Origin of the sequence: Streptomyces sp. NPDC052687 (assembly GCF_040678395.1) — a bacterium.
Lineage (GTDB): Bacteria > Actinomycetota > Actinomycetes > Streptomycetales > Streptomycetaceae > Streptomyces.
Genome location: NZ_JBFATR010000012.1, coordinates 54,876 through 139,714, shown reverse-complemented (window position 1 = coordinate 139,714; position 84,839 = coordinate 54,876). Strand labels below are relative to the sequence as shown.

At 71.9% G+C, this 84,839-nt stretch carries 86 protein-coding genes, 1 rRNA gene and 4 pseudogenes (1 of these 91 only partly in view); 51 read left to right on the top strand and 40 right to left on the bottom strand.

The window, feature by feature from the left end:
• A 5S ribosomal RNA gene (gene rrf, locus AB0K92_RS13965) occupies positions 1–87 on the top strand; the annotation flags it as partial.
• 49 nt (positions 88–136) lie between these two features.
• Here rrf and AB0K92_RS13960 read toward each other — a convergent pair.
• From AB0K92_RS13960 to AB0K92_RS13945, 4 genes and pseudogenes are all read right to left on the bottom strand, one after another.
• Positions 137–811 carry a response regulator transcription factor gene (locus AB0K92_RS13960; protein WP_365922491.1) on the bottom strand — a complete coding sequence of 225 codons (675 nt, stop codon included), beginning with the start codon at positions 809–811 and terminating at the stop codon, positions 137–139.
• On the bottom strand, positions 808–2,067 hold the full coding sequence (locus AB0K92_RS13955; protein WP_365922489.1) for a histidine kinase: 1,260 nt from the start codon (positions 2,065–2,067) through the stop codon (positions 808–810). The genes AB0K92_RS13960 and AB0K92_RS13955 overlap by 4 nt, the downstream gene beginning before the upstream one ends.
• Positions 2,064–2,831, bottom strand: a complete 768-nt coding sequence (locus AB0K92_RS13950) for an ABC transporter permease (protein WP_365922487.1) — start codon at positions 2,829–2,831, stop codon at positions 2,064–2,066. The genes AB0K92_RS13955 and AB0K92_RS13950 overlap by 4 nt, the downstream gene beginning before the upstream one ends.
• A pseudogene (locus AB0K92_RS13945) lies at positions 2,828–3,744 on the bottom strand (ABC transporter ATP-binding protein). Before AB0K92_RS13945 ends, AB0K92_RS13950 begins: the two are co-directional and overlap by 4 nt.
• Positions 3,745–3,838: 94 nt before the next feature.
• Here AB0K92_RS13945 and AB0K92_RS13940 point away from each other — a divergent pair.
• Positions 3,839–4,414 carry a GNAT family N-acetyltransferase gene (locus AB0K92_RS13940; RefSeq protein WP_365922485.1) on the top strand — a complete coding sequence of 192 codons (576 nt, stop codon included), beginning with the start codon at positions 3,839–3,841 and terminating at the stop codon, positions 4,412–4,414.
• Positions 4,415–4,516: 102 nt separating this feature from the next.
• Here AB0K92_RS13940 and AB0K92_RS13935 read toward each other — a convergent pair whose 3' ends face one another.
• The 7 genes from AB0K92_RS13935 to AB0K92_RS13905 all read right to left on the bottom strand — a co-directional run bounded on the left by AB0K92_RS13935 (position 4,517) and on the right by AB0K92_RS13905 (position 12,496).
• Positions 4,517–6,112 (bottom strand): type IV secretory system conjugative DNA transfer family protein, encoded by a 1,596-nt coding sequence (locus tag AB0K92_RS13935; RefSeq protein ID WP_365922484.1) that lies wholly within the window; start codon positions 6,110–6,112, stop codon positions 4,517–4,519.
• A gap of 2 nt (positions 6,113–6,114) precedes the next feature.
• Positions 6,115–7,527, bottom strand: a complete 1,413-nt coding sequence (locus tag AB0K92_RS13930; protein ID WP_365922482.1) for an ATP-binding protein — start codon at positions 7,525–7,527, stop codon at positions 6,115–6,117.
• 6 nt (positions 7,528–7,533) lie between these two features.
• A complete protein-coding gene (locus AB0K92_RS13925; RefSeq protein WP_365922480.1) occupies positions 7,534–9,090 on the bottom strand; it encodes an SCO6880 family protein in 1,557 nt (518 codons plus the stop codon).
• Positions 9,087–10,487 carry a hypothetical protein gene (locus AB0K92_RS13920; RefSeq protein WP_365922478.1) on the bottom strand — a complete coding sequence of 467 codons (1,401 nt, stop codon included), beginning with the start codon at positions 10,485–10,487 and terminating at the stop codon, positions 9,087–9,089. The genes AB0K92_RS13925 and AB0K92_RS13920 overlap by 4 nt, the downstream gene beginning before the upstream one ends.
• Complete coding sequence (locus AB0K92_RS13915; protein WP_365922476.1) at positions 10,477–11,286, bottom strand: hypothetical protein; 810 nt, start codon at positions 11,284–11,286, stop codon at positions 10,477–10,479. The genes AB0K92_RS13920 and AB0K92_RS13915 overlap by 11 nt, the downstream gene beginning before the upstream one ends.
• A gap of 224 nt (positions 11,287–11,510) precedes the next feature.
• The gene (locus AB0K92_RS13910; RefSeq protein WP_004000049.1) at positions 11,511–11,819 is read right to left on the bottom strand and encodes a hypothetical protein; all 309 of its coding nucleotides are present in this window, start codon (positions 11,817–11,819) and stop codon (positions 11,511–11,513) included.
• Positions 11,820–12,124: 305 nt separating this feature from the next.
• Entirely contained in the window at positions 12,125–12,496 is a 372-nt protein-coding gene (locus AB0K92_RS13905; protein WP_365922474.1) for a TetR-like C-terminal domain-containing protein, read from the bottom strand.
• Between the two features lie 90 nt (positions 12,497–12,586).
• Here AB0K92_RS13905 and AB0K92_RS13900 point away from each other — a divergent pair, with 90 nt between their 5' ends.
• The 3 genes from AB0K92_RS13900 (at position 12,587) to AB0K92_RS13890 (ending at position 15,187) form a co-directional block, all read left to right on the top strand.
• Positions 12,587–13,054, top strand: coding sequence for a hypothetical protein (locus tag AB0K92_RS13900; RefSeq protein ID WP_365922472.1), 468 nt, complete (start codon positions 12,587–12,589; stop codon positions 13,052–13,054).
• A gap of 167 nt (positions 13,055–13,221) precedes the next feature.
• On the top strand, positions 13,222–14,229 hold the full coding sequence (locus AB0K92_RS13895; protein WP_277347403.1) for a bifunctional lytic transglycosylase/C40 family peptidase: 1,008 nt from the start codon (positions 13,222–13,224) through the stop codon (positions 14,227–14,229).
• A gap of 241 nt (positions 14,230–14,470) precedes the next feature.
• Positions 14,471–15,187, top strand: a complete 717-nt coding sequence (locus tag AB0K92_RS13890; protein ID WP_365922470.1) for a phosphatase PAP2 family protein — start codon at positions 14,471–14,473, stop codon at positions 15,185–15,187.
• Between the two features lie 150 nt (positions 15,188–15,337).
• Here AB0K92_RS13890 and AB0K92_RS13885 read toward each other — a convergent pair whose 3' ends face one another.
• On the bottom strand, positions 15,338–16,918 hold the full coding sequence (locus AB0K92_RS13885; protein WP_365922468.1) for an FAD-binding oxidoreductase: 1,581 nt from the start codon (positions 16,916–16,918) through the stop codon (positions 15,338–15,340).
• 411 nt (positions 16,919–17,329) lie between these two features.
• On the opposite strand from AB0K92_RS13885, the gene pstS reads away from it, so the two are divergent.
• From pstS to pstB, 4 genes are all read left to right on the top strand, one after another.
• On the top strand, positions 17,330–18,454 hold the full coding sequence (pstS, locus tag AB0K92_RS13880; protein ID WP_365922466.1) for a phosphate ABC transporter substrate-binding protein PstS: 1,125 nt from the start codon (positions 17,330–17,332) through the stop codon (positions 18,452–18,454).
• A gap of 128 nt (positions 18,455–18,582) precedes the next feature.
• Positions 18,583–19,590: a phosphate ABC transporter permease subunit PstC gene (gene pstC, locus AB0K92_RS13875; RefSeq protein ID WP_365922464.1), complete on the top strand. Its 1,008-nt coding sequence runs from the start codon at positions 18,583–18,585 to the stop codon at positions 19,588–19,590.
• Positions 19,587–20,645, top strand: a complete 1,059-nt coding sequence (gene pstA / locus AB0K92_RS13870) for a phosphate ABC transporter permease PstA (RefSeq protein WP_365922462.1) — start codon at positions 19,587–19,589, stop codon at positions 20,643–20,645. Before pstC ends, pstA begins: the two co-directional genes overlap by 4 nt.
• A 46-nt stretch (positions 20,646–20,691) precedes the next feature.
• Entirely contained in the window at positions 20,692–21,468 is a 777-nt protein-coding gene (gene pstB / locus AB0K92_RS13865; protein ID WP_166000128.1) for a phosphate ABC transporter ATP-binding protein PstB, read from the top strand.
• Positions 21,469–21,628: 160 nt separating this feature from the next.
• Here the strand turns inward: pstB and AB0K92_RS13860 are convergent, their stop codons facing one another.
• Both AB0K92_RS13860 and AB0K92_RS13855 read right to left on the bottom strand, forming a co-directional pair.
• On the bottom strand, positions 21,629–22,627 hold the full coding sequence (locus tag AB0K92_RS13860) for an inorganic phosphate transporter (protein ID WP_365922460.1): 999 nt from the start codon (positions 22,625–22,627) through the stop codon (positions 21,629–21,631).
• A 7-nt stretch (positions 22,628–22,634) separates the two neighbouring features.
• Positions 22,635–23,255: a DUF47 family protein gene (locus AB0K92_RS13855; RefSeq protein WP_166000123.1), complete on the bottom strand. Its 621-nt coding sequence runs from the start codon at positions 23,253–23,255 to the stop codon at positions 22,635–22,637.
• Between the two features lie 224 nt (positions 23,256–23,479).
• Here AB0K92_RS13855 and AB0K92_RS13850 point away from each other — a divergent pair, with 224 nt between their 5' ends.
• Positions 23,480–23,863, top strand: a complete 384-nt coding sequence (locus AB0K92_RS13850) for a metal-sensitive transcriptional regulator (protein WP_365922458.1) — start codon at positions 23,480–23,482, stop codon at positions 23,861–23,863.
• 15 nt (positions 23,864–23,878) lie between these two features.
• Here AB0K92_RS13850 and AB0K92_RS13845 read toward each other — a convergent pair whose 3' ends face one another.
• From AB0K92_RS13845 to mshD, 9 genes are all read right to left on the bottom strand, one after another.
• Positions 23,879–24,055 carry a hypothetical protein gene (locus AB0K92_RS13845; RefSeq protein WP_166000117.1) on the bottom strand — a complete coding sequence of 59 codons (177 nt, stop codon included), beginning with the start codon at positions 24,053–24,055 and terminating at the stop codon, positions 23,879–23,881.
• A gap of 157 nt (positions 24,056–24,212) precedes the next feature.
• Positions 24,213–25,052, bottom strand: coding sequence for a hypothetical protein (locus tag AB0K92_RS13840; protein ID WP_365922456.1), 840 nt, complete (start codon positions 25,050–25,052; stop codon positions 24,213–24,215).
• A 339-nt stretch (positions 25,053–25,391) separates the two neighbouring features.
• Positions 25,392–25,868, bottom strand: coding sequence for an NUDIX hydrolase (locus AB0K92_RS13835; RefSeq protein WP_365922454.1), 477 nt, complete (start codon positions 25,866–25,868; stop codon positions 25,392–25,394).
• Between the two features lie 56 nt (positions 25,869–25,924).
• A complete protein-coding gene (locus tag AB0K92_RS13830; RefSeq protein ID WP_365922497.1) occupies positions 25,925–26,965 on the bottom strand; it encodes a CHAD domain-containing protein in 1,041 nt (346 codons plus the stop codon).
• 64 nt (positions 26,966–27,029) lie between these two features.
• Positions 27,030–29,402 (bottom strand): RNA degradosome polyphosphate kinase, encoded by a 2,373-nt coding sequence (locus AB0K92_RS13825; RefSeq protein ID WP_365922452.1) that lies wholly within the window; start codon positions 29,400–29,402, stop codon positions 27,030–27,032.
• Positions 29,403–29,656: 254 nt separating this feature from the next.
• The gene (locus AB0K92_RS13820; protein ID WP_365922450.1) at positions 29,657–30,646 is read right to left on the bottom strand and encodes an ABC transporter permease; all 990 of its coding nucleotides are present in this window, start codon (positions 30,644–30,646) and stop codon (positions 29,657–29,659) included.
• On the bottom strand, positions 30,643–31,596 hold the full coding sequence (locus AB0K92_RS13815) for an ABC transporter ATP-binding protein (protein ID WP_365922448.1): 954 nt from the start codon (positions 31,594–31,596) through the stop codon (positions 30,643–30,645). The genes AB0K92_RS13820 and AB0K92_RS13815 overlap by 4 nt, the downstream gene beginning before the upstream one ends.
• Complete coding sequence (locus AB0K92_RS13810) at positions 31,593–31,979, bottom strand: GntR family transcriptional regulator (RefSeq protein ID WP_365922446.1); 387 nt, start codon at positions 31,977–31,979, stop codon at positions 31,593–31,595. The genes AB0K92_RS13815 and AB0K92_RS13810 overlap by 4 nt, the downstream gene beginning before the upstream one ends.
• A 100-nt stretch (positions 31,980–32,079) precedes the next feature.
• Complete coding sequence (gene mshD, locus AB0K92_RS13805; RefSeq protein WP_365922444.1) at positions 32,080–33,006, bottom strand: mycothiol synthase; 927 nt, start codon at positions 33,004–33,006, stop codon at positions 32,080–32,082.
• 181 nt (positions 33,007–33,187) lie between these two features.
• On the opposite strand from mshD, the gene AB0K92_RS13800 reads away from it, so the two are divergent.
• Positions 33,188–34,993 (top strand): bifunctional metallophosphatase/5'-nucleotidase, encoded by a 1,806-nt coding sequence (locus AB0K92_RS13800; RefSeq protein ID WP_365922442.1) that lies wholly within the window; start codon positions 33,188–33,190, stop codon positions 34,991–34,993.
• An 85-nt stretch (positions 34,994–35,078) separates the two neighbouring features.
• On the opposite strand, the gene AB0K92_RS13795 is transcribed toward AB0K92_RS13800, so the two are convergent.
• Both AB0K92_RS13795 and AB0K92_RS13790 read right to left on the bottom strand, forming a co-directional pair.
• Positions 35,079–35,210 (bottom strand): hypothetical protein, encoded by a 132-nt coding sequence (locus tag AB0K92_RS13795; RefSeq protein WP_365922440.1) that lies wholly within the window; start codon positions 35,208–35,210, stop codon positions 35,079–35,081.
• A 12-nt stretch (positions 35,211–35,222) separates the two neighbouring features.
• Positions 35,223–35,705: a Uma2 family endonuclease gene (locus AB0K92_RS13790; RefSeq protein ID WP_365922438.1), complete on the bottom strand. Its 483-nt coding sequence runs from the start codon at positions 35,703–35,705 to the stop codon at positions 35,223–35,225.
• A gap of 292 nt (positions 35,706–35,997) precedes the next feature.
• Here AB0K92_RS13790 and AB0K92_RS13785 point away from each other — a divergent pair, with 292 nt between their 5' ends.
• The 10 genes from AB0K92_RS13785 (at position 35,998) to AB0K92_RS13740 (ending at position 48,351) form a co-directional block, all read left to right on the top strand.
• Entirely contained in the window at positions 35,998–36,330 is a 333-nt protein-coding gene (locus tag AB0K92_RS13785; RefSeq protein WP_365922436.1) for a hypothetical protein, read from the top strand.
• A 14-nt stretch (positions 36,331–36,344) separates the two neighbouring features.
• Complete coding sequence (locus tag AB0K92_RS13780; protein ID WP_365922434.1) at positions 36,345–36,656, top strand: pore-forming ESAT-6 family protein; 312 nt, start codon at positions 36,345–36,347, stop codon at positions 36,654–36,656.
• A 34-nt stretch (positions 36,657–36,690) separates the two neighbouring features.
• Positions 36,691–37,083 carry a DUF6507 family protein gene (locus AB0K92_RS13775; protein WP_365922432.1) on the top strand — a complete coding sequence of 131 codons (393 nt, stop codon included), beginning with the start codon at positions 36,691–36,693 and terminating at the stop codon, positions 37,081–37,083.
• A complete protein-coding gene (locus tag AB0K92_RS13770; protein ID WP_365922430.1) occupies positions 37,080–39,173 on the top strand; it encodes a hypothetical protein in 2,094 nt (697 codons plus the stop codon). Before AB0K92_RS13775 ends, AB0K92_RS13770 begins: the two co-directional genes overlap by 4 nt.
• Positions 39,151–39,798 carry a pentapeptide repeat-containing protein gene (locus AB0K92_RS13765; protein WP_365922428.1) on the top strand — a complete coding sequence of 216 codons (648 nt, stop codon included), beginning with the start codon at positions 39,151–39,153 and terminating at the stop codon, positions 39,796–39,798. Before AB0K92_RS13770 ends, AB0K92_RS13765 begins: the two co-directional genes overlap by 23 nt.
• 178 nt (positions 39,799–39,976) lie before the next feature.
• Complete coding sequence (locus AB0K92_RS13760) at positions 39,977–40,249, top strand: hypothetical protein (RefSeq protein WP_365922426.1); 273 nt, start codon at positions 39,977–39,979, stop codon at positions 40,247–40,249.
• A gap of 73 nt (positions 40,250–40,322) precedes the next feature.
• Positions 40,323–41,648 carry a type VII secretion integral membrane protein EccD gene (gene eccD / locus AB0K92_RS13755; RefSeq protein WP_365922424.1) on the top strand — a complete coding sequence of 442 codons (1,326 nt, stop codon included), beginning with the start codon at positions 40,323–40,325 and terminating at the stop codon, positions 41,646–41,648.
• 36 nt (positions 41,649–41,684) lie between these two features.
• The gene (locus tag AB0K92_RS13750; RefSeq protein WP_365922422.1) at positions 41,685–42,935 is read left to right on the top strand and encodes a hypothetical protein; all 1,251 of its coding nucleotides are present in this window, start codon (positions 41,685–41,687) and stop codon (positions 42,933–42,935) included.
• A complete protein-coding gene (gene eccCa / locus AB0K92_RS13745; RefSeq protein ID WP_365922420.1) occupies positions 42,932–46,930 on the top strand; it encodes a type VII secretion protein EccCa in 3,999 nt (1,332 codons plus the stop codon). Before AB0K92_RS13750 ends, eccCa begins: the two co-directional genes overlap by 4 nt.
• On the top strand, positions 46,927–48,351 hold the full coding sequence (locus AB0K92_RS13740) for a DUF6177 family protein (protein ID WP_365922418.1): 1,425 nt from the start codon (positions 46,927–46,929) through the stop codon (positions 48,349–48,351). The genes eccCa and AB0K92_RS13740 overlap by 4 nt, the downstream gene beginning before the upstream one ends.
• Here AB0K92_RS13740 and AB0K92_RS13735 read toward each other — a convergent pair.
• The 3 genes from AB0K92_RS13735 to AB0K92_RS13725 form a co-directional block, all read right to left on the bottom strand.
• Entirely contained in the window at positions 48,338–50,407 is a 2,070-nt protein-coding gene (locus tag AB0K92_RS13735; RefSeq protein ID WP_365922416.1) for a pectinesterase family protein, read from the bottom strand. The two genes, AB0K92_RS13740 and AB0K92_RS13735, sit on opposite strands and share 14 nt — an antisense overlap.
• Positions 50,408–50,528: 121 nt before the next feature.
• Complete coding sequence (locus AB0K92_RS13730) at positions 50,529–50,780, bottom strand: hypothetical protein (protein ID WP_365922414.1); 252 nt, start codon at positions 50,778–50,780, stop codon at positions 50,529–50,531.
• Complete coding sequence (locus tag AB0K92_RS13725) at positions 50,777–50,980, bottom strand: hypothetical protein (protein ID WP_365922412.1); 204 nt, start codon at positions 50,978–50,980, stop codon at positions 50,777–50,779. The genes AB0K92_RS13730 and AB0K92_RS13725 overlap by 4 nt, the downstream gene beginning before the upstream one ends.
• Before the next feature lie 313 nt (positions 50,981–51,293).
• Here AB0K92_RS13725 and AB0K92_RS13720 point away from each other — a divergent pair, with 313 nt between their 5' ends.
• From AB0K92_RS13720 to AB0K92_RS13700, 5 genes are all read left to right on the top strand, one after another.
• On the top strand, positions 51,294–51,950 hold the full coding sequence (locus tag AB0K92_RS13720; protein WP_365922410.1) for a DUF5753 domain-containing protein: 657 nt from the start codon (positions 51,294–51,296) through the stop codon (positions 51,948–51,950).
• A complete protein-coding gene (locus AB0K92_RS13715; RefSeq protein ID WP_365760402.1) occupies positions 51,947–52,144 on the top strand; it encodes a DUF397 domain-containing protein in 198 nt (65 codons plus the stop codon). The genes AB0K92_RS13720 and AB0K92_RS13715 overlap by 4 nt, the downstream gene beginning before the upstream one ends.
• Before the next feature lie 16 nt (positions 52,145–52,160).
• Positions 52,161–52,382, top strand: coding sequence for a DUF397 domain-containing protein (locus tag AB0K92_RS13710; protein ID WP_365922408.1), 222 nt, complete (start codon positions 52,161–52,163; stop codon positions 52,380–52,382).
• A gap of 198 nt (positions 52,383–52,580) precedes the next feature.
• Positions 52,581–52,931 carry a DUF6247 family protein gene (locus tag AB0K92_RS13705; RefSeq protein WP_365922406.1) on the top strand — a complete coding sequence of 117 codons (351 nt, stop codon included), beginning with the start codon at positions 52,581–52,583 and terminating at the stop codon, positions 52,929–52,931.
• Positions 52,928–53,287 (top strand): hypothetical protein, encoded by a 360-nt coding sequence (locus AB0K92_RS13700; protein ID WP_365922404.1) that lies wholly within the window; start codon positions 52,928–52,930, stop codon positions 53,285–53,287. The genes AB0K92_RS13705 and AB0K92_RS13700 overlap by 4 nt, the downstream gene beginning before the upstream one ends.
• Here the strand turns inward: AB0K92_RS13700 and AB0K92_RS13695 are convergent.
• The 3 genes from AB0K92_RS13695 to AB0K92_RS13685 form a co-directional block, all read right to left on the bottom strand.
• On the bottom strand, positions 53,262–54,680 hold the full coding sequence (locus AB0K92_RS13695) for a HAMP domain-containing sensor histidine kinase (RefSeq protein ID WP_365922402.1): 1,419 nt from the start codon (positions 54,678–54,680) through the stop codon (positions 53,262–53,264). The genes AB0K92_RS13700 and AB0K92_RS13695 overlap by 26 nt on opposite strands.
• Positions 54,677–55,414: a response regulator transcription factor gene (locus AB0K92_RS13690; protein ID WP_166000085.1), complete on the bottom strand. Its 738-nt coding sequence runs from the start codon at positions 55,412–55,414 to the stop codon at positions 54,677–54,679. Before AB0K92_RS13690 ends, AB0K92_RS13695 begins: the two co-directional genes overlap by 4 nt.
• 130 nt (positions 55,415–55,544) lie before the next feature.
• Positions 55,545–56,564, bottom strand: a complete 1,020-nt coding sequence (locus AB0K92_RS13685; protein WP_365922399.1) for a trypsin-like peptidase domain-containing protein — start codon at positions 56,562–56,564, stop codon at positions 55,545–55,547.
• A 200-nt stretch (positions 56,565–56,764) separates the two neighbouring features.
• Here AB0K92_RS13685 and AB0K92_RS13680 point away from each other — a divergent pair, with 200 nt between their 5' ends.
• Together AB0K92_RS13680 and AB0K92_RS13675 are read left to right on the top strand one after the other, a co-directional pair.
• A complete protein-coding gene (locus AB0K92_RS13680; RefSeq protein ID WP_365922397.1) occupies positions 56,765–57,964 on the top strand; it encodes an FAD-dependent oxidoreductase in 1,200 nt (399 codons plus the stop codon).
• A gap of 10 nt (positions 57,965–57,974) precedes the next feature.
• Positions 57,975–58,928: a sigma-70 family RNA polymerase sigma factor gene (locus tag AB0K92_RS13675; RefSeq protein ID WP_365922395.1), complete on the top strand. Its 954-nt coding sequence runs from the start codon at positions 57,975–57,977 to the stop codon at positions 58,926–58,928.
• Between the two features lie 34 nt (positions 58,929–58,962).
• Here AB0K92_RS13675 and AB0K92_RS13670 read toward each other — a convergent pair whose 3' ends face one another.
• Complete coding sequence (locus tag AB0K92_RS13670) at positions 58,963–59,985, bottom strand: LacI family DNA-binding transcriptional regulator (protein ID WP_166000078.1); 1,023 nt, start codon at positions 59,983–59,985, stop codon at positions 58,963–58,965.
• Positions 59,986–60,083: 98 nt separating this feature from the next.
• Positions 60,084–60,872, bottom strand: a complete 789-nt coding sequence (locus AB0K92_RS13665) for a response regulator transcription factor (RefSeq protein WP_365922392.1) — start codon at positions 60,870–60,872, stop codon at positions 60,084–60,086.
• 275 nt (positions 60,873–61,147) lie between these two features.
• Here AB0K92_RS13665 and AB0K92_RS13660 point away from each other — a divergent pair, with 275 nt between their 5' ends.
• From AB0K92_RS13660 to AB0K92_RS13620, 9 genes are all read left to right on the top strand, one after another.
• Positions 61,148–62,044 (top strand): alpha/beta fold hydrolase, encoded by an 897-nt coding sequence (locus AB0K92_RS13660; protein WP_365922390.1) that lies wholly within the window; start codon positions 61,148–61,150, stop codon positions 62,042–62,044.
• Between the two features lie 38 nt (positions 62,045–62,082).
• Positions 62,083–62,337: a MoaD/ThiS family protein gene (locus AB0K92_RS13655; RefSeq protein ID WP_365760422.1), complete on the top strand. Its 255-nt coding sequence runs from the start codon at positions 62,083–62,085 to the stop codon at positions 62,335–62,337.
• Between the two features lie 7 nt (positions 62,338–62,344).
• Positions 62,345–63,523, top strand: coding sequence for a hypothetical protein (locus tag AB0K92_RS13650; RefSeq protein ID WP_365922388.1), 1,179 nt, complete (start codon positions 62,345–62,347; stop codon positions 63,521–63,523).
• A 118-nt stretch (positions 63,524–63,641) separates the two neighbouring features.
• Positions 63,642–64,373, top strand: coding sequence for a DUF2993 domain-containing protein (locus tag AB0K92_RS13645; protein WP_365922386.1), 732 nt, complete (start codon positions 63,642–63,644; stop codon positions 64,371–64,373).
• Between the two features lie 300 nt (positions 64,374–64,673).
• Entirely contained in the window at positions 64,674–64,754 is an 81-nt protein-coding gene (locus tag AB0K92_RS13640; protein WP_350203226.1) for a putative leader peptide, read from the top strand.
• A gap of 144 nt (positions 64,755–64,898) precedes the next feature.
• On the top strand, positions 64,899–65,738 hold the full coding sequence (locus tag AB0K92_RS13635) for a sulfurtransferase (protein WP_365922384.1): 840 nt from the start codon (positions 64,899–64,901) through the stop codon (positions 65,736–65,738).
• Positions 65,739–65,804: 66 nt separating this feature from the next.
• Positions 65,805–66,095: a DUF1416 domain-containing protein gene (locus AB0K92_RS13630; RefSeq protein WP_043502058.1), complete on the top strand. Its 291-nt coding sequence runs from the start codon at positions 65,805–65,807 to the stop codon at positions 66,093–66,095.
• 92 nt (positions 66,096–66,187) lie between these two features.
• Entirely contained in the window at positions 66,188–66,448 is a 261-nt protein-coding gene (locus tag AB0K92_RS13625; RefSeq protein WP_365922382.1) for a DUF3099 domain-containing protein, read from the top strand.
• A gap of 37 nt (positions 66,449–66,485) precedes the next feature.
• Positions 66,486–66,872 (top strand): VOC family protein, encoded by a 387-nt coding sequence (locus AB0K92_RS13620; RefSeq protein ID WP_365922380.1) that lies wholly within the window; start codon positions 66,486–66,488, stop codon positions 66,870–66,872.
• Here the strand turns inward: AB0K92_RS13620 and AB0K92_RS13615 are convergent.
• Entirely contained in the window at positions 66,866–67,228 is a 363-nt protein-coding gene (locus tag AB0K92_RS13615; RefSeq protein WP_166000060.1) for a DsrE family protein, read from the bottom strand. The genes AB0K92_RS13620 and AB0K92_RS13615 overlap by 7 nt on opposite strands.
• A gap of 373 nt (positions 67,229–67,601) precedes the next feature.
• Between AB0K92_RS13615 and AB0K92_RS13610 the strand changes: the two genes are divergently transcribed.
• The 6 genes from AB0K92_RS13610 to AB0K92_RS13585 all read left to right on the top strand — a co-directional run bounded on the left by AB0K92_RS13610 (position 67,602) and on the right by AB0K92_RS13585 (position 73,039).
• Positions 67,602–68,177 carry an FABP family protein gene (locus AB0K92_RS13610; protein WP_166000058.1) on the top strand — a complete coding sequence of 192 codons (576 nt, stop codon included), beginning with the start codon at positions 67,602–67,604 and terminating at the stop codon, positions 68,175–68,177.
• 390 nt (positions 68,178–68,567) lie between these two features.
• Positions 68,568–69,236: a hypothetical protein gene (locus tag AB0K92_RS13605; protein ID WP_365922377.1), complete on the top strand. Its 669-nt coding sequence runs from the start codon at positions 68,568–68,570 to the stop codon at positions 69,234–69,236.
• Between the two features lie 39 nt (positions 69,237–69,275).
• A complete protein-coding gene (locus tag AB0K92_RS13600) occupies positions 69,276–70,967 on the top strand; it encodes an N-6 DNA methylase (RefSeq protein WP_365922375.1) in 1,692 nt (563 codons plus the stop codon).
• Complete coding sequence (locus tag AB0K92_RS13595; RefSeq protein ID WP_365922373.1) at positions 70,964–71,596, top strand: restriction endonuclease subunit S; 633 nt, start codon at positions 70,964–70,966, stop codon at positions 71,594–71,596. The genes AB0K92_RS13600 and AB0K92_RS13595 overlap by 4 nt, the downstream gene beginning before the upstream one ends.
• A gap of 29 nt (positions 71,597–71,625) precedes the next feature.
• Positions 71,626–72,063, top strand: a complete 438-nt coding sequence (locus AB0K92_RS13590) for a Fur family transcriptional regulator (protein ID WP_166000056.1) — start codon at positions 71,626–71,628, stop codon at positions 72,061–72,063.
• 10 nt (positions 72,064–72,073) lie between these two features.
• The gene (locus tag AB0K92_RS13585; protein ID WP_365922371.1) at positions 72,074–73,039 is read left to right on the top strand and encodes a folate-binding protein; all 966 of its coding nucleotides are present in this window, start codon (positions 72,074–72,076) and stop codon (positions 73,037–73,039) included.
• Positions 73,040–73,065: 26 nt separating this feature from the next.
• Here the strand turns inward: AB0K92_RS13585 and dtd are convergent, their stop codons facing one another.
• Positions 73,066–73,491: a D-aminoacyl-tRNA deacylase gene (gene dtd, locus AB0K92_RS13580; protein WP_166000052.1), complete on the bottom strand. Its 426-nt coding sequence runs from the start codon at positions 73,489–73,491 to the stop codon at positions 73,066–73,068.
• A gap of 136 nt (positions 73,492–73,627) precedes the next feature.
• On the opposite strand from dtd, the gene AB0K92_RS13575 reads away from it, so the two are divergent.
• The 4 genes and pseudogenes from AB0K92_RS13575 (at position 73,628) to AB0K92_RS13560 (ending at position 77,606) form a co-directional block, all read left to right on the top strand.
• Complete coding sequence (locus AB0K92_RS13575; RefSeq protein ID WP_365922368.1) at positions 73,628–74,236, top strand: aerial mycelium formation protein; 609 nt, start codon at positions 73,628–73,630, stop codon at positions 74,234–74,236.
• Between the two features lie 370 nt (positions 74,237–74,606).
• The gene (locus tag AB0K92_RS13570; protein WP_365922366.1) at positions 74,607–75,863 is read left to right on the top strand and encodes a GNAT family N-acetyltransferase; all 1,257 of its coding nucleotides are present in this window, start codon (positions 74,607–74,609) and stop codon (positions 75,861–75,863) included.
• Between the two features lie 145 nt (positions 75,864–76,008).
• Positions 76,009–76,830, top strand: a pseudogene (locus AB0K92_RS13565) (winged helix-turn-helix domain-containing protein).
• Positions 76,827–77,606 carry an HAD family hydrolase gene (locus AB0K92_RS13560; RefSeq protein ID WP_365922363.1) on the top strand — a complete coding sequence of 260 codons (780 nt, stop codon included), beginning with the start codon at positions 76,827–76,829 and terminating at the stop codon, positions 77,604–77,606. The pseudogene AB0K92_RS13565 and the gene AB0K92_RS13560 overlap by 4 nt, the downstream one beginning before the upstream one ends.
• Here AB0K92_RS13560 and AB0K92_RS13555 read toward each other — a convergent pair.
• Both AB0K92_RS13555 and AB0K92_RS13550 read right to left on the bottom strand, forming a co-directional pair.
• On the bottom strand, positions 77,568–77,789 hold the full coding sequence (locus AB0K92_RS13555) for a zinc-binding dehydrogenase (RefSeq protein WP_365922361.1): 222 nt from the start codon (positions 77,787–77,789) through the stop codon (positions 77,568–77,570). The two genes, AB0K92_RS13560 and AB0K92_RS13555, sit on opposite strands and share 39 nt — an antisense overlap.
• Complete coding sequence (locus AB0K92_RS13550; RefSeq protein WP_365922359.1) at positions 77,786–78,754, bottom strand: zinc-binding dehydrogenase; 969 nt, start codon at positions 78,752–78,754, stop codon at positions 77,786–77,788. Before AB0K92_RS13550 ends, AB0K92_RS13555 begins: the two co-directional genes overlap by 4 nt.
• Positions 78,755–78,879: 125 nt before the next feature.
• Here AB0K92_RS13550 and AB0K92_RS13545 point away from each other — a divergent pair, with 125 nt between their 5' ends.
• Positions 78,880–79,494 carry a TetR family transcriptional regulator gene (locus AB0K92_RS13545; RefSeq protein ID WP_365922357.1) on the top strand — a complete coding sequence of 205 codons (615 nt, stop codon included), beginning with the start codon at positions 78,880–78,882 and terminating at the stop codon, positions 79,492–79,494.
• A gap of 90 nt (positions 79,495–79,584) precedes the next feature.
• Positions 79,585–81,722: pseudogene (locus AB0K92_RS13540) on the top strand (AAA family ATPase).
• A gap of 29 nt (positions 81,723–81,751) precedes the next feature.
• Here AB0K92_RS13540 and AB0K92_RS13535 read toward each other — a convergent pair.
• Positions 81,752–82,618 carry a nitroreductase/quinone reductase family protein gene (locus AB0K92_RS13535; protein ID WP_365922355.1) on the bottom strand — a complete coding sequence of 289 codons (867 nt, stop codon included), beginning with the start codon at positions 82,616–82,618 and terminating at the stop codon, positions 81,752–81,754.
• Positions 82,619–82,892: 274 nt separating this feature from the next.
• Positions 82,893–83,798: an NAD(P)-binding domain-containing protein gene (locus AB0K92_RS13530; RefSeq protein WP_365922353.1), complete on the bottom strand. Its 906-nt coding sequence runs from the start codon at positions 83,796–83,798 to the stop codon at positions 82,893–82,895.
• Between the two features lie 104 nt (positions 83,799–83,902).
• Between AB0K92_RS13530 and AB0K92_RS13525 the strand changes: the two genes are divergently transcribed.
• Complete coding sequence (locus tag AB0K92_RS13525; protein WP_365922350.1) at positions 83,903–84,244, top strand: helix-turn-helix domain-containing protein; 342 nt, start codon at positions 83,903–83,905, stop codon at positions 84,242–84,244.
• Positions 84,245–84,384: 140 nt separating this feature from the next.
• Here AB0K92_RS13525 and AB0K92_RS13520 read toward each other — a convergent pair.
• Positions 84,385–84,540: pseudogene (locus AB0K92_RS13520) on the bottom strand (GNAT family N-acetyltransferase); the annotation flags it as partial.
• A gap of 117 nt (positions 84,541–84,657) precedes the next feature.
• Between AB0K92_RS13520 and AB0K92_RS13515 the strand changes: the two are divergent.
• Positions 84,658–84,839, top strand: partial view of a helix-turn-helix transcriptional regulator gene (locus AB0K92_RS13515; protein ID WP_365922348.1) — the 5' end (the start) only. It continues 238 nt past the right edge of the window; 182 of the gene's 420 nt are visible here — the first part of the coding sequence; the start codon lies at positions 84,658–84,660; its stop codon lies beyond the right edge, outside the window.

The window sequence follows — 84,839 nt, the reverse complement described above, 5'->3', positions numbered from 1 at the left end:
GGTTACATTCCGAACCCGGAAGCTAAGCCTCACAGCGCCGATGGTACTGCAGGGGGGACCCTGTGGGAGAGTAGGACGCCGCCGAACAATTATTGAGAAAAGCCCCGTGCCATTCGGCACGGGGCTTTTCTGCGTTTCAGGAGGGTTCCACCAGCCTGGTGTCGTACGCCAGGATCACCGCCTGAATGCGGTCCCGTGAGCCCGTTTTCGCGAGGACGCGGCTCACATGCGTTTTCACCGTGGATTCGGCGAGGTGGAGGCGGGTCGCTATCTCGGTGTTCGTCCAGCCTTTGCCGATGACCGTGAGGATTTCTCGTTCCCGGTCGGTGAGAGGGGCCAAGCGGGGGTCTTCGGGTGCCGGGGTGCCGGCCGGTGGGTGGCCGGCCGGGAGGTGCTGGGCGTAGGCGTCGAGGAGGCGGCGGGTCGTGCTGGGGGCGACGACCGCGTCCCCGGTGGCGACCGCGCGGATACCCGACAGCAGTTCCTCGGGCTGCGCGTCCTTGACGAGGAAGCCGGAGGCCCCGGCGCGGAGGCCGGAGTAGGCGTACTCGTCGAGGTCGAAGGTGGTGAGGATCAGGACGCGGGTGCGGTCGCCGGTGGCGACGATGCGGCGGGTGGCCTCGATGCCGTCGAGGCCGGGCATGCGGACGTCCATCAGGACGACGTCGGGGTGCAGCTCGGCGGTCATCCGGACCGCCTCCGTCCCGTTCGCGGCCTCGCCGAGGACCGACATGTCGTCCTGGCTCTCCAGCAGCATGCGGAAGCCGAGGCGCTGGAGGGGCTGGTCGTCGGCGATGAGGACGGTCGTCACTGCGGGGCTTCCTCCGGTAGGTGCAGACGGACGCGCCAGCCCCGTTCGGGGTGCGGGCGGGGACCGGCCTCAAGTGTGCCGCCGTAGAGGGCCGTTCGCTCGCGCATGCCGGGAAGCCCGCGGCCTCCGCCGGTGCCGTTCGCGGGCCGGCCGTGGCCGGTGTCGGTGATCGTGACGGTGGCGGCGCCCTGGGCGTCGTAGTGCAGCACTATCTCCGCGATGGCGTCCGGGCCCGCGTGTTTGAGGGTGTTGGTCAGGGCCTCCTGGATGACGCGGTAGACCGTGAGCTGGCGGCCCGGAGGGAGGGACGGGGTGCCGTGGACGGTGGTGCGGACGGGGAGGCCGGCCGCGCGGACGCCGTCGATGAGCCGGTCCAGATCCGTCAGCGCGGGCTGCGGGGCGAGGTCGGCCTCGGGGTGCTGGTGGTCGTCGCGCAGGACGTCCAAGAGGCGGCGGAGTTCGGCGAGGGCCTGGCGGCTGGTGCCGGCGATGGCGTCCAGGGCCTGGGCGGCTCGCTGCGGGGACTTCGCGGCGGCGTAGCGGCCGCCGTCGGCCAGGCCGGTGATGACGGAGAGGTTGTGGCCGATGATGTCGTGCATCTCGCGGGCGATGCGGGCCCGTTCGGCGGCGGCGGCGAGCCGGGCCTGCTGGTCGCGTTCGATCTCCAAGCGGCGGGCGCGGTCTTCGAGGGCCTCCGTGTAGTCGCGGCGGGTGCGGACCGCGATGCCCGCCAGAACGGCCACGGCGAGTGACATCAGCGGGGGAACCATCTCCTGATCCCAGCCGTTTTCCCGGTGACGGACAGTGAGGAGAAGGGTGGGGAGCGTAGCGACAGCGGTGGTCCACCACAGGGAGCGCAGGGGGAGGCGCAGGGCGATGTTGTAGACGACGACCAGTTGGAGCATGGCGGCCTGGAGGACCGTGCCGGTCCAGGCGGTGGCCAGGGCGGGCGGGGTCATGGCCAGCAGGACCGCGAGGGGGTGGGTGCGGCGCCAGAGGAGGGGGACGGAGAAGCCGAGGCTGAGGACGACGACGAGCCAGTCGGGGGCGGGTGTGCCGCGCGCGAGGTCGCGCCAGCCGCCGACGGCGTAGTCCAGCAGGGCGATGGAGACGCACAAGCCGGTCAGGTGGAGGTCCCAGGCCAGCGGATGGCGCCGGTCGAAGGCGCGCACCCGGGTGAGGAGGCGTTGGATGTGCTGGGTCAGGGGCTCGGGGGCCTGCGGCATGGCGTCCATGGTGCGGGGCGCGGGGGTCATACGTCCCGTCGCTTGAGAAAGACGGCCGCCGCGGCGAGGGTGGCCGCCGTCCAGAGAGCGAGGGAGAGGAGAGCGGTGCCGGGGGTGGTCATGCCGGGGGCCGGGTCGGCGTGGGTGAGGACTTCGAGGGCCTTGCCGGGGAAGTGGCGTACGGCGTCGTCGACGATGTCGTAGGGCAGCATCCGCAGCACCTCCGGAAGGATCATGACGACGCCGATCAGGACGCCGACACTGGTGGGGACGGAGCGGAGCAGGGCGCCGAGGCCCGCGGCGAGGACGGTGAGGAGGGCGAGGCCGGCGGCGTTGCCGACGAGGGCGCGCAGGATGCCCGGGTCGCCGAGGGAGGCCTCCTTGTCGGTGCCGGTGAGGAGGGTCTGGACGAGGTGGAAGGTGATGAGGTTGGTGGCGAGGACGGTGAGGAAGGAGACGGCGCCGAGGATCGCCGCCTTGGACCACAGGACGGGCAGGCGGGTCGGGACGGCCGCCATGGTGGAGCGGGCGAGGCCCGTGGAGTGCTCCTCGGCGGTGGAGAGGATGCCGAGGACGCCCACGGTGATCTGGCTGAACTGCATACCGAGGAGGGTGAGCAGGACGGTGTCCATCCCGGTGGCGTCGCCGGACTCGTAGGCGCTGCCGACGGCGACGCCCGTGCCGATCGTCAGCAGGGGGATCAGGGCGAGGTTGAGCCAGGTGGAGCGGAGCGTCCACAGCTTGTGCCATTCGGCGTGCAGGACGCGGGCCGGGGTGACCGCCAGGGTGGTCATGCGGAGGCTCCTTCGAGGGTGGCGGTGTACTCCACCGCGTCGCGGGTGAGGTCCATGAAGGCCTCCTCGAGGGAGGCGGCGCGCGGGGTCAGTTCGAACAGGGGGATGCCGTGGGCGGCGGCGGTGCGGCCGATGTGCTCGGCGTCGGTGCCGTGGACGTGGAGGGTGCCGGGGGTGTCGCTGGTGATGTCGACGCCGGGGGCGGACAGATGCCGGGCGAGGGCGGTGGCTTCGGGGGTGACGACTTTGACGGTGCCGGCTCCGGACTGGCGTACGAAGTCCGCGACCGTGGTGTCGGCGAGGAGGCGGCCGCGGCCGATGATGATCAGGTGCTCGGCGGTCAGGGCCATCTCGCTCATGAGGTGCGAGGAGACGAGGACGGTGCGGCCTTCGGCGGCGACTTGAGCAGGGTGCGGATCCACAGGACGCCCTCGGGGTCGAGGCCGTTGACCGGCTCGTCGAGGATGAGCACCTCCGGGTCGCCGAGCAGGGCGGCGGCGATGCCGAGGCGCTGGCCCATGCCGAGGGAGAAGCCCTTGACGCGGCGGTTCGCGACGTCGGTGAGGCCGGTGAGGTCCAGTACCCGGGCGACGCGGGCGCGGGGGATGCCGTGGGTGAGGGCGAGGGCGGTCAGGTGGTGGCGGGCGGTGCGGCCGGGGTGCACCGAGCGGGCCTCCAGCAGCGCGCCGACTTGGGTGAGGGGTGCGGTATGGGCGGCGTAGGGGCGGCCGTTGATGGCGGTGCGGCCGCGGGTGGGGGCGTCCAGGCCGAGGAGCATCCGCATCGTGGTGGACTTGCCGGCGCCGTTGGGGCCGAGGAAGCCGGTGACGGTGCCCGGCCGGACGGTGAAGGAGAGGTCGGAGACGACGGTCTTGTCGCCGTAGCGCTTGGTGAGGTCCTGTGCCGTAATCATGCGTCGATGCTCGTCCGCGCGGGGGCGGCGGGCGTCCGACCGCGGGCAGTATTCCGGGTGAGCGGCGTAGTACCCCGGTACTACGGTGGCCGGCATGGGTTCTGTCATGGATGTTGACGAGATGTTCGTGGTGCGCGCGGTGCGGGCCGAGGAGTGGCCGGCCGCGAAGGCGCTGCGCTTGGCCGCGCTCCGTGATCCGCTCGCGCACCTGGCCTTTCTGGAGACCTATGAGACGGCCGTGAACCGTCCGGACTCCTTCTGGCGTGAGCGGACGGCGAGCGTGGCCGAGGGAGGGACCGGGGCGCGGCAGGTCATCGCCGAGGGGGCGGACGGCGACTGGGCGGGGACCGTGACGGTGCTGGTCGAGGAGGCCGGGACGACGGACTGGGCGGGGTTCCCGGTCGAGCGCCGGCAGGGGCATGTGGTCGGGGTGTTCGTACGGCCCGAGTATCGCGGGCGCGGGCTGAGCGAGCGGCTCTTCGAGGCGGTGCTGGCCTGGTGCGGGGAGATCGGGCTGGAGCGGGTGCGGTTGATCGTGCACGAGGACAACGAGCGGGCCCAGGGCTTCTACCGGAAGATGGGCTTCGCGCCGAGCGGGGTGGTGGTGCCGCTGCAGGGGCGGGAGGAGGAGCGGGAGCTGGAGTACGTGCTGGAGTCGGCCGCGGGCTGAGGCCTGCGCTCCGGGCTGGTGGCGCCCGTGGGTCTGTGACGCCTCGACTTCCCGTGGGCCTGTGACGCCCCCGTGTTCCCGGCTCGGCTCGGGCTCGTGGCCTCAGACGGGCAGTTCGTCGTGGGGCCAGCGGGAGCGGGCCTGTTCGCGGGAGCGGAGCAGGGCGAGCGTGGGCATGCCCTGGTCCGGGCCGGACGCGAGGAGGTCCGGGAGCTGGGGGAGCGGGGCGACGGCCGCCACGTCGTCCAGGACGAGGGTGACTGGTGGGTCGAGCCGACCGGGGGATGACCTTTCGGCCATGCGCCGGCCGTGCTCGACCACGCTGGAGACGAGGGCCGTCAGGAAGGGCATCGCGCCCGGGTCGGTCCTGGGGTCCTCGATGGATTCACCCACCACATAAAGACTTCCCCCTTCCGCGATGAAGGAATCCAAGGCGAGGGCATCAGTTCGGTTTGGAGTGCATGCCTCGCGCACGTGGACCGTGGACAGCGCGGACAGGGCGCGGCCGATCAGCTGCTGGGCCATGTCGCGGCGCTCGGGGTGGGCGGTGAGCGCGGACTCCAGCTCGCCGGCGGAGCCGGGTGCCGCCTTGGGGTGGGTGCGCAGGGTCCGGACGGCTTCCTGGATGTGGGTGCCCTGGGACCAGCGGTGGACGTGGCGGATCGTACGGCCGTCCAGGGCGGCGGCGTGCAGACAGCAGCGCAGCAGGGTCTCGGCCGTGTCGGTGACCGCCTGGTCGATCCGGGCGGTGGGGCGGACGGGCGCGAGGAGCGCCACGGCGCGCCGGACCGCCGTCTGCTGGGACTCGCAGCCCGCGGTGGGGGACCAGTGCAGCCGGGACGGGGTGTCGCACAGGTGGTGGGGGTCGTAGAGGAGGACCGGGCCCAGTTTGGCGCGGGCGTCCTTGGTGTCGGACCAGAGGGCCGGGTTGGAGGTGACGACGAGGGCGGGGCCGGCGGCGTCGCGCACGGCCTGGGCGGCGGTGGCGTGGCGCAGTTCGCGGGGGGCGAGGATCAGACGCTGCCCGGCGGGTGCGGGCGCGGGTGCGGGTGCGGCGGCCGGGACCGGCTCGTACGGGGCCTGCCCGTGCCCCTCCCCCTGAGGCACGGGCTCCGCACGGGGATCCACCGCACGGGGATCCACCGCACGGGCCTCCACCGCGTGCTCCTGCGGCGCCGGGGCGAGCGGGGCGGGTGCCGGGACCGGGCCGGCGGGGGCGTGGGCCGGGGCGGGGTCGGGCTCCCTGCGGGGCGTGGGGACCTCGTACTGCGGCTCCGGAGCGCCGGCGGACGTGGGCGTCGGGGCGGCCTCCGGCACCGGCTGGTGGCGTCGGCCGGCCCGGCCCGCGCGCCAGCGGGCCACCGTGCCCAGGACGAACACGGTCAGCACGACCAGCACCATCAGCTGTCCGATGAACAGCCCCCAGAACAGCCCGTACCCCGACAGCTGCCCGGCCGGGGTGTCCGGCCAGGCGCCCGGGATGTCGTGCGGCTGGGCGATCAGGCTGCGCATGGCCAGCGGCGTACGGGCGAAGGTGACGGTGTCCGGCCAGGCGCCGTGGGCGAACCAGGCGGCGAGGCCGGTGGCCGACCAGACCATCAGGGTCATGCCGAGCAGGAACGCGAGTATGCCGATCAGCAGACCGTCGGGGATACCGCCCTGGGCGCTTCGGCGGCTGGTGCGGTCGTCCGGTCTCATCGTCAGGCCACCGTGGACTCGGAGTCGCCGAGGTGCTGCTCGACGAAGGCCGCGGCCCGCTCCTCGGCCTCCAGCTCGGCGGCGCGCAGGGCGTCGTGGTCGATGAAGTCGCTGGCGGACTCGGTCATCGCGCGGTCGGTGAAGACGAGCGGGCGTTCGGTCTCGGTGACCAGGTGTTTGACGACCTGGACGTTGCCGTTGACGTCCCAGACGGCGATGCCGGGGGTGAGGGTGGGGATGATCTCCACCGCCCACCTCGGCAGCCCGAGGACACGGCCGGTCGCCCTGGCCTCGTCGGCTTTCTGGGCGTAGATCGTCCGGGTGGACGCCATCTTCAGGATGGCGGCGGCCTCCTTCGCCGCCGCGCCGTCGACGACGTCGGACAGGTGGTGGACGACCGCGACGAACGACAGGCCGAGCCGCCGGCCGAACTTCAGCAGCCGCTGGAACAGCTGGGCGACGAACGGGCTGTTGATGATGTGCCAGGCCTCCTCGACCAGGAAGATGCGCTTCTTCCGGTCGGGGCGGATCCAGGTGTGCTCCAGCCACACGCCGACGATCGCCATGAGGATGGGCATGGCGATGGAGTTGCGGTCGATGTGGGACAGGTCGAAGACGATCAGCGGGGCGTCCAGGTCGATGCCGACCGTCGTCGGGCCGTCGAACATGCCGCGCAGGTCACCGTCGACGAGCCGGTCCAGGACCAGGGCGACGTCCAGGCCCCACGCCCGTACGTCGTCTATGTCGACGTTCATCGCCTCGGCCGACTCCGGCTCGGGGTGGCGCAGTTGCTCGACGATGTCGGAGAGGACGGGCTGGCGTTCGACGATGGTCTCGTTGACGTAGGCGTGGGCGACCTTCAGCGCGAAGCCGGAGCGCTCGTCGAGGCCGTGGCCCATCGCCACCTCGATGATGGTGCGCAGCAGGGCGAGCTGCCCGGTCGTGGTGATCGCCGGGTCCAGGGGGTTGAGCCGGATGCCGTGGTCCAGGGCGGCCATCGGGTCCAGCCGGATGGGCGTTATGCCCAGCTCCTGCGCGATCAGGTTCCATTCGCCGACGCCGTCCTCGCCCTGGGCGTCGAGGACGACGACCTGGCGGTCGCGGAAGCGCAGCTGGCGCAGGACGTACGTCTTCTCCAGCGCCGACTTGCCGTTGCCGGACTCGCCGAGGACGAGCCAGTGCGGCGCGGGGAGTTGCTGGCCGTACAGCTGGAAGGGGTCGTAGATGTACCCCTTCCCGGAGTAGACCTCGCGGCCGATGATGACGCCGGAGTCGCCGAGACCGGGTGCGGCCGTCGGCAGGTAGACCGCCTGTGCCTGGCCGGTCGACGTGCGGACCGGCAGGCGGGTCGTCTCGACCTTCCCGAACAGGAAGGACGTGAAGGCGTCGGTGAGGACGGACAGCGGGTCCCGCATCAGGTCCTACCTCCGAATGCCGGTGGCGAAGGGCAGCGTGTTCACAAAGGCGCGGTGGTGCTCGCGGTCACACCATTCCAGCTTCAGATACGACTTTCCGGCCGATGCCCTAATCGTGCGCTTGTCGCGGGCCAGCGCCTCGGGATTACGCGAGGAGACCGTGATGTAGCCGACGAGATTCACTCCCGCGGCGCCGCTCGCGAGATCCTCGCCGCGCTGGTCGAGGCGGTTGTGGGCGGCGATGTCGCGCGGGTCGACGGTGCGGTTCATCTTGGCGGCGCGGGACGCCTCCGCCTCGTCGTTGGTCTTCTCGGTGAGCATGCGTTCGATGGCGACCTCCGTCGGTTCGAGGTCCATCGTGACGGCGACGGTGCGGATGACGTCCGGGGTGTGGACGAGGAGCGGGGCGAGGAAGTTGACGCCGACGGGCGTCATCGGCCACTCCTTCACCCAGGCCGTGGCGTGGCACCAGGGGGCGCGGGTGGCGGACTCGCGGGTCTTGGCCTGGAGGAACGTCGGCTCCATGGCGTCCAGCTCGGCCGGCCAGGCGTTGCGCTTGGTCATCGCCTGGATGTGGTCGATCGGGTGGTCCGGGTCGTACATGGAGTGGATGAGGGAGGCGAGCCGGCTCTGGCCGAGGGGCTGGCGAACCCGGATGTCGGCCTCCTGGAGGCGGGAGCAGATGTCCGTCAGCTCCCTGGCCATGACGACGGCGAGACCGGCGTCCCGGTCGACCTTGCCGCCGTGCGGGCGGGCGGCGCGGGCCATGGCGTGGGCCTCGGCGGCCAGTTCGCGGGTGTAGTGCATGCAGGCGACGAGGTACGCGCGGTGCTGCTCGCTGCTGGTCGACACCATCGACTGGAGCTGGTCGTAGGACTGCTGGAGCCAGGCCGGTGCGCGGTCGTCGCCACGGACCGCGACGTCCTTGGCGTGGGCGTCGGGGTCGGCGGGGAGGGTGCGGGCCAGCATCTGCAGGCGGGTGACGAAGCCGTCGCCGTTGGCGACGTGCTTGAGCAGGGTGCCGAAACGGTCCACCAGGGCTTCCTGGTCCTCCGAGTCGCGCAGGCCGACGCCGGGGCCCTCGATCTCGATGCAGGCGGTGACCGTCTTGCGGTCGGCGTGCAGGAGTACGGCGATCTCGTCCGGGCCGAAGGGCGCGGAGAGCCAGGTGATCCGGCCGATGCCGGGCGGCGGCCCGATCTCGATCTCCCGGCCGTCGAGGCGGGTGCCGGCCTCCATGGCGCCGGAGCGGTAGGTGGCGCCCTGGCGCAGGGTGCGCTTGTAGCTGCGGTTGATCTCGAACCACTTGTAGAACGTGCGGTGCTTGTACGGGACGTAGACCGCGGCCAGCGCGAGCAGCGGGAAACCCATGAGGAGCACGATCCGCAGGGACAGGACCGGAACGAGGAGCCCGCACATCATGCCGAGGAACGCGCCCGAGATGATCAGCACGATCTCGCCGGTCTCGCGGTTGCGTCCGACGATCGCGTTCGGCCGGGCACGGCCGATCAGATAGGTACGGCGGGGCGTGACCGGATGGGGCAGATGGGAGTCGGTCGTCAACGCCCTTCACCTCCCGTGCGATGGGTACTGCTGTTGCGGGTGTTGCTGGCGTGAGGTGTGTTCACCGGGCTGGACGAGCGGGGCGGCGGCGCGGCGGAGGGGACAGATCCGCCGCCACCGGTCGAGGTGCGCGTGCTGTGCGCGGCGACGCCGCCGGCGGCGGTGTTGGCCGGGCGGGCGCCGCTCATGCCGCCGGTGGGCGGGGCGCCGTTGTTGTCCGCGCGGGAGCTGTGGGTCTTGATGCCCTGGGCGACGAGGGTGGCCGGGCTGCTGATGACGGCCGCCGCCTTGCTCTCGGCGCCGGCCATGATGCGGTTGTTGCGGGAGCCGGCGATCTCGTCGCCGAAGCCGGGGACGAAGCGGTAGATCATCGCGCTGGCGAAGATGGCGAGCAGGATGATCGCGAGGCCGGAGACGACCGCGGAGAAGGCGTCCGGGCCGTCGTCGGCGGAGAGGGCGCCCGCGAGGCCGAGGACGATCACGATGACCGGCTTGACCAGGATGACGGCGATCATGATGCCCGCCCAGCGGCGGACGTGGCCCCACAGGTTCTTGTCGACCAGGCCGGCGTAGACGACGGTGCCGAGGAGGGCGCCGACGTAGAGCAGGGCGGCGCGGATGACGAGTTCCAGCCACAGGACGCCCGCGGCGAGGATGCTGACCAGGGAGACGACGATCAGCATGATCGGGCCGCCGCCGATGTCCTCGCCCTTCTCCAGGGCGGCGGAGAAGTTGCCGAAGAACGTGTCGGTCCGGTCGCCGGTGGCCTTCGCGAGGACCTCGGTGATGCCGTCGGTGGCCGAGACGACGGTGTAGAGGATCAGCGGGGTGAACGCGGAGGCCAGGACGGTCAGCCAGAGGAAGCCGATCGCCTCCGAGATCGCGGTGGCGAGGGGCACGCCGCGTACCGCGCGCTTGGCGACCGCGAGCAGCCAGAGCAGGAGCGTGAGGATCGTCGACGCGGCGAAGACCACCGCGTACTGCTGGAGGAACGTCTTGTTCGTGAAGTCGACGTTCGCGGTCTCCTGCACGGCCTCGCTGAGCTTGTCGATCGTCCAGGACGCGGCGTCGGCACAGCCCTTGGCGAGGGAGGAGAGGGGGTCGAGGGTGGAGGTGGGGTCGAGGGTGTCGGTCCCCCCGGACCGGGAGCGACCGCCTTGACCACGTTCGCAGTAGTCCTTGGCGGGGCCGTGGATGAGATCGCAGGGGTCATTGCTGGCGGAGGGGGACGTAGAGGGAGATGCCGAGGGGGTCGATGAGACTGTCGGGGACGGCGATGCGGAGGGTGTGGGGGACGGCGTGGGGGCGGCCGTGGCGTTCGTGGCCGCGAGGACCACGGTGGTCTGCGCGGTCGCCAGGACGGCAGTCAGCTTGAGTGCGCGGCGCCTACCGGGCATACGTGAACCCTCCGTACTCCTGGACGGCCTTGGCCATCTCGTCGGCGCTGGAGGCCCTGTCGTCGCCGGGAACGGGCGCGGGGCCTTCCTTCTGGGAGTGCGTCACGATCTTCCAGTCGTCCGCGGTCCACTCGAGCTGCATGGTGATGGTGAACCAGCTGTTCGTGACCGGAGTCGTCGAGTTCTCACCCGCGAGGCCGAGCAGGCCGCTGCACCAGACCTCGACCGTGGCGGTGTCGGCCGTTGCCTTGGTGACCTTCGTGCCGATCGGGCTGGTCCGGGACACGAACGTGTAGCCCTTGGGGGTCGTGCCGTCCTCGTTCAGGCCGACGTTCTTGTTGAACGCGGGCGTGTAGGCCTTGTCCAGCGTCGCTTCGAAGCTGGCGATGCGAGACGGCGTGATGATGCTCCGCAGGATGGCGTCACGCTTGACCTTGTCAAACATCTCGGCGGAGCCGAGCGCGACCGCATAGTTCGCCGCAGCGCTCTGTGCCCCCTGTTCGTCCCGGGCGAAGCCCGCCTTCACCGGGTGGACCCCGCTCGCGGCCGTCGCCGCCGGGCGGGGCTGTTCGGGGGCCTGGGCGCCCGCGGGGGCGTCGTCGTCGCCGCGGTTCGCGAAGGCGATGGCCGCGATGAGGAGGACGACGACGCCGACGACGGTGACCAGGCTCCGCGAGGAGGAGCGGCCGGGGCGCCGGGCGCCGCCGTAGGGGTCGGAGTCGGGCAGGCGGGTGCGGGTGTGCCCGGTGCCGGCGTAGCCGCCGGAGCCCTCCGGCTGGTGTTCGTCTCCGAGACTCATGCCGCGTCCGCCCCCTCGACGTCGTAGCGGAAACCCTCGTACCGGAAGAACGTGTGGCAGTACGACGGTAGCCGTGCTGGTTCCCGCGCGGGCGCGGTGTGGTGACTCGACATCAGGGAAACGCAACCTCAGCCGGTGGGCACGACGGGCGGGTGGGGTAGAGGGGACCGGGCGTGCCCGGAGCGGACTGGGCGCGCCCGCGACGGTCGGCGGCGCGCGCCGGGCTACACGGCCATGCCGTACACGATGGTGAAGAGCGTGCCGAGGGACCCGATGATGAAGACGCCCGTGAGGCCGGCGATGATGAGGCCCTTGCCCTGTTCCGCGCTGAAGGTGTCGCGCAGCGCGGTCGCGCCGATGCGCTGCTTCGCGGCGCCCCAGATGGCGATGCCCAGACAGATCAGGATGGCGACCGCCATCACCACCTCGATCATCACCTTGGCCTCGTTGCCCAGGCTGCCGAAGGGCCCCCAGTCCGGAGCGATTCCGCCGATGATGGTGTTGATGTCTCCCTTGTCGGCCGCAAAGAGCATGTAAGTCACCGCCCCTGTTGGGTAGTTCCGCAGTCCCCTGCGGTGCGCAGAGGTCAGGCCTCATTCTCGCCGACAATGACGCCCAGGTATGTCGACTTGGCGTCATTGCTTGGCAGGTTTCGTACGAATAGCTCGTATGGTCACTCTGTGTATCACGGCAGGTGACGCCGGGCAACGAGGCGAGTGCGGAACCTGTGGTGTGGTTCCGTCGTTGTGTCACTTTTGGTGCGTACGCCGGTTTCTGATGGTGTGACGGGTGAGCGATCGCGCCGATGTTCTGCGGGTGAGAGCCGTTCGGGTGAAGGCTATCGGGGTCGCAGTCCGTGCAGCAGATGGTGGACCAGCTCGTCGACGCCGGTCAGGGCCGTCTCGGGCGGCAGGTGGCCGGTGGCGGTGAAGCCGGCGACGCCGTGCAGGGCGGCACCGGCCAGGAGGGCGATGCGCTCGGGGTCGTCCGGAACGATCTCGCCACGCTCCTGGGCGTCGGTGATGAGTCGGAAGAAGGTTTCCTTCGTGCGGGCGATGGCGTCGGCCAGCTGCTCGGGGATGTCCGGGTCGCGTTTGCGGGTGTACATCAGCTCGAGCGCGGGCATCTCGCTCGGGCTCGCGGCCTTCACCGGCGGTCTGTCCGCGCTGCTCGGCGCCGCGGGGATCGCGGCGATGAGGCTACTGGTCAAGAAGATCGTCGACGAGGTCGCCGACCGGGTGGTCGGGGAACTGATCGCGCGGGTCACGGAGCGGCAACAGGCCGTGAGAGAGGCGGAAAGATGGACGTCGAGCTGTTGCCGCATGTCGGCGTCGCAGCGTTCCGGCTTGGTATGCCGTTCGACGATGCGGTGGCCGAGGCTCGGACTTGGGGACGTGTCGAGCACTCCCCTGAAGGGGGGCGCCCGCCGGGCAAGTACGTCGTCGTCAACGAGACGTACCAATTCGAGTTCGTCCTCCTCTTCGAAGCGGAGGACAAGGAAGAGCTGACCGGGATCGAGGTGTGGCGGTTCCGTGACGAGGCCGCCGACATCCGTCTCCTCTGGAGGGCATCGACGTCTTCCGCACGCCGGCGGACGACCTGCCGGAGATCCTGGAGGAGCGTGGGCACGAAGTCGCCGAGAGCGACTACGGGTTCGAGGAGGTCACGGACCTCGGCCTGCGCTTCGCGAACAGCAGCAGCTTCGACTACCCCGTGGACGGGGAGGGGGACCCTCTGTACTACGACTACGTTCTCGTCACGGACCTGACCTGACCCGAACGGCGGGGTACGTGGTTCACGGAGGTCGCGCGAAGGTGATGCTCGCCGACCAGAGCAGCTACGACCGGATCCGAGACGCCAGCGAGCGGGAGCATCCCCTCGTGGGAGGTCCGCATCTACACTGGCGGCGGCGTACTCCCGGACGGTGAGGGGCGGTTGACGGTGCGTAAGGCGTGGGTCGTTGGCACTGCTGTGGTCGGTGGTTCGCTCGCCTTCGTGATGCTGCTCGTGGTCGGCGTGTACGTCGTCGCCGGCAATCTGGTCAACGGGATGCGCGGCGGGAGCAGGACGCTGGCCAAGGGATCGGTGCCCGCCGCGTACCGACCGCTGGTGGAGAAGTGGGGCAACCTCTGCTCCGCCATCAACCCCGCCTTGCTCGCCGCGCAGTTGTACCAGGAGAGCGGGTTCAACCCGAACGCCAAGAGTCCGGCCGCCGCGCAGGGGATAGCGCAGTTCATCCCGGGGACGTGGGCCTCGCACGGGATCGACGGCGACGGGGACGGCGACCGGGACGTCTGGGACCCGAATGACGCGATTCCATCGGCCGCCAAGTACGACTGCACGCTCGCCAAGTACGTCAAGGACGTGCCCGGCGACCCCACCGCGAACATGCTCGCCGCCTACAACGCGGGGGCCTACGCGGTGATCAAGTACAAGGGCGTGCCGCCGTACCGGGAGACCCGGAACTACGTCAAGACGATCACCACGCTGGAGGAGAGCTTCGCCGCCCCCCAGACCCGGCTCGACCCCTCCAAGCAGGCCGCCGGGGCCATCCACTACGCGCAGAAGAAGCTCGGCACGCCCTATCTCTGGGGCGGCAACGGTACGCCTGAGCAGGGCGGACGGTTCGACTGCTCCGGGCTGACCAAGGCGGCGTACGAGAGTGTGGGGATCACGCTGCCCCGGGTGGCGAACGATCAGTACAACGCGGGGCCGCACCCGTCGCGGGACGAGCTGCTCCCCGGTGATCTGGTGTTCTTCTCGCCCGACCCGACCAACTCGCGGGCCATCGACCACGTCGGGATCTACGTGGGCGGCGGGTACATGATCGACGCGCCCTACACGGGGGCCGTGATCCGGTTCGACCCGATCGACACGAAGAAGTACTTCGGGGCGACCCGGGTCACCGAAGATGGCGCAAAAGCGTTGCCCACGACCGCCTGACAGGGCCGGAACGGCGTGTGAACCCCACCCCTGAGCTGCGGCGATGTATCTCTCTTCGATAACGTCTGCGTGATCATTCAGTGGAATGTGGAACGTAGGAACCGGGATCGTGCGTTCCTGTTGACGTAGCCGATTGACCTAGCCCGAAGACCTAGCCGATCGCTCTACGTACCACGGGGGTGGCAGGACGGCGCGCGACAAGGGCGCGCCGGTGAGATGACGACGAAGGGGCCGCTGCACCATGGCTGGACTCGCGCAATCCGGGTCGAACCCCGACGTCGAGCTGCTCTACGACATCAATGGCCTGGCCAAGGACGCGCCGCACTGGTTCGACCGGGTCATGGAGTACGTCGGCGAGTACGGACTGCTGCTCGCCATGGTGCTCCTCGTGCTGTGGTGCTGGTGGACGGGTCGGCGCCGGGCACAGTCCGCGGAGGACGCGGCCTCCTCGGTCGCCGCGCTGGTGTGGGCGCCGCTCGCGGCCGGTGTCGCCGTGCTGGTGAACGTGCCGATACGCGGGTTCGTCGAACGGCCCCGGCCGTTTCTGGAGCACGAGGGCCTCGACGTCCTCGTCTCCGGCAAGACGGACTACTCCTTCGTCAGCGATCACGCGACCATCACCATGGCCATGGCCGTCGGGCTCTTCGTCGCCAACCGCAGATTCGGACTCGTCGGACTCGTGCTCGCCCTGCTCGAAGGGTTCTGCCGGGTCTACATGGGTGTGCACTACCCGACCGACGTCATCGGCGGCCTCGCGCTCGGCACCGCCGTCGCGCTGCTGCTCTCGCCCGTCGCCATGGCACTCCTCACGCCTGTCGCGCGGGCGATGGAGCGGTCGCCGCGCGTGGGGTGGCTGATCTGGAAGCGGCCGTCCGGGGGGAGCCGGGACGCGATGATCCCGGGCGCCCGGCGGGAGGCCGCCGGCAGGCAGAGCGAGGAGCGGGATCTGGCCGCCTGAGCGGCCGGGCAAGGCCGGGCCACGGTGACTGGGCGGCGCCTCCCCGTCCAGTGGGTCTCCCGTGAGGCGCCTCCTCCGTCGGGTGCCTGTCGGGTCCCTCCCGCCTCACGGCGCCCCACCTCCCAGTGCCGCACCTCCCAGTGCCCCGCCTCACAGCGCCTGCGGATACGTGAACACCCGGCCCGGGTCGTACGTCCGCTTCAGCTTCGTCAGGCGTGGGACCGCGTCGCCGTAGTACGCGGTGCGCCAGTTCGTCAGGGCCGCGTCCGCGTAGTTCTGGTAGGCCGCGCCCGAGGCGTGCGGGCGCATCGCGTGGTGGGCGGAATCCAGCCAGGCCCGGGCGGTGGAGCCGGAGGTGCCCGTGCGCCAGGAGACGAGGTACTGGGCGAGCATCCGGGAGCGGCGGTGGACGAACGCCGTCGCCGTCGGCGAGACGCGGTTGATCGCGCCGCCCAGCGCGGTGAGCGCGATGCTGCCCGCGCCGCCCCGCACGTCCTTGATGCGGGTGAGCAGGGTCTGGATGCCCGCCGTGGACAGGGAGCGGTCGAAGAAGTCGGAGCGGGCCGCGTAGGTCTCCCGGGCCAGCGCGCCCTGGGGTGAGCGGCCCGGCGTGGTGCCGGGCAGGTGGCACTGGGCGTCGGTGGAGAAGGAGGCGCAGCCGGCGTAGACCTCCATGGCCTCCTCGTAGGAGCGGCGGCGCAGCGAGACGCTGCTCGCGGACGCGCCGACGCGGGCGGCCAGGCGGTCGACCGCGTTCTGCAGTTCGCCGTACGTGCCGAGGGAGAAGGCCGCCACGGAGACCTTCGGGGCGCCGCCGGCCGAGCAGGCCAGGTGGAGCGAGGACCAGATCTCGTCCGGCTGGTCCGGGCCCCACTCCTGCCAGGCCTTCACCACGGCCGCCGCCTTCGCCCACGGCCAGGACAGGTACGCCGTCACCGCCTGCGGGGCGGGGTGGGTGCGGAAGTGGAGTTCGGTGACGACGCCGAAGTTGCCGTTGCCCGCGCCGCGCAGGGCCCAGAAGAGGTCCTTGTGGTGGGTGGCGTCGGCGGTGATCTGCTTGCCGTCGGCCGTGACGAGCGTGGCGGCCGTGAGGCTGTCGCAGGTCAGGCCGTACGCCCGGGAGACCACGCCGTGTCCGCCGCCGAGGACCAGGCCGGAGACGCCGACCGTGGGGCACGAGCCGGCCGGGACGGTGACGCCCTTCGCCGCCAGCGCGCGGTAGACGTCGATCAGCTTGGCGCCGGCGCCGACCACGGCGGAACTCCCGCTCGCCCGCACCCGGTTCAGCCGGGAGACGTCGATGATCAGGCGGCCGTTGCCGGAGGACCAGCCCGCGTAGGAGTGGCCGCCGTTGCGGATGGCGACGCGCAGTTCGTGGGCGCGGGCGTAGGCGAGGGTGGTGGTGATGTCGTCGGCGTGGGCGACGTAGGCGACGGCGGCGGGCTTCAGGGCGTCGAAGCGGGTGTTGTAGAGCTGGCGGGCGGTGGCCCAGGCGGTGTCGCCGGGGCGGATCAGGGCGCCGTCGAGGTCGCGGGCGAGGGCGCCCCACTGGGCGGAGGCCCGGGTGGCGGCGCTGGTCGTGGCCGTCCGGGTGCCGGCGGCTGCACCCGTGCCGGTGCCGGTCGCGGTGGCCGTCGCCTGGGCGCGGCCGGTGCCGCCGCCGCAGGCCGCCACGGAGACCGCCGCCGCGAGCGCGGCCGTGCCGCCGCCGATGAACGTACGCCGTTCCATGTGCTGCCTGCCTTCGCCCGACGGGTGCTCTCAGGGAACGAGACGGGGTCCGCGGGCGGCGGGTTCCCTACCCGATCGGGTACTCCCGCTGTGTACGGAAAGTGGTGTACTTTCCACGCAAATGCTCCATTTGCTCGCTCTTGGGAGTTCGCAGTGCCGACAGCCGTGCAGGCCGGGACCGGGACCTCCACGTGTTCTCCCTGTAAGCATTCCGTGACCTAACCGCACCGTCCGCAGGGGTTCACCCCCCGTTCACTTCCGGCCATAGGCGGCTTCACCTGATCTGCCTAATTTCGGCCTTGCTGACGACGAGCGCGCCCGGATGCCACGTCCGCCCTCGCGCCCGTCTCACCCGCACTTCTCGCACGCCGCCGGATTCAGGACGGCGGCTCCCGGAAGGAACTCCCGAAAGTGAAGCTTCAGCGCAAGAACCGGCGGGCCCTCACCCTCGGTGCTCTCGCCGTCTCCGGCGCCCTGGCCCTCACGGCGTGCGGCTCCGACGACCCCGGCACCAGTGCCGACCCGACGGGCGGTACGCAGGCGGCCGGCTCGATCAAGTGTGACGACGCCCAGGGCCAGCTGCTGGCCGACGGCTCTTCGGCGCAGAAGAACGCGATCGACGCCTGGGTGAAGCAGTTCACCCAGCAGTGCAAGGGCGTTCAGGTCAACTACAAGGGCGGCGGCTCCGGCGCCGGCGTCACCGCCTTCACGCAGGGCACGGTCGCCTTCGCCGGCTCCGACTCCGCGCTGGACTCCGAGGAGATCGCGGCCTCCAAGAAGGTCTGCTCCGGCGGCCAGGGCATCGACCTGCCGATGGTCGGCGGCCCGATCGCCGTCGGCTACAACGTGCCGGGTGTCGACAAGCTGGTCCTCGACGCGCCGACCATCGCCAAGATCTTCGACAGCAAGATCACCAAGTGGAACGACGCGGCGATCAAGAAGCTGAACCCGGACGCCAAGCTGCCCGACCTCAAGATCCAGGCGTTCCACCGCTCGGACGAGTCCGGCACCACGGACAACTTCACCAAGTACCTGATCGCCGCCACCCCGGAGAACTGGAAGTACGAGGGCGGCAAGGCCTGGCAGGCCAAGGGCGGCCAGTCCGCCGCGGGCTCCTCCGGTGTCGCCCAGCAGGTCAAGCAGACCGCCGGCGCCATCAGCTACATGGAGCTGTCGTACGCCAAGGACGGCATCAAGGCCGCCGCCATCGACACGGGCGCCGGCGAGCCGGTCGAGGCCACCGTCGAGAACGCCACCAAGGCCATCGCGGACGCCAAGGTCGTGGGCACCGGCAAGGACCTCGCCCTGGAGCTGAACTACGCCACCAAGGCCGAGGGCGCCTACCCGATCACCCTCGTCACCTACGAGATCGTCTGCGACAAGGGCAACAAGCAGGAGACCCTGCCCGCCACCAAGGCCTTCCTGCGCTACATCGCCAGCGAGGACGGCCAGAAGGTCCTCGCCGCCAACGACTACGCGCCGATGCCCGCGGACATCATCGCCAAGGTCCGCACCACCATCGAAGAGCTGAGCTGACCCGAGTGCGGTCCGGTCCCGAGCGGGACCGGACCGCACCGTCCGGTGCACCGCCGCCCGGAGCAGCGCCCCGCGCACCGCTCCACCGAGCCGCCCGCCGAGCGCGGCTCCGCAGACCGGAGACCCCGATGGACATAACGACAGCACCCACCGACGCACCTCCCCCCAGCCCACAGCCCACCCTGCCCGAGCAGAAGCGCGCGGCCCGCGGCGCCACCCGGCCCGGCGACCGCATCTTCCTGGGCCTGTCCCGCGGCTCGGGCATCCTGCTGCTGGCGATCATGGCCGCCATCGCGGTCTTCCTCAGCTGGCGGGCCGCCCTCGCGATCAGCGAGAACGAGGGCGACTTCCTCACCACCTTCGAGTGGAACACCAGCGCCCAGCCGCCGGTCTTCGGCATCGCGGTCCTGGCCTACGGCACGATCGTGTCCTCGGTCATCGCCATGGTCATCGCGGTCCCGATCGCCGTCGCCATCGCGCTGTTCCTCACCCACTACGCCCCCCGCCGGCTGAGCGGCCCGATCGCCTACGTGATCGACCTGCTCGCCGCCGTGCCGTCCATCGTGTACGGCCTGTGGGGCGCCCTGATCCTCGTCCCGCACATGGACGGCCTGTTCGGCTGGCTGGACGACTACTTCGGCTGGACCGGCGTCTTCGACTGGGAGGGCGGCGCCCCCCGCTCGATGCTCACCGTCGGCATCCTGCTGGCGATCATGATCCTGCCGATCATCACCAACGTCAGCCGCGAGGTCTTCAAGCAGGTCCCGCAGATGCACGAGGAGGCGGCCCTGGCCCTCGGCGCCACGCGCTGGGAGGTCATCCGCATGGCGGTGCTGCCGTTCGGCCGCTCCGGCGTGATCTCGGCCTCGATGCTCGGCCTCGGCCGCGCGCTCGGCGAGACCATGGCCGTCGCCACCGTCCTGTCGCCGGACTTCCTGATCCACGCCAGCCTGCTCAACCCGGGCGGCGGCACCTTCGCCCAGAACATCGCCAGCAAGTTCGGCGAGGCGACGGAGTTCGGCCGGGACGCGCTCATCGCCTCCGGTCTGGTCCTGTTCGTCATCACGCTGCTGGTCAACGGCGCGGCCCGCGCGATCATCGCCCGCCGCAAGGAGTACTCGGGGGCCAACGCATGAGCACCACGACCGCCGTCAAGCGCCCCAGCACGCTCCAGGGCGCCCGTCTGCCGAAGTGGTCCCCCTGGGCGATCGCCGCGGGCTCCGTCGCGGTGTCCGTCGGCGGCGGCCTCGCCGTCGGGATCGAGAGCCGGATCCAGTGGGGTCTGATCGCCGCGATCCTCTTCGTCCTCGGTACGTACGTCATCGCGGCGCGCGTCGAGGGCGGCCGTCAGGCCAAGGACCGCATCGCGACCTCGCTGGTCTGGGTCGCCTTCCTGCTCGCCGTGGTGCCGCTGGTCTCCCTGGTGTGGACGACCGTCTCGCGCGGTGTGAAGGTCCTCGACGGCTACTTCCTGACCCACTCCATGGGCCTCATCGCCGACTCCGAGCCGGGCGGCGGCATCTACCACGCCATCATCGGCACGCTGGAGCAGGTCGGCCTCGCCACCCTGATCGCCGCGCCGATCGGCGTGCTCACCGCGATCTACCTGGTGGAGTACGGGCGCGGCAACCTCGCCCGGGCCGTCACCTTCTTCGTCGACGTGATGACCGGCATCCCCTCGATCGTCGCCGGTCTGTTCATCCTCAGCCTGCTGCTGATCTTCGACATGGGCTTCTCCGGCTTCGCCGGCGCGCTGGCCCTGGCGATCCTGATGATGCCGGTGGTCGTCCGCTCCACCGAGGAGATGCTGAAGCTCGTCCCGAACGAGCTGCGGGAGGCCTCCCTGGCGCTCGGTGTGCCGAAGTGGCGGACCATCCTGAAGGTCGTCCTGCCGACCGCGGTCGGCGGCATCACCACGGGCATCATGCTCTCGGTCGCCCGCATCGCCGGTGAGACGGCGCCCGTGCTGCTGCTGGTGTTCGGCAACCCGTTCATCAACAACAACCCCTTCGAGGGCCCGCAGGCGTCGCTGCCGCTCTACATCTACCAGCAGTACTCGCAGAGCGCGGGCTCGCCCGCGGCCTACGACCGTGCCTGGGCGGCGTCGCTGACGCTGATCGCCTTCGTGATGATCCTGAACCTGGTGGCCCGCGGCATCGCCCGCTGGAAGGCCCCGAAGACCGGTCGCTGACGCGGCCAACGGCGACCGATCGAACCCTTGGGAAGTGACGTAAAAAATGGCCAAGCGAATCGACGTAAGCGGACTGACCGCCTACTACGGCTCCCACAAGGCGATCGAGGACATCTCGATGACCGTCGAGCCCCGCTCGGTGACGGCCTTCATCGGCCCGTCCGGCTGCGGCAAGTCGACGTTCCTGCGCACCCTGAACCGTATGCACGAGGTCACGCCCGGCGGGCGGGTCGAGGGCAAGGTGATGCTCGACGACGAGGACCTGTACGGCCACGGGGTCGACCCGGTGTCCGTGCGGCGCGAGGTCGGCATGGTGTTCCAGCGCCCGAACCCGTTCCCCACGATGTCGATCTTCGACAACGTGGCGGCCGGGCTGCGCCTGAACGGCAACTACAAGAAGAGCGAGCTGAGCGACATCGTCGAGAAGTCGCTGCGGGGCGCGAACCTCTGGAACGAGGTCAAGGACCGCCTGAACAAGCCGGGTTCCGGCCTCTCCGGCGGCCAGCAGCAGCGCCTGTGCATCGCGCGGGCGATCGCCGTCGAGCCGAACGTCCTGCTCATGGACGAGCCGTGCTCCGCCCTCGACCCGATCTCCACCCTCGCCATCGAGGACCTGATCGGCGAGCTGAAGGAACGGTTCACGATCGTCATCGTCACGCACAACATGCAGCAGGCGGCGCGTGTCTCGGACCGTACGGCGTTCTTCAACCTCGCCGCGGTCGGGCAGCCCGGCCGGCTGATCGAGATCGACGACACGGAGCGGATCTTCTCCAACCCGTCGGTCCAGGCGACCGAGGACTACATCTCCGGCCGCTTCGGCTGAGCCGACGACTCCTCGCGGTGCTGCATGGCGGTGCCACCGCGAGGTCGCAAAAGGGCCCGCCCCTGGCTCCCGGGGGCGGGCCCATCGCGTTGCCTGCGGCGCTTCGCGGCGGTGCTTCGGCGGCGGTGCCTCGGCGGCGCCGCCGCACGAGCGCCGGGTGCTACAGGAACGCCAGGTGCACCAGGCCGTACGAGGCCGCGGCCACCGTCGCCGCCGCCGGCATGGTGATGAACCAGCCGAGGACGATGTTCTTGGCGACGCCCCAGCGGACGGCGTTCACGCGCTTGGTGGCGCCGACGCCCATGATCGCGGAGGTGATGACATGGGTGGTGGAGATCGGTGCGTGGAAGAGGAACGCGGAGCCGAACATGATCGTCGCGCCGGTGGTCTCGGCGGCGAAGCCCTGCGGCGGGTCCAGCTCGATGATCTTGCGGCCGAGGGTGCGCATGATGCGCCAGCCGCCCGCGTAGGTGCCCGCCGACAGCATCACGGCGCAGGCGACCTTGACCCAGATCGGGATCGGGTCACCGTAGTCCTCGACGTCGGCGATGACCAGGGCCATGACCACGATGCCCATGGTCTTCTGGGCGTCCTGGAGGCCGTGGCCGAGCGCCATGCCCGCCGCGGACACCGTCTGCGCTATCCGGAAGCCGCGCTTGGCCTTGTGCGGGTTGGTGCGCCGGAACATCCACATGATGGCCGTCATCACGAGGTAGCCGGCCAGGAGGCCCACCACCGGTGACACGAACATCGGGATGACGATCTTCTCCAGCACGCCGTCCCAGTACACGGTCGTCCCGCCGGCCAGCGCCGCGCCCACCATGCCGCCGAACAGCGCGTGGGAGGAGGAGGACGGCAGGCCGAAGTACCAGGTGACGAGGTTCCAGACGATCGCGCCGACCAGCGCGGCGAAGAGGATCCCCATGCCGGTGGAGCCCTCGGGCGTCTGGATCAGGCCCTCGCTGACCGTCTTGGCGACCCCGGAGCCGAGGAACGCCCCCGCGAGGTTCATCACGGCCGCCATCGCGAGCGCCGCGCGCGGGGTGAGCGCGCGCGTCGACACGGAGGTGGCGATCGCGTTGGCCGAGTCGTGGAAGCCGTTGGTGTAGGTGAAGAAGAGTGCGACCAGGATGGTCACGACCAGGGCGAAGGTGTCCATCGACGCCTCAGGACTCCTTGACGGCGATGGTCTCCACCGTGTTCGCCACGTGTTCGAAAGCGTCGGCGGCCTCTTCGAGGACGTCGACGATCTGCTTGAGCTTCAGCACCTCGATGGCGTCGTACTTGCCGTTGAAGAGGTGGGCGAGCAGCTTGCGGTGGATCTGGTCGGCCTGGTTCTCGAGGCGGTTGACCTCGATCCAGTACTCGGTGAGGTTCTCCATCGTGCGCAGGTGCGGCATGGCCTCGGCGGTCAGCTCCGCCGCCCGCGCCAGCACCTCGATCTGCTGCTCCACGCCCTTGGGCAGCTCGTCGACGTTGTAGAGGACGACCAGGTCGACGGCCTCCTCCATGAAGTCCATGATGTCGTCGAGGGAGGAGGCGAGGGAGTAGATGTCCTCGCGGTCGAAGGGCGTGATGAAGGAGGAGTTCAGCTGGTGGAAGATCGCGTGCGTGGCGTCGTCACCTGCGTGTTCCGCTGCCCGCATACGCTCCGCGATCTCGGCCCGGGCGGAGGCGTCCGCCCCGAGCAGTTCCATCAGGAGCTTCGAGCCCGTGACGATGTTGTCCGCGGAGGCGGCGAACATGTCGTAGAAGCTCGTCTCCCTGGGGGTCAGACGAAAGCGCACGTGGGGTCCTCGGGATGCATCGGTTTCGGTCAGGCTGATGCTAGGCGCATCATCCGGCCACGGCTATCGGGCCGTCCCCCAGTGTCGCCCATCGGGCAGAGTTATCGGCACGGGGGCGTCGCGGGGGCGCGGTGCAGCCTGCCGGCAAGGGGCGCATACCCGGCAAAGTCCAGTACGATATACCCAGTAGGGGTATGGGGATGGGTTTGTGGATGGAGGACGCTATGACGACCACCGAGGCCGGCGCCGGTGCGCCCGCCGAAGCCGTCGCGGAGGCGGCCGCGGAGGGTTCCGTTGAGGCCGTGGTGACCGATCACGACCGCGGGCTCCACGGGTACCACCACCAGAAGGACGAGCACCTCAAGCGGCTGCGCCGGATCGAGGGCCAGATCCGCGGCCTGCAGCGGATGGTCGACGAGGACGTCTACTGCATCGACATACTCACCCAGGTCTCGGCCTCCACGAAGGCCCTGCAGTCCTTCGCGCTCCAGCTGCTGGAGGAGCACCTGCGGCACTGCGTGGCCGACGCGGCGCTCAAGGGCGGGGACGAGATCAACGCCAAGGTCGAGGAGGCCACCAAGGCGATCGGGCGGATGCTGCGCACCTGACCCCGCCGGTCCGTCCTACGGTCTCGGCGCGCTCGCGCGTTCCTCGGCCACCCGCAGGACCTGGTCGATGCTCTCCATGCTGAGCCGGTCCTCGGCGGCCGAGGCCGCGATGATCAGCTCTCCGCACAGCTCGATCTCGGCGAGGGCCACGTGGTCCTGAACCGCCGGACCGCCGACCGGAGCCACGCGCATCACCTCTTCTCTGCCGTCACCGCTTCCTAGAGTAGGGAGCGGCCCGCGCACCGCGCATGGCACGGACGGGCTAGTTCCAGCCGGTCACCTCTCCCGTGCGCGGCCCCCTCAGCCGTCCCCCGGACCCGTCCCCCGGCCCGTCCCTCCGCGCGTGCGCTCACTGCTCCGCGATCCGGCCCGCGTAGATGTCCCGCGCGGGCGGCAGCCGTACGTCGGCGGGGGTGCCGAAGGCGTACAGCAGGGTCGTGGAGGCCACCGCCACGGCGGTCTTCCCGCTGCCGTTGACGAAGCTGAAGCGGTGCCGGACCTTGCGGATGCGGCCCTCGTCGTCCAGGAAGACGTCGAACGGGACCTCGGCCGTGGCGAACCCCTCCGCCGCCGCCGCGAGCGACGCCCTCCCGCCGGGCGAGGCCTTCTTCGCGGCCTCGGCGAGGTGCGCGGTGCCGCGGTAGTGGCGCACCGGCGTGCCCGCGAACCGCGTCCGGCCGACATACGTCGCCGTCCGCGCCCCGCGCAGCACCTCCGCCGCGGCGAGCGGATCGGTGGCGCCGCCGGTGACCAGGTTGCCGTCGGAGAGCGTGCCGGTGTCGACCCGGACCCACTTGTCGGCCGGGACGCCCGCGCCGCGGTTCTTCATGTAGAGGGCGCCCGGCGTGAGGAGTTCGGTGATGGGGCGGCGCTCGGCCGTGCCCGCCGGGTCGTGCGGGAGCATCACCTTCAGGCGGCCCAGGCCGCGCGTGTAGTCGTAGACGCCCTCGCCGCGGATCGTCACGCGGGTGCCGCCGGTAGCCATCTCCATCGACGTGCGCGCCTTCGAGGTACCCGCGGCCACCAGGACGTCGGCGGCCCGGTGCAGGGTCCCGACCGGGTCGGCGGCCGCGGCGTCGTCGGCCGCCGCGCCGCTGCTCTGGCATCCCGTGGCGCCCAGGCAGACCCAGGCCATCAGCCCCGCCGCGACGACCGTCCCGCCCGCCCTGCCGTGCTGCCGCTCCGCCATCGCCTGCCTACCCCCAGCCGTCCGTCGGTCCGTCACGGGCCCCGTGTTGTCCGGTTAACGACGGGTAGGTTGGGCCGTCACGCCGCCGGGGCGGGGCGCGCGGCGCGGGCGGAGGGCTCTCCACGGGCTGTTCACCTTCACCGGTTACCGTGACGGCGTGACCGAGCAGGACAGGCTCGCCCCTGGCCGAAACCATGCGGAACACCGGGTGTCGACGGTGGAGCAGGGGCCGTTTTGTGTGGCGCGGTGCAGTTGCGGCTGGCGCGGGCCCGCCCGGCGGGCGCGCAGCCAGGCACGCACGGACGGGGCGGGGCACGCCGGTGAGGGGTGAGCCGGGCGTCAGACGTCGCGCAGGGCGGCCAGGAGCGCGTCCACCAGTTCCCTGTCGCGGGGGCGGGTGAGGCGGTCGCGGGCCGCGTCCGCGGGCAGCCACAGGATCCGGTCGACCTCGTCGGTGGGCACGAAGGTGCCGGGGCCGGCCTCGGCCGCCCAGTAACGGACCTCCTTGGGGCGGCCGTCGGCCAGGTAGCGCGCGGTCGGCAGCTCGGCGCCCGGCACCGCGGTGTGGCCGGTCTCCTCCTCCACCTCGCGCAGCGCGCCGGACAGCGGGTCCTCGTCCCGCTTCAGCTTGCCCTTGGGGTGCGACCAGTCGTCGTACCTGGGGCGGTGCACCAGGCAGATCTCCACCGCCGCGCCGGCCGCCGGGCGGCGCCACAGCACACAGCCGGCGGCCCGGACCGGGTCACCGGCCCCGGCGGCGGCCGGGACGCCGGCCTGCCGACCGGTCGGGGGGCGCTGCCCGCCGTCCGCGCTCACGGGGTGCTCACCATGGTCATGGGGTGCTCTCCGCGCTCACGGGCTGCTCACCGCGCTCATGGCGTGCTCACCGTCTGCTTCTGCCAGGACTGCTGGAACGCGAACCGGGCCGCCTCCACCTCGTGGCGCTGGTCGGCGTGCAGGACGCCGAGGGCGTAGGCGGTGGCGGGGGCGATCCGCGGGGTGCGGGCCGCGGCGGCGGCCGCGGCGGCGGCCTCGGAGGCGTCGCGGTGCCGGTTCAGGGCCTGACCCGCGGCCAGCAGGCGGACGTCGACCGGGCCCGCCTCACCCTCCAGGACCTCACGGGCGTAGCGGTGCAGGCGCAGCAGGAGGCGGACCTGGTGCCAGGGGGCGTCCTGCGGGTGCGGGGCCGGGTCGGGGGAGAGGCCGTGGATCAGCGCCTCGGCGTTGTACGGGCTGCCCGCGGTGACCAGGGGCAGGGCGGCGACCGCGGCCGTGAGGCGCTCCTGTGCCGCGGTGGCGAGCGGGCGCAGGTCGGTCGCCGCGGCGGTGGCGGTGAGCGGGACCTCGCTGGCGAGTAAGGCGACCTTGTCGGCCACCGCGTGGAAGCGGGAGGAGCCGAGGGCCTGCAGGGCGGTGGAGTGGGCCCGGGTGCGGGCGAGGGTGAGCTGGCGGTCGAGTAGGGCGCCGGCTTTCGCGGCGCCCACGGTGAGGCTGCCCCGCTCCGGACCGCCGCCGCCACCGCCGCCACCGCCGCCACCGCCCACGCGGGCCGTCGCGCCGGTGCCCGCCCGGTCCGGGAACGCCGCCGAGCCCGACAGCCGGTGCAGGGCGTTCAGCAGGCGGTCCAGGCGGGACGCGTAGGCGTGCTCCAGGGCCAGCGTGCCGGACAGCCAGGCCAGTTCGGGGCGCATGGCCTCGGACCAGTCGCTGTCCAGCAGCGGGCGGAAGGTGTGCAGGCTGCCGCTGATCCGGCGGGCCGAGCGGCGCAGCGCCCGGGCCGCGTCGAGGGAGTCCCCGGTGCCGGTCTCCCGGTGCTGGCGCAGGGCGCGCAGGAACTCCGTGGCCTGGGCGCGCAGATAGCCCGCGAGCGCGTCCCCGGTGGGGGGGCCTGCCCGCTCCGTGCCTGCCCGCACTGTGCCTGCCCGCTCCGGCGCGGCCGCCGGCTCGGGGCGCGGCCCGGCCACGGGGTCCGTCGGGTCAAGGTGTCGCTTTGCCACGCCGGCGCCTCCGGGCGTCTATGAGCATCTCCTGGATGTTCCGCAGGGGCGTGCCGTCCCCGTCCGTCGCGTGCCGGGTCCACTCGCCGTCGGGGCCCAGGTGCCAGGACGCGGTGGAGTCCGACATCCCGGTCTCCAGCAGCCGGCTGAGGGCGGCCCGGTGGGCGGGGTCGACGACCCGGACGAGGGCCTCTATCCGGCGGTCGAGGTTGCGGTGCATCATGTCCGCGCTGCCGATCCACACCTCGGGCTCGCCGCCGTTGGCGAAGGCGAAGATGCGGGAGTGTTCGAGGAACCGGCCGAGGACCGAGCGGACCCGGATGTTCTCCGACAGGCCCGCGACTCCCGGCCGCACCGCGCAGATGCCGCGCACCCACACGTCGACCGGCACGCCCGCCTGGGACGCCCGGTAGCAGGCGTCGATGACGGCCTCGTCGACCATCGAGTTGACCTTGATGCGGACGTAGGCGGGGCGGCCGGCGCGGTGGTGCTGGATCTCCTTGTTGATGCGGGAGATCAGGCCGTCGCGCAGCGACTTGGGGGCCACCAGGAGACGGCGGTAGGTCTCCCGGCGGGAGTAGCCGGAGAGGCGGTTGAAGAGGTCGGAGAGGTCCGCGCCGACCTGGGGGTCCGCGGTGAGCAGGCCGAGGTCCTCGTAGAGCCGGGCCGTCTTCGGGTGGTAGTTGCCGGTGCCGACGTGGCTGTAGCGCCGTAGCGTCTCGCCCTCCTGACGGACCACCAGGGACAGCTTGCAGTGGGTCTTCAGGCCGACGAGGCCGTAGACGACGTGGCAGCCGGCCTCCTCCAGCTTCTTCGCCCACTTGATGTTGGCGTGCTCGTCGAAGCGGGCCTTGATCTCGACGAGGACGAGGACCTGCTTGCCGGCCTCGGCCGCGTCTATGAGCGCGTTGACGATGGGGGAGTCGCCGGAGGTGCGGTAGAGGGTCTGCTTGATCGCGAGGACGTCGGGGTCCTCGGCGGCCTGCTCGATGAAGGCCTGCACCGACGTGGAGAACGAGTCGTAGGGGTGGTGCAGCAGCACGTCCCGCTGGCGCAGGGCGGCGAAGATGTCGGGCGGCGAGGAGGACTCGACCTCGGCGAGGTCGCGGTGGGTGCCGGCGATGAACTTGGGGTACTTCAGCTCGGGCCGGTCGAGGCCGTGTATGCGGAAGAGGCCGGTGAGGTCCAGGGGGCCGGGCAGCGGGTAGACCTCGGCCTCGCTGATCTTCAGCTCGCGCACCAGCAGGTCCAGCACCTCGCGGTCGATGGACTCCTCGACCTCCAGGCGCACCGGCGGCCCGAAGCGGCGCCGCATCAGCTCCTTCTCCAGGGCCTGGAGCAGGTTTTCGGCGTCGTCCTCCTCGACCTCCAGGTCCTCGTTGCGGGTGAGGCGGAAGGCGTGGTGCTCCAGCACCTCCATGCCCGGGAACAGCTCCTCCAGGTGGGCGGCGATCACGTCCTCGATGGGGACGTACCGGCCCGGGGAGGCCTCCAGGAAGCGGGACAGCAGCGGCGGCACCTTCACGCGGGCGAAGTGCCGGTGGCCGCTGACCGGGTTGCGCACGACGACGGCCAGGTTCAGGGACAGGCCGGAGATGTACGGGAAGGGGTGCGCGGGGTCCACGGCGAGCGGGGTGAGCACCGGGAAGATCTGGTGCTTGAAGAGGGTGAACAGGCGGGCCTGTTCCTTCTCGGTCAGCTCGCTCCAGCGGACCAGGTGGATGCCCTCCTCCGCGAGGGCGGGGGCGACGTCCTCGTGGTAGCAGGCGGCGTGCCGGGCCATCAGCTCGCGGGAGCGGGCCCAGATCATCTCCAGCACCTCGCGCGGCTGGAGGCCGGAGGCGGAGCGGGTGGCGACGCCGGTGGCGATACGGCGCTTCAGGCCGGCGACCCGGACCATGAAGAACTCGTCCAGGTTGCTGGCGAAGATCGCCAGAAAGTTCGCTCGTTCGAGCAGGGGGGTGTTCGGGTCCTCGGCGAGTTCGAGGACGCGCTCGTTGAACGCGAGCCAGCTGCGCTCCCGGTCGAGGAAGCGGCCCTGGGGCAGCTGGGCGCCGTCCGCCTGCTCCTCGTACACGTCGAGGTCCGAGTCGATGTCGGGTTCCAGATCGGAGACCGCCGCCGCCACGGTGTGCGGGCGGTGCGCGGCGATGGAGCCCACGGAGGGCTGGGCGTGCTGGACCTGCGGGACCGGTGCCTGGGCGTTCTGCTGGCTCATAGAGCCATTCTTCCGCGCCACGAGCGAGACAGGCGCGTCGGAGCGGGCGGGCGGGAGCACGGCGCTGGCGTCCGCGCTTCCGTTCCCGGAGGTCCCCTCGGGCGGGGGCGAAGGCTCTGGCACGGCGGGCTTCATTCGGCGAGCGTCGCAAGCGTGTCTGAATCGATGGTTACGGCGACATGACGTGTGGGCTAGCGCGCGACGGCCCGCGGGCGGCCTGGAGGGGGTGCGGGGGTTCCGGGGGTGGCGCGGGGGGTCTGTGGGGTGGGGCGCGGGTGCGTGCGCGGGGGCACCGGGGCGCGGTGGCGCAGAGGGCGCAGGGTGTGCGACGGGTGCGAGGGGTGCGTACGTCCCTCCCCCGCGGAGGGGCGTACGCGGGTCCAGGGGCCTCAGTGGGTGCGGCGGCGCAGCAGCCGGAAGGCGGCGAGGAGCGCGAGCGCCGTGACGGCGAGGACGAGGGCGGTCTCCATGAGCTGGAGCGGCCAGAAGTGGCCGGCGGGGTGGTAGTCGCGGTAGAAGCCGACGACGTCGTGCTCGGCGAGGCAGCGGGCGTCGTCGACGCAGATCGGGTCGTCGATCCGGGTGCCGTCGGCGGTCAGGGCACCGTCGTCGACGACCATGCCGATCCAGTCCGGGTACTGCTCCTTGTCGACCAGCGTCTCGGCCGGCCACAGGTGCGGGCGCACCGCGTCGAGCGCGGTGAGCAGGGCGATCTGGGCGGCCGCGGCGGCGGCGAGCGCGGGCAGGGCACGGCCCAGCAGCAGGCCGGCGAGGACGCCGACCGCCAGGCCGAGCAGGAGGTAGGCGACGAGCAGGGGGCCGTTGACGATGTACGTGGTGGTGCTGTGCCACTCCCGCCAGCCGTCCCGCAGCTCGCCGTCCGACGCCCACACCAGCCGGTGCAGCGCGGTCAGCGCGAGGGCGCCGGTGGTGAGGACCGCGGCGGGCACGGCGAGCTTGGCGGCCAGCCAGCGGGCCGGGGAGACGGACTGGACCCAGGCGAGCCGGGCGGTGCCGTTCTCCAGCTCGCGGCCGGTGAGCGCGCCGCCCGCCCAGGCCGCGACCAGGAGCGGGGCGACGGTGAGCAGCCCGGCGGCGAGGGCGAGGGCGAGGTCGTAGTTCTGGTAGGCGGGGCCCGCGTAGTCGCAGGACAGGTCGGGCGTGCCGGTGGGGCCGCAGTCCATCCGGCGGAACTCCTCCCAGGCGGCGTCCGCGCCCGGCCCGTACGCCCACAGCAGGGCCCCGGCGGCGACGGCGAGCAGCATCAGCCAGAACCAGAGCGCGGAGCGGTGCAGGCGCAGCATCAGCCAGGTCAGGCCGCGTGGCCCCCGGGTCGCGGGGGCGGTGCGGGCCGTGGCCGTGGTCGTCGTGGCGGTCATACGGCGGCCTCCGCGGTGGTGTCGTGGCCGTGCGCGGCGGTGCCGGTGCCGTGCGCGGTGGTGTCGGGGTGGAGTGCGGCGGGGTCGAGGTGGAGCGGCGGGGCGTCGGGGGCCCGCAGGTGGGCGAGGACCAGTTCCTCCAGGGTGGGCTCGGCGCGCTGCCAGCTGCCGGAGAGCGCGCCCCGCGGCCGGATCAGGGCGGTGAGCTGGCGTCCGGTGGTCCGGGACTCGACGACGGTGTGACCGGTGAGGTCGCCGTCGGCCGGGCCGCTGACCAGGGTGTGCGCGGCGAGCACGGCGTCGAGCGGGCCGGCCAGGCGGACCCGGCCGCCGCCGACGAGCAGCAGGTGGTCGCAGGAGCCCTCCAGCTCCGCCACCACGTGCGAGGACATGACCACCGTGGTGCCGTGGTCGGCGGCGTCCGCCATCAGGGTGCCCATCAGCTGGTGCCGGGCCAGCGGGTCGAGGCCGGCCATCGGCTCGTCCAGCAGCAGCACCTCGGGCCGCTTGCCGAGGGCGAGGGCGAGCGCGACGCGGGTGCGCTGGCCGCCGGAGAGGGAGCGGACTCGGGCGCCGGGGTCCAGGTCGCCCTCGGCGACGACGCGGGCGGCGAGGGCCGGGTCGAAGCGGCCGGGGTTCAGCTCCGCGCCGAGGCGCAGGGTGTCGGCGACGGTGAGCTGCGGGTGCAGCGGCTTGTCCTGGGCGACGTAGCCGACGCGCTCGCGGACCCGGGCCGGGTGCTCGCCCAGCACCCGGACGGTGCCCTCGGTGGGGGCGAGCAGTCCGGCGGCGAGGGCGAGCAGGGTGGACTTGCCGGCGCCGTTCGGGCCGACCAGGGCGCACACGCTGCCGGCGGGCAGCCGGAAGGTGCAGGCGTCCAGCGCCCGCCGCCGCCCCCCGCGGCCGAAGCTCCTGGCGAGGCCGGCCGCCTCGATGGCGGTGTCGGTCATTCCTGGTCCCCCTTGAAGTGCTTGTCCAGTACGGAAGTGAAGAGCGCGGCCACGTCGTCCCGTTCCAGCCCGGCCTCGCGGGCCTTCGCCGCCCACGCCTCCAGCTCGTCGCGCAGCGGGGAGTCGGCGGGCGCGGCGCCCAGGGAGCGCCGTACGAAGGTGCCGAGGCCGCGGCGGGCCTCCACCAGGCCCTCGCGTTCCAGTTCGCGGTAGGCCTTCAGCACGGTGTTCGGGTTGATGGCGGTGGCCGCCACGACCTCGCGGGCCGTGGGCAGCCGGTCGCCGGGCCGCAGCAGGCCGAGGCGCAGGGCCTGCTTGGTCTGCTGGACGATCTGCAGATAGGTGGCGACTCCGCTGCGCCGGTCGATGCGGTATTCGACCACTCGGCAACCACCCTTTCACTAATTGAGTAGTGAAAGGGTGGTACAAGGAAGGGGCGGCGTCAAGATCGCCGCCCCCTGTGGGGCCTTTACCGACCGATTCTCAGGTTTCGGTCCGGTACATGAGGTCCGTCTCGTATGTGGTGAATCCCAGGCCCTCGTACACCGACACGGCCGCCTTGTTGTCCGCGTCGACGTACAGCATCGCCGTCGGCAGGCCCTGCGCGGCCAGGTGGCGCAGGCCGATCAGAGTGAGCGCCTTGCCGAGGCCGCCGCCCTGCGCGCCGGGCGCGACCCCCACCACGTACACCTCGCCGAGCTGCTCCTCGGCGTGCGTCTTCGTCCAGTGGAAGCCGACCAGCTCGCCCGCGCGCTCGGCCAGGAAGAAGCCCGCCGGTTCGAACCACGGCTCGGCCTTGCGGTCGTCGAGGTCGCGCTGGGTGAGGGAGCCCTGCTCCGGATGGTGCGCGAAGGCCGCCGCGTTGACGGCGAGCCAGGCCGCGTCGTCCTGGCCGGGCACGAAGGTGCGGACGGTGACCCCGGCCGGCAGCACCGGCTCCGGCAGGTCGAACCCGGACAAAGGCCGCCGCATCTGCCGCAGTTCGCGGAACAGGGTCAGCCCCAGCACCTGCGCCAGATGCCGGGCGGCCGAGTGCCCGCCGTGCGCCCACACCCGCAGCCGCTTGCCGGAGGCGGCGAGCAGCGCCGTGCCGAGGGCGCGGCCGTGGCCGTGGCCGCGGTGCGAGGGGTGGACGACCAGCTCGGCGGCCGGGGCCTCGACCGGGTCGGTGTCCTCCAGCTGGGCATAGCCGACGAGTTCGCCGCCGCTGGTGAGCAGCAGATGGGAGACGCCCTCGCGCTCACCGCCGCGCAGCTGGAGCCGGCCCTGTTCGGACACCGCCTGCCGGCCGTCGACGCGGGCGGCCTGGGCGAGCAGGTCGAGAACGGCCTCGATCTGCCCGGGGGAGAGCGCCGCGTAGGTCTCCAGGGCGCGTGCGGGGCCGGGCCCTGCCAAGTCGTCGCTGGTCATGCCTACGAGAGTAAGGGGAGGCGCCGCCAAAACGGCGGCACGGGGGACAGCGCGGGCGAGCGCAAGGGGAAACCCAAAGGGAAACCAGGCTGTAACCATGAACCCCCTGTCGCGCTACGCGCGTTGACTCTAGGCTGCGCCGGGACCCTCACACACCCGGATAAGAACGACAGGGGGGCGCATGCCAGCCACCACTCCGCCGCAGGACCGCCGCAGACGGCGTACGACCAGGCTGCTCGCGGCCGCCGCCGGTGTCGCCACCGCCGGCGCGCTGGCCGCCGCGCTGCCGTCGGCCGCCAGCGCCGACGAGAAGACCACGAGTCACAAGCCGGGCCGCTACCAGGACGTGCAGCTGCTCTCCTTCAACGACCTGCACGGCAACCTGGAGCCGCCGGCCGGCTCCTCGGGCCGGGTCACCGAACTCCAGGCCGACGGCACGACGAAGACGGTCGAAGCGGGCGGAATCGAGTACTTGGCCACCCACCTGCGCCAGGCGCGCGAGGGCCACAAGTACTCCGTCACCGCCGCCGGCGGCGACATGGTCGGCGCCTCCCCGCTGCTCTCCGGTCTCTTCCACGACGAGCCCACCATCGAGGCGCTGAACAAGCTGGAGCTGGACGTCACGAGCGTCGGCAACCACGAGTTCGACGAGGGTGCCCGGGAGCTGGCCCGCCTTCAGAAGGGCGGCTGCCACCCCACGGAGGGCTGCTACACGGACGAGGAGTTCGAGGGCGCGGACTTCCCGTACCTGGCGGCCAACGTCCTCGACGAGAAGACGAACAAGCCCGTTCTGAAGCCGTACTGGGTGTGGAAGAAGAAGGACGTCAAGATCGGCTTCATCGGTGTGACCCTGGAGGGCACCCCGGACATCGTCTCGGCCGAGGGCGTCAAGGGCCTCACCTTCAAGGACGAGGTCGAGACCATCAACAAGTACGCCAAGGTGCTCCAGGCCCAAGGCGTGAAGTCCATCGTGGCGCTCATCCACGAGGGCGGCTTCCCCGCCGGGACGGCGTACAACTACGACTGCGACGCGCCCGGCCCCGGTGACGGCATCTCCGGCCCGATCGTCGACATCGCCAAGAACGTCACCCCGCAGGTCGACGCGCTGGTCACCGGCCACACCCACGCGCCGTACGTCTGCACCGTCGACGACCCGGCCGGCAAGCCCCGCATGGTGACCTCGGCCGCCTCCTTCGGCCGCCTCTACACCGACACCACGCTGACGTACGACCGGTGGACCGGCGACATCGCCCGTACGGCGGTGCGGTCGGCGAACCACGTCGTCACCCGGGACGTCCCCAAGGCGCCCGACATGACCGAGCTGATCGGCAAGTGGAACGCGCTCGCCGCGCCCATCGGCAACCGCCCGATCGGCTACATCTCCGGTGACATCGGCAACACCGGCACCGAGTCCCCGCTCGGCGACCTCATCGCCGACGCCCAGCTCGCCTACGGCAAGGAGCTGGACCCGGAGACCGACCTGGCGCTGATGAACCCGGGCGGCATCCGGGCCCCGCTCACCTACGCGGCCAAGGCGGCCGAGGGCGACGGCGTCGTCACCTACGCCGAGGGCTTCACGGTCCAGCCGTTCGCCAACACCGTCAACCTCCAGGACATCACCGGCGCTCAGCTGATCCAGATCCTCAAGGAGCAGGTCAGCGGCGCGAACGCGGCGGCCCCGAAGATCCTCCAGGTCTCCTCGGGCCTCACCTACACCCTGGACCTGACGAAGACCGGCGCGGACCGCGTGGTCACCGACTCCATCAGGCTGAACGGCGCCCCCGTCGACCCGTCGGCGGTGTACCGCGTCGCGTCGAACAGCTTCCTCGCGGGCGGCGGCGACGGCTTCCCGACCCTCGGCCAGGGCACCAACGACCTGGTCGGCGCGGACGACCTGACGGCGCTGGAGAAGTACCTGACGGCGAACTCGTCCCCGGCGAGCCCGATCGCACCGCCGAAGGCGGACCGGATCACGATCGTGAAGTAGACGCCGGACCGGGAGACGGGGTGAGGGGAACGCGCGCGAGCGCGTTCCCCTCACCCCGTTCTCGGACCCTTCCGCCTTCCCCGGCTCAGCCGGTCTTCCTCCGGTCGAACCACATCGTCGCCAGGGCCGGCAGCCGCCCCGCCCAGAACAGCACCTGCGGGACCGTCCGCCCGGTCCACGGGACCTCGACGACGAGCAGGACGCACAGCTCGCCCACGCGGCCTGCGTGTCAGCGGCGCGGGGCACCGGTGATCGCTTCCCCGACGACGAACCCCTTCGCGGGGCCTTCGCGGACGGTGATGTCGGTGCCGTAGGGCACGCGGTGGATGTCCTCCCAGTCGGCCTTGTCGGCACGAGGGCGCGTGGAGACGGTGACGGCGCCCTGGCCGCCGTAGTCGTCGATGAGCAGGTACAAGGGAATGCCGGCGCGGGCGTACTCGCGGCGCTTGCGGATACGGTCGCGGTCCTGGTGGCGTTTGCCGGGGGAGACGACTTCGACGATCACCTGAACGGCAGAGGATTTGATCCCGAGTCCGCCCTCGTCGGCGTGCGGCTCCAGGTCCTCGGGCGCGACCAGGGCATCGGGAATCCACGCTCTGCGCTGGTGGATGACGTCGGTGTCCTGGTGGCAGGCGTACTCGCCGCCCTCCGGGAACCTGTCCAGCGCAATCTCTCGTGTGCGAGAGCGGTCAAGATGGCACCTCCTCGTCAAGTGTGGGCCGGGTGCACGGCGGAGGCACGAGCAACGCCGTCACGGTGGGTGAGACGGCGTCGCCGACCTGGGGCAATGCCCTGGGTTCACCTGCTCGGGCGACGGGAGCCTCGTACGGGCCGCAGCGCGTGAGGAGCATCGGGCTCCGGGGGGCCGCCTCGACCGCGGGTGCTGCTCAGCCGTCCACCGGCCCGATCGCGCCAAGTGAACCCCGTTGCATTGCTGCTGCAACTCTCTGTGCGAGAGTATGTTCGACCTGTATGGGTCGTAAGTGACGCACGGGGGTGCACTGTTGAAGTTCGACATGGGGGCGACGACCCTCTCCTCGCTCGGGAAGAGCACGGTCGGGTCCGTCGATGATCTGGGGACCCTGATCAGGATGCTGATCCAGGCCGCCGAGCCGTTGGAGGGGAAGTTCAACGGCGAGGGCAAGGCCGCGTTCGACGAGTTCAAGGCGAACGCCGATGAGATCACCGCCGAGCTGAACGCCTCGCTCACGGCGATCCTGGGCGGCCAGTCAGGGATGGACACCGCGTTCGGTACGGGCGACACCGAGTTCGGGAGCAACGCCCAGCAGAACATGGGGGCCGCCAACTTCCAGGCGGCACGCTTCGGCGCGCGATAGGGGGAGACGAGACCATGGGCCAGAACCAGGACCGCCGCTCGTACGACACCGGTGCATCCGCGGAGGTGCAAATCAGTCTCGCCTCCGTCATCGGTCAGTTGGAGCGCGTGCTCACCGACCGCGACCGCGCGGTGAAGGCGGCGATGGCCGACTTCACGGCGGACGGCGTGGCGGACGAGTACCACGGCAAAGAGGTCCGCTGGCACCGCGCGGCAAGCGAGGTGCGGGAGATCATCCGGCTGGTGCGTACGACGCTGGAGCAGAACGACGGGACCGCGCAGGCGACGCTGGCCAAGGCGCGGGCGGCGGTCGACGCCATCGGCTGAGCGGCCGGATCGATCTTCAGCACGGGGGTTGGCAATGAAGGGCTGGGACATTTCTCCGCCCGGCGTCGGCACGGTGGTCTCCCATGTGGGCACGGTCATGTCCGCGTTGGAGGGGATCATCGAGGCCTACTCGGGTGATGTGCAGGGCGCGGCCACCGCGGCCGGAACGCTCGCCCCGGGCGGAGCGAGCGGACCGCACAAGGGACAGGCCGGGCTTGTCGCCGCCGCGCTGGCGGAGTTCATGGAGGGTACGGCCGACGAGCTGATGTCCGTCGGCGTGCGGGTCGGCAGATCGGTCAACGGCGCCGTGGAGGCCACGATGGCGTACCAGGCCGGGGACATCGAGATGGCGGCGGAGGTCCAGCGAAGGGCGGCCGGTGTGGTCGTACCCGACATGCCGGCGGGCTGGAAGGCGGGCCGTCAGTGATCGAGCCGGAGTCCATTCCGCTGTTCACCGGCGATCTGGGGCAGCTGGACCATCATGTCGAGGCCCTGCGGCGGGAAGCGGTCGGCATCCGGGACGCGGGTGCCACGGCACACAGCCAGTTCCAGGGGCTGTCGGCCTTCTACGAGGCCCCGGAGGCGGAGGACCTGTTCGCCTCCACCGCGCCGGCGCGGGACGCGGCCGACACCTTCGCGGACAAGGTGGAGACGGTCGCCGAGGCGCTGTCCACGTACGCGGCCGAGGTGGCGCCCATCGCCGAGCGTCTTGAGCACCTGAAGAGCAGGGCGACGGCATTCGTGGCGGGGCTGAAGACCGAGTCCGGCGAGTTCGACGCGAAGTGGAACAAGGACGCGGACAAGGTCGAGGAACATCAGGCGTTGTGGCATGAAGTGCACGCCGCCCAGCAGGCCTTCTGGGAAGCCGAGGTGGCCTGTGCCAACAGGATCACGGCGCTCGTCGGCGGCACTCAGTATGTGCTGAACACCGGTGACACGCAGCTGTTGCCGCGGGGTGCGCACCTGTACGGCTACAGCGCGGAGCTGCTGGACCGGGCCAAGGAACTCCCGTGGGGCACACCGGTCACCCAGCACCACGACTGGTGGGACCCGCGGGACTTCGACTACTACGTCAAGAGCTTCGTCTGGGACGGGCTGATCGTCGACAACGTCTGGGGCACTGTCGACGGGCTGTTCTCCCTGGCCGGCATCAACGGCTCCCAGGAGTTCAAGGACTCCTGGACGGGGCTGGCCCGGGTACTGGTGGGCGCCGAGACGTACCTCATGGAGGCCGCGAGCGGCAAGAAGGCGACGACCGGGCCATTCGCGACGGACTTCGCGCAGGGCAGCAAGGTGTACGCGAAGGAGTTCGCCAAGGGCCTCGTCGCCTGGGACCAGTGGGATGAGAATCCGGCCCGCGCCGCCGCCACGGTCGTCTTCAACACGGTCACCCTGGGCGTGGGCCCGCTGAAGGCCGCCTCCGCCGGCCGCGCGGGCGCCGCGGCGAAGGCGGCGACGACGGTCGCGAAGGTCGGCGACGTGCTCGACCCGCTCAGCGCGGCGGCGAAGGCGGCCGGGCATGCCGTCCCGAAGATCGCCGAGGTGACGGCGAACCTGCGGGGCGTCGGGGACCTGGCGGAGGTGCGGGGGCCGCACAGTGTGCTGGAGCTGGCAGATGGGTCGAGGCTGGTCATCGAGGACGGGCGGTTCATTGCCTACGACAAGCAGGGAAACCTCGTCGAGGCGCTGCCCAAGCAGGAGCACACCCTTGCCGGGGAAGGCAATAAGGCGCCAGCGCAGGAGCGTGAACTCACAGCGGTCGGCTCGGCGCCACAAAAATCTGCAGCCGCTGCCCATGCAGGAGATCCATCTGCGTCCCGAGGCTCAGACGCGCATGCCACGCCATCTCACTCAGGAGCAGGCAACGGAGGGAGTGCCGGTACGACCGAGTCCAGCGTTCCTCATCAGGCAACCACCAACGGGGCGGGCACCGGCCATGGTGGCAATGGTGAGGGGAACGCCGGGTGGGCGGATGGATCAGGAAACCAGACGGCACTGCCCGAGCGACGGAACGAGCCTCTGCCGGAACTCACACCCGAGGAGCGAGCCGATCACTGGGTTCACCTGGAGCAGGTCGAAGCAAGAAGTCCGCAGGAATTCGATGCTCTGCAACGGGACCCAGACAAGAACGGCGGTATCTCTGAACCATCCAAAGACGAAGCGCGGGTCGGCCTGGATCTTCGCGAGCAGGGGCGCCTGCCCAAGGATATCCGGCGGCCCACCGAGGCTGATCAGGGCGAGTTCTACTCACCCAGTACCGGCCGGCACTACGACATCAAGGGAGTTCACTCGGACTGGCCGCCCTTCAATAATGTGCGGGACAAGTCGCAGCCGTTCAAGGGGGCTTACGATCCAGCAAAGAATGGGCGTTGGGTGAAAAAGCTGGAAGAGCAGATCGTCGAGAAGCGCCGCATTGTTATCCTGGATGTACGAAACGCGAATCAGGCGGCGATCGACGACATCAAGTCCATCGTCGAGAAGAACGGCTGGGAAGATGATGTCATCTGGTACCCGTAACCACTGGAGGCCGAGGGTCGCTCCGCCCGACCCTCAGGCCGCAGTACGGCTTCAAGAGTGGTTGGAAGCGGGCCGCGACGGGGGTCTGGATGCCGTAGGGCTCGACTTGAGCAACGCCGATCTGTCCGGGGGTGATTTCTCCGAATCATGGTTCAGCGATGCCAGACTGGTCAATGCAAATCTCATTGGTGCAGATTTCTATCGGTGTGATGCAGAAGGTGCCGACTTCTCTTATGCCGACCTGACGCGTGCTTCCCTGGTGCGCGCCAATTTTGATGACGCTGTCTTCCGCGGCAGCGTCCTCGATGAAGCGGACCTGGTTAAGGCTTCGCTCTACGGGGTCGATGCGTCAGGTGCGTCGCTGCGCAAGACGCGACTTATGGGGGCATCGCTGATTGACGTGAACTTCTGTGGCGCCGACCTTTCCTATGCGGTGGTCCGTGAAAATACATTTAAGGTCCTGCTTGATCGCGAGACCAAATTGGATGGTTTTTCCGGTACTCTTTTCGGGCCTGTACGGCTAAGTGGTCCAGAGGGGGTTCGGGAGATCGCCGGCGCTGATCTGGAGCGATGGATACGCGAACGCGGGGGCGACGTACGTGTGCTCGCCACTGCGAGGAGCTGACGGACGTGAACACTGCCCTGGCGGTTCGACTTCCGCAGGTGAGTGCGGCAGTGCACTACGCCAACGCCGGAAACCGGCTCATGAAATTCTGGCTGACCTTCGTGTGCCGCGAGCAAGGCCGTATGACGCAACCCTGCGAAGCCCCGTCGACTTGCGCGTGGCTCGGTGAGTTCCCGACGTGACCGCCCACGACTACGACAGCCAGCTCCTCGAGTCCGTCTCCGTCCGTCGGCGTCGGCTCCGCGACGCCCTGCTGTTCGGGGCCCAGCGGCAGCGTCGCACGCTGGACGAGCGGGTGGGGAAGGTGTTCGCGGGTGTTGTGATCGCCGCGGTGTTGTGTGCGGGGTGTGTGGGGTGGTCGTTTCTGCAGCATCGGGTCGTCGGACAGAGTCCGTACGCCTCCACGCCCTCCGCCCCTGTGACGCCTTCCAGCGCGCCAACTGCCCGGTGATAGGTTCGAACACGTGATAGCCACGGGGGCACTGAGTCGTACTGCGAGCGGCAGTCGCACAGCACTCAGCCGTGTGACGCTGGTCGGGGAGCGGCGTCGGGTCGACCTTGTGCTGCCGTCGCGGGAGCCGATCGGCGTGCTGCTGCCGGAGGTCATGCGGCTGCTGGACGACCGGATCGGTGCGCGGCCCGAGTTGCGGCATCTGGTGACCGGGGACGGGTCCGCGCTCGCGCAGGACGACACCCTGGAGTCGGCCGGCGTGCGGGACGGTGCCGTGCTGCGGCTGGTGCGGGTCGAGGACGCGCCCTCCGCGCCCGTCGTCCACGACGTGAGTGACGAAGTCGCCGACGATCTCGGTCTGCGGGTCTGGCGGTGGCGGCCGGCCGTGCGGCGGGTCGTCGCGGGGGCTGCCACGGTGGCGTGGGCTCTCGTCGCCGGAGTGCTGGCCCGGGAACACTTCGAGCCGTCCGCCGTCGCGGGTTGGCTTGCCGCCGTCGCCGTGCTGTCCGCCCTCGGCGGTGTCCTGTGCGGGCGCCTGGGGCGGCGGGCCCTCGCCGCCACGCTCCTGATCGCGGCCGGTGCGCTCGGTGTGCTCGCCGGGTGGACCGCGGCCGACGCCCAGGACTGGTCGGGTGCGCTGCGGCTCGCTGTCGTCGCCGGTGCCGTGGCCGGTGCTCTCGCTCTCGCCGGGTGGTTCACGCCGCTCGGGCGGGGAGCGTCGATCGGTGCCGGAAGTCTCCTCGGGTGCGTCGTGCTGTGGGAAGTCGCGGTCGCCCTTCAGGGCGGTGCAGAAACCGCCGCGCAGCAGAGCCGGGCCGGTGCGCTGGTCGCCGTCGTCTCCGTCGTCCTTCTCGGCCTGCTGCCGCGGCTCGCGCTCATGGCGTCCGGTCTCGCCCGGCTCGACGACCGGCGCAGTGGCGGGACGTCGGTGAGCCGGTACCAGGTGGGTACGGCTCTCGCCGCCACGCATCGCGGGCTGGCCCTCGCCACCGTTGTCCTCGGTGTCTCCGCCGCCGCGGCCGGTGTGCTCGTCCTGCGGACGGCCACGGTGTGGACGGTTCCGCTGGCCGGTGCCGTGCTGCTCGCGCTGGCACTGCGCGCGCGGGCCTTTCCGCTCGCCGTCGAGGTCGTGGTGCTGCTGACCGGCGCTGCCGTCGTGGTCGGGCGGCTGGTGACGCTCTGGCTGGAGCAAGCCCAGGCCGCCGCCGGGCCCGTCGCCGTCCTCGCTGTGCTGGCCGCCGTACCCCTTCTGGTGCTGAGTGTGGAGCCTGCGGAGCATGTGCGCGTCAGGCTGCGCAGGCTGGGCGATGTCGCGGAGTCCGCGGCCGTGGTCGCGCTGTTTCCGCTGGTCATCGGGGTCTTCGGGGTGTACGGGCGGCTGCTCGGCACTTTCGCGTAGGCGTGCGTACGAGGCGTACGAGGGAGTCGTGGACACATGACCGGGGGAGGGGACTGGCAGCACGACATGCTGCGACAGCTGACCGGCGGTGCCGACGCGTCCCGCGGGACATCACCCGCTCCGGCGCCCGCTCCGGCGCCCGCTCCGGCGCCCGCTCCGGCGCCCGCTCCGGCACCCGCTCCGGCGCCCGCTCCGGCGCCCGCTCCGGCGCCCGCTCCGGCGCCCACCTCGGCACCCGCTCCGGCGGCCCCGCCGACGCCCTCCCCGCAGCCGTCCGCCCAGCCGGCCCCGGCCACCGACCCGACTCCTCCCGCGCGCCCCGGCCCCCGCACGCCCGACCGAGGCGCCCCGGCCCCGCCCGCGCCGCCCACCCCTCAGTCCCTCCCCACCCTCGACCCCCGCCTGGCCATCGCACTCGGGCGCCCTCACCACGGTGACTCCCTGACGCAGCGCGCCGGCCGTTCGCTGCGTCGGCTCACCGCCTCCGCCGGTCAGGAAGTCGCCGAGCAGACCAGGCTGGCGCAGGAGGTGCAGCAGCCGGTCACCACGGGGCGGGTCGTCGCCGTGACGTCGATCCGCGGCGGGGTCGGCAAGTCCACCGTGGCCGCGCTGCTCGGCCGTATCCTCAACCACTACCGGCACGACCCCGTCCTCACCCTGGAGGCCGACGCCGCGCTCGGCACGCTGCCGGTGCGGATGGGCGCGGAGAGCGTGCGGTGGTCCTGCGCGGATCTCGCCGGAATTCTGACACCGGCCATGCAACTCACCGATGTCACCGGGTACCTGGTGCCCGTCGCCGACGGCGGCTGGCTGCTGCCCGCGAGCCAGGGACGGGTGGGGGCGCCGCTGGACGTGCGGACGTACCGGACGGTGACGCTCGCCCTGCGCCGGTACTTCGCCGTCACCGTCGTCGACTGCGAGACGCTGCCCGGCGAGGTGGCGCGTACGGCGATGGACACCGCGCATGCCCGCGTGGTCGTCGCGCCGATGACCGCCGAGGGCATCCACGGAACCCGGCAGGTGCTGGACTGGCTCGGGCACCTGCCGCACGCGGCCCTCGCCACGACCGTCGTCGCCCTCAGCGCGAGCGCACCGGACACCACGCTCGACCCCAGGGCCGCCACCGCGCATCTGCGCGAGCCCGGGGTGCCCGTGGTCCTGCTGCCGTACGACCGACATCTCGCCCAGGGAGGACCCATCCACACCGCCATGCTGAGCCAGACCACCCGGGACGCGGCCGTCCGGCTGGCGGCCGAGGCGATGCGGCGGGCGGTGAGGGTGCGATGACCCAGCGGATCGTGCATCGGCCCGCTCGCAGCACCCGTCCGCTGGAGCCGGCCCCCGCCCGCACCGTCGAAGCCCCGCCCAACCTGCCGGAGGGCAAGGTCGGCAACGCGGCCACCGCGCTGCTGCCCATGGCGGGCGTCGTCAGCTCGGTTGTGATGATGACGGTCATCCGCAACAGCCAGTTCGCCGCGCTCGGCGCGGTCGTGCTGGTCGTCGCCCTGTTCGGGGCGCTCGCCCTGTTCCTGTCGCAGCGGGGCCGCGCACAGCGCACGCGGCGCGTGCAGCGGGAGCGGTACCTGGAGTATCTGGAGGAGCTGCGGGAGGAGCTGGGCGCCGCCGAGCGGGAACGGCGTGCGCGGGCCCGGCTCCTCGACCCGCCCCCGTCGGCCCTGTACGACCTGATCCGCGACCCGGCCCGGCTGTGGGAGCGCCGCCGCCAGGACCCGGACTTCCTGCGTCCGCGCCTGGGTACGGGCACCGTCCCCGTCCAGGAGCTGGTCATCGGCCAGAGTGGCGCCGGCGGTGTCCTCACCCCGCCGGACCCGTTCATGCTCAACGAGGCCCGGGCCCTGCAGCAGCGCTTCACCACGGCCACCGACTTCCCGCTCACGGTGCCGCTGGACCGGGCCGGGAACGTCAGCGTCGTCGGCGCGCAGCGGGACGACGTCCTGGCGGTCGCCCGAGCCCTGCTCGTCCAGACGGCCGTCACGCACGCACCCGACGATGTCGCCCTCGCCGTTGCCACACCCGACGAGAACGCCTGGCAGTGGACCAAGTGGCTGCCGCACATCCTCGATCCCCAGACCCACGACGGTCCCGTCGCCGCCCGCCGGATCGCCCCCGGCCTGGCGCAGCTCGCCCGGCTGTGCGCACCCGAGCTGCGCCGGCGCGCCGCGTACGCGGCCGAGGTGCGGCGCGGGCTGTCGGACCGGGCGGCGCTGCGGCTGACGGACCGACTGCTCGTGGTCCACGACAGCCACGGCGCGCCCGCGGCCGAACTTCCCGTCCCGGACGCGGCCGTCGGCCTGCCGGAGACGGGCGTGACCGTGGTCCACCTGCTGGACCGGCAGGTGCATGAGCCGGACCAGGTCAGCGTGCGCATCACGGTCGACGGGGGCCGGGTGACCGTGGAGGACCTGCGCGGTCCGGCCGGCGGCGCGGCCGAGGGCACGCTCGACACCGTGAGCACCGCCGGAGCCGAGGGCATCGCCCGCATGCTGGCGCCGCTGCGGCTGTCCGCCGAGTCCGTGGCCGAGGGCACCCCGGTGTCCGGCCCCGTCGACTTCCCCGCCCTGCTGGGCATCGACGACCCGGCCGCCCTGGACCTGAAGCAGCTGTGGGCACCGCGTGCAGAGCGGGATTTCCTGCGCGTCCCCATCGGACTGACCGACCGTCACGAGCCCGTCCTGCTGGACCTGAAGGAGTCCTCCCAGCTCGGCATGGGCCCGCACGGGCTGTGCGTCGGCGCCACCGGCTCCGGCAAGAGCGAACTGCTGCGGACCCTCGTCCTGGCCCTGACCGCGACGCACCCGCCCGAGGATCTCGCCCTCGTCCTGGTCGACTACAAGGGCGGCGCGACCTTCGCCCCCTTCGCCTCCCTCCCGCATGTCGCCGGCGTGATCACCAACCTGGAGAACCAGGCCGGCCTCGTCGAACGCGTCCACACCTCCCTCGCCGGCGAGGTCAAGCGCCGCCAGCAGGTACTGAAGGACGCCGGGAACATCGCCGACATCGGCCACTACGCCCTGCTGCGCGCCACGGAGCAGCCCGACCTGGAGCCGCTGCCCCATCTCTTCGTCGTCATCGACGAGTTCGGCGAACTCATCGCCGCAAAGCCGGAGTTCATCGATCTGTTCCTGTCCATCGGCCGCATCGGACGCTCCATCGGCGTGCACCTGCTGCTGTCCAGCCAGCGCATCGAGGGCGGCAAGCTCAGGGGCCTCGACACCTACCTGTCGTACCGGCTGGGGTTGCGCACCTTCTCCGCCGACGAGTCCCGCACCGTCCTCGACACCACCGACGCCTTCCACCTGCCGCCGCTGCCCGGCTTCGGCTATCTCAAGGTCGACACCTCCACCTACGAGCGGTTCAAGGCGGGGTACGTCTCCGGCGCCCACCACGGGCCGACCGTACGCGAGGAGCACGGCGCGGAGCCGCTCGCGCTGCCCTACCCGACGTACCACGCGCCGCAGGAGCAGGAGACGGCCCCGGAGGAGCCCGCCGCCACCCGACGCGACACCGGCCCGACCCTGCTGTCCGTGATGGTCGGGCAGCTCACCGACGCCGCCCCGCCGGTGCGGCGCATCTGGCTGCCTCCCCTGCCCGACGCCGTCACCCTCGACCGGGCGGCGGGGCCCGTGCGCGCCACCGACCAGGGACTCCACCTGGTCCGGCCCGCCCACCCCCTGCACGTGCCCCTCGGTGTGCTCGACGACCCGGCCCGGCAATGGCAGGGCCAGTGGCTGCTCGACCTGACCGCGGCCGGCGGGCACGCGGCGGTCATCGGCGGTCCGCAGTCCGGCAAGACCACGCTGCTGCGCACCCTCGTCCTGTCCCTGGCGCTCACCCACACGCCGCGCGAGGTGGCCGTCTACGGCCTCGACCTGGCCGGTGGCGGCCTGGCCGCGCTGGCCGGGCTGCCCCACGTCGGCGGCATCGCGGGGCGCGCCGATCACGAGCGGGCCGCCCGCACGATCGCCGAGGTGCGGGCCATGCTCACCGAGCGCGAGGAGCTGTTCCGCCGGCACGGCATCGACTCCGTGGAGCAGCTGCGCGCCCTGCGCGGCCGTGGTGAGCTGACCGGGCCCGTCGCCACCGACGTCGTCGTGGTCATCGACGGGTTCGGCGCGCTCCGGGACGAGTTCGCCGACCTGGAGGACGCGGTCACCGACCTGCTCAAGCGCGGCGGCGGCTACGGCATCCACGTCGTCGCCGGGATGCTGCGCTGGAACGACGTGCGCATCACCACCCAGTCCCTGTTCGGCACCCGCGTCGAACTCCGCCTGAACGACCCCGCGGACTCCACCGTCGACCGCAAGCTGTCCGAGACGCTCGGTGCCGACACCCCCGGCCGGGTCCTCACCGACGGGAAGCTGTTCGCCCAGGTCGCGCTGCCCCGGATCGACGGCCGCCCCACCACCGACGACCTGGGCCCCGCCCTCGAACGGGCGGCCCGCACCGTCCGCGCCTCCTGGCACGGTGAGGTCGCCCCACCCGTGCGGGTCCTGCCGACCACACTGCCCGCCGCGCACCTGCCCCCGGCCACGACGGAACCGGCCCGGATCCCGATCGGCGTCGACCAGGAAGCCCTCGCACCGGTCCTGCTCGACCTGTTCGGATCCGACCAGCACCTCCTCGTCCTCGGCGACAACGAGTGCGGCAAGACCAACCTGCTCCAGCTGATCGCCACCCGGCTCGTCGAGCGGTACACGGACGAGGAGCTGGTCTTCGGCGTCTACGACCCGCGCCGCACCCTGCGCGGCGTCGTCCCCGAGCCGTACCGCGGCGGCTACGCCCACAACGCCAAGCTCGCCGCGGCCCTGTCCACCGGCATCGCCACCGAACTGGACAAGCGACTGCCGGAGACCGCGGATCCGGACGGCCCGGGCGGCCCGGACGGTGAGCCCGCCTTCCGCGGGCCGCGGATCGTCATCCTGGTCGACGACTACGACATCCTCACCACCGCGGGGCAGCAGCCGCTGGCACCCTTCCTGCCGTACGTCTCGTCCGCCCAGGACATCGGACTGCACTTCGTCGTGGCCCGCCGCGCGGCCGGAGCCTCCCGCGCCCTGTACGAGCCTTTGCTGACGGCGCTGCGGGAGACCGGCACCGCCACGCTGGTCATGTCCGGCGACCGCGCCGAGGGCCAGCTCTTCCCTGGCCTCTACCCCGGTCCGCAGCCACCCGGCCGCGGCACCCTCGTCCGCCGCGGCCACCCGCACCGGCTGATCCAGACCGCCCTGACCTCGCAGCACGCCCCGGAAGAGATCCCGTGACCAAGGACGTCATCGCGCTGACGCCCACGATGCCGGACCTGCGCACCCTCCTCGCCGGTCTCTACGCCGGCGGCCCCGACCTCGGGGTGAACTCCCTCGCCGAGGGGGCCGTCGTCCAGCTGTGCGCGCCCGACGGGCGGCCCCTCGTCTCCGTGGAGGCGCCCGTCCTGGTGCAGGTGCCCGGCGAGATCGCCCGCCTCCTCCGGCATCCGGACCCCGACGGGCCGGTGTGGTGGACCGAGGCCCGCGCCTCGACCGCCGTCCCCGAAGCCGGGCGGCTCGCCGGTTCCTTCGCCGGCCGGCTGGCGACCGTGCTCGGCGGCACGGTCTGGCCGCCCGAGGCCGGTCACACCGAGGTCGTCCCCCTGACCGCGGACGTGTCCGCGGTGCCCCGGCCCGCCACCGCCGCACCGGCGATCGACGTCCTCACCGGCACGACGGCCGTGATCATCCAGGACCGTCCCGTGGTCCCGCTGACCAGCTGGCTGGCCGACGCCCTGCGCGCCTGCGCGGACGACGGCCGCGCACTCCAGATCGTCACCCCGCCCACGGCACACCTCACCATGGCCGCCCGCACGGCCTTGAGCGGTCTGCCCAACCGCTGGGTCGTCCAGGACCCCGAGCACGGCGCCTACGACGGCCTGTCCGGCGCCCGGCTCCAATGGCGGGACGGCACCTTCACCCCCGTGCGCGACGAGCGGGGCGCGGCCTCGGCCGCCGCCCCCTTCGCGGCCGGGTCCGACACCGGCGAACGCCAGCTCCTGCTCACGCTGCGCACCCGGCACCCGGCCGGCGAGAACCTGGTGCTCGGGCGGGCCCTGGAGACCGTCTGGCGGCACCTGACGGGTGCCCCGCCGACCGGATGGAGCACCGCCGAACCGGTCAACCTGCCCTGGTCCACCCGCGAGGTGACCGACCTCGCCCGCACCCGCGCCCCACGGCCCACCTTCCTGCTCGCCGTCGGCCACCCCGACCGGCCGGCCATGGCCACCATGCGGGTGCTGCGGACAGCGGCGGGCGTGGAGGAGGACATCACCCTCGCCCTCGGCTACGGCCCGAACGAGGAACCGCCCCTGGGCGCCGTCGCACCGCTGGCCGCCGCACTCGACGCCGAGCACGGGCTGGTCACCCTGCTGACCTCGGTGCGCGCCGCCCGCCGCGACGTGACGGTGCCCCCGCGTCTCGAGGCGCCACCGAGGCCGGTGGCGTTCACGCTCGGTGGCGCCGAGGCGGACGCCGTCGGCCGCGAGCGGGCCGAGCAGCCCCCAGCCGGTCCCGCCCCCAGGCGACTCGGCCGCGCCCTGCACTACGCCCTGGACACCCCACGTGAGGACGAGGCCTGGGACAGGTTCCGGGCGTTGGTCTCTCACCTGCGCCCGGAGGGGCGCCCCGAGCCTGACGTGGGCCTCAGGAAGCCGTAGGCGTCCAGCCGGACAGCCAGTCCGTGACCTCCTGGTCGGCGGCCTGGGCGTCGGTCAGATGGGGGCGGTCGGACGAGGCGGAACCGGCGCCAGGGCCCGTGTTCTTGTACTCGGCGAAGCGGTCGTCCTTCCAGGAGAAGCCGCTCATGTCGGTCCAGGGGGTGGTGCGGATGGCGGCGCTGAGGGTGGTGTTGCGGACCGTCGTCTGCGGGTCGAGGGTCGCGTCACCGCCCGCGTGCCAGGGGCGGCCGAGGTAGAAGGTGCGGTCCGAGACGGCGCCGGTCACCGTGGAGTTGGCGATCAGGATGCCCTTGCGGCCGGCGGCGGTCGACGGGGCCGTGACGTAGCCGGCCGAGGTGCCGTCCCAGCGCTTCTTCAGGGTGATGACCGAGTGGTCGATCACGGCGGTGGCGCGGCCGAAGATGAAGTCGACGTTGCCGGTGACGTAGGAGTTGGTCATGTAGACGCGGCCCAGCCGGTCCTTCGCGGCGGTGTCGAGCAGGAGTGTGTCCTGGTCGCCCTCCACGATCACCGAGTCCAGGAACACCTTGTCCGACGCGGTGCGCAGGGCGACGGCCTGGTGGCCGGAGATGTGCTGGTTGGCCTTCTCGTCGAAGTCGTTGGCGATGGTCAGGTTGCGGGCCTGGAAGTCGTCCGCCTCGACGGCGACGGTGGCGCTGCCGCCGGTGCCGTAGGTGCCGCCGCCCGGCTTGGGTGTGCCGGAGGCGTTGTTGTAGACGATCACCGTGTCCTTGCGGCTGGCGCCCGTGCCCTGGATGGTGACGTGCGGCTTGTTCGAGGGGACCTTCACCGTCTCGCGGTACGTGCCCGGCTTCACGGCGATGACGACGCGGGAGGGGTTGTTCGCGGGTACGGCGTTCACCGCGGCCTGGACGGTGGAGTACTGGCCGGAGCCGTCCTTGGCGACGGTGAGGGTGGTGGCCGCGGCGGCGGCAGCGGTCGTGGTCGCCGCGGTGCCGAGGGAACCGCGGGGGCCCGCACCCGACTTCAGCAGGGCGGGCAGGTCCGCCGCCTTGTCGAGGGTGTAGCCGTAGTACGTCTTCGGGTCGAAGGCGGTGCCGCCGCTCTCGTTGCGTCCGCTGGTGCCGGAGAAGACGTTGCCGCGCTGGACGATCGACGCCGTGGCGTCCTTGATGACGGGGTTCCTCACGCCCTGGAAGAAGGAGTTCTCCAGGACCATCTGCGTCTTCCCGCGCGAGTAATTGCCGTAGGAGGAGGTGATGGCGGTCCCCGGGGTGTCCTCCAGGACGTTGTTGTAGAGGTGCGCGTGGGCGGCGTTGTCCGTGGACGGGTTGCGCTGCTCGGTCTCGCGGAACCAGTTGTGGTGGATCGTGATGTCCGTGACGACGTTCTCGGTCCAGCCGATGCCGAACGTCTTGTTGTTGTCGCTCAGCCTGTTCCACGACACGGTGATGTTCGTACTGTCCTTGCGGACGTCGATGAGCCCGTCCGCCATGTGCCGCAGGTCGTTGTGGTCGATCCAGACGTGGTGCGCGCCGTCCATCTGGATCGCGTCGTAGTCGTGCTCCTTGTCGTTCCAGACACCCTGGTACGCGTCCCGGATCGTCAGGTTCCGGATGATCACGTTGTGCACGCCGGGGCCGAGGAAGAAGCCGCCGCCGACGATGTGCCCGGAGGTGCCGGAGCCGATGATGGTCTTGTCGGACGCGACCTTGATCTCCTTGCCGGCCGGGGACATGGTGATGGTCCCGGCGACGACGATGACGTACGGCTCGGCGGCGGTCGCGTACTTCTCCAGCTCCGCGAGCGTGCGGACGGTGACGGCCTCACCGCCCCGCCCGCCGTACGTGCCGTTCTGGCCGAGGGAGTTCACGGAGGCGAAGCCGTCGGCGGTCGCCGTCGCCCACGCGGGCGCTTCGGCGGCCGCCGCCTCCGGCTGCGCGCTCTCGCCGTAGACGAGCGCCCCCGCGGCGACCAGGGCCAGGGGGACACCGGCCGCGAGCACCGTCGTCCGGCGCCTGCGGTGCCGTGCCCTGCGGGGCTTGCGGGGCTTGCCACGAGTCGTCTCACTCATGCGGGTTCCGTTCGTCCGTGGGGTGTGGGGATGGTCGACGAACAGTCGCCGCGGACGCCTGGAAGGTTGCCGGGGCACCGAACGAACCCGACGTCGCCGGGCGACGCGGTCTTCGTACGGGTCACCGCCGGCTGACCGCGATCCGCAGGACGTCCGCCAGGGACTCGGTGGCCCGGGTGAGCGCGAACCGCACGGCCCGCTCACCCGCCTTGGCGTCGCCGAGGACGGCCCTCGCCCCGGCCAGCACCTCCTGGGCGGAGCGCAGTTGGGCGGCCTCGATGTCGTCGGCGAGCCGGGAGAGGGGGCTGTGCGGGTCGTCGCTGCTGAGGTAGCAGGGCTTGCCGTCGACGCTCGTCCAGGGCAGCAGCCTCATGCGGGGGCCTCCAGGTAGGGGCGTACGAGCGGGGTGTCGAGCCAGACGGGCTCCAGGGCGAGCGGCGGGGCGGGCGGGGGCGGTGGCGGGGGCGGCGCCGTGGCGCGGTGGCGTCCCTCGGCGGGCAGCAGGAGCCGTACGAGGGTGAGCAGGACGGTCTCGCAGAGCGCGGCGAGGCGCAGGCGGAGGCGAAGAGGCATGGGGGTGCCCTTCCGGGGCGTGACAGGGGTGGCTGACGAGCGGTGATTACCGTTCGTGCCTCGATGGTTACGGATCACGCGTACGCTGCGGAAGAGGTTCGGTGTTGTCTGGCGCCCAGGCAACGGGGAGGGGTGACGTGGGCGAAATGGTTGACGACGAACCGGAGTCGGGGCGGGCTGCACTCGGCCGGACTCTCAAGTTCCTCCGGGAGCAGGCAGGCAAGTCGCTCGGGCAACTGGCGAGGACACCGGGTACGACAAGAGCTACCTGAGCCGCTTGGAAAGCGGGGAACGGCTCTCCAAGAGCGCGGTCATGGAGGACCTGGACAGCTACTACCGGTCGGGTGACCTGCTGGTCCGATTGTGGCGCGAGGCGCGCAGAGAAGTCGTCAAGGACAAGTACAAGGCGTTCATGGAGCTGGAGGCCACGGCGCGGATCATGTGGATGTTCCAGCTGCGCGTGCCGGGCTTGTTGCAGACCGAGGACTATGCCCGTGCGGTGTTGTCAGGGTTGTCTGGCGCTCAGACAACGGCAGGCAACAGGGAAGAAGTCGAGGAGCAGGTGGCCGTCCGCATGGGACGCCAAGAGCTGCTCCACCGGCCTTCGGCACCGAACTTGCGCGTGATCCTGGACGAAGGTGCGTTGCGAAGGCAGGTGCCCGACACGAAGGTGTGGACGGATCAGCTGTCGTACCTCATCGATGCGGCGGCACTGCCGAATGTGGCGATTCAGGTGCTGCCGTACACAGCCGGTGTGCACGACCTCATGGACAGCCATCTCTGGCTGTTCTGGAAGCGAATCGGCGACCCCGTTGCCTGGGTGGAGGGCAATGGCTTCGGCGAGCTGGTCCAGGATCCAGACAAGGTGCTGCGCTTCCGCTTGTCCTACGATCTGGTCAGGGATGCGGCGCTGACTCCGACGGAGTCGACGGCGTTCATCAAACGCCTTCTGGAGGAGTGCGGATTATGAACCGAGCCCCCGATCTCAGCACCGCGGTGTGGCGCAAGTCCAGCTACAGCGACGGGGGTGGCACCAACTGCGTCGAGGTCGCCGACAACTGCCCCGGCATAGTCCCGGTCCGCGACAGCAAAGCCCCGGAGGGCCCGGTGCTCGTGTTCGGGGCCGGTTCGTGGGTGTCGTTCGTGAACGGCGTCAAGAGCTGACGGAGGTCGCCGGATCATGCACCGAGCCCTCGATCTCAGCACCGCCGTGTGGCGTAAGTCGTCCTACAGCGACGGGGGAGACAACAACTGCGTCGAGGTCGCCGACAACTGCCCCGGCATAGTCCCGGTCCGCGACAGCAAGACCCCGGAGGGCCCGGTGCTCGTGTTCGGAGCCGGCTCGTGGGCGTCCTTCCTGGGGGGCGTCAAGACCGGAGTGGGTATGCACGCCGCCGAGTGAAGCGGGCCGGAAACCAGGACGGGAAGGGTGGCCGTTCGGTCACCGTGACGTCATGGCAGAGAACATGACCACCGACTTCTCGGCGGACGCACCTCCTGGCCCGCTGTCCCGGCCGGAGCCGCCCTGTGGACAATCCGCGGGGGGACGGTGGACGCGGCTATGGTCGTGAGCAGGACGTGCCGAAGGAGGACATCGATCATGGCTGCCCACGCTGCGGAACCCGATCCCGTTGTCCCCCCCATGCCCGAGCGGACCCCGAAGGCGCTGCGCGAGGCCATTGCCCAGCACACTCCCGAACTCCTTCCCGACTTCGACGCGCACTGGAAGTGGGCGATTGCCGACACCTACGACCTCGGTCCGGTGTCGGCGTTCATGGCCCGCTGGTGGGGGCAGTACGCCATCGCTCGCGACCCCGCACTGAACGCGCACGTACTCGACCTCGAACACCGAGCTGCGTACGAGTGCACCGACGTCGCCGAAGCCAAAGCCCTCCTCGAAGAGGCGGCGAAGATTCACTACCGGGTCCGGGAATTGGAGCCCGGCGAGTGACTGATGGGTTCATGGGCCCGCCTTGGCAGGCAGACTGGCGCATCGACGCTCTCGTCACCTTCGAGGCACTGCCCGACCACGTTCGTGAGATCGTCCTCGCCGCGCGCCCCGAACTGGTCACGGCGAAAGACCCGTACTTCCGAGGCATTGATACGGATGCGGAGCTTCCCGACGGCATGAGGGTCATGCCGGACCAGTCCACTGTTCCCAAGGGCCGCCACCTCTGCTTCTTCGACCACGGAAACGGCTGGCTGAAGTACACCTTCGTTCGCCGAACCGAAAATCCGCAGATCGTGATCGAAGAGGTCTTCTGGCAGGTTTACGAACCTTCTACGGAACCTCCGGCGGAGGCGTAGGCGCGCCCGGCAGCCTCACCGTCGCCACCGTGCCCCCGCCCTCCGCAGGAGTCAGCGCCACCTCGCCGCCCGCCTGCTGCACCGTGCGGGCCACGATCGACAGGCCGAGGCCCGAGCCGGGGAGGGCGCGGGCGCTGGGGCTGCGCCAGAAGCGGTCGAAGACGTAGGGGAGTTCGTCCTCCGGGATGCCCGGACCGTGGTCGCGGACCGTGAGGACACCGCCGTCCAGGCGTACGTCGACCGTGCCGCCCGCCGGGCTGAACTTCACCGCGTTGTCCAGCACGTTGACCACCGCCCGCTCCAGCGCGGCCGGCTCCGCGCGGACGTACCAGGGCTGGACGTCCGCGGTGATCGTCAGCTCGGGTCCGCGCAGCCGGGCGCGGCGCAGGGCCGATTCGACCGCGTCGTGGAAGGGGATGACGGGCGCCAGACCGCCGTGCTGGGCGGTGTCCGGGCGGGACAGCTCCTGGAGGTCGCCGATCAGCGCGGCCAGCTCCGTCATCTGGGCCTTCACCGAGGCGAGCAGGGCCGTGCGGTCGGCCTCCGGCAGGGGGCGGCCGGTCTCCTCGCTGCGGGTGAGGAGTTCGATGTTGGTGCGCAGGGAGGTGAGCGGCGTGCGCAGCTCGTGGCCCGCGTCCGCGATGAGCTGCTGCTGCAGGTCGCGGGAGCTGGCGAGCGCGGAGGTCATCGAGTTGAACGAGCGGGACAGGCGGGCGATCTCGTCCTCGCTGTCGTCCTCGACGGGGATGCGGATGGTCAGGTCCTCGGTGCGGGCGACGTGCTCGACGGCCTCCGTCAGCTTGTCGACGGGGCGCAGCCCGGCACGGGCCACGGCGAGCCCCGCCGCGCCCGCGCCGACGACCCCGATGCCGGAGACCGCCAGCAGCAGCAGCGCCAGTTCGTTGAGGGTGCCCTCGGTGTCCTCCAGGGGGAGGGCGACGACCAGGGCGATCCCGCCGCCGAGCGGGCGCGTCATGGTGCGGACGGCCTTGCCGTCGGAGTCCTTCCCGTCGCGGAAGGAGGGGGTGTCGCCGGGGTTCCGCGCGGCGATGCGGGTGTCGGCGGCGGTCACCCGCACCGCGCCCGCGGAGGTGTCGAAGACGCAGTACGTCCCGTCGGCGCTGACCAGTTCCGCGTAGACCTGGGTGGGCGGGCCGAAGGAGCGGGCGTCGCCGGGGGTCTGGCGGCAGTCGGCGAGGGTGTCCTGGATGGCGTCCAGCGTGACCCGGACGTTGTCGAGCTTGTCGTCGATCTCGGCGTACAGCTTTCCCCGGACCACGAACCAGCAGCTGACCGAGACCGCCGCCACCGCGAACGCCACCGCCGCCGCCACCAGCAGCGCGAGCCGGGAGCGCAGGGGCAGCGCGCGCAGGCGCCGTGCCGCCTTGCTCACTCGGTGCCGCCCTGCCGCAGTACGTAGCCGACGCCCCGGACGGTGTGCACGAGCCGCGGCTCGCCCCCCGCCTCGGTCTTGCGGCGCAGGTACATCACGTACACGTCCAGCGAGTTCGACGACGGCTCGAAGTCGAAGCCCCACACCGCCTTCAATATCTGCTCGCGGGTCAGGACCTGCCTGGGGTGCGCCATGAACATCTCCAGCAGGGTGAACTCGGTGCGGGTCAGCCCCACCGGCCGCCCGCCGCGCGTCACCTCGCGGGTCGCGAGGTCCATCCGCAGGTCGGCGAAGGTCAGCACCTCGCCGGCCTCGGCGCCGGCGCCGGCCGTCGCCGCCGCGTAGGAGCTGCGGCGCAGCAGCGCGCGGATACGGGCGAACAGCTCGTCCAGTTCGAAGGGCTTGACCAGGTAGTCGTCGGCGCCCGCGTCGAGGCCGGTGACGCGGTCGCCCACGGTGTCGCGGGCGGTCAGCATGAGGATCGGGGTGGTGTCGCCCGCGCCGCGGATGCGCCGCGCCGCGGTCAGGCCGTCCATGCGCGGCATCTGGATGTCGAGGACGACGAGGTCGGGCCGGTACGCGGTCGCCTTCTCCAGGGCGTCCGCGCCGTCGACCGCGACCTCGGTGTCGTATCCCTCGAAGGCCAGGCTGCGCTGGAGCGCTTCGCGCACCGCGGGCTCGTCGTCGACGATGAGGATGCGCTGGGGGTCACGGTCGCCTTCGGCGGGGCTCATGGCGTGGGTTCCTCGGGGGTGGTCGGCAAGCTGGCGGCTGACGTTCTCAGCGTCGCACGACTCGTCGCTCGGTCTCGGTCGGTCGCTCTCGGTCGGTCGCTCTCGGTCGGTCGGTCTCGCTCGGTCGCTCTCAGTCGGTCCCGCCCGCCCGCAGCTTCGCCAGGTCGGCCTTGACGGTGTCGACCGGGATGGCGAAGCCGAGGCCGACGCTGCCCGCGTCGGACGAGGAGGAACCGCTCGCCGAGTACATCGCGGAGTTGATGCCGATGATGTTGCCGTTCATGTCGATCAGCGCGCCGCCGGAGTTGCCCGGGTTGAGGGACGCGTCGGTCTGGATGGCCTTGTACGTCGTCGTGGACGAGCCGGTGTCGCCGTTGAACTCCTGCCCGCCGAACTCGAACGGCCAGCCGCCGTCCGGCTGCCGCTGCTGCTGACCCTCACCGGTGGAGACGGTGACGTCCCGGTCGAGGGCGGAGACGATGCCGCTGGTCACCGTGCCGGTCAGGCCCTCGGGGGAGCCGATCGCCACCACCTGGTCGCCGACCCGCACCCCGTCGGAGTCGCCGAGCGTCGCCGCTTTGAGCCCGGAGGCGTTCTCCAGCTCGATCAGCGCGAGGTCCTTGCCGCTGTCGGTGCCGACGACGCGGGCGGTGTACTCCGTGCCGTCGCTGGTCGTCACCGTGATCCGGGAGGCGCCGGAGACGACGTGGTTGTTGGTGACGATCTCGCCGTCGGACGTGATGATCACGCCGGAGCCGGTGGAGGACCCCGCGTTCGAGGTGGCGTTGATCTCGACGATGCTCGGGCTGACCGCTTTCGCGACCCCCGCGACCGTGCCCTTCTGGCTCGACGGCACCACGGTGGTGCTGGTGGAGCTGGACGCGACGGCCGCGGAACCGCCGGTCAGCTCCTGGATGCCGTAGGCGGTGCCGCCGCCGACGGCCGCCGCGACGATCGCGACGGCGGTGAGCAGCGCCACGGGCCCGCGCCGCCTGGTACGCCGCCGGGACACGGGCTCCGCCAGCAGCGCGGTGGGTTGGTGCTGCTGGTGCGGCTGCTGTGGCTGCTGTGGCTGCTGTGGCTGGTGCTGCTGGTGCGGCTGGTATGCCGGAGGGGACGGCCACTCGGGGTTCACGTTGCTCTCGGTCATGTCCATGAGCTTGTCGCCCGACCATGAGAGCTTCCTGAGGGCTGCCTGAGAAGCCCGGCAGAACCTCGTATGCCCGATATAAGGACCGGACCCGGCGCCCCCATGTCGGCCTGTGGCGCACATCACATGCGGTTCCTGTCAGCAATCGGCTCGCCGTCCCGCTCAACCCACGACAGCATCCGAACCGACAGGAGCCGCACATGAAGCACCGCATCGTCGTCCTCGGCGCCGGATACGCCGGGGCCTACGCGGCCGGGAACCTGGCCCGCCGGCTGTCCCCGGCGGACACCGAGATCACCGTGGTCAACGCCGAGCCGGACTTCGTCCAGCGGCTGCGGCTGCACCAGCTCGCGGCCGGACAGCGGATCCAGGCGCCGAAGCTCGCCGACGTCTTCGCCGGCACCGGGATACGGCTGCGCGTGGCCCGGGTCACCGCCGTCGACCCCGGGCGCCGCACCGTCGCCGTGGCCGACGCGGGCGGCGGCGGCGAACTCGGCTACGACACGCTCGTCTACGCGCTCGGCAGCCGTGTCGCCGACCACGGTGTGCCCGGCGTGGCCGAGCACGCCTTCGACGTCACCGGCCGGCCCTCGGCGCTGCGCCTGCGCGACCGCCTGGACGCCCTGGAAGGGCGGGGCGGCGGCACCGTCCTGGTCGTCGGCGACGGGCTGACCGGCATCGAGACCGCCACCGAGATCGCCGAGTCCCGGCCCGGCCTGTCGGTGACGCTGATCGCCCGCGGAGAGCCGGCCGCCCGGCTCTCCGCCGGGGCCCGCGGCCACCTGCGCCGGGCCTGCGACCGGCTGGGCATCACCGTCCTGGAGCACACCTCCGTCGAAGCCGTCGAGGCGACGCGGGTGCTGTGCGCCGACGGCACCGTCCTGGCCTCCGACGCCACCGTGTGGACGGCCGGGTTCGCCGTCGACCCCATCGCCGCCCAGAGCGGTCTGGAGGTCACCGAGGAGGGCCGGATCGTCGTCGATCGCAGCATGCGCTCGGTCTCCCACCCGGACGTCCACGCCATCGGCGACAGCGTCCACGCCATCGGTGACAACGGCCGGCCGCTGCCGATGTCCTGCGCGTCGGCCGGCGACACCGCCCGGCGGGCCACCGAGGCGATCGTGGGGCGCCTGACCGGCGGCAGGACCGCGGACGTCAGACTGACCTACGTGGGCAATCACATCAGCCTCGGGCGGCGGGACGGGATCCTGCAGCTGGTCGACGGCGAAGGGCGGGCGAAGCCGGCGTACCTGGGCGGCCGGAAGGCGGCGCGGATCAAGGCGGGGATCCTCGCGACCGCGCTGTGGGCGGTCTCGCACCCCACCTTCGGCATGCCCAGGCGCCGGCGCCGGCTGACCGCCGTGCCGGCGGCACCGGCCGCGAAGCGCCTGGCCGCCTAGGGCCGGCCACGTGGACGGCATCGCCACCGATCGCTTCGACACCGGCCGGTTCGAGGCCAGCCGGAACCGGCTGGCCGCGCTGGCGTACCGCCTGCTGGGCTCCGCCGCCGACGCCGAGGACGCCGTGCAGGACGCGTTCCTGCACTGGCAGGCGGCCGACCGGCAGCGGATCAGGGTGCCGGAGGCCTGGCTGACCAAGGTCGTCACCCATCTCTGTCTCGACCGGCTCCGCTCGGCGCAGGCCCGCCGCGAACGCGCCGTGGGCGCCTGGCTGCCCGAGCCGCTCCTCGACGGCGACCCGATGCTCGGCCCGGCCGACACGTTCGAGCAGCGCGAATCGGTCTCGCTGGCCGTGCTGACGCTCATGGAACGCCTGTCACCCGTCGAGCGGGCCGTCTACCTCCTGCGCGAGGCGTTCTCCCACAGCCACGCCGAGATCGCCGAGATCCTCGACATCACCGAGTCCGCGAGCCAGCAGCACCTGCACCGGGCCCGGCGCCGCCTCACCGCCGCCCGCCGCCGCGGTGGTGAACCGGACCCGGGATCGGCCCGCCGGATCGTCGAGGAGTTCCTCGCCGCGGCCTCCTCGGGCCGCACCGAACGGCTCGTGGCGCTGCTCACCGACGACGCGACCGCGATCTCCGACGGCGCGGGCCTGGCCGAGCGGCTGCTGCGGTTCGACACCCCGCGGCGCATCGCCACGGTCGCCCGGGCCGGCTTCCGGCCCACGCCCGCGAAGCGGCGCCTGGCCGGCGGCACCCCCGCCGTCCACTACGCGCTCGTCAACGGGGCCCCCGCCGTCCTCTTCGTGCTGGGCGACCGGGTCATCGGCGCCGTCACGTTCGACCTCGCCGACGGGCGGATCGCCACCGTGCGCGGTATCGCCGCGCCCGCCCGCCTGGTCCGCCTCAGCGAGGCGTGGCGGCGGCACGAGCCGGACACGCCGCTCATCGCCCAGTGGTGACCACGTGAGAGGAGCGCCGCCGGACCCGCGAGGGTCACTCACAGCCGCACGACCGCCGCACCACCAGCCGCGACGGGAACACCTTCAGCCGCTCCCGCCGCGAGCCCGCCACCCGCAGCCCGTCGTCGAGGACGAGGTCCACCGCGGCGCGCGCCATCGCGGACCGGTCCGAGGCGACCGTGGTCAGCGGCGGGTCGGCGAGCGCGGCCTCCTTGATGTCGTCGAAGCCGGCCACGGCCAGCTCGCCGGGGACGTCGATGCGCAGCTCGCGGGCCGCGCGGAGCAGGCCGATCGCCTGGTCGTCGGTGGAGCAGAAGATCGCGGGCGGGCGGTCCGGGCCGGCGAGGATCTCCAGGGCCACCCGGTAGGCGTCGTAGCGGTTGTACGGCGCTTCGAACAGCCGTCCCTCGGTCGGGACGCCCGCCTCCTCCATGGCGCGCCGCCAGCCCTCGACGTGGTCGGAGACCGGGTCGCCGACCGCCGGGGTCTCGGCGGTGCCGCCCATACAGGCGACGTACTCGTAGCCGTGTTCCAGCAGGTGGCGTACGGCGAGCTGGGCGCCGCCCAGGTCGTCGGTGACGACGGCGACGTCGTCGATGGACTCGGGGCGCTCGTGCAGCAGCACGATCCGGGCGTCCCACGCCTCGATCTCGGCGGCGGCCAGGTCGTTCAGCGCGTGCGAGACGAGGATCAGGCCGGAGACCCGCATCCCGAGGAAGGCGCGCAGGTAGTGGACCTCGCGCTCGCCGACGTAGTCGGTGTTGCCGACCAGGACCATCTTCCCGCGCTCGGACGCGGCCTGTTCGACCGCGTGCGCCATCTCCCCGAAGAAGGGCTGGCGGGCGTCCGGGATGATCAGGCCTATGAGGTCGGTGCGGCGGGAGGCCATCGCCTGGGCGACCCGGTCCGGCCGGTACCCCAGTTCCTTGATCGCCGCGAGGACACGCTCGCGCGTGGCCGGGGCGACCGGCCGGGGTCCGTTGTTGATGACATAGCTGACGACGGCGGTCGAAGTTCCCGCCAGCCGCGCCACATCATCCCGAGTCACCTTGGCCACGCGCGGAGTCTACGCGGAGAGACCGGCTCTGGGCAGGGCGTCTTGCACCTTGGCCGTACCCGCCCGGAGTGCCGGTCCGCCGCGTCCGGTATGCCCGGTCAGGCGTCGGCCGGGACCTCGGTGACGGAAGAGGCGGTCACGCTGTCCGGCTTGCCCGCCCTGTCCGCCTTCGCCCGGTCGGCCTTGGCCTTGGCCTCCTCGGCGGCACGCTCCACCTTCTCCGGGGTGACGAACCGGTAGCCGACGTTGCGGACGGTGCCGATCAGCGACTCGTGCTCGGGGCCGAGCTTGGCCCGCAGCCGCCGTACGTGGACGTCGACCGTCCGGGTGCCGCCGAAGTAGTCGTAGCCCCAGACCTCCTGGAGCAGCTGGGCGCGGGTGAAGACCCGGCCCGGATGCTGGGCGAGGTACTTCAGCAGCTCGAACTCCTTGAAGGTCAGGTCGAGGACCCGGCCCTTGAGCTTGGCGCTGTACGTCGCCTCGTCCACCGACAGGTCGCCGTTGCGGATCTCCATCGGGGAGTCGTCGTTGACGATCTGCTGGCGGCCCATGGCGAGCCGCAGCCGCGCCTCGACCTCGGCCGGGCCGGCGGTGTCGAGCAGCACGTCGTCGATGCCCCAGTCGGCGGTGACGGCGGCCAGGCCGCCCTCGGTGACGACGAGGACCAGCGGACAGCCGGGGCCGGTGGAGCGCAGCAGCTGGCAGAGGCTGCGGACCTGCGGGAGGTCGCGGCGGCCGTCGATGAGGATGACGTCGGCACCCGGGGTGTCGACGAGGGCCGGGCCTTCCGCCGGGGCCACCCGCACGGTGTGCAGGAGCAGGCCGAGCGCGGGGAGCACCTCCGTCGACGGCTGGAGGGCATTGGTGAGAAGCAGCAGAGAGCTCATCGCGCCCCACCTGCCTGGGTCGTCGTCATACGTTCGTGCACGGTTCGCTCGCCCATAACGTCTGGTTCCTCCTCGGTCCCTTCGAGGACGTTTGCGGCACTGCTTCGTACGCGCGGTTCCCGCGCCCCTGGGATCCGCTGCGGCCCCGTGGGGCCACTCATGCGATCGACGGCCCGTACACCTGCGGTTTCCCGCGTCGTATACAACGCTTCCGAAAGCACAAAAGGACCCGGGGGCTACGCTGCCCGAGTCCTCTGCCCAGCAGAATAGCCCACATGAGCTCAGGTCCGGCAGGTCATGTGGCCCGATCCACCCCGCCATCCACCGTTCGTCCGCATCGCGAGACGACCGGAGGGACCGGGTCCGCACGAAAGCGGACGTTTCTGCACACGGCCGACGGGGTGCGGATCGAAGCCGTATACGAACCGCCCCGTGCCGTATACGAACCGCCAGACGAACCGGCGGCGGGCGATGGCGACACCGCGCGGCCGCCCGCCGGCCACCTCGTGTTCGTGATCGCCCACGGCTTCACCGGTGACGTGAACCGCCCGCACGTGCGCCGGGTGGCGCGCGCCCTCGCGCACCACGGCGCCGTCGTCACCTTCTCCTTCCGCGGCCACGGCGCCTCCGGCGGCCGTTCGACCGTCGGCGACCGTGAGATCCTGGACCTGGCCGCCGCCGTGGACTGGGCCCGCGCCCTCGGGCACACGCGCGTGGTGACCGTCGGCTTCTCCATGGGCGGCTCGGTGGTGCTGCGGCACGCGGCGCTGCACCGGGAGCAGGAACTGGCCGCCGTCGTCTCGGTCAGCGCGCCGGCCCGCTGGTACTACCGCGGCACCGCCCCCATGCGCCGCCTGCACTGGCTGGTCACTCGCCCCGCCGGCCGCCTGGTCGGCCGCTACGGCCTGCGCACCCGCATCCACCACCGCGACTGGGACCCGGTGCCGCTCTCGCCGGTGGAGGCGGTCCCGCGGATCGCCCCGACCCCGCTGCTGATCGTCCACGGCGACCGGGACGGCTACTTCCCGCTCGACCACCCGTACATGCTGGCCACCGCCGCGGGCGACCACGCCGCCCTGTGGATCGAGCCGGGCATGGGCCACGCCGAGCACGCGGCCGACGACGCCCTGCTCGCCCGCATGGGTGACTGGGCCACCGGCGTGGCGGGCTAGCCTGGCCGTGTCATGAGTGGACTGACGTGAGGGACGAGATGGCAAAGGTCACGGTGCGCTACTGGGCCGCCGCGAAGGCCGCGGCCGGGGTGGCCGAGGAGGCGTACGAGGCGGCCACGCTCGCCGACGCGCTCGCCGCGGTGCGGGAGCGCCACCCCGGCGAACTCGCGCGCGTGCTGCGGCGGTGCTCGTTCCTCATCGACGGCGATCCCGTCGGGACCCGTGGACATGAGACGGTACGGCTGACCGACGGCGGCACGGTCGAGGTGCTCCCGCCGTTCGCAGGAGGGTGACCGACCGATGAACGACCAGCAGCGGTACGACGGGCAGCCGTACGACGGGCAGCGGTACGACGGGCACGAGGGCTACCCGGACTACCAGGGCCACCAAGGGCACCAGGGCCACCCGGGCCACCAGGGCTACGACCAGTACCAGCGGCAGTACGAGCAGCAGCCGCAGTACCAGCAGCCCCAGCACCAGCAGCAGTATCAGCAGTACCCGGAGCAGTACCCCGCCGCCCCCTACACCCAGCAGTGGCAGGGGCAGACCTGGGACACCCAGGTCCAGCAGACGACTGCGCCGTACGCCTCGCAGCAGCCCTACGCCCCGCAGCAGACGTACGCGATGCCCGGGCAGCCGTACGAGCCCCAGCCCCCCGCGGCGACGGTGCCCCCACCGGCACCGGCACCGGAGCCCGCCGCTCCCGCGGCCCCCTCGGCCCCGCTCACGGCGGCCCAGCGGGCCCGCCTGGAAGGCCGTTCCCCGATCATCGAGCCCGGACTCCAGCCCGCCGCGCTCACCGCGCTGCTCGGCGCGCTGCTGTCGGGCGCCGCCGCTGTCGGCGCGTACGCGCTGCTCGTGCCGCTGGTCGTGCTGCAGGCGGTGACCGCGGCCGGCTGGTTCCGGCTGAACGGCATGTGGCCGGCCCGGCAGGGCATCGTGCTGGCCTTCGCGGGCGCGCTCGCCGCCGACGCGGCACTGCTCGCCACCGGACGAGACCACGGCCCGGCGGTCATCCTCGGCACGCTCGGCGTCTGGGTGCTGCTGTCGCTCGTCCTCCAGCTGCGCTCGCACGCCGACCCGGACGAGCGTCTGTACGGCCTGACGGCCACCGTCGTCTCGGCCGCGCTCGCGGTCCTCGCGACCGGCTACCTGGCGGCCGAGGCCGACGCGGTCACGATCGGCGCGGCGGCCGTCGCGGTCGCCGTCCTGGCCCGCGCGCTGCCGCTGCCGACCCCGGCCTCCGTCGTCGCCGCACTGCTCGCCGCCGCCGGCGCGGGCCTCGCGGTGGGCAACCTGACCGGCGCCGGCACCGAGGCCGCGCTGCTCGGCGCGGCGGCGGGCGCCTGCGCCCTCGTCGGCCACCGCGTCGCGAGCTACGACTATCCGTCCCGCTTCGTCCACTTCACCGCGGGCGTCGCCCTGCCCCTGACGGCCGCCGCGCCGGTGGTGTGGGTGCTGGGGCGGGCCCTGGGCTGAGCCGCGCCGCCGGGGGCGGACGGCGCGGCGCCCTGTCACAGTTGATCCACAATCCCCCGGCGTCCCCGCCCCGCGGGGTTACCGTGGCGGTCGTCGCCGAAGGCCGAAGTGGGGAAACATGCGCGCGCTGCGAATACTTCTGATCGTCGTCGTGGTGCTCGGCGGACTCTTCGTGGCCGCCGACCGCATCGCCGTGCACTTCGCCGAGGGAGAGGCCGCGGACCGGCTGCGGGCCACCGAGAACCTGCCGCGGACCCCGGACGTGTCGATCAACGGCTTCCCCTTCCTCACGCAGGTGGCGGGCGGCGAGCTGGACGACGTCGAGGTCGGCATCCAGGACTACGAGGCCGCCGCGGGCGACGGCGAGAAGATCCGCATCGACGACCTCCAGGCCCACATGAGGGGCGTGCGGTTCTCCGGCGACTACAGCTCCGCCACCGCCGCCTCGGCCACCGGCACGGCGACCATCGCCTACGACGAGCTGATGAAGGCCGCCAAGTCGGAGCCCACGGAGGTGGCCCCCGACATCACCGCCCGCGTCGTGAGCCTCGGCGACGGCGGCAACGGCAAGATCAAGGTGGGTGTGGAGGTCGAGCTGCCGGTCCTCGGCACCCGGCAGCTGTCCGTGCTCAGCACCGTCAGCGTCAAGGGCGACAACGTCGAGGTGCGCACCGACTCCCTGCCGGAGCTGGCCGGGCTCGACCTCGCCGAGAACTCGGTCCGCGAGATCACCGACTTCCAGCAGGCCATCGACGACCTGCCGGGCGGCATCCGGCTGGACAAGGTCGAGGCCGCGGCGGACGGTGTGGAGATCTCCGTGAAGGGTTCGGACGTCCGGCTGGCCGGGTAGGACCGGCGGGGCGGGCGACGACTCCGGGCGGGTCGGGGCGGAGCGTGCGGACGGGACGCCGCGTGACTGCGGCTGTCCACGGCTGTTCGCGACCTGTCCGCGATCCGTCCGCCGCTGTCCGAGACTGTCCGAGGGGCGAGACGGCCCCGTCCGCAGCGCAGCCGTGAGGCCCGAAGCAGGCGCCCGGGAGCCGTACGACGACGGCCCGGGCGCTTTTGTCATCCCGCTATCCGGACGATCGTGTCTCACCATGCGACACACCGGTGACACGCCCGCCCGTCCGTCCCTACGATCGACCGCATGAAGCGACAGGCGGATCTCACGAAGCGGCGGGCAGTGGACCTGTGCCGCGTTGCCGCCATGCTCTGTCGCACCGTCTGAGCGGCAGCACCCGCCAGCCGCGTTCACCCACACCCGCCCTGCCCAGGGCATCCGTGCGCCGTGCCGCGCGCCGCAGCGCGGCGGCCGTCCGCGCACGCCTCTCACTCGCACGCCCCGCCGCAACTGCCCCGGAGGAGAAAGAGCATGAGCCGCAGCGACGTCCTGGTCGACGCCGACTGGCTCCAGGACAACCTGGACAACCCCGCCATCGCGATCGTCGAGGTGGATGAGGACACGTCGGCCTACGACAAGAACCACATCCGCAACGCCATCAAGATCGACTGGACGCAGGACCTGCAGGACCCGGTCCGCCGCGACTTCATCGACCAGGAGGGCTTCGAGAAGCTCCTGTCGGAGAAGGGCATCGCCAACGACCACACGGTGGTCCTCTACGGCGGCAACAACAACTGGTTCGCGTCCTACGCCTACTGGTACTTCAAGCTCTACGGCCACGAGAACGTCAAGCTCCTCGACGGCGGCCGCAAGAAGTGGGAACTGGACGCCCGCGAGCTGGTCGAGGAGGTGCCCGAGCGCCCGGCGACCGAGTACAAGGCCAAGCCGCAGAACACCGCGATCCGCGCCTTCCGCGACGACGTCGTCAAGGCCATCGGCAGCCAGAACCTCGTCGACGTCCGCTCGCCCGACGAGTTCTCCGGCAAGCTGCTCGCCCCTGCCCACCTGCCGCAGGAGCAGTCGCAGCGCCCGGGTCACGTCCCGACCGCCCGCAACATCCCGTGGTCGAAGAACGCCAACGACGACGGCACGTTCAAGTCCGACGAAGAGCTGAGGAAGCTCTACGAGGAGGAGAGCATCGACCTCTCCAAGGACACCATCGCCTACTGCCGCATCGGCGAGCGCTCCGCCCTGACCTGGTTCGTCCTGCACGAGCTGCTGGGCGTGGAGAACGTCAAGAACTACGACGGCTCCTGGACCGAGTACGGCTCCCTCGTCGGCGTGCCGATCGAGCTCGGCGCCAACAAGTAATCCCGGCAAGCAGGCAAGAAAGACGACCCGACCGGCCTTCCGGTCAGACCCCTCTTGGAGAAAGACATGTGCGGAGCGAAGGCCGGCGGCCCCGACGCCTCGACGATCAAGCCCGGTGAGACCACCATCCAGGGCCAGGTGACCCGCGACGGCGAGCCGGTGACCGGCTACGTCCGGCTCCTGGACTCGACCGGCGAGTTCACCGCGGAGGTCCCGACCTCCGCCACGGGCCAGTTCCGCTTCTACGCGGCCGAGGGCACCTGGACCGTCCGCGCCCTGGTCCCCGGCGGCACCGCCGACCGCACGGTCGTCGTCGCCGAGAAGGGCGCGCTGGCCGAGGTCGCCATCGCGGTCTGACGGACCCGTACGGCGAGAGGGCCGCACCCCCTGGGTTGGACGCCTGGGGTGCGGCCCTTCTCCATGCCCGCGACCCTGCCTACGCTGGACACATGTACGCGCGGCGACGTCATCTGTACTTCGCCCTGATGGGCACCTGCCTGGTGCTGTTCGTCCTGGCGTGGGCCGTGGTCCGGCTCGTGTCGACCGAGGCGGCCGTCGGCATGTGCGTGGTCGCCATGCTCATCCCGCCCGTCGCCGCGATCGTCGCCAACCGGCGCGGCCCCGACGACCGCTGGTGGGACGCTCCCTCCGGCGACCCCCGGTCCGACGAGTGGTGGGACGAGCTGGACGGCAGGAAACGCCCGAGATGACGGGCGTCGGCCCGGCCGGGCGGGGTACCCCCGGCACATGAGACTCGTGGCGGCGACCCTGGACGCGCCGAGCGCGCGTGAGCTGGCGGACTTCTACCTGCGGCTGCTGCCCGGCTGGCGGGTGTGGAACGGCGAGGAGGGGCCGGACTGGGTGCACATCCGCCCGCCGGACGGCGGCACCGGACTGTCCTTCCAGACCGAGCCCCGGTACGTGCCGCCCGTCTGGCCGAGCGAGCCGGACCGGCAGCAGATGTCCGTCCATCTGGACATCGCGGTGGACGACCTGGAGGGCGAGACGGCCGCCGCCCTCCTCGCGGGCGCCCGGCTCGCCGCGTACCAGCCCCAGCCCGACGTGCGGGTGCTGCTGGACCCGGCGGGACACCCCTTCTGCCTGTACGTGCCGACGGGGGACGGCGGTCAGTAGACGAGCGCCTGGGTGTCCTCGGCCAGCGCCTCCTGCACGAAGACCTGCGCGCCCGCGATCCGGACGCCCTCGATGACGTCCTTCTCCGTGATGTCCCGCCGGGCCGCGCACTGGGTGCACAGGGTCAGCCGGCCCGCGGCGAGGATCGAGTCGATCAGGTCGGGGAGCGGGGCCGCGTGCGGCAGCTCGAACTCGGCCGCCCGGCCGGGCAGCGCGAACCAGGCGGACTCGCCCGTCAGCCAGACGGACACGTCCACCCCGCTGGCCACGGCCACCGCCGCCACCGTGAACGCCTGCGAGCAGCGCTCGGGAGCGTCGGCCCCCGCCGTCACCTTGATCACGAGCTTCTTCGCCATGTCCGCATCGTAATCACCTCCCGCCGAGGCGGTGAGGCACCCGAGGCGCCCGAAGTGCCGACGGAGGCACGGGCGGCACGACGCCGCCGCTGCCGTACGACCGGACGATCACCCCGGCAGGTCCGGCTGCCCACCTGGCCCGCGGCCGCCTCCAGGGGGCACCTCACACCGTGGGCCGGGCCCCGGCCGCGTAAGCTGGGGCCTGGCCCCGTGTACGTACGTACCTCACCACGCTCATCCAAGGAGCACGCCGTGGAGCTCTTCTTCGAAATCCTGCTGGTCCTGGTCGCCGTCGGCGTTCTCGCCTTCGCCGGTCTGACCGTGAAGAAGCTGTACCAGGGCCAGCGCTGACCACCCCTAGGAACATCTGCTCATGATCGAGATCCCGTCCGACCTCCACAAGGACCTCGTCCCCCTCGCCTTCCTGCTCGGCAACTGGGTGGGCGCGGGTGTGCACGACTTCCCCGGTTCCGAGAAGTGCAACTTCGGGCAGGAGGTCACCTTCACGCACGACGGCCGGGACTTCCTGGAGTACCACTCGCACACCTGGGTGCTCGACAAGGACGGCAACAAGGTCCGCCCGCTGGAGTCGGAGCACGGCTTCTGGCGGATCGACGCCGACCGCAAGGTCGAGGTGACCATGACCCGCGACGACGGCGTCATCGAGATCTGGTACGGCGAGATGGCCCACCAGAAGCCGCAGATCGACCTGGTCACCGACGCCGTCGCCCGCACCCCCGCCTCCCAGCCCTACAGCGGCGGCAAGCGGCTCTACGGCTACGTCAAGAGCGACCTGATGTGGGTCGGCGAGAAGCAGACCCCCGAGGTCGAGCTGCGCCCCTACATGTCGGCGCACCTGAAGAAGGTCGTCACCCCCGAGGACGTCGAGCGCTGGGCCAAGGCCCTGCCGGACGACCTGCCGGACGACGGGATCGCCTTCTTCAAGTAGGCGGAGTCCCGCCCCTCGTCCTCACAGTGGCCCGGCACGGTGGTGCCGGGCCACTTCGTGTCTCTGGTGCCGATCCTCGAAACAATCCCAGCAGCGCCGGAGAGGGGTTAACAGATATGTTGCGCAGTGCACTGCGCTTGCGCGCCGGGTGCTGTTGTGGCTACGGTGGAGTCCACATCGCGTAGGAGTGCAGTGAGTGGCGCGTCGCGATACGTGCCACGCAAAAACCCCCGGTCACACAGAGATGTGACCGGGGGTTCGAAAGCCGTGCCCCGGGTGGCGTGCTGTGCAGAGGCGAGCCCAGGGCGTTCGTATCTCACCGTATCACGGTGGGAGCTTCCTGTACTGGACCGTGCTTGGCGAAGCCATGCCCGAAAGAGGGGGATCACAGTGACCGACAGGCTGCCGGAGTGGATGCTTCGGGCCTTTTCGAAGCTCAGGTTGGCGCGCTACGTCCACGCGGCACGCGGCAACGCTGTGGTGGCCGGACGGCTCTACTGGTGGAACGTCGAGGCGTCCGCCGCGCTCTACGGCTCTCTCCACTGTCTGGAGCTCGCCCTGCGCAATGCCCTTCACCATCAGCTCTCTCTTGCGTACGGCAGGGCCGACTGGTGGACGGTGGCACCGCTCAATCCCAACGGACAGCGACTCGTCGCCAAGGCGAGGAGCAAATGCGAGCGCCGTGGGCTCGCCCCGGCACCGGCGGACGACATCGTGGCCGAGCTGTCCTTCGGATTCTGGGCCTCGTTGGTGAGCGGCGGATCGCGTTACGACCGCCTGTTCTGGGTGCCCACCGTGCACAAGGCGTTCACGCACTACTCAGGTCGCCGCGACGACCTGTACGACAGTCTGTGGTCGCTGGTCCTGCTGCGGAACCGGATCATGCATCACGAACCGATCCACCACCGAGATCTCGCCGCCGATCATGCCAAGATCTACCGCATGCTGGGGTATCTCGACCCGCAGCTGGCCAAGGAGGCGCAGGCCATGGACCGTTTCCCGACGGTCCTCGCGAGCCGAGGTGACGTGCTGCGCGGTTCCCGGCCGCCTCGCTTCTGAGTCCGTTCCACGCTCCGCTCTCGAGTCCGGGGAGGTGCTATGAGTGACATCGCCGATGTCTTCGTCTCGCGCGCCGACATCGCGCGGCACGCGGGAGTACGGCGGCCGGCTGTGACGAACTGGGAGCGGCGGCACCGGGACTTCCCCGCTCCGGCCCCTGCGGACCATGCCGACGGCCTCGGTGAGGTAGAGGTCTTCCGGGCCTCGGAGGTCGTGGAATGGCTGGATCGGCGGACGATCCCCGCGAACGCCAGGCGGTCCGAGGAGCCGGCCGGGACCACGTACGGGGATCGGTTCCGTGCCTCGCTCGGAGGGGGGACGAGGACCGGGGCGTTGCTCAAGGTCGTGCAGCGCCTCGGCGGCCCGGAGGCGGAACGCTTCCGCGGGGAGCTCTCCGTGGCGGACTACGTCACCGTACTGCTCTCGCTCGTCTATGTGCGGGGGTGTCAGCCCGAAGGATGGAAGCGCGTGACGGCCGCGGCGGACAGGTACCCGTCGCTGCTGCCCTCCGGTGAGTTGCTCGCGCGCATCCTCGCGAAAGCCGTCGAACAGGGCCTCGGCCAGGGTCACGACGAGTTGTTCCTCGCGCTCTCCACGAAGCTCGGTGACCTCCGGGTGGCCAACACCGTCCGACTGCTGGACCAAGCCGGACCGGCGGAGCGGACGGAACACGCCCAGGCCTTCGAATGGCTCCTGGCACGGTACGGCGAGCTCGGGGGCAAGACGGCCGGCGACTTCTTCACGCCGCGCGCCGCCGTCGACATCGTGTCGAAACTCCTGACCAGCGAGGCACAGGACGTCCGGAGCGTGCACGACCCCTTCGTTCGCGCGGGCGAGCTGCTGTCCGCGGCACTCGACGTCGTGGCGGAGGCCCAGCAGGGCCCGCGTGTCCTCGAAGCAAGTGGCGCGGGGGTGGGAGAGCACCCACTGGCCCTGGCCGGAATGAATCTCGCGCTGCACGGTCTGTCCCATGCCGACCTGCGGCCCGGACACACGGCCCCGTCCGCGGGGCTCGTGCCGGGCCGCCCCGGCTTCGACCGGGTCCTCACGAATCCGCCGTTCAACGCGCGGCTCCCGGAGTATCCCGTCGCGCCCGGGCACTGGCTGTACGGTCAGCCGCCCAGGCACAACGCCAACTTCGACTGGCTCCAGTACGTCGTGGCCTCGCTCGCCCCCGGCGGACGGGCAGCTGTCGTGATGTCCGACAGCGCAGCATTCTCCTCCAACCCGTCCGAACGGCGAATTCGGGCCGCCATGGTGGAGGACGGCGCGGTGGAGGCGCTGATCGCCCTGCCTCCCCAACTGTTCACCACGACGAGCATCTCCGTCACGGTCTGGCTGCTGCGGCATCCGCGGGGGAACGGTGACGAAGTCCTGTTCGTCGATGCCAGGCGATTCGGATCGATGGTCTCCCGGCTGCAGAGAGCACTTGCCAGGGACGAGATAGAGAGCATCCTCCGGGAGTACGAGTCGTGGAAGGCAGCCCGGAGGGCGGGCCACACGTACCCGGGCACTCCAGGAGTGAGCAAGGCCGTACCGCTCGCTGAGATCAGGGAGCGTGACTACACGCTCAGTCCTTCTGTCCATCTCTCGAGTGACGTCCCGACCGACGCGCGGTCCGCGGACCCACGCGAACTGGACGCGCTCGCTGGACGTCTGGCGGAGGCGCACAGCCGGGCCCGCGACGCGGATGCCGAGGTCGACGAACTGCTCAGGAGGTACGGCCTGTGAACGCGGACGGCCGCGAAGGCATCCCGGAGGGGTGGCAGCGTGCTCCTCTCGGCGAGCTCTGCGACATCCAGGCGGGCGGACCGGCACTGCGCCGGAGCGAGACCATGCCCGACGGCGTTCCGCTTGTACGCCCGGCTGATCTCCACCACCGGAGGATCTCCGCCGAGCCGGGGATGCCCCGGGTGGCACCGGAGAGGGCGCGCCACCTGCACAGACACCGACTCGCGGCCGACGACATCCTGGTGACCCGCACCGGAACGATGGGCCGGGCCGCGCTCGTCACCACCAACGAGCAGGACTGGCTCTACAACAGCCACCTGCTGCGCCTGCGACCGCATGATCCGGCGCAGACGCCGTACCTCCTCGCCTACCTGACCCGTCGGGCAACTGCTCAGTGGCTGGAGAGCCGGGCTGTAGGAACCACCGGCATGCGGTCGATCACCGTACGCACGCTGTCGGAGCTGCCGGTCACACTTCCGCCGCTGGACCAGCAACGGGACATCGGCGCTGCCCTGGCAGCGGTCGACGAGAAGATCAGGGCGCACGAGGACATCGTCAGGACGACCGGTGCCCTGCGCGAGGCCCTCTCCGACCTCCTGATGTCGGGCCGGCTGCCTCCCCGCCCGTGACCGGCGTGGACGCTCCTACACTGGGTGCCGTGGTGAGCACCGACTGGAAGAGCGATCTGCGGCAGCGCGGCTACCGGCTGACCCCGCAGCGGCAACTCGTGCTCGAAGCCGTGGACACCCTGGAGCACGCGACCCCCGACGACATCCTCAGCGAGGTGAGGAAGACGGCGTCGGGGGTCAACATTTCCACGGTCTACCGGACGCTGGAGCTGCTGGAGGAGCTGGGGCTGGTCAGCCACGCCCACCTGGGCCACGGGGCGCCGACGTACCACCTGGCCGACCGGCACCACCACATCCACCTGGTGTGCCGGGACTGCTCCGGCGTCATCGAGGCGGATGTGAGCGTGGCCGCCGAGTTCACCGCGAAGCTGCGCGAGCAGTTCGGGTTCGACACGGACATGAAGCACTTCGCGATCTTCGGCCGGTGCGAGGACTGTTCGCTGAAGTCTTCAAGTACCGAGTCGTAGGCTTGGAGCCATGAAGAGCCCCCTGCTGTCCCTGCCCGGCGCCGTCCCCGCCGAGGGCGTGGACGAAGGCGTCGCCGCGCACTACGGCGACCTGTTCCGCGAGCAGCGCGCCCTCGCCGACGGCACCGGTTTCGTCGACCTCTCGCACCGCGGGGTCGTCACGGTCTCCGGCGAGGACCGGCTGAGCTGGCTGCACCTGCTGCTCACCCAGCACGTCAGCGACCTGCCCGCGGGCGAGGCCACCGAGGCGCTGATCCTGTCCGCCAACGGCCACATCGAGCACGCGCTCTACCTGGTCGACGACGGCACGACGGTGTGGGCGCACGTCGAGCCCGGCACCCAGGACGCGCTGATCCGGTACCTGGAGTCGATGAAGTTCTTCTACCGGGTCGAGGTCGCCGACCGCACCGCCGACCACGCGGTCGTCCACCTGCCCGCCGGCTCCATCGCCGAGGTCCCGGAGGACGTCGTCGTACGGCAGACCCCGTTCGGCCGTGATCTGTTCCTGCCGCGCGAGCGGCTGGAGGAGTTCGCGGCGCAGGCCGGTCCGGCGGCCGGGCTGCTCGCCTACGAGGCGCTGCGCGTCGAGCACCACCGGCCCCGCCTCGGCTTCGAGACCGACCACCGGACCATCCCGCACGAGCTGGGCTGGATCGGCACGGCCGTGCACCTGCAGAAGGGCTGCTACCGCGGCCAGGAGACCGTCGCCCGGGTGCAGAACCTGGGCAAGCCGCCGCGCCGGCTGGTCTTCCTGCACCTGGACGGCAGCGAGGTCCACCTGCCGCCGAACGGCACCGAGATCCGGCTCGCGGACGACGGCCCCGACGGCCGGAAGATCGGCTTCGTCACCACCTCCGTGCGCCACCACGAGCTGGGCCCGGTCGCCCTCGCGCTGGTGAAGCGGAACGTGCCGGTGGACGCCCGGCTGATGGCCGGGGACACCGCGGCGGCGCAGGAAGTCGTCGTCGCCCCGTAGGCCGTAGCCCGGTGGGGCCCGTGGGGTTACATCTCCAGCAGGACGGTGAACGGGCCGTCGTTCGTCAGCGACACCCGCATCTGCGCGCCGAACCGGCCCGTCTCCACCGTCGCGCCCAGCGCCCGCAGCTGGGCCACCACCTCGTCGACCAGCGGCTCGGCGACCTCGCCGGGCGCGGCCGCGTTCCAGGTGGGGCGGCGGCCCTTGCGGGCGTCGCCGTAGAGAGTGAACTGGCTGATCACCAGGAGCGGGGCGTCGAGGTCGCTGCACGACTTCTCGTCGTGCAGGATCCGCAGGGTCCACAGCTTGCGGGCCAGCTGCGCCGCCTTCTCCTTGGTGTCGTCGTGGGTGACGCCCACGAGCACGCACAGGCCCTCGCCGATGATCTCCCCGACGGTCCGGCCGTCCACCACGACGCTCGCGCCGTCCACCCTCTGCACCACAGCTCGCATACGACCATCATGCCGTGGCCGCTTTTCGACCCCCAACTCGCCCATCTGGGGCCGTTCGGGGGCACTCGGTCACATAGCGGCCACTTGGGGTGGCACGATGCTTCCCACACACCGGTCGAGGGGACGGTAGAGGCACATGAGCACACCGAGCACGGGTGAGGAAGTGGGGACACTGCGGCCACCCGCGCAGCGCACCGACAGTCCCGGCTTCGAGAGCGCCGTCCGGCCACCGCTGCCGCCGGAGCCGACCGAGCCCGACCTGACGGCGCTGAGCCTGCCCGAGCTGCGCGCGCTGCGCCGCGACGCCCAGCGCGACGAGGCGGACCTCAGTTATGTGCGGCGGCTGCTGCAGGGGCGGATCGACATCCTGCGGGCGGAGCTGGCGCGGCGCGGGCCGGCGTCCGTGGTGGCGGTGGGCGAGGCGTCGGTGGTGGAGCGGCTGCCGGAGATCCTGACGGACGCCCCGGCGCGGCACCGTTCCTCCGCCCGCCATGTCACGCTGGGCACGCCGCAGAGCGAGGAGTACCGGCGGCTGGCCGCCGAGATGCTGGCCGAGGTCGAGCTGTCCGCGCTGGACGCGCGCACGGACGCCGAGCTGACGGACGGGATCGGGCGGCTCGTCCGCTACGAGCAGCAGGTCTCCCGGCGCCGCCAGCGGCTCCAGCGCACGGCCGACGAGTGCAGCGCGGAGATCGCCCGGCGCTACCGGGACGGGGAGGCGCAGGTCGACGACCTCTTGCTGTGAGGGGCCGGCGGGGGCCTGGGGTGCTCTTTCACGTCGGCGGGGGCCTGGGTGCTCTTGCGTGCCGGCGGGGGCCTGGGGCTGTGACGCGTCGGCGGTGAGTTGGGCGGGTGATCCGCCCGGTGGGCTGGGTGCGTGATCCGCCCGGTGGGCTGGGGGTTGTGATCGGCACGGTGGCCTGGTGGGTGTGATCCGCCCGATGGCCCGGGGGCTGTGATCAGCCCGGTGGCCTGCCGCTCCGGTCCGTCCGGTGGCCTGCCGCTCCGGTCCGTCCGGTGGCCTGCCGCTCCGGTCCGTCCGGTGGCCCGCCGCTGTCGTGCGCCGCGTCGAAAACCTCGCGACGGGCCCGGTGCGGGACGCCTACGGTGACGCCATGAGCGACCGCGACGCACTCGACATACGCACGATCACCGAGGACGAGACGCCGGACTGGCTGCGGGCCCTGTCCGTGGGCTTCCTCCAGGGCCCCGTGGTGTCCGAGGACGTGCTGGCCGCGCGGGCCACCGGCATCGTGCCGGAGCGCACCACCGGCGCCTTCGACGACGGCCGGTGCGTGGCGACGCTGCGCTCGTTCCCGCAGGAGCTGACCGCGGTCGGCGGCGCGCTCGTCGCCGCGAACGCCGTCACCAACGTGACCGTGACCCCGACGCACCGCCGGCGCGGGCTGCTGACCCGGATGATGGGCCGGGACCTGGCGGCGGCGAAGGAGCGCGGGGACGTGGTCGCGACGCTGATCGCCGCCGAGTACCCGATCTACGGCCGGTACGGGTTCGGCCCGGCCACCACGGCCGCCGAGTGGACCGTCGACGTGCCGCGCACCGGCCTCGACCCGCGCTGGGCAGGCCCGGAGGACGGCGGGCGGATCGACCTGGCCGACGCCGCCGAGGTGCGCAAGCTGGGCCCGGAGCTGTACGAGCGGGTGCGGCGGGCGACGCCGGGCGCGGTGGACCGGGGCGAGCGGTGGTGGCGGATCGAGACCGGTGAGCTGCGGGTCCGGCCAGAGCGGAAGGAGCCGTTCTACGCGGTGTACCGCTCGGCGGCCGGGCAGGTCGACGGGATGGTGGCGTACACCGCCGACGACCGGTGGGGCGACGCCAAGCAGCCGCTGAACACCGCCACCGTGAACTGGCTGGTGGCGGCCCGTCCGGAGGCGGAGCGGGCGCTGTGGCGGTTCGTGTGCTCGATCGACTGGGTCACCACGGTGAAGACGGGCTACCGGGCCCCGGACGATCTGCTGCCGCTGTTCCTGCCGGACCCGCGCGCCGCCCGGATCACCACCCAGGCGGACTGGATGTGGGTGCGGATCCTGGACGTCGTACGGGCGCTGGAGGCGCGGACGTACGCCGGGGCGGGGCGGCTGGTGCTGGAGGTCGCCGACGCGGGCGGATTCGCCGGCGGGCGGTATCTGCTGGAGGCCGCGGAGGACGGCCGGGCGGTGTGCGCGGCGACCTCGCGGGAGGCGGACCTGACGCTGGACGTGTCGGACCTCGGGGCGCTGTGGCTGGGGGACGAGTCGGCGGTGCGGCTTGCGGCCGCGGGGCGGGTGCGCGAGACACGAGCGGGCGCCGCCCGGATGGCCGACGCCCTGCTGCGCACGTCCAGGCGTCCTTGGTGCCCGGACTCGTTCTGAGCCTCCCTTCGGCCGGCGGCTGTGGGCTTCACGCATCCGTAGCGTGCTCTTCGTGTGGTGGCCGCTGTGCGGTGGTGCGGTGGCCGTCGGGCTCCCGGCTCCCCTCCGGAGGGAAGCCCGCCAACCTTCCACAGCTTTCGCCAGGTTGTGGAAGTTGGTGGCCAACCGCGACGGCCGGCTCAGGCCGGGTGACCGGCTGCCCACGCAGGCCGAGCTGGCGGAAGAGTTCGGCGTGGAGCGCGGCACCGTACGCCAGGCGCTGCGCGTCCTCCACGAGGAAGGGCTGCTCAGCCATGTCACCAAGGGCAGCCCGCCGCGGATCGCCGACCGCGCGGCGCCGCCCGCCGAGACGCCCCAGCGGGCGATGGTGGGCCTCGCCCCCCGGCTCGCCCACGCCTTCACCGCCCCGCACGTCCGCGTCGACGCGGCCTGCCTGACCGCCGAGACGCTGATGCTGGCGCTGGGCGAACCGCTGCGCCTGATCCACGAGGGCCGCGTCCGCCCCGAGTCGGTCGACGTCCGCGTCCTGCTGCCGTCCCGGAACATCAACCTCGCCTTCCCCGTCCCGGTCTAGGACCGGGGCGACGGCGACGACAACCCCGTCCACCAGCGCTGGCTCGCCATGCGCAACGCCCAGGGGCACGTCCTGCGGCACAACCTGCGGATGCTGACCGTCTCGCACGGCGACGTGCGCGTGTCGTTCCGCGCCCTGCCGTTCACCCCGCCGGTCAAGCTGTACCTGCTCAACGGCGCGGAGGCGCTGATCGCGTACTACATGGTGGCGCGCCGTGAGGAGACCACCGAGGCCGGTGTCCTCGACATGTACGACGCGCTCGGCACCGAGTCGCTGCTGTTCTCCTTCGACCGGGAGGCCGGGCCGCGCGACGCCTCGTTCGTGGACGAATCGCAGAAGTGGTTCGACGCCCTCTGGGAAACCATCACCACGGACCTGACACTCTCCTTGTGACTTCTGATACGACGCGGACCGAACCGGTGGCGAGCCCGACCGACCGGCTGCGGCGGCTGGTGAGCCGCGCCGAGGTCGTGCTGTGGGACTTCGACGGACCGATCTGCCGGCTGTTCGCCGGGCATCCGGCGCCCGAGGTGGCCGGGAGCCTGGTGGACTGGCTGGAGACGCGCGGCCTGCGCGGGCTGCTGACCGAGGCGGAACGGCACACCGCCGACCCGCACGCGGTCCTGCGCGCGGTGGACCGGGCCGGGCTCGGCCGGGACGTGGTGGCGGAGCTGGAGGAACGGCTGACCCGGGAGGAACTGCGGGCCACCGCCACCGCGATGCCGACCGCGTGGGCCGACCCGCTGATCCGCACCTGGACCGCGCTCGGCGCCCGCCTCGCCGTCGCCTCCAACAACTCCCCGCGCGTCATCGGCGCCTACCTCGCCGGCCGGGGCCTGGCCGACTGCTTCGGACCGCACATCTACGGCCGCGACACCGACGCGCACCGCCTCAAACCGGACCCCTACCACCTCCACCGCGCCCTCAACGCGCTCACCGCGGCCCCCGCCACCGCCCTGCTGATCGGCGACAGCCCCACCGACCACGAGGCCGCCCGCCGCGCCGGCATCCCCTTCCTCGGCTACGCCCGCAACACCCGCAAGGCCCGCCTCCTCGCGGACGCCGGCGCGCGCGACGTCATCGGCTCCCTGGAGCCGCTGCTGCACCTCCTCCGCGAGAACAAGCCATCCTCACCGCCCCGCGCGCAGCAGCACCTTCCCGGTCAGTGACCGGCTCTCGATGAGGGCGTGGGCGCGGGCCGCTTCCGGGAGGGGGACGGTCCGGCCGACGACCGGGGTGAGGCGGCCGTCCGGCGGTGGCGTGCGTGACGGCGAGGAGGCGGCTTCGTGGGCGGGGTGGTGGGTTCGGGCGGGGTCGGTGGTGCGGGTGCCGTGGGGGCGGGCGGGGCTCACCGTTCCGTGTGCAGCAGCACCTTCCCGGTCAGTGACCGGCTCTCGATGAGGGCGTGGGCGCGGGCCGCTTCCTGCAGGGGGACGGTCTCGCCGATGACCGGGGTGAGGCGGCCGGCGGCGGCTTCCGTGTAGGCGAGGGAGCGCAGGCGGCGGACCTCGGCCTCGGGGTACTGGGCGTCGGCGATGCCGTAGAGGGTGATGCCGCGGCGGGCCGCCTCGTCCGGGTCGATGCCGGCGAAGGCGCCGCTCGGGGCGCCGTGGGCGGAGAACCGGCCCCCGGGCGCGGTGAGGGGGAGCGCGGCGGCACCGAGGGTGCCGCCGACGCCGTCGAGGACCACGTCGGCGGCCCCGCCCAGGGCGGCGCGGGCGCGCTCGGGCCAGCCGGCGGCGGTGACGTCCACCGTCTCGTGCGCGCCCAGCCGCCGTACCAGCGCCAGTTTCTCCGCGCCGCGGGCCGCCGCGACCACGTGGGCGCCGCGGGCGCGGGCGAGCTGGACGAGGAGGGTGCCCATGCCGCCGGAGGCGCCGAGGATCAGCACCCGGTCGCCGGCCGTGAGGGCGGTCCGCTCCAGCAGGCCCATCGCCGTGACCCCGTCGTGGACCAGGGCCGCCGCCGCCGGCAGGGCGAGGCCGTCCGGTACGGGGGTCAGGGCGCCCTCGGGCGCGAGGGCGAGCTCGGCGTAGCCGCCGTCGACGAACGCGGCGACCCGGCGCCCGCGCCACTCCTCCGCGACCCCGGACCCCACCTCCCGCACGGTCCCCGCGACTCCGCCGCCGGGCACGTACGGCGGCACCATGCGGAACCACTCGCCGCCCCACCCCGCCCGCAGCTGGGTCTCCAGGAAGATCGTGTCGGTCCGGGCGACCTCGATCAGCACCTCGCCCGGTCCGGGGACGGGGTCCGGCACCTCCACCGGTACCAGCACCTCCGGGCCGCCGAACTCCTTCACCTGCGCCGTGAGCACCGCTCACACCTCCGTTTGCCGGGGATCTTCGTCCGCGTGCGCAGTCTCGGTCCTCAAGCGGACTTGAGGTCAAGGAGCGGCGGCGGGCCGACCGGGCGCCGGAGAGCGACCGTAGGCTCGGGGCCATGGGAGAGATCGGGCTGCGCGAGCGCAAGCGGCAGCGGATGTACCAGGTGGTGTCGGACCTCGCGATCGGGCTGTTCCTGGAGAAGGGGTTCGACGCGGTGTCGGTCGCCGAGGTCGCCGCCGCGGCGGAGATCTCCAAGCCGACGCTGTTCCGGTACTTCCCGGCCAAGGAGGACCTGGTCCTGCACCGGATCGCCGACCACGAGGGCGAGGCGGCACGCGTGGTCGCCGGCTCGGACCTCGCCCCGCTGGCCGCCCTGCGCCGGCACTTCCTGGCCGCGCTGGACCGCCGCGACCCCGTGACCGGACTGAACGACGACCCGCAGGTCCTGGCCTTCCACACCCTGCTCTACGGCACCCCCTCCCTGGTCGCCCGGCTGCACGGCCTGCTGGAACGCTCGGAGGCCGCGCTCGCGGACGCCCTCGGCGGCGATCTCGACGCCCGGCTGGCCGCCGGCCAGATCATCGCCGTGCAGCGGATCCTCGCGCAGGAGAACTGGCGGCGGATGGCGGCGGGGGAGCGGGCGGCGGACGTGCGCGGGGCGGCGGTGGCGGCGGCGGAGCGGGCGTACGACCTGCTCGCGGCCGGGCTACCTCATCTCGCCCGACGGTGACCCCGCTGACCCGCTGACCAAGTGACTCGGTAACTTGGTAACTCGGTAAAAAATTTAACTCGGTCACGTCATTCCGTTAGGCTCGTCGGAATGACGTCACCCGACCACGCCCAGGAAGCCCTCCAGCGCGCACTCCGCCTCGAACGCGCCCACCACGACCGCTGCCGCGCCGCCCTCGCCGCCCTGATCGAGGGCGCCGAGGAGCAGGTCGTCACCGGGGAGGACGTCTCCGCCTCCGGCGCCGACGCCGAAGTCCTCGGCTTCCGGCTGCGCAGCCAGGCCAAGGAGCTGCGCGAACTGCCCGAAGGGCCGCTGTTCTTCGGCCGCCTCGACTTCACCCCCGAGGCGGCGCACGGCACCCTGCACATCGGCCGCCTGCGGATCACCGAGCACCCGACCGCCCCGCCCCTCGTCGTCGACTGGCGCGCCCCCGTCTCGCGCGCCTTCTACCAGGCGAGCGCCCGCGACCCGCAGGGCGTCGCGGTCCGCCGCCGCTTCGGCTGGGCGCCCGCAGCCGCGGCGACTCCGCCGACCTGACCGGCCTGGAGGACGAACCCCTGGAGGGCGAACCCCTGGGAGACGGCGCCGGGGGAGAGGCCGCCGGGGGAGAGGCCGCCGGGGGAGCGGCCGTCGTGCGCGAGCACCGGGCGAGCGAGATCGTCGCCCGCGAGATCGAACGCCCCCGCGTCGGTCCGATGCGGGACATCGCCGCGACCATCCAGCCCGAGCAGGACGACCTCGTCCGCGCCGGCCTCACCACCTCGGTGTGCGTCCAGGGCGCCCCCGGCACCGGCAAGACCGCCGTCGGCCTGCACCGCGCCGCCTACCTGCTCTACACCCACCCGCAGCGCGTCCGGCGCGGCGGACTGCTGATCCTCGGCCCCAACCGCACCTTCCTGCGCTACATCGCCGAGGTGCTGCCCGCCCTCGGCGAGACCGGCGTACGGCAGTCCACCGTCCTGGACGAGATCGCCCGCCACCCGGTCACCGGGGCCGACGACGACCGGGCCGCCGCCGTCAAGCACGACGCCCGGATGGCCGAGGTCCTGCGCCGGGCGCTGTACGCCCGCGTGAACCCCGACGCGTACGCCGACGCCGGCACCGACGCCGGGCCACCCGCCGCGACGTCCGCCGGCGGCCTCGCCGTACCGGACGGCTCCTACCGCTGGCGGGTCTCCGCCGAGGAACTGCGGGCGATCGTCGCGGACGTACGCGCCGAGCAGCCGCCGTACGCCGTCGGGCGGGAACGGGTGCGCGCGCGGGTGGTGGCCGTGCTGCGCGCGCGGGCCGAGCGGCGCGCCGGGCCGCGCACCACCGCCTGGACGCGGCGGATCGAGCGGGCGCGGCCGCTCACGGCGTGGCTGGACGCCGTCTGGCCGGCGGCGCGGCCCGAGGAGGTGCTCGCCGCGCTGCTCACCGACCCCGGCGCCCTCGCCCGCGCCGCCGGCGGACTGCTGGGCGCCGACGAGCGCAAGGCGCTGCTGTGGCCGCGCCCGCCGCGCTCCTGGAAGTCGGCGCGCTGGTCGGCCGCCGACCTGGTCCTGCTCGACGAGATCGCCGGGCTGATCGAGCGCCCCGAGGGCTACGGCCACATCGTGGTCGACGAGGCGCAGGACCTCTCCCCCATGGAGTGCCGCGCCATCGCGCGCCGCTCGGTCCACGGCTCCCTCACCGTCCTCGGCGACCTGGCCCAGGGCACCACCCCGTGGGCCGCCGGCGACTGGTCGGTCCAGCTGCGCCACCTGGGCAAGCCGGAGGCTGTCGTCACCCCGCTGACCACCGGGTTCCGTGTCCCGGCGGCCGTGCTGGGGCTCACCAACCGGCTGCTGCGGCGCCTGGACGTGGCCGTTCCGGAGCCCCGCTCGCTGCGCCGGGACGGTGAGCTGACGGTCCGCGCGGCCGACGACGTGCCCGGCGCGGTCGTCACGGCCGTACGCGACGCGCTCGGCGGCGAGGGGTCCGTGGGCGTGGTCGCCGCCGACGCGGACGTGCCCCGGCTGCGCGAGGCGCTGGCGGCGGCCGGGATCGAGACGTCGGACGCGGTGGGCGGCCGGGTCGCGGTGGTGCCCGCGTCCCTGGTCAAGGGCCTGGAGTACGACCATGTCGTCGCCGTGGAACCGGCGGCCATCGCGGAGGCGGAGGAGCGCGGGCCGCACCGGCTGTACGTGGTGCTGACCCGCGCGGTGTCCGCGCTGACGGTGGTGCACGGCCGCCCGCTGCCGTTCTAGGGGGTGTCTCGTGGCGGGCCGTCGGCGGTTCAGGCGAGCAGCGGGATCAACTGCTCCTCCTCGTAGGCCAGGTGGGCCTCCAGCTCGACGGTCAGCCGCTCGACCTCCGCGCGGGCGGTCGCCGGGTCCGTCGCCGTCCCGTCCACCGCCCGGCGCAACTCCGCCACCAGCGCGGCGATCCGCTCGTGCTCCTCGCGCAGCCGCGCGAGCACCGGGGCGGACTCGGGGTGGCGGTCGGCGAGGAACGGGAACAGGGCGGTGTCCTCACCGGTGTGGTGGTTGTGCAGGCCGTGGCAGAAGGTGAGGCAGTTGACGCGGAGCTGGGCTCCGAGGGCGGAACCCGTGCCGCTCATCTCCGCCCGCAGCAGGACCAGTTCCTGCCGGAAGGCGTCGTGCACGACCTTGATCGCCTCGCTCAGGGAGCCGGCGTTGATGGTGCCCGGACCGCCGTCCCCGCTCTCGTACAGGGCGACCACGGGGATCGTCCGGGTGGTCTTCGCCTGGTACTCCGCCCAGCCCGGATCGCTCTCCACGGCCCGCGCGAACGCCTCGTCGCGCTCCTCGCCGGTCAGCGGCACCGCCCGCGCCTGATAGGTGAACGCGCCGGTCTCGACGGTCACTTCGGGGTGCGCGAGCAGGTTGTGGTACCAGGCCGGATGGCGGGGTGAGCCGCCCGCCGAGGCGATGACCAGGACGCGCTCGCCGCCGTCGGGGAGATAGCCGACGGGGGTGGTGTGCGGCCGGCCCGAGCGGGCGCCGGTGGTGGTCAGCAGGAGCAGCCGGGCGTTCGCGAACATGCCGGTGAGACGGCCCCGGTTGGCCCGGAACTCGTCGATGATCTGCTGGTTGAAGTCGTGGATGGTGGTGTGGACGGTGTCGTCGATGGCGTCGGGCAATGCTCTTCCTCACTCCGTGGCTTTCGCTGATCGCGTCTGTTCACGGAGAAGGGGGCGGCCCCCTGGACCTGCTCCGAACCTCTCGGGCAGGGGGGACCCGCGGCGGCCTCACTCAGAGGCCGGGCACCCGACTCGCTCACGGCACAAGGCCGACCCGGCAGTCATGACGGTGACGCTATCGGCGGACTGCCCTGCGTGGCAAGGTGATTGAGGCCGGGGCGGGCGCGCACCGCCCCGGTCCCTTGTCGCCGCCGGCGCCCCCGCCGCCCGGCACTCAGGGACGCCGGGTGCGCCCCAGCATCTCCGCGACCCGCATGAAGCCGTCGGTGCCGTGGCCCAGCCCGATGACCCGGCGGGCCTGTCCCTCGATGGCGCGCATCACGCTCGCCTCGATGCCGTGCGCCTCGGAGGCGTGCACGATGTGCGCCATGGTGGAGGCGCCGGAGGTGATCGGGTTCAGCTCGCCCGAGTACGTGCCGCTGTCCACGTCGCCGGCGAACTCCTCGAACAGCGGCGGCAGGATCACGGCGATGCCCTGGGCGAACGGGGCGAGCTCCCGCGCGGAGACGCCCTCGGCGCGGGCCAGGGCCACCGCGTGCGCCCAGCCGCCCATCGCCGTCCAGAAGATGTCCAGCAGTGCCAGGTCGTACGCCGCCGCGCGGCCGATGTCCTCGCCGAGGTGGGTGTGGGCGCCGCCGAGCACGTCCAGGACGGGCCGGTGCTCCGCGTACAGGTCCGCGGGGCCGCTGTAGAGGAAGACGGCGTCCGGGGTGCCGATGGTGGGCGTCGGGGTCATGATCGCGCCGTCCAGGTAGCGGACGCCGTGCCGGGCGGCCCAGTCGCCGGTGTCGCGGGCGCGGTCCGGGGTGTCCGCGCTGAGGTTCACGACCGTACGGCCCTTGAGGGCGTCGGTGACGGCGTCGGAGCGCAGGATCGCGTCGGAGGCGTCGTAGTTGACGACACAGACGACGACGAGCCCGCTCGCCGCGACCGCCTCCTCGGCGGACGCGGCCCGCAGCGCCCCGCGCGCCACCAGGCCGGCGTCCCTGCCGGGGGTGCGGTTCCAGACGGTGGTGCGTACGCCCGCCTCCAGGAAGGCGCCGGCCAGGGCGCGGCCCATCGGGCCCAGGCCGAGGACGGTGACGGAAGCGGACGCGGGGTCCGTGACGTTCGTAGACATGGGGAAGCTCCTGCTGTCCTGTGAGACCGGTAGAACCGAACAGTGAAAACACTGGAAACAGTGAAAACACCGAAAAACGAACAAAGCGAACAAATGGGGTGACGATGTCGCGCAGCCGGGCCAGGGACGTGAACGTCTGCGGGGTGACCGCCGCGATCGCGGTGATCGACGGCAAGTGGAAGACGGCGCTGCTGTGGCTGCTGGAGTCGGGGCCGCACCGCCCCGGCGAACTGCGCCGGAAGCTGCCGGGCCTCACCGAGAAGGTGCTGACTCAGGCGCTGCGCGAGATGGTGGAGGACGGTCTGGTGCACCGGGAGGTGTACGACGTCCTGCCGCCGAAGACGGTGTACTCGCTCACCGCGTTCGGCCGTGAACTGTCCGAGGCACTCGCTCCTCTCGCCGCCTGGGGGTACCGCCGCCTGGACCGGCTGGCGGAGGTGTCCTGACCGTCGTTCCCGCCGCCGGCCCGGCCACCCGCGAACAGCCTCTTACGGCCGCCGGGCGATGCCAAGTACCCACTTTTTTGTGGGTGTTACGGCCGCCCGGCCCATGCGGCGGTCGCGGACCGCGTCCGGTCCCGGACGGCGGCTTCGGCGTGGTGTTCGGCCGCGCCGCGTCTGCGCAGCTTCTCGATGTCCGTCAGCGGCGTGTTGTGCAGGGCAGGCCGCGAGCACAGGAAGCCTCCGGCTCGGGCGAGGAAGTCGTCGACGTCGGTGGTGAGGTGCCAGTCATCCGGGCGCATGCTTCATGGTCCCGGTGGAGTCGACTCGGCGGGAACACTCGCCCGAGACGGAACGAGGGTGCACTTTTGCAAGCGCGGTGCTTGCAATTGTTAGCGAGGGTGGGGCATGGTGGAGCCATGGCATCGCTCAATGTCGGCAATCTCGGCGAGTACCTGCGCGAGCAGCGGCGTAACGCGCAGCTGTCGCTGCGGCAGCTCGCCGAGGCGGCCGGGGTGTCCAATCCGTATCTGAGCCAGATCGAGCGCGGGCTGCGCAAGCCGAGCGCGGAGGTGCTGCAGCAGGTCGCCAAGGCGCTGCG

Coding starts and splice junctions, on each gene's coding strand:
- AB0K92_RS13890 (WP_365922470.1), top strand. CDS start 14,471: ATGGCTGGACTCGCGCAATCCGGGTCGAACCCCGACGTCGAGCTGCTC.
- AB0K92_RS13775 (WP_365922432.1), top strand. CDS start 36,691: ATGAAGGGCTGGGACATTTCTCCGCCCGGCGTCGGCACGGTGGTCTCC.
- AB0K92_RS13705 (WP_365922406.1), top strand. CDS start 52,581: ATGGCTGCCCACGCTGCGGAACCCGATCCCGTTGTCCCCCCCATGCCC.
- AB0K92_RS13860 (WP_365922460.1), bottom strand. CDS start 22,627: ATGGACACCTTCGCCCTGGTCGTGACCATCCTGGTCGCACTCTTCTTC.
- mshD (WP_365922444.1), bottom strand. CDS start 33,006: ATGACCAGCGACGACTTGGCAGGGCCCGGCCCCGCACGCGCCCTGGAG.
- AB0K92_RS13930 (WP_365922482.1), bottom strand. CDS start 7,527: ATGCGGGACCCGCTGTCCGTCCTCACCGACGCCTTCACGTCCTTCCTG.
- AB0K92_RS13620 (WP_365922380.1), top strand. CDS start 66,486: ATGAGACTCGTGGCGGCGACCCTGGACGCGCCGAGCGCGCGTGAGCTG.
- eccCa (WP_365922420.1), top strand. CDS start 42,932: ATGACCCAGCGGATCGTGCATCGGCCCGCTCGCAGCACCCGTCCGCTG.
- AB0K92_RS13690 (WP_166000085.1), bottom strand. CDS start 55,414: ATGAGCCCCGCCGAAGGCGACCGTGACCCCCAGCGCATCCTCATCGTC.
- AB0K92_RS13530 (WP_365922353.1), bottom strand. CDS start 83,798: ATGTCTACGAACGTCACGGACCCCGCGTCCGCTTCCGTCACCGTCCTC.
- AB0K92_RS13940 (WP_365922485.1), top strand. CDS start 3,839: ATGGGTTCTGTCATGGATGTTGACGAGATGTTCGTGGTGCGCGCGGTG.
- AB0K92_RS13825 (WP_365922452.1), bottom strand. CDS start 29,402: ATGAAGCCCGCCGTGCCAGAGCCTTCGCCCCCGCCCGAGGGGACCTCC.
- AB0K92_RS13640 (WP_350203226.1), top strand. CDS start 64,674: ATGAAGCGACAGGCGGATCTCACGAAGCGGCGGGCAGTGGACCTGTGC.
- AB0K92_RS13575 (WP_365922368.1), top strand. CDS start 73,628: ATGAGCACACCGAGCACGGGTGAGGAAGTGGGGACACTGCGGCCACCC.
- AB0K92_RS13585 (WP_365922371.1), top strand. CDS start 72,074: ATGAAGAGCCCCCTGCTGTCCCTGCCCGGCGCCGTCCCCGCCGAGGGC.
- AB0K92_RS13650 (WP_365922388.1), top strand. CDS start 62,345: ATGAACGACCAGCAGCGGTACGACGGGCAGCCGTACGACGGGCAGCGG.
- AB0K92_RS13800 (WP_365922442.1), top strand. CDS start 33,188: ATGCCAGCCACCACTCCGCCGCAGGACCGCCGCAGACGGCGTACGACC.
- AB0K92_RS13735 (WP_365922416.1), bottom strand. CDS start 50,407: ATGAGTGAGACGACTCGTGGCAAGCCCCGCAAGCCCCGCAGGGCACGG.
- AB0K92_RS13915 (WP_365922476.1), bottom strand. CDS start 11,286: ATGAGTCTCGGAGACGAACACCAGCCGGAGGGCTCCGGCGGCTACGCC.
- AB0K92_RS13720 (WP_365922410.1), top strand. CDS start 51,294: ATGGAGGACCTGGACAGCTACTACCGGTCGGGTGACCTGCTGGTCCGA.
- AB0K92_RS13525 (WP_365922350.1), top strand. CDS start 83,903: ATGTCGCGCAGCCGGGCCAGGGACGTGAACGTCTGCGGGGTGACCGCC.
- AB0K92_RS13630 (WP_043502058.1), top strand. CDS start 65,805: ATGTGCGGAGCGAAGGCCGGCGGCCCCGACGCCTCGACGATCAAGCCC.
- AB0K92_RS13685 (WP_365922399.1), bottom strand. CDS start 56,564: ATGACCGAGAGCAACGTGAACCCCGAGTGGCCGTCCCCTCCGGCATAC.
- AB0K92_RS13615 (WP_166000060.1), bottom strand. CDS start 67,228: ATGGCGAAGAAGCTCGTGATCAAGGTGACGGCGGGGGCCGACGCTCCC.
- AB0K92_RS13950 (WP_365922487.1), bottom strand. CDS start 2,831: ATGACCACCCTGGCGGTCACCCCGGCCCGCGTCCTGCACGCCGAATGG.
- AB0K92_RS13765 (WP_365922428.1), top strand. CDS start 39,151: ATGATGTCATCTGGTACCCGTAACCACTGGAGGCCGAGGGTCGCTCCG.
- AB0K92_RS13845 (WP_166000117.1), bottom strand. CDS start 24,055: ATGCGCGTGGCTCCGGTCGGCGGTCCGGCGGTTCAGGACCACGTGGCC.
- AB0K92_RS13750 (WP_365922422.1), top strand. CDS start 41,685: ATGACCGGGGGAGGGGACTGGCAGCACGACATGCTGCGACAGCTGACC.
- AB0K92_RS13635 (WP_365922384.1), top strand. CDS start 64,899: ATGAGCCGCAGCGACGTCCTGGTCGACGCCGACTGGCTCCAGGACAAC.
- AB0K92_RS13780 (WP_365922434.1), top strand. CDS start 36,345: ATGGGCCAGAACCAGGACCGCCGCTCGTACGACACCGGTGCATCCGCG.
- AB0K92_RS13900 (WP_365922472.1), top strand. CDS start 12,587: ATGGACGTCGAGCTGTTGCCGCATGTCGGCGTCGCAGCGTTCCGGCTT.
- AB0K92_RS13820 (WP_365922450.1), bottom strand. CDS start 30,646: ATGACCGCCACGACGACCACGGCCACGGCCCGCACCGCCCCCGCGACC.
- AB0K92_RS13910 (WP_004000049.1), bottom strand. CDS start 11,819: ATGCTCTTTGCGGCCGACAAGGGAGACATCAACACCATCATCGGCGGA.
- AB0K92_RS13885 (WP_365922468.1), bottom strand. CDS start 16,918: ATGGAACGGCGTACGTTCATCGGCGGCGGCACGGCCGCGCTCGCGGCG.
- AB0K92_RS13840 (WP_365922456.1), bottom strand. CDS start 25,052: ATGGCGGAGCGGCAGCACGGCAGGGCGGGCGGGACGGTCGTCGCGGCG.
- pstC (WP_365922464.1), top strand. CDS start 18,583: ATGGACATAACGACAGCACCCACCGACGCACCTCCCCCCAGCCCACAG.
- AB0K92_RS13920 (WP_365922478.1), bottom strand. CDS start 10,487: ATGCCCGGTAGGCGCCGCGCACTCAAGCTGACTGCCGTCCTGGCGACC.
- AB0K92_RS13665 (WP_365922392.1), bottom strand. CDS start 60,872: ATGAGCTCTCTGCTGCTTCTCACCAATGCCCTCCAGCCGTCGACGGAG.
- dtd (WP_166000052.1), bottom strand. CDS start 73,491: ATGCGAGCTGTGGTGCAGAGGGTGGACGGCGCGAGCGTCGTGGTGGAC.
- AB0K92_RS13645 (WP_365922386.1), top strand. CDS start 63,642: ATGCGCGCGCTGCGAATACTTCTGATCGTCGTCGTGGTGCTCGGCGGA.
- AB0K92_RS13570 (WP_365922366.1), top strand. CDS start 74,607: ATGAGCGACCGCGACGCACTCGACATACGCACGATCACCGAGGACGAG.
- AB0K92_RS13545 (WP_365922357.1), top strand. CDS start 78,880: ATGGGAGAGATCGGGCTGCGCGAGCGCAAGCGGCAGCGGATGTACCAG.
- pstA (WP_365922462.1), top strand. CDS start 19,587: ATGAGCACCACGACCGCCGTCAAGCGCCCCAGCACGCTCCAGGGCGCC.
- AB0K92_RS13715 (WP_365760402.1), top strand. CDS start 51,947: ATGAACCGAGCCCCCGATCTCAGCACCGCGGTGTGGCGCAAGTCCAGC.
- AB0K92_RS13660 (WP_365922390.1), top strand. CDS start 61,148: ATGAGCTCAGGTCCGGCAGGTCATGTGGCCCGATCCACCCCGCCATCC.
- AB0K92_RS13625 (WP_365922382.1), top strand. CDS start 66,188: ATGTACGCGCGGCGACGTCATCTGTACTTCGCCCTGATGGGCACCTGC.
- AB0K92_RS13935 (WP_365922484.1), bottom strand. CDS start 6,112: ATGAGACCGGACGACCGCACCAGCCGCCGAAGCGCCCAGGGCGGTATC.
- AB0K92_RS13815 (WP_365922448.1), bottom strand. CDS start 31,596: ATGACCGACACCGCCATCGAGGCGGCCGGCCTCGCCAGGAGCTTCGGC.
- AB0K92_RS13725 (WP_365922412.1), bottom strand. CDS start 50,980: ATGCCTCTTCGCCTCCGCCTGCGCCTCGCCGCGCTCTGCGAGACCGTC.
- AB0K92_RS13600 (WP_365922375.1), top strand. CDS start 69,276: ATGAGTGACATCGCCGATGTCTTCGTCTCGCGCGCCGACATCGCGCGG.
- AB0K92_RS13610 (WP_166000058.1), top strand. CDS start 67,602: ATGATCGAGATCCCGTCCGACCTCCACAAGGACCTCGTCCCCCTCGCC.
- AB0K92_RS13730 (WP_365922414.1), bottom strand. CDS start 50,780: ATGAGGCTGCTGCCCTGGACGAGCGTCGACGGCAAGCCCTGCTACCTC.
- AB0K92_RS13850 (WP_365922458.1), top strand. CDS start 23,480: ATGACGACCACCGAGGCCGGCGCCGGTGCGCCCGCCGAAGCCGTCGCG.
- AB0K92_RS13655 (WP_365760422.1), top strand. CDS start 62,083: ATGGCAAAGGTCACGGTGCGCTACTGGGCCGCCGCGAAGGCCGCGGCC.
- pstB (WP_166000128.1), top strand. CDS start 20,692: ATGGCCAAGCGAATCGACGTAAGCGGACTGACCGCCTACTACGGCTCC.
- AB0K92_RS13955 (WP_365922489.1), bottom strand. CDS start 2,067: ATGACCCCCGCGCCCCGCACCATGGACGCCATGCCGCAGGCCCCCGAG.
- AB0K92_RS13680 (WP_365922397.1), top strand. CDS start 56,765: ATGAAGCACCGCATCGTCGTCCTCGGCGCCGGATACGCCGGGGCCTAC.
- AB0K92_RS13710 (WP_365922408.1), top strand. CDS start 52,161: ATGCACCGAGCCCTCGATCTCAGCACCGCCGTGTGGCGTAAGTCGTCC.